Source organism: Microbacterium sp. M4A5_1d (genome assembly GCF_053345465.1).
Map to the genome: position 1 here is coordinate 1 of NZ_JBKFAD010000002.1, position 113926 is coordinate 113926.

The window sequence follows — 113926 nt, forward strand, 5'->3', positions numbered from 1 at the left end:
CGGTGTCGACGTGGTCCTGGTGGGCCTTCGACTTCGTCTCGGCGTTCCAGTCCGAACGGTTCGGGCGGTCGGCGAAGTCACGGCGCGGGCGGTCATCGAACGAACGCGCCGGGCGGTCATCGCGACGCGGACGGTCCGAGAAGTCGCGACGCGGACGGTCATCGCGGTTCGGACGGTCGCCGAAATCACGACGAGGCCGGTCATCGAACGAACGCGCCGGACGGTCATCACGACGCGGACGGTCGTCACGGTTCGGGCGGTCGCCGAAGTCACGACGGGGACGGTCATCGAACGAACGAGCGGGGCGGTCGTCGCGGCGGGGCCGGTCGCCGAAGTCACGACGCGGCCGGTCATCGAACGAACGCGCCGGACGGTCATCACGACGCGGACGGTCGTCACGGTTCGGGCGGTCGCCGAAGTCACGACGGGGACGGTCATCACGGTTCGGGCGGTCGCCGAAGTCACGACGCGGACGATCGTCACGGAAGGAGGGACGCGCATCACCGAAGGTGCGGCGATCGTCGCGGGGCTGCGCTTCGTAGGGGCGGCGGCCGCCGGCATCCGATCGGCGGTCGTTCCCGTAGCCGCGCTGCTCGCGCTGACCGCGGTCGTCGCGTCCACCGCGGTCGTCGCGGGCCAGCGAGCGGATGCCGCGCGCTTCGTCACGACCCGCACGGTCCTGCGAGGACCAGCGGTTCTTGCGACCGGTGTCTTCGCTCTCGGCGCGGTAGCCGCGGTGACCGGGGCTCTTGCTGCCGGGGGTTCCGGCCGAGGACTGGCCGGGGCGACGCTTAGCGTCCTGGTACGACGTCTTCTTGCCGTAGCGGGGCTCGAAGTTCTGCGCGCGGCCGCCGGCCGGCTTCTTGTTCTTGGGCATGGGTGCGTCCTTCTGGGTTCTCTGCACGAGAACAGCGCCCGCGCGCACGCGGGCAAACCCGGACATCCGTCGGCCGGGGGCCATTCACATGATGGTCATGCGCGCCGATCGGCGCTCACCATCGGCCCCATGGACTCACAAAACCTGTCGCGATCACGCGCTGCCCAGAGCCGACCCGCCCACGATACGGCATCCGCCTGAGAAATCGCCCGCCGCGGCGCCGGGGCCCGGGTGCAAGGGCCGGGTGCGAGGGCCGGGCTCGAGGGCCGGGGCGGGGGCAACGCGTGCTGCGATGCAAGGGTTCCGGCGCAACACCCCGGCGCCTCGCTCCCGGCCACGGCGCGCCGCGGGCAATCCCTTGCATCGCGGCAAGCCGGCAGCCCGGCGCGAGCCCGCCGCGAGCCCGGCGCGAGCCGCAATCAGGCCAGGCGGCGGCGACGGGGTCCGCGAGAAGGCCCGGGAATGCGCTGAGCCTGTCGACGGGACGACCCGGCCTCCGGTTCACCAGAATCCACCGGCCCTCCAGCACCAGCATGGGCGTCGCCGACCTCGTGGTCATCAGGCGCGACCGGGATGACCAGGTGCGTGGGCGCATCGGGTGAACCGTCCACCGGCACGACGAGGTGGGTCGGCTCGGCCGTGGCCGCCTCCGCGAGGCGCCGCTCGCGCCGAGTCATCGGCGCCGCAGACACCCAGTCTCCCGCGGAACCGGCTGTCGAACCAGCATCCGCACCGGCACCCGCACCGGCACCGACGTCACCGCGCCGCCGCGCCGCGCGGCGCTCGCGCGCACCCTCGACGAGGTTGTAGAGGGTCGGCAGCACGAGCAGGGTCAGCAGGGTCGACGAGATGAGCCCGCCGATGACGACGATCGCCAGCGGCTGCGAGATGAACCCGCCGTGGCCGGTGATCCCGAGCCCCATAGGCGTCAGCGCGAAGATGGTCGCGAGCGCGGTCATCAGGATCGGTCGCAGACGACGCGATCCGCCGGCGATCGTCGCGTCGTGGGCCGACAGCCCCTTCTCGCGATACTGGTTGACCAGGTCGATGAGCACGATCGCGTTCGTCACGACGATGCCGATGAGCATCAGCACGCCGATGAGCGACGCGACGCCGAGCGGCACGCCCGTCGCGATCTGCAGCAGAATCGCTCCTGTCGCGGCGAACGGCACCGAGATGAGCAGCAGCAGCGGCTGCCGCAGCGACTTGAAGGTCGCGACCATCACGATGTAGACGATGAGGATGGCGGCGAGCGCGGCGAGTCCGAGCTGCGCGAAGGCGTCCTGCTGCTGCGTGAGAACACCGCCGATCTCGGCGTCCGCGCCCTGCGGCAGCTCGACCGTGTCGAGGGCGTCGGCGACCGTCGCGGATGCCGCGTTGAGGTCGTCGCCCGAGGGCGTCACGGTGACCGTCGCGGTGCGCTGACCGCGCTGCGTCGTGATGGAGGTCGGCCCCTCGCTCTGCTCGACGGTGGCGACGTCCTGCAGCGGGATGGGACCGCCGGCCGTCGGGATCGTCAGCTGCCGCAGCTCGTCGATCGACGCGGGCGCCTGCGACGCCGCGAGGTAGACGGTGAGCGACGTGTCGTCGATCTCGACGGTTCCGATCGACTGGGGCTGCATCGTGCCCGAGACGATGCCGCCCACCGCGACCTCCGACAGGCCGCGGGATGCCGCGGCGTCGCGATCGACGGTCACGGCGATGTACGGCAGCGAGGCCGAGAGGTTCGACGTCACCTGGCTCACGCCGTCGGCATCCTGCAGCGACGCCACGACCGCGTCGGTCGCCTCGCGCAACGCGGTCTGGTCGGGCGCGGTGACATCGATCTCGATGTCGCTCGAGCCGAATCCGCCGCCACCGGCGGCGATCTGGATGTCGCCGACGCCCTCGAGGTCGGCGACGGCGCGCTGCACGCGATCGCGCACGTCGAGCTGATCGGCCGAGCTGTCGGTCGTGATCGAGTAGGTCACCCCGCCGCCCCCGCCCGAGAAGGCGTCGCGCAGCTGCGATCCGGACGAGCCGATCGAAACCTGCACGGCGTCGATTCCCTCGAGGCCGGTGACCGCGTCCTCGACGCGCTGGGCGGCGGCATCCTCCGCCTCGAGGGATGCCGCAGGCCCGAGCGTCTGCGTCATGGTGAAGGTGTTCTGACCGGAGTCGCCGAGGAAGTTCGTCTTCATCAGCGGCACGGCCGCGAGGGTGCCGCCGAGCACGAGCACCGCCAGCACCAGCGTGACGGCGGAGTGGCGGAGGGTCCAGCGCAGGACCGGCAGGTAGGCCTTCTGCAGTCGCGACGGCGGCGCCTCGGGGTCTTCGGGGTCGATGCGCCGGCCGTCGGGCGTCACGACGGGCTTACCCGGCCGCAGGAACCAGTACGCGAGCACCGGGACGATCGTGAGCGAGACGAACAGCGAGGCCGACATCGCGATGGTGACCGTCAGGGCGAAGGGACGGAACAGCTCGCCGGTCAGGTCTCCGACGAAGGCGATAGGCAGGAACACGGCAACGGTCGTGATCGTCGACGCCGTGATGGCGGCGGCCACCTCGCGAACGGCCAGGGTGATGGCCGCGAGCTTGTCGGCTCCCTCGACGTAGTGCCGCTTGATGTTCTCGATGACGACGATCGAGTCGTCGACGACTCGGCCGATCGCGATCGTGAGGGCACCGAGGGTCAAGATGTTGAGCGAGTAACCGAACGCCTGGATGCCGACGAAGGTGATGAGCACGCTCGTGGGGATCGAGATCGCGGTGACGATCGTCGAGCGGACCGAGAGCAGGAACACGAGGATCACGAGCACCGCGAACACGAGCCCCAGGAGACCCTCTTGGGCGAGGGCCTCGATCGACTGCTCGATGAACGGCGCCTGGTCGAAGACGACCGTGAACTGAGCCTCGCCGCCGAGGTCGTCTTCGAGCGCGGGCAGCGCGTCGAGCACGCCGCGCGAGACGTCGACGGTGTTGGCGGCGGGCAGCTTCGTGACCGCGATGGTCAGGGCCGGCTCGCCGTCGACACGCGAGATGGAGGTGACCGGTGACGGTTCCTGCGCGACGGTGGCGACGTCGCCGATCGTGGTCGTGCCGCCGGTGAGCTGAGCGGCATCCGTCGGCACGAGCGGCAACGCCGACAACTCGTCGACCGAGGCGATCTTCGCGCCGGTCTGCACGGTCAGCGACTGGTCGCCCTCGGTGATCTCGCCGCCGGGGAACAGGACGCCGTTCTGATCGAGCGCGTCGCGGATGGCCTGCTGCGTGTACCCGGCCTCGGCGAGCGCGGTCTGGTCGGGGGTGATCGTGATGCGCTCGACGCGGCCTCCGACGACCTGGGCGGCGTTGACGCCGTCGACGTCTTCGAGGTCGGGGATGACCGTGCCCTCGAGCCGGGCCTGCACCGATTCGGCGTCGTCGTAGCCGGTCACGGCCAGCTGGATCACAGGGAGGTCGTCGAGCGAGAAGCTCAGCACGTTCGGGCTGACGCCGTCGGGGAGCTGGCTGTCGATGCGGTTGATGGCCTGCAGGATCTTCTGCTCCGCGGTCGCCAGATCGGTGCCGTAGGTGAACGACGCCTGGATGATCGAGGCGTTCGTCGAGCTCGTCGCCGTCGTCGACTCGAGCCCGGGCACGCCCTGGATCGCGGTCTCGATCGGGGTCGAGACGTCGGTGTTGACGACCTCGGGCGAGGCACCGGGGTAGGTCGTGACCACCGAGAGCTGAGGCAGCTCGATCGAGGGAATGAGCTCCTGCTTGAGGTTCGTGAGCGCGAGGCCGCCGAACACCGCGGCGACGATCGTGATGAGCGCGATGAGAGCGCGGTTCTTCAGGCTCAGGACGGCGAGTTTCGACACGGGTTCCCTCGGGCGCACCGGACCGGCGCAGGTAGGTGTGATGCAGGCGAACGGGATGCGCTCGTCGATACATGGATGTATCGACTTCAGTATCCCACGCGGTCGCCGCGGAGGCGTGGGCTCAGCCTGGGAGCAATCCCCCGATGACGATGCCGATCGCCGCGGCGATGACGGCCATGGCGAAGGTGCCGACGAGGTTGACGATCGCCCAGTCGCGCCGGCCGCGCCGCATCAGCTGGATCGTGTCGACCGACACCGTGCTGAACGTCGTGTATCCGCCCAGCAAGCCGATGCCGAGGACGGCCAGCCAGTCGGGCGCGACGAGCGCGCCGAGTCCGGTCAAGAGCCCCAGCAGCCCGGAACCGGTGACGTTGATCACCAGGATGCCGACGGGGAAGGCATCGCGGCGCCCCCGCATGAGGAGGACATCGAGGACGTACCGGATGCCGGCACCCGCCCCGCCCGCGACCACCAGGGCAACGAGCATCCCGGCACTCACCCCGTTCATGCGGCATCCCCGTCGCGGCGGATGCCGAGGGCGAGCCCGAGCGCCGCGGCGACGGCACCGCCGGCGAGGCTGATGGCGATGAGCGCGAGCCCGACGATGGGCGCGGCGGTGGCGACCTGGATCGATTGCACAGCGAAGGCGCTGTACGTCGTGAAGCCGCCGAGCACGCCGGTGCCGACGAACGCGCGGAGCCGGGGCCGGCTGACCGCCCAGCGACCGACGACGATGCCGAGCAGGAAGGACCCGAGCAGATTGCATCCGAGCGTGAGCGCGGGCACCGCGAGGGGGTGGGTCCATCCGGTGAACGGAAGAGTGAGCGCGGCTCGCACGGCGACGCCGGCCGCACCGCCGATCACGACGAGGACCAGCGTGAGCGGCGAGATGCGCGCCCGCTCGACCACGTCGCCACCGTAGACCCCGGGATGGGTCGGCGGATGCCGCCACTCCGGGTCGCACCGCGACTCGTTTCCTATAGGATCGACGAAAGGTTCGCTCCCCCATCGCAGAGGAGAACGCAATGACGCGTCTGTTCAACGACCCCGACGAGTTCGTCGAGGACTCCGTCGCCGGTTTCGTCGCGGCATCCGGCCGGTGGGTCCGCCCCGTCACGGGGGGTGTTGTCCGCTCGACCCGCGGCGCGGAGCCCACGGTCGCTGTCGTCGTGGGGGGCGGCAGCGGCCACTACCCCGCCTTCGCCGGGCTCGTCGGTCCCGGGCTCGCGCACGGCGCGGTGATGGGCAACCTGTTCGCGTCGCCGTCGGCCCATCAGGTGCGATCTGTGGCGAAGGCCGCGCACGAGGGTCGCGGAGTGCTGCTCAGCTACGGCAACTACGCCGGCGACGTCCTGCACTTCACCCAGGCTCAGGACCGTCTCCGCGAGGCGGGCATCGACTGCCGTACCGTGACGGTGACCGACGACATCTCCAGCGCTCCCCCGCACGAGCGTGAGAAGCGCCGCGGCATCGCCGGCGACCTCGTCGTCTTCAAGATCGCCGGCGCGGCCGCGGAGCAGGGCCACGACCTCGACGACGTCGAGCGACTGGCACGGCTCGCCAACGACCGCACCCGCTCTCTCGGTGTCGCCTTCGGCGGCTGCACCCTTCCGGGCGCGACCGAACCGCTCTTCACCGTGCCGCAGGGACGCATGGCGGTAGGCCTCGGCATCCACGGCGAACCCGGCATCGACGAGGTCGACATCCCCACTGCGGCCGAGCTCGCGCAGCTGCTCGTCGAACGGCTGCTCGCTGAGCGGCCCGACGACGCCGCCCCGACCGGTCGCGTGGTGCCGATCCTGAACGGACTCGGCTCGGTGAAGTACGAGGAGCTCTACGTCGTTTACGGCGCCGTCGACCGGTTGCTGACCGAAGCGGGAGTCGAGGTCGTTTCGCCCGAAGTCGGCGAGTTCTGCACGAGCTTCGACATGGCCGGCGTCTCGCTCACCCTCCTCTGGCTCGACGACGAGCTCGACCGGCTGTGGCACGCGTCGTGCGACACCCCCGCGTTCCGGCGCGGCTCGGTCGACGGCCGCGTCGCGGTGACGACCGTCGCCGACGACGACGATGAGACCGAGGCGATCGGGCCGGCCGGGGAAGAGTCGCGTCGCGCAGCCACCGTCGTCGCCCACGCGCTCGACGCCGTCGCGGCGATGCTCGATGACCAGGCCGACGAGCTCGGACGCATCGACCGCATCGCGGGCGACGGCGACCACGGCATCGGCATGCAGCGCGGCAGTCGCGCGGCCGCGGCCGCCGCCTCACGTGCCGTCACCGCCGGCGCGGGCGCGCGAACGGCACTGCAGCACGCAGGCGAGGCGTGGGCTGACAAGGGCGGCGGCACGTCGGGCGCGATCTGGGGCGAGATGCTCGTCGACCTCGGCGCCGCCCTCGGCGATGACGACGCGGTCGACGCCTCGGCCCTGTCCGCGGGCGTGGGACGCATGAAGGATGCCGTGATGTCGTTCGGCAAGGCCACGGTCGGCGACAAGACGATGATCGACGCGATCGTTCCCTTCGCCGACACGCTCCGCGACCGACTCGCTCAGGGCGATGCACTGCTCGACGCGTGGGCGACGGCCGCCGACGCCGCACAGGCCGCCGCCGAGGCGACCGCCCAGCTCACCGCCCGACTCGGCCGCGCCCGTACGCACGGCGACCGCAGTCTCGGCACCCCCGATCCCGGCGCGGTCTCGTTCGCGCTGGTCACCCGCACGGTTCTCGATGTCCTGAAGGAGGACGCCTGACATGGCACTGCGACTGATCGTCGGCTCGGATGACGCCGGCTACGAGTACAAGGAACGCATCAAGGCCGACCTGGAGGCGAACCCCCTCGTCGCCGAGGTCATCGACGTCGGTGTCGACGCCGACAGCCACACCAACTATCCGGCAGTCGCGACCGCCGCCGCGGAGCGTGTGCGCGACGGCGAGGCCGATCGCGCGATCCTCATCTGCGGCACGGGGCTCGGCGTCGCGATCGCGGCGAACAAGGTCACCGGCATCCGCGCCGTCACGGCGCACGACTCGTACTCGGTCGAGCGCTCGATCCTGTCGAACGACGCCCAGGTGCTCTGCATGGGCCAGCGCGTCGTGGGGATCGAGCTGGCGCGGCGCCTCGCGGCGGAATGGCTCACCTACACCTTCGACACCTCGAGCGCCTCGGCCGAAAAGGTGCGCGAGATCTGCGCATACGAAGAGGGGTGAGGTCTGCCCGATGATCATCGGCGCGAGCCTCAAGACCTATTTCTCGCACGCCCGCACGCTGACCTGGGTCTCGGAGGTCGCGGCGATCCTCGACGAGCACCCTGCACGCGATCGCGTCACCGCTTTCGTCGCGCCGCAGTTCCCCTCGATCCCCGGCGCTCTCGAACGCGCAGGGCGCCTGGCGGTCGGGGCGCAGGACCTCGCCGTTCATGACACCGGCGCGTACACCGGCGAGGTCTCGGGAGCCGTCTTGGCTGAGCTCGGATGCCGCTACGCCGAGGTCGGGCATGCCGAGCGTCGTCGCCTGTTCGGCGAGACCGAGAGCGTGGTGTCCGCGAAGACTCATGCGGCGCTGCGGAACGGTCTCACCCCGGTCGTCTGCGTCGGCGAGGAGGACGAGGCGGGGATCGACGCGGCGATCGCGACCTGCGCGCAGCTGGTGCGCAGCGCCCTCCGGGATGCCGACGGCGCAGGCGCCGCCGGCGCAGTGGTGATCGCCTACGAGCCGCTCTGGGCGATCGGGGCGCCGGCGCCCGCGACATCCGAACACATCCGGTCGGTCTGCTCGGGACTGAGATCGCGAATAGACGCCGCCGACCGCGAGGTCTCGATCATCTACGGCGGCAGTGCGGGGCCCGGTCTGCTCTCGACCATCTCCGACGCCGTCGACGGCCTGTTCCTCGGCCGGTTCGCGCACGACCCGCGCGCAGTTCGTGACATCCTCGATGAGGTGGAGGCCCTCTCGGGGTGAGGCGCGCTCCGTGCGAACCGGAAGAGGGACGATGACCGCATCACGGGATGGCAACCTGCGGGGACTCGATGCGACGATCGAGCGGCGGGGCCTGCGCGACCACGTCTACGAGCGCATCCTCCAGCTGCTCCTCTCCGGCGAGGCGGTTCCCGGCCGCCGCCTGTCGATCGACACGATCGCGCGTCAGCTGGACGTGTCGCAGACCCCGGTGCGCGAAGCGCTCGTGCAGCTCGAGCGCACGGGTCTCGTCACGCGCGAGGCGCTGCGCGGCTACCGAGTCGCCCCGCCCCTCGGACTCGATCAGCTGCGCGAGCTCTTCGACGCCCGCATCATGCTCGAGACGCATGCCACGCGCCTCGCGACGCCCGCCTCGCCCCAGATGATCGGCGAGTTGCGCGCCGCGGAGGAGGAGCACCGCAGCATCGGCAAGCGTGTCATCGAGGCCCTGAACGCCGGCGCGGCCGACCTCGAGCTGACTGCGGCCTACTTCGTCGCGGACGCCGCGTTCCATCGGGTCGTGTTCGACCACTGCGGCAACCGGTATCTCACCGAGATGTCCGAGACCCTCGGAGCCCAGCTGCACCGGATGCGGCAGTCGGTCCGACACGGTGTGACCGACGTGCGCGAGGCGATCGCCGAGCACGAGGCTCTCGTCGACGCGTTCGCAACGGGCGACCCCGACGCTCCCGAACGGTCGATGCTCCATCACCTCGAGCAGGTGCGCCAGCGATCGCTCGGGCTCGAGCAGGCCTGAGCTCCTCGCCGCGAACTCCCTCTTGCAGCGTTCTCTATTTCCTATAGGATCTACGGGAGTCCTCGTCGGACACGCTCGCCAATGGAGTCGTCATGAACGCAACGTCGCACCCGTCCGCCCCTACGCCCGGCCCGATCGCGGTCTGCATGCACGGCTTCTCCCCCGTCGCCGCGGATGGGACCCGTCTGCACGACGCCGACGCCGAGACCTGGGACGGCGTGTTCTCGCAGGTCGAGCGGCTCGGCTTCACGGCGATCGAGATCGCGGACAGCCACATCCGCCCGTCCGAGCTGACAGCCTCTCGCCGGGCCGAACTGAAGTCCATCGCGACGAGCCACGGGGTCGAGCTCGTCTCGGTCCACGTGCAGCGCCAGAGCGTCATCCAGCCCGGTCGGGGTGAAGAGAACCTCGCGTACGCGCACCGCGCGATCGACGCGGCGGCCGAACTCGGCATGCGCGTCTTCTCGACCGGCCTCCACCAGCCCTTCAACGAGGCGCAGCGCGCCGCCCTGTGGTTCTGGACCGCGCCGGGCCCGGTCGACCCCGATGACGCCGACACCCGCGCACTCGCGGTCCGACGCCTGCGCGAACTCGGCGAGCACGCGGCATCCGTCGGCCTGCCGATGTCGCTGGAGATGTATGAGGACACCTACCTCGGCACCGCCGACAGCGCGGTGCGCCTCATCGAGGAGATCGGGCTCGACAACGTGGGCCTCAACCCCGACATCGGCAACCTCGTGCGCCTGCACCGCCCCATCGAGGACTGGCGCGAGATGCACGAGAAGACCCTCCCCTACGCGAACTACTGGCACATGAAGAACTACGCACGCGACGAGTCCGCCGACGGCAGCTGGCAGACCTCGACGCCGACGAGCATGGAGCTCGGCCTCATCAACTACCGGGCGATGGTCGCCCGCGCGCTCGAGCTCGGGTTCCGCGGCCCGTTCCTCATGGAGCAGTACGGCGGCGACAGCCTCGGGGTGTGCGCCCGCAACCGCGACTACCTGACCTCCCTGCTTCCGGCGACCGCCGGAGCCTGACCGACACCGACGAGGAGAACGTCATGACCGAGAACGAACGCCCCGTGTACGCGGTGGTGGGCAGCGGCTACATGGGCGGCGGCATCGCGCAGTCGCTCGCCCTGTCGGGCGCCGACGTGCGCATCGCCGACGTCGACATCGAGGTCGCCCGCGGCAACCGCGACCGCCTCATCGCCGAGGCCGCGCAGTTCGCCGCCGACGGCCTGTTCCCCGCCGACGCCAGCGCCGTCATCGCCGAGCGCATCACGGCGATGACGATCGAGGATGCCGTCGCCGGCGCCTCCTTCATCGAGGAGGCCGTGCCCGAGAAGATCGAGATCAAGCACGCGACCCTCCGCCGCATCTCGGCTGCGGCCGCGCCCGACGCGATCATCGGCAGCAACACCTCGACGATCCTCATCGGCCGCCTGGCCGAAGCCGTGACCGAGCCCGGCCGGTTCCTCGGCGTGCACTTCTCGAACCCCGCCCCCTTCATCCCCGGCGTCGAGCTGATCCCGCACGCCGGCACCGACGAGTCGGTCCTCCCCGTCGTCGAGGCCATCGTCGCCGCGACGGGCAAGGAGACCGCACGCGTGAAGGATGCGACCGGGTTCGTGCTCAACCGCCTGCAGTACGCGCTCTTCCACGAGGCGACGCAGCTGGTCGAGGAGGGCGTGGCCACGCCGGAGGACATCGACACCATCGTGCGCACGACCTTCGGCTTCCGCCTGCCCTTCTTCGGGCCGTTCGCGATCGCCGACATGGCCGGACTCGACGTGTACGCCTTCTGCTACGCGTCGCTGCAGACGGAGTTCCCCGAGCGGTTCGCGACACCGCCCATCCTCGACCGGCTCGTCTCGGCCGGCAAGCTCGGCACGAAGTCCGGCGCCGGGTTCCTCGACGTCCCCGCCGAGCGCACGCCCGAGCTCATCGCCTACCGCAACAAGGCGTACGTCGCGATGAAGAAGCTCATCGACGAGCTCGGCCCCGCCCCCATCCACCCCGCACAGGACTGAGAGAACACGCCATGGCATCCGTCTTCCCCGCTGAGCGCACCGTCATCCTGACCGGCGCCGCGAGCCCCCGGGGCATCGGCCGCACGACCGCCTTCCACCTGGCCGAGCGCGGCTGGCACATCGGCATCGTCGACGTCGACGCCGCGGCCGCCGAGCGCACCGCCGCCGAGGTCGCCGAGGCCCATGGCGTGCGGGCCGTCGGCGTCGGCGCGAACGTGGCCGACCGCGAGCAGGCCGTCGCCGCGATCGACGCGCTCGAGGCGTCGCTGCCGCAGATCGTCGCCCTCGTGAACTTCGCCGGCGTCTCGTCCCCGATCCCCTACCTCGAGGTCACCCCCGAGGAATGGCACCGCGTCGAATCGATCAACCTCGACGGCGTGCACTGGGTCACGCAGCGCGTCGCCCGGACGCTCGTCGCGAACGGCGTGGGCCGCCTTGTGGGCATCTCCTCGGTGTCGGCGCAGCGAGGCGGCGGCACCTTCTCGAAGACGCCCTACTCGGCGGCGAAGGCGGGCGTGATCGGTCTGATGCGCTCCGTCGCGCGCGAGCTCGGTCCGCTCGGCATCACGGCGAACGTCATCTCCCCCGGCCCGATCGACACCGACATCATGGGCGGAACGCTGACGGAGGAGCGGAAGACGGCGATGGCCGCCGACGGCGTTCTGCCGCGCATCGGCACCCCGACCGACATCGCCGCCGCCGTGGCCTACCTGATCAGCGAGGACGCCGGATTCGTGACGGGCCAGACCCTGAACGTCGACGGTGGCCTCTACATGCACTGAGGCTCCCGTGAACCGCAACTGGACGCGCGGGCGCCTCGGGTTCCTGGCCATCGGGGTGATCTGCGTGGTCGTCGGCCTCGTCCTGATCATTCCCTCACTCGGCGGCTGAGCCGCTACCTCGTCACCCCGTAACACCTCACACGAACTCGAAGGAGAGTCACTGTGTCCTCATCGGACTACGGTCCCGCGACGCGGGCCAACGTCACGGTCGCGAATGAGCTGCTGAGCAGCCCGCACCTGGCGAGCGGCATCAAGAAGGCCACCTACCGGCTCATGCCGATGCTGATCATCCTGTACTTCGTCGCGTTCCTAGACCGCACGAACGTCGGGTTCGCCGAGTCCGCCCTCGAGGTCGACCGAGGCATCTCGGCGGGTGCCTACGCCCTCGGAGCCGGCATCTTCTTCATCGGATACGCCCTCTTCGAGATCCCCTCGAACCTGCTGCTCGACAAGTTCGGCGCGCGCTTCTGGCTCGCCCGGATCGCCGTCACCTGGGGCATCGTCGCCTCGCTGTTCGCCTTCGTCAACGGCGAGACGATGTTCATCGTGCTGCGCTTCCTCCTGGGCGTGACGGAGGCCGGCCTGTTCCCCGGCGTGATCATGTTCCTCGCGCAGTGGTTCCCCAACAAGCGCCGCGTGCAGATGTTCGCGCTGTTCTACCTCGCGCAGCCGTTCTCGCAGATGCTCGGCGCCCCGCTGTCGGGCGGCCTGATCAGCATCGGCGACCAGGTCACCCCCTGGGCCGGCTGGCAGGTGATGTTCTTCGTCGAGGGCATGATGGCGGTCGTCGCCGGTATCGCGGCTCTGTTCTTCCTCGTCGATTCGCCGCAGAAGGCGAAGTTCCTCGACGACGACGAGAAGGCCGCACTGAAGGCGGTGATGGAGCACGAAGACACGGTGAAGGAATCCGATGGGCCCCGCGGCATCGGCGCGGCGCTCATCAGCTGGAAGGTCTGGTACTTCACGGTCATCTACTTCTGCCTGCAGATCGCCGTCTACGGCACCACGTTCTACCTGCCGCAGCAGGTGTCGAACCTCATCGGAGAGTCGGTCGGCTGGCAGGTGGGCCTCGTGTCCGCCATCCCGTGGGCGGTCGGCCTGTTCGCCTGCTACTACGTCGGCAAGCACGCCGACACGGTTCGCCGGCGTCGCGTCTGGGGTGCGCTGTTCTTCCTCGTGACGGGCTCGGCCATCCTGGTCTCGGCGTGGGCCGGGGCCAACGGACAGGGCCTGCTCGGCATCATCGCGATCACCGTCGCGGTCGCGGCGTTCCTCTCGACGGGCCCTATCACGTGGTCGTTCCCGACCTCGTTCCTCACCGGCGCGGCCGCCGCGGCCGGTATCGGTCTCATCAACTCCCTCGGCAACCTGGGCGGATTCGTCGCCCCGATCATGCGCACGGGGATCAACGAGGCCGTCCCGACCGAGAGCGGCGCGTGGGGCGTGGTGTCGCTGGGCCTGTTCGCGTTCCTCGCCGCCGTCATGATGTGGGCGACCCGGTTCTTCAGCTCGAAGGCCGACGCCCTCCTCACCTCGGGCGAGAGCAAGCGCCGCTGACGCATCGCCCGCTCTCGAACGGCCCGGTGTCGCCTCGCGCGGCCCGGGCCGTTTCGGCGCTGCGGTTGGATGTTGCGGTTCGGCGTGCTCGCGCGAGCCGCGCGTCAGCCGAGGACGAGCGAACGGATGGCCGTCTCGGGTGAGACCGTCGTGTCGAGCAGCATCCCCGAGCGATATCGTTCGAACACGCGCGGGTCGATGTACGAGCTGCGCGCGACCGCGGGGGTGTTCCCCAGCGCCGTCGCGGCGGCGCGCACGGCTTCGACCTCGGCCTGATGCACGGCCCGGGCCGTCTCAGCGACGCCGATTCGTGCGAGGGCGTCCGCCGCGATGACGGTGCCGCGAAGAGTGCGGAAGTCCTTGGCGGTGAACGGGCCGCCCGTCAGCGCACGCACGTATGCGTTGACGTCGTTCGGGGTGAGTGGAACCCGCCGGCGCTGCCGCTGCCACGCGAGCAGCGGCGACGAGGGGCGCCCCTCGATCAGGAGCATGATGGCCGTGGCGAGGTCCGGGTCGGGGATCTCGAGCGCCTGGCGCTGTCCGCTCTTGCCCGAGAATGCCAGGCTCACGACGGTGTCGGCCACGGAGGCGTCGCGACGTCTCAGCGTCGTCAGCCCGCGGCTGCCGTGCTGCAGCAGGTAGCGCTGCGAACCGATGCGCAGCGCCGACCGGTCGAGCAGCCGGAATGCCGCGGCGAGGACGCGCTCGCGATCGAGGTCGGCGCGTCGCAACGACGCGGTCGCACGCGAGCGGGCACGTGGCAGGGATCCGGCGAGCTGCAGCGCCCGGGCGTACTTGCCCTTGTCACGACTGCGCGTCCAGTCCGGGTGGTAGATGTACTGTCGACGACCCGCATCGTCGGTTCCGACGACCTGGATGTGCCCCTGCGGATCCGCGCAGATCCAGACGTCCTTCCAGGCGGGCGGGATGACGATGCTGCGGATGCGGGCGAGGTCGCGCCGCCCGACCGCCCCGCCGTCGGCATCCGTGTACCGGAAGCCCTTGCCTGAGCGGATGCGCCGGATGCCGGCATCGACATCGGGCCGGACCCGGACGAGTCGGGCCACCTCAGTGGTTGCGCAGCATCAAGATGATCTGCGCCTTCTTCTTGCCGGAGTACCCGGAGATGCCGAGTTCCTTGGCGCGCTTCTTCAGCTCGTCGACGGTCCAGTCCTCGTAGTCGCCGGACTGTCCGCCCCGGCTGCCGACCTTCTTACGGCCGTCACGGGCGGCGGCGTTCGAGATGCGGGCAGCCTTCTCTTTCGAGGCGCCGTCCTCGCGCAGCTCCTCGTAGAGCTCGGGGTCTTTGAGACTGTTCGATCCGCGTCCCTGTGGCATGGCGGTCTCCCCTCTTCGTCAGGCTGACGCTACGACCGTCGCGAGGGTCGCCGCAGGTGCTTGACAGGCGTTCGCGAGAGGCCCTAACCCCACCCCACCCCACCCGCCGTTCGACCGCGACCCGACACAAAGGGCGCCTTCCTCGCCGCCGAGACGACCATGTGCGTCGGGTCGGCGCCTGGTGGAATACCACCACGGCGAATCCGTCGTCAAGGCCTCGGCACTCACGCTCGGCATTCTCTAACGTTGCGGTCAGCCCTTCACGGGGTCGGAACGTCTCGCAGTGGGACGGACATTGGGAGACAGACAAGGAGCCCCCATGAACATCTTCCTCATCATCATCATCGTCGTTGCGATCGTGCTCGCGATCGTCAGTGGCCTGAACAGCGCACTGAGCTGGCTGCTCTGGGTCGCCCTGATCGTCGGTGTGATCGCGCTCATCGCGTTCCTCTTCCGAGTGATCAGCGGCAACAAGCGCGTCTGACCGCCGCGCTGCGCGAACGCCTCCGCCTTCGGGTGGGGGCGTTCTGCATTTCCCGGAGCAGCGAACGAACGGCCCGTCGACTCTAGACGAGTCGCGATATATCGTGTTACCGTCAGCAGACGCGATATATCGCGATCATGCGCGACGACCGTCGCCAGAGGAGAGGGAACGCCATGACACTGCAGAAATGGATCGTCCACCCGGAGGAGACCCGGGTGATCGACATCGACGACATTCGGAAGCTCAAGGTGAGCATGGTCGGGGGCCAGATCGACATCGTCGCCCACGACGAGCCCGGCGTCCGCATCGAGGTGCACGCCGTCACCGGCAAGGACCTGCGCATCGAGGCGACCGGCGACGTCGTGGAGATCGACCACCCGCAGTTGCGCTGGGACAACTTCACGCAGGTGTTCCGCAACTTCGGCTCCTCCGGCCCGAAGGCCGAGATCAGCGTCGCCGTCCCCCGCGGCACGGACCTCACGCTCGGCGTCGTCAGCGCGAGCGCGCTCGTGTCGGGCCTCACGGCCGATGCGCGGGTCAACACCGTCTCGGGCGACATCATCATCGACGGGATCACGGGTGATGTGAACGCGAACGCGGTCTCGGGCGACGTGCAGGCGCGCGAGCTGACCGGTGCGCTCACCGCGAAGTCCGTGTCGGGCGACGTGTCGGCTATCGGCGCCCTGCGCGCGGCCGACATCGACACGGTCTCGGGTGCCATGCTCGTCGACTCGTCCGGTCCGATCCAGTCGATCACGCTCCACACCGTGGGTGGCGACGCCACGGTTCGCCTCGAGGAGAGCCTGCCCGCGAACTACCAGGTGCGCAGCGTCAGCGGACGCGTGCTCATCGACGGCGTCGTGCGCTCCGGGCAGGGCGCCGGCCCGCTCACGAGCTTCACCGGTTCGACCGGTGAGCTCAGCGGCTCCTTCGTCGATGTCCGCACCAACTCGGTCTCGGGCGACCTCACCGTCCTGCGGCGCTCCGCCCCCGCGGCCACCGACGTCGCCGGCACCAGCGCGCCCGAGGTCGCAAGCGAGGCAGCACCCGAAGCCGCCCCGGTCGAGGACGCCGCGGACCGTCGCGAGGATCACTGACCATGCCGCCCGTCTTCTCACACGGCGACCTGCGTCTTTACCTGTTGTCGCTGCTCGACGAGTCGCCGCGGCACGGGTACGACCTCATGCAGGCCCTCACCGAGCGCACCGGCGGCACCTACTCGCCCAGCGCCGGCACGATCTACCCCCGCCTCGCCAAACTCGAGGACGAGGGACTCGTGACCAAGACCGTCGACGGTCGCAAGACGGTCTACGAGATCACGGATGCCGGTCGCGACGAGCTCTCGGCCCGCCGCCATGACCTCGACGGCATCCAGGCCGGCTTGGCGGACAGCATCCGCCTCATCGCCGACGAGGTCCGGGGCAGTGTGCGGGCGGCGATGAAGAGCCTCCAGGCCGACCTCGCCGCCGCCGCGAACGTCGACCACGAGACCGCCACGCGTCCGTCGCCGCCCGAGAACCCGCGCGCAGAGGCCCGCTCGCAGGCGCAACGAGCGGATGCCGCGATCGCCGAGTTCCGCGCGAACGTCAAGGCCGACCTGCGGTCGCACATCGCGCGCGACGGCGACGTCACGGCATCTGCCGTCGACGACCTCGTCGCCGCGCTCACCCGGACCCGGGAAGAGATGCTGCGGGCCTTGCGGGGCTGACGACGCACGGTGGCGCGCCGCATCGCGCCGAGGACCTCTGCTCCGGGCCGCTCAGGGCTCGGGCCAGAGGTCCTCGTCGTCCGCGGCGGTCTCACCCTGCGGCACGACGAGGATGGGCCGCCGCTGCCGATGCGCCAGCCGCGCCGCGACCGAGCCCGTGAAGAACTCACGGATCGACTCGCCGATGCCCCGGCGACGCGTGCCGACCACGAGCAGCTTCGCGTCCAGCCGGTCGGCGAGGTGCTTGATGGCGAGCGCGGGATCCCCGACCAGCTGATGCACGGTCCACTCGACGGTCGACGACGCGAGCGCCTCAGCGGCGGCGGCGCGGATCTGCTCGAGCTGCGCCGCGCTCGAGACCGCCCCGAGGTCGATGGGAGCGGTGTGGACGTAGCCGTCGGGGTCCTCGTAGGTCACGAATCGCGCGACATCGACGTGCACCACGATGAGTCCGACACCGAGCATCGACGCATACCGGGCCGCCTCGACCACGACGCGGGGCGACTGCCCGGGAATGACTCCCGCGATGACGGGCGTCGACGGAAGACGACTTTCGTCGCCTGCGAAGTGCTGATCGGCCATGGTCGCCCCCTGTCTCAGCGGCGGCACCGGCGATGGCTCGGGGCCCCCGTGTTATTCTTGATGCTACTCTTCCCCGGCCCAGCGCCGGATCGTGAAATGCTCCGGGCACCGCTGAACAGCCCGTGACTCAGAAATGAGGGGGTCTCGCATGGGGCGTGGCCGTCAAAAGGCGAAGCACACCAAGATCGCGCGTGAGCTGAAGTACGACACCTACAATGTCAACTTCTCCTCGCTCGAGAAGGAGCTCGCTCATTCCGACGACGATCAGTACGTCGACAAGTGGGCTGACCAGTACTCCGACGAGTACGAGGACGAGAAGGCCTGACCGGGCTCATCACCATGCGCCGTGACGCTGCTCCCACTCGTCTTCGATCGTGTGGGGGCGTGTGACGACGATCCCCGCGGGGATCGCAGCGAGCATCAGCACGCCGACCATGATCAGCGGGGCCGTCCATTCCCCCGTCGCCTCGTGCAGCAGCGCGAACGAGATGGGGAAGACCGCAGCAACGGCGTAGCCGACGCTCTGCGCGAATCCGCTGAGCGCGACCGTGCCCTCGTGCGTCCTCGTCTTGCGCTGGATGAACACCAGCGCAGCCGGGAACAGCATCTGCGGCGTGCCCAGCAGCACGACCCACAGCACGACGGCCGACCCGGGCGCGATGAGCAGTCCCGCGACGGCGACGAGCCCGGCCGACGCCGCGACGGCGTAGATCACGCCGAGCCGCTGCCAGCGCGTGATGACGAGCGGCACGATGATCGACCACGGCAACCCCATCGCGCCGAACAGTGCGAGGAGCGAACCGGCGGCGGCATGGGATACGCCCGCGAGGTCGACGAGGATGATCGGCAGCCACGCGAACGACGCGTAGACGCTGGATGCCGACACCGCGAAGGTGACGGCGACGGCCCACGCCATCGGCAGGCGCACGAGGCGGCTGAGCACGTTCGGCGACGGGGTCGGGGCGATGACGGCATCCGCCGTGGCCGCCGCGATGCGCGACCGGCGCAGCGTCACGAGCCAGGGGATGACCGCGAGCACGGCGAACACCGACCACAGCCCGAGAGAGAACCGCCATCCCGCGGTGTCGGCGATCGGCACCGCGACGAGCGGCGGCACGAAGGCCGCCACAGCGAGCATCGTCGAGTAGACCGCCGTCATGGTCCCGACGCGGTCGGGGAAGTACGTCTTGATCAGCGGCGGCAGCACGACGTTGCCGATGCTGATCGCGGCGAAGAGCACGGTCGTGGCGATGAGCAGGATGCCGGCATCCGGCGCCAGCGCTCGACCCAGCAGGGCAGCCGCAGCGACGACCATCGCGGCGACCGCGAGTCGCTGCAGGCCGAACCGCCGCTCGAGAATCGGAGTGATGACGCCGAAGACCGCGAAGCACACCGGCGGCGCCGCGCCGATGAGGCCGGCCACCCACGACGGCACGCCGAGGTCCGCGTCGATCTCGGTGAGGATCGGCGACAGCGACGCGACGGCCGAGCGCAGTGAGAAGGCGACGAGGATGACGCCGAGGAACGCGAGGACGCGTCCTCGCCAGAGCGAAGTCACGACTGCTGGGTGCCCTCGACCCAGTTCAGATACTCCTCGCTGACCGTCCCGGTGACGTAGCGCCCGTCGAAGCAGCTCATGTCGAGGTCGACGATGTCGGTGCCCTCGACGATCGCCGCCTTCAGGTCGTCGATCTCCTGGTACACGAGATAGTCGCAGCCGAGCTCCTCGGCGATCTCGGGGATCGTCCGGTCGTGGGCGATGAGCTCGTGACGCGAGGGCATGTTGATGCCGTAGACGTGCGGGTAGCGCACCGGCGGCGCGGCGGACGCGAACGTGACGCTCTTGGCACCGGCATCCCGGGCCATCTGGATGATCTCCTTCGACGTCGTGCCGCGCACGATCGAGTCGTCGATGAGGAGGACGTTCTTGCCCTTGAACTCGCTCGACATCGCGTTGAGCTTCTGGCGCACGCTCTTCTTGCGCACGGCCTGGCCCGGCATGATGAAGGTCCGGCCGACGTAACGGTTCTTGTAGAAGCCCTCGCGGTACTCGATGCCGAGCTTGCGCGCGACCTGCATCGCCGCCGGACGCGATGAGTCGGGGATCGGCATGACGACATCGATCGCACCCTGAGGGGTGTACTTGGCGATCGTGTCGGCGAGACGCTCGCCCATGCGCAGACGAGCCTCGTAGACCGAGATGCCGTTCATGATCGAGTCGGGACGGGCGAGGTAGACGTACTCGAACGAGCACGGCGCGAGCTGAGTCTGCTGGGCGCACTGACGCGTGTGCAAAGTGCCGTCCGCGTCGATGAAGACCGCCTCGCCGGGCTCGACGTCGCGCACGACCTCGAAGCCGCCGTTCTCGAGCACGAGCGACTCGGATGCGACGGTCCACTCGTCGCGGCCGTTCTCGGCCCGGCGAGTGCCGAGGATGAGCGGACGGATGCCGAACGGGTCGCGGAAGGCCAGCAGGCCGTGACCGGCGATGAGGGCGATCGCGGCGTACGAGCCCTCGACGCGCTCGTGGACGCGTTCGACAGCCTGGAACACCTGGTCGGGGTCGAGGTCGAGGCCCGAGATCGTAGTCTGCAGCTCGTTGGCGAGCACGTTCACCAGCAGCTCCGTGTCGGAGCTGGTGTTGAGGTGGCGGCGGTCCTTGCGGAACAGCTCGTCGGTCAGCTCGCGCGTGTTGGTCAGGTTGCCGTTGTGCACCAGCACGATGCCGTACGGCGCGTTGACGTAGAAGGGCTGCGCCTCTTCTTCGCTCGACGCCGTGCCCTTCGTGGCGTAGCGGACGTGGCCGAGCCCGATGTTGCCGAGCAGCGAACGCATGTCACGCGTGCGGACCGCCTCGCGCACCTGGCCGTTGGCCTTGAAGATGTGGAAGACGCCGCTGTTCTCAGCGGTCGCGATTCCGGTCGAGTCCTGGCCGCGGTGCTGCAGCAGCAGGAGGGCGTCGTAGATCTCCTGGTTCGCCGGGGACTGCCCGACGATTCCGACGATTCCGCACATGGGGTGTCAGTTCGCTCCTGCTTCGCGGTACCCGCCGACGAGACGCACTGCTCCGCCGTCGACGCCCTTGGCGCCCTGTTCGTAGTCGCCCGCGGGACGCGGACCCGTCGAGACGACGCCGACCTGCCAGGTGTCGATGCCGTCCGCGCCGAGGGCCGCGATCGCGGCATCCGCTGCCGCCGGCGACACGACGGCGAAGAAGCCGATGCCGAGGTTCCAGGTGCCTTCGGTGCGCTCGAGCTCGAGGCCGCCGAGGTCGGCGAGGACGCGGAAGACCGGCGACGGCGACCAGGTCGCGCGATCGACGTCGACCCACGTGTCCTTCGGCAGGACGCGCGCGAGGTTCGCCGCGATACCGCCGCCCGTGACGTGGCTGAGGGAGTGGATGCCGTCGCCGAGCTCGCCGATCAGGCGCAGCAGCGGCGAGGTGTACAGGCGCGTCGGCTCGAGCAGCTGCTCGCCCCACGTGCGGCCGAAGTCGGCGGCCTGGTCGCCGTAGCCGATGCCCGCACCGGTGATGATGTGACGGATCAGCGAGTAGCCGTTGGAGTGCGGGCCGCTCGAGGCGAGCGCGAGCACGACGTCGCCGTCCCGCACCCGGTCGGCGCCCAGCACCTGCTCGGACTCCACGACTCCCGTCGCAGCACCCGCGACGTCGTAGTCGTTCACGCCCAGAAGACCCGGGTGCTCGGCCGTCTCGCCGCCGACGAGCGCGGTGCCCGTCGCAGAGCAGCCGTCGGCGATGCCGCGCACGATGTCGGCGATGCGCTCGGGCACGACCTTGCCGCACGCGATGTAGTCGGTCATGAAGAGCGGCTTCGCGCCGACCACGACGATGTCATCGACGACCATGCCGACCAGGTCCTGCCCGATCGTGTCGTGCTTGTCGATGGCCTGCGCGATCGCGACCTTCGTGCCGACGCCGTCGGTCGAGGTCGCCAGCAGCGGCTTCGTGTAGCTGAGCAGCGCGCTCGCGTCGAAGAGGCCGGCGAAACCGCCGACACCCCCGAGGACTTCGTCGCCGTGGGTTCGCCGGACCGCCGACTTCATCAGTTCGACGGCGAGGTCTCCCGCCGCGGTGTCGACGCCGGCTTGGGTATAGGGATCAGTGGGACTCGAGGCCACGGCATCCAGAGTACCGGCCCGTGGAGCGCCCGAGCGCCGGGCGTGTCTCGCGGTCCCGAATCGGCCGGCGGCGTGCGGCAAACAGGCTCAGGTGAGCCAAGGGTTGCCAGCTGGGCGGTGGGGCGCAGTTCAGCCTGTTCGCGGAACCGCGGGCTGGGTGACCGCGGCGTCCCGCCGACCGGCGGAGCGCCCGCCCGCAGATAGGCCGCTCCGATGACCCGAACCGCCGCGCAGGCGCGACACACGCGCCGCAGACAGGCCCAGACGCGCCGAACCCCGCCCGCGCGGGCAGCGCGCCACCGCTCAGCCTGTTCGCGGCACAAGAGCCGGGCCCAACCGGGCACGGTCGGTGGGGCCCAACCGGTGGGCCCCAACCGGCGGGACCCAACCGGCGGGGCACGGTCGGTGGGGCACAGTCGGTGAGGCACGGCCGGACAGTCAGCTCCGGCGCTCGAGATCGGCGAGGGCACGCGGGTGTGCCGTCAACAGGCTCAGGTGTGCCGCACACCGCCCGGCGGGCGAGGTTGCACCGCTCAGCCTGTTCGCGGCACAACGCAGGGGCTCTCCTGGGCGGGACTACGCCCGTGCCCGCGGCTCAGATGCCCTGCCAGGCGGGCTTGTTGGCCCACGCGTGCCGGTAGTAGGGCGTCTGAGTCAGGGCGCTCGCGGCGGCCTCGTCGACGACGACCGTGACATGGGGATGCAGTTGCACGGCCGAGCCGGGCGCCGAGGTGCTGACCGGTCCCTCGACGGCGGCGGCGACGGCATCCGCCTTGGCCTCGCCGAAGGCCAGCAGCACGAGGTGGCGCGCGCGCAGGATGGTCCCGATGCCCTGGGTGATGCAGTGCATCGGCACATCGTCGGGCGAGTCGAAGAAGCGGGCGTTGTCGGCCCGAGTCTCCTCGGTGAGCGTCTTCACGCGCGTCAGCGAGGCGAGCGAGCTGCCCGGCTCGTTGAAGCCGATGTGCCCGGTGCGGCCGATGCCGAGGATCTGCAGGTCGACCCCACCGGCGGCGCGGATCGCGGCCTCGTACTGCTCCCCCGCGGTCTCGATGCCGTCGAGGTCACCGTGCGGCACCTCGATCCGGGCCGGGTCGAACCCGACGGGCTCGACGACCTCGCGCTCGATGACGCTGCGGTAGCTCTCCGGGTGGCCCGCAGGCAGTCCGACGTACTCGTCGAGCGCGAACCCGCGCACGCGCGACACGTCGACGCCCTCGCTGCGCACACGTTCCGCGAGATGCCGGTAGACCGCGAGCGGGGTCGACCCGGTCGCCAGCCCGAGCACGGCATCGGGGCGCCGCTGGATGAGGTCGACGATCGCGTCGCCGACGAGACGGCCCGCCTCCTGCTCGCTGGGGACGATGACGACTTCGGCCATGGCTCTTCCTTCTTTCGGTTCGGTCGGGAGGGCGGATGCCGGGGCTCGGCTCAGGCGAGCCCGAGGGTCTCCGACAGCACGAGGGCTGCGGCTCCCCGCAGTCGGAGGTCGCCGTGGGTCTCGGCGAGGCGCACGGTCAGGTCGTCGAAGAGGATCGGCAGCACGCGAGCTGCGATGGCTTCGCTCGCGGCGTCGATGAGCGCCCCCTCGATCAGCTCGGCCGGTCCGCTCAGCACGACGTCCGTCAGCCCGAGCGTCGCGACGAGCGGTGACAGCGCGATGCCGAGGCACCGCCCCGCCTCGCGGCGAACGTGCAGAGCGGCCTCGGCGTCGGGCGCCGCTGCGAGCCGAGCCTCGAGCTTCGGCACCGACAGCCAGGCCTCGAGGCATCCGGTGCGGCCGCACGCGCAGACGGGGCCCTCGCCCTCCGTCACGACGACGTGGCCGATCTCGCCCGCGGCCCAGTTGCGTCCGTGGACGACCGCGCCGTTCACGATCGCGGCGGCTCCGACGCCGGCGCCGATCCGGACGAGCAGCAGATCGTGATCGACCTTGCCGAAGCTCAGCTCGCCCATGCCCGCGGCGTTGAGCCCGTTGGTGACCGAGACCGGCAGACCGGTGCGGTCGAACAGGATGCCGCGGAGCGCGACGTCGTGCCAGTCCAGATGCGACGACTCGCGGACGACGCCCGCGCCGTCGACGACGCCCGGTGTCGAGACGCCGATCCCGAGGATCGGGGCCTCAGCCGTGCGGACCAGCCGGTCGATGAGGTCACCGAGCACGGCGAGCGCCTCGGCGCCGGTCGACCCGCCGCGCTCGACGACCTCGCGCGCGATGACGGTTCCCCCGAGGTCGACGACGGCGCCCTCGATCGTGTCGCCGCTCGAGATCGACACGGCGACCACGTTGCGCGACGACCTCGCCAGCGCGAGGGCCCGGGAGGGCGCGCCAGGCCCCGACCGGTGTCCGCGGCCGCTCTCGACGACGAGCTGCTCGTCGACGAGCTCACCGACCAGATCGGAGATCGTCACGCGCGAGAGTCCGGTCGCACGCGCGATGTCGGCGCGCGACAGCCCTTCCTCTCGGTGGAGCGCCTGCAGGACGAGGCGACGGTTGTTGCTGCGCGCGTCCTCGGGACGGATGCGGCGGCCGCGCGCCCTCGGCGAAGCAGCGCCTTCCGCTGACGTCGTAGTCATACGTTCCCCGATCGAGTACAGTTCCCGAGAAATAATTCGGAAACGTTCTTAACCAATACTGTCAGAACCCCGTTCCCTCGCGCACATCGGAGTGACCCGTGAAATTCTTCCAACGACTCGGCCGGTCGATCATGCTGCCGGTCGCCGTGCTTCCCGTCGCCGCCATCCTCATGGGCATCGGCAACTGGATCGACGCCGCTGCCGGCGAGAACATCGTCTCGACGTTCCTCCTCGCAGCCGGCGGCGCGATCCTCGACAACATGGCGCTCCTCTTCGCCATCGGCATCTCGATCGGCATGGCCAACAAGTCGGATGGCACTTCCGCTCTGGCGGGTCTCGTCTCGTGGCTCACCGTCACGACGCTCCTCGCCCCTGCCACCGTCGCTCAGTTCTTCGGCATCGCCGACGTCGCCGACGTCGATCCCGCGTTCACCAACATCAAGAACGTCTTCGTCGGCATCATCTGCGGCCTCATCGGCGCGTGGGCCTACAACCGCTTCAAGGACGTCAAGCTGCCCGACGCCCTGTCGTTCTTCTCGGGCAAGCGTTCCGTCGCGATCGTCACGGCAGGCATCTCGCTCGTCGTCGCCGTCGTGCTGCTGTTCGTCTGGCCCTTCGTCTACGGCGGCCTCGTGATGTTCGGCGAGTGGATCGCGACCCTCGGACCGGTGGGCGCTGGCCTCTACGGCTTCTTCAACCGCTTGCTCATCCCCTTCGGCCTCCACCACGCGCTGAACTCCGTGTTCTGGTTCGACGTCGCCGGGATCAACGACCTCAACAACTTCCTCGGCGGCGCGAACGGCGACGGTGTCTACGGGGTCACCGGCCAATACATGACCGGGTTCTTCCCGATCATGATGTTCGGCCTGCCGGGCGCTGCCCTGGCGATGTACGTGACCGCGAAGGACAAGCGCAAGAAGGTGGTGGCGGGCATCCTGCTCTCGTCGGCCGTCGCCGCGTTCTTCGTCGGCATCACCGAGCCCCTCGAGTTCTCCTTCATGTTCCTCGCGCCGTGGCTCTACCTCGTCCACGCCGTCTTCACCGGCATCTCGGTCTTCATCGCCGCGCTGCTTCCGACCCGGATGGGCTTCGGTTTCTCGGCGGGCTTCATCGATCTGGTGCTGGGCTGGTTCAACCCGCTGGCGCAGAACCCCTGGATGATCCCCGTGATGGGCGTCTTCTGGTTCGTCGTCTACTTCCTGGTGTTCCGGTTCCTCATCCTGAAGTTCCGGCTCAAGACGCCGGGCCGCGAAGACGACGACGCGCTCGACGCGGATGCCGCGACCGCAGGCCGCGACGCGGGGTACGGCCCCACCGCGGAGAAGATGATCGCGGGCCTCGGCGGTAAGGACAACATCGTCCAGCTCGACAACTGCGCCACCCGCCTGCGGCTCGAGGTCGCCGACACGTCGCGTGTCGACAGCGACGCGCTCAAGCGTGCCGGAGCCGCGGGCACGATGATCTCCGGCGCGAAGTCGGTGCAGGTGGTCTACGGGCTCAACGTGCAGTTCGTGAAGGACGCGATGGACGACGTGCTCGCCGGACGCGAGGTCGAGCCGCCCGCGGCATCGTCGGCACCGCAGGGTGCGGGCACGGTGACGACCACCGCCCCCGCGGTGGTGCGGCTGCGTCAGCCCATCGCCGGCACGGTCGTGCCGCTCGCGCAGGTTCCCGACCCGATGTTCTCGCAGGGGACCATGGGTCCGGGCCTCGCGATCGACCCGTCCGGAGACACGGTCGTCGCGCCCGCGGACGGCACCGTGACCACGGTGTTCCCGACCGGTCACGCCGTGGGCATGACCCTTGACGACGGCACCGAGCTGCTGATCCACGTGGGCATCGACACCGTCGACCTCAAGGGCCGTGGGTTCCAGGCGCTCGTCCAGCAGGGCGAAGGTGTGCATGCCGGGCATCCGTTGCTCCGCATCGACACGGGCGTCATCCGCGGCGCGGGCTACTCCCCCATCACGCCGGTCATCGTGCTGAACAACGAACACGCGTCGATCGAGTTCGAGTGACGTCTCGGCCGGTGCCGAGCGTCATCTCCTCGGCACCGGCCGCACCCCGCCACCCCCGCTCTAAACTGGCGCCATGAGCGCGGCGAAGACTCCCGAGTGGGTGGTGCGGGAGGATGCCGCGCCCTCGGTCGTCGTCGCGCTGTACCTGCGCCAGGCGCTCGGCATCCGCACTCCGGATGAGCTGCCCCACCTGCGTGGGATCGAGCCGACACCCGTCGAGCGCGACCCCGAGACGCAGGCCGAGCTCGAGCGGCAGTGGCGAGCGTACTGGGAGATGACGGTCGAGCCGCTCGCGCATCCCTCCCCCGTGCCGCTCGATCTCGTCGACGGCTTCGACACCCTCGTGGCACTGCCGACCGAGGGGTTCGAGCGACTCGAGCGCGAGATCCGCCCGCACGCGACCGAGGCGGTGGCTTTCGCGCGTGACGTGCACGCCCGGTACACGGCGCGCTCGTCGGGCGCCGGCGCCGTCGCCTATCGCGCCTACGCCGGAGCGCTCGCCCAGCACGAACGCCGCATCGGCCGGCGGGCGCACTCGTTCGAGCTGAACGTGCAGGTGCTGCCACTGAGCCAGCGCGGCGTGTGGTGGGTCGGCGCGCTCACGATCGCCGTCACCGACGGTCTGCGCAGCGACGTCGTGGCCTTCGACGCCGCGATCGCGCCGATCATCGCCGACATCGCCTGACCTCGCGCGAGCAAGCCCGCGTCAGGCGTCGTCGACGGTGCGGACGCGCTCGTGCAGGATGCGCACCTCGCGCGTGCGGCGACGTGCGGCGCGGTCGAGCACGAGGGCGATGACGCCCGCGATCGCCATGCAGACCGGGATGGCGCCGAGCGCGATGAACCCGAACACCTGACCCGCGGAGTACTGCAGGCCGGTGTTGGTGCTGACTCCCTCATCCGGGATGCCGAACGTCAGGGCCAGCGCGACGATGATGCCCGCGGCGGCCCCGAGCAGGAGGAACACGCTGTACTTGGGCACACGACGCACCCGCGCCGACTCGACCCGTTCGGTGATCTCCTCAGCCATGACTCCATTGTCGCACCGCCCGAGCAATGCCCGGGCGGTGCGACGAGAGGGCTCAGCGAGTCGTCAGAGCGCGCTGCGACGGCGACGCGTGAACGACACGGCGAGCGCGCCGATCAGCAGCATCCCGGCACCCAGCCACAGGGTGTCGACGGGCGCCTGTCCACCGGTCGCGGCGAGGGTCGCGTCGGTCGATGCGTCGCACGGCACCTTGGCGCCGAGCGGGAACGTGATGCTCACCGGGTCGAGCGCCTCACCCGCCGAGTAGAAGCCGGCGAAGGCCTCGGCCCCCGCGGCCGTCAGCGTGGCCGATGCGCCTGTCCAGCTGATCCGATTCGCCGTCGTCGTGGCGGCGGGCAGCGAGAGCGTCGCGAAGACGACGCCGTTCGCGTTCACGTCGGGCGACCCGTTGTATCCCTTGGACTGCACGTTCACGATCAGCGAGGCGATGTTCGCGCCGGTGATCTGCACGCGCGGGTTCGACAGGGTCATGTCGAGCAGACCGCTGTGGCCGGTGTAGTGCACCGAGCCGCCGAAGCTGACACGACCGCGATCGTTCTCGGGGCTGTACGCACCCGAGCCGGTGCCCCAGCCGCCGGAGATCTCTCCCTTGGCGATCGGGCCCGTGATGTACGAGCGGTACGACTCCTTCACACCCCAGTCGATCGTCGCTCCCGAGACCGACCGGGCGACGCACGACGGTGCGGCCGGCGACTCGACGGCTGCGGCGACAGCGGCAGCCGTGACCCGGAAGGGTGCGGATGCCGCGACGACGCCGCCGACGCTGAGCTCGAGCGTGTGGTCGCCCGTCGCGAAGCCGGTGGGAACCGCCCACGAGAACGACACGCGTCCGCCGGCATCCGCCGTCGCCGTGCCGATGGTGACCGGCTCGGAGTGCGCGACGGCCGTCACGACGTCACCGGGCGCGAAGCCGCCGCCGGTGAACTCGAGCACGCCACCCTGGGCGACCGTAGCCGAGCCCGCGAACGCGACGAACGGGGCCGTCGGCACCGCGACGGTGACGTCGGCGAAGGCGTCGAGCGTCCGGTCGGTCATCGACAGCTCGTGCGCCGCGGATGTGGCGACGTGGTAGCTCTTCGTCGGGTCGAGCGAGCCCGCGGGAATCGTCAGCTCGACGGTGAAGGCACCACCGACGATCGAGCCCGGGCGCACCCAGGCCAGCTGCACCCAGCCCTCGGCGGGCAGGGGCCCTGCCCCGGCCCAGAGCGACTTCTCGCCGAAGCCGACGTACGCGCCGTTGACGGCGCTGTCGCCGACGAAACCGCTGCCCGCGACCGTGAGCGTGTTGGCCACGGCCGGGTCGAGGTCGGCGTTCGGGGTGACCGTGATTCTCGGGCTCTTCGTCGGCTCGGGCTGCGGCGCGACCTCGGCCCACGTCACCGGGACGAAGAGCTCGTTGTCGGGCTGCAGACCCTGCGACTTCTCGTTGCCGAAGGTGAAGACGCCGAGGCGGTAGTCGTCGCCGGGGCGCTTCTCGTTCGCGGACTTCTCATCGACCCGGACGGTCCACGTGAAGTCGACCGTGCCATCGGCGTTCTCGGTCCACGGGAGGTTGGCGTCGCCGGTCGGATCGCCCGACACGCGGACGTATGAGACCGACGGGCGCGCGGCATCCGCGGCACCGTCGGTGGGCTTCCAGGTCTCGGCGACCCAGCCGAAGCGCAGCGCGAAGCCGGCGCCGACCTCGCTCTGGCGGTAGTTGCGTCCCTCGACGGTCAGCGTGGCACCGCTCGGATCGACATCCGTGTTCGGCGTGACCGTGAGGGTGGGCGCGGGGAGCGGCTCGGCCGGCGTCGTCGCGAACGACACGACCACCTTCGCGTCCTGGGTGCGGTTGGTCATGCCGGTGTGGTTGGCGATCGTGTAGACCGCCGTCGTCTCGCCCTTCGGCGCGACCGTCAGCGTGGTCTCGAACGAACCGTCCTCCGCGAACTTCACCATCGTCGCCGTGGTGGGGTTCGAGGTGACGAGCTTCGCGCCTCTCGTGCATCCCGCCGCGATGAAGGCGAAGTCGACCTCAGCGAGCGGGCGGTCGGCGCAGGTCGTGAGGTAGATCGGCTGGGCGGGGTCGTAGCCCGTGCCCCTGACGGTGATCTCCTCGCCCGCGGGGTCGAGCCCTGTCGACTTCGACAGCGTGAGGGTGGGCACGCGCACCGGGGTCTCGGGCTCGGTCTCCTTCGCGGTGACCGCGTAGCTCAGCGCCGGCGCGGTCGAGGCGGAGTAGGCCGTGGCGTCGGCCGGGGTGAACGCGGCCGCAATGCTGTGCGTGCCGACGGCGAGCGACGAGGTGACGATGCTCGCGACGCCCCCGTCGACCGGAGCCGAGCCGAGCGATGCGTCACCGGCCGTGAACGAGACGGAGCCGGATGCCGCGGGCGAGACCGTCGCCGTCAGGGTGACGTCGGCGCCCTCGACGGCCGTTCCGTCGGGCGAGACCGACAGGGTCGTCGTGGTCGACTCGGCGACGGGCGGGAAGAGCGCGTCCCAGTCGATCGAGACGTCGGCGCGGGCGAGGAGATTCGCCCCGGTGGGGAACGAACGAGACGGCCACGAGATGACCTCGTAGGCCTTCGTGCGATCGAGCTCGCTCGCGATCTGCTCGAGGCTTCCGGTGATCTCGCCCGCAGCGGAGACGTCCAACGAGGTGTTGGGCGTGGTCGCCTGGTCGACCGTCAGGTCGCCCTTCTCGACGAGGGCGATGTAGGCGTGCCGGCTCGGCTGGCCCGGGTACTGGGGGGCGACCTCGAAACCCGTGCCGGAGACGGCCACGGTGATCTTCTCGTTCGCGACGACGGTGGTCGACGTCGTCAGAACGGGGCCGGCGGCCGACGCCGGTGCGGCGACTCCGACGACGGCGGCCATGGCGATGAGCGCGCCGGTCAGCACGCTCGCGAGCGGACGCTGCAGCGCCGCCCTCCTGGTTCTCAGCATGGGAACCCTCCGAATCTCGATGCAGGTGAAGCTCGCGCGTCGGGCACGCGACTCAAAGTTAGCTTAGCCTTGCCTAATCCGATTTTGTGAAGAGGCTGATAGTCAGCGCTCGGCGTGACGGCGAGGGAGGATGACCGGGCGGCCGGAATCCGGATCGTCGAGCACGCGCACCTCGGTGCCGTAGACGGCCGTGACCCGCTCCGCCGTGAGCACTTCTCGCGCGCTGCCCCGGGCGACGAGCCGGCCGCCGTCGATCATCGCGACCTCGTCGGCGTACGCCGCAGCGAGCGACAGGTCGTGCAGCACGACGACCACCGCGCACCCGTCACGGGCGAGGTCGCGTGCGACGCCGAGGACGTCCTCCTGGTGCCGGAGGTCGAGCGCCGCCGTCGGCTCGTCTAGCAGCACGACGGGGGTGTCCTGCGCGAGCACGCGGGCGAGCGAGACGCGTGCCTTCTCGCCGCCCGAGAGTGACGGGTAGGCGCGATGGAGCAAGTGCGCGACATCCGCCCGTTCGACCGCTTCGGCGATACGCGCATCGTCGAGGGCCGCCTGCTCGGTGCCGATCCAGGGCGTCCGCCCGATCGCGACGACCTGCCCCGCCGTGAACGAGAACGCCACCTGGTTCGACTGCAGCAGCACGGACCGCCGCCGCGACAGGTTGCGGGCCGACCACTCGCTCACCCGGCGTCCGTCGAGACGGACATCCCCCGAGGTGGGTGCACGGTCGCCCGTCAGCAGGGAGAGCAGGCTCGACTTTCCGGCGCCGTTGGGCCCCACGAGAGCGAGCAGCCGACCGTAGCCGACATCCGTCGTCACGTCGTCGAGGATCGTCGCCTCACCCAACCGCAAGCTCGCATGCCGCACCTCGACGGCCACGCCCGTCACGACCAGCCCCCGGCGGTGCGGCGGGTGCGGCGGATGAGCCAGAAGAAGAACGGTCCGCCCACGAGCGACGTGAGGATGCCGATCGGCAGGTCTGCAGAGACGACGATGGTCCGCGCCAGGAGATCGGCGTAGACGAGCACGACGCCGCCGCCGAGCGCCGAGAGGGCGATGAGCCCGCGGTGCGCCGGCCCAACCAGCATGCGGATGATGTGGGGCACGACGAGACCGACGAACGCGATGATGCCGACGAACGCGACCGCAACGCCGGTGAGGAGCGCGACGAGGACGATCGACCCGACCCGCAGCGCCTCGACGCGCACACCGAGGTGCGCGGCGGTGCGATCACCGAGCGCGAGAAGGTCGAATCGGCGTGCGAGACCGAGGGATGCCGCTGTGCCGAGCGCTCCGACGAGCGCGACGATCGCCACCTCCGACCAGCGCGAACCGTTCATCGAGCCGAGCTGCCAGAACACGATCTGCTCGCGTGACGCGGTGTCGCCGACGAACATCAGCAGTGCCAGCGCGGCACCCGCGAACGCGTTGACGGCGATGCCCGTCAGAATGAGCGTGATCGACTCGGTACGCCCGTGCGCGCGTGCGGCGGCGTAGACCACGAGGGTCGCGACGAGGCCGCCCGCGAACGCGCAGACCGCGATCGACCACGGGCCGAGGAACGAGACGCCGAGCGTGATCGCGGCGGCCGCGCCGACGGCCGCGCCCGACGAGACGCCGACGACGCCCGGCTCGGCGAGCGGGTTGGCGAAGATCGCCTGCATGACGGCACCGGCGACCGCCAGCAGCGCGCCGACGAGCAGCGACATCGCGACACGGGGGAACCGGATCTGCCACAGCGTCTGCTCGATCAGCGGCTCGGTCGGCGCCCACGAGCTGGGCATGCCGATGGCGCGGAGCAACGACCCGACGACCTCGGCGGGGCCGACCGGCAGCTGACCGAGTCCGGCCGACAGCACGACGCCCACCGCGAGCAACGCCGCGGTCACGGACCCGACGAGGACTGCGCGGCGCCCAGCGGCACGCCCGCTCACGAGGCGGGATCGGGCGCGTAGACAGCGCGTGCCAGCGCATCGAGCACCCCCGCACTGCGCGGCCCGAACGACAGGATCTGCCCGTCCGCCATGTCGACGAAGCGGCGATGCTGGCCGGCTGCGGTCAGCGCGATCGCGGGCTTGTCGGCGAGCAGGCCATCGACGCCGCCGACCGATTCGAGCCCGGCGGTCATCACGAGGATGAGGTCGGGGTCGGCGGCGACCATGGCTTCGTCGTTGAGGGGCTGCATCCCGCTCCAGCCGAGCTCGCCGGCGACGTCGACCCCGCCGAGGGCGGTGATGAGCTGGTCGGCACCGGACTCGGACCCGAACAGGTAGTAGACACCCGCGGTGCCGCGCAGGTAGAGGAAGACCATTCGCAGACGCTCGCTCGCGGCCTCCGGTGCGAGCGCGGCGATCTGCGCACGCGTCTCGTCGACCTCGCTCACGATCCGCTGAGCGAGCTGCTCTCGCGCCTCGGCGACGCCGAGCACCTCGCCGACCGAGCGCGCCAGGTCGGCGGCGCCGTCGAACGACGCCGAACGCTCGACGAACACGACCGTGATGCCGACATCCCGCAGCTGCTGCACGACGTCGACCGGCCCGATGCTGCCGTCGGTGATGACCAGCGTGGGGGCGAGGCCGATGATCGACTCGGCGTTGACCGTGTGGCCGTTGCCCGTGACAACCGGCAGGTCCGCCGCACCGGGGAACGTCGTCGAGACGTCGCGGCCGACGAGCTCGCCGCCGAGGCCCAGGCCCCAGACGGTCGCGGCCAGCGAACCGGAGAGGTCCATCGCGATGATGCGCGAGGTGTCCGTCACCGTCACCTCGACGTCGCCGGTGAGATCGTGCGAGGTCACGGTGACGGGCAGGCTCTGGGTGGGATCCGTCACGACCGGCTCGACCGCAGCGTCGGCGAGGACGGCGGTCGAGGGGCCCTCGAGCGAGCGCGGGTCGGTCACCGGCGCCAATTCGCTCAGCGGGGGTCGGTCGATCACGACCTGGCCCGCGGCCTCGCCGTGAGACGTCGCAGCCGGAGCGCAGGCGCTGAGCGACAGGGCCGCAGCGGCGAGCGCCGCGACGAGGAGTCGCCGCATCTTCACGCGGCCGGCCCGTCGTCGGCGTGATCGGCGGGCCCGCCGCCGGCACGCACCTTCCGCTGCTTGCGACGCGAGGCGACGATCGCTGCGGTCGACCCGCCGATCGTCGCGACGAGCGCGCCGCCGATCGCGGCGATGAGCGCGACGGGGAGGGCACCGCTCGATCCGCTCTCGTCGTCGCCCGCCTCTGCCGCATCCGCGGCGGGAGACGCGTCGACGACGGGCGACGGCTCGGCCGTCGGGGTAGCAGCCGCGCACACCCCGCTCGCGGTGAACGAGAGCGGGTCGAAGGCGGTGCCCGTCTCGTAGTTGCCGAAGGCGGCGTACCCCTCGTCGGTGATCGCGGTGGCGGCATCCGTCGCGGCGAGGGTGAGGGCCTCGCCCGAGACCGTGCTCTCCAGACCCGCCAGGTCGACGGTCACGAACGGCACCTGGGGTGTCGTGACGACGGTGTCGTCGCCGGCGAGCGCGCTCTCCATCGAGACTCCGGCGAGGTCGACGAGAACACGCCCCGCCGCCGGCGCGATCTCGAGCGTGACGTTCTGCGCCGTCGAGTCGAGCAGGCCGCCGTGCCCGGTGAACCGGATGCCGCCGGGGAAGGCGATCGAGCCGGTACCGGTCGCCGGGTCGTAGCTGCCCGTGCCACCGGTCCAGGTGAACGCGGGCGTCTCGTAACCCACGCCGCCGAACGGCTCCCACGCACCCTTTGCGATGGAGCCGGAGATGTACGAGCGGAACGACTCCTTGAAGCCCCACGTGATGGTCGCGTCGGTGATGTCGCAGGCGGCCGGCGAGGTCGCGGCGGTCCGCTGCTCGACGGGCGCGGCGTCGCCGATCGCGAGGGCGGGGCTCGCGACACCGAGGACGATCGACGCAGCGGCGAGCACCCCGAGGGGCGCCCGGGACAGAAGGGAAGAGCGCACAGCAGACTCCAGAGGTAAGGTCAGGCTTGCCTAACCTTACCGGAGTCGGCGTCAGGGCCGCAGCGGCAGCAGCGCTCCGAGGTCGGCGCGGGTGCCCGACGCTCTGAGCCGGCCCGCGGTGGCGGCATCCGCCCAGGCCAGCTCGCCGAGGGCGAGGGCGATCCAGGTCGCGGCATCCGTCTCGACGACGTTGGGAGGAGTGCCGCGCGTGTGTCGCGGACCCTCGACGACCTGCACGGCACCGAAGGGCGGCACGCGCATCTCGACCGAGTTGCCGGGCGCCTTCTCGACGAGCAGCTGCAACAGGTAGCGCACGGCCGTCGCCAGGTCGGTGCGCGCAGGTTTCTCGCCGGACGCGTCGGCGGCGGCGACCGCGGCGAGCGCGGCGCGGCCATCGGCGGTGAGGATGCTGCGGGCCATGGGTTCCACGCTAGCCCGGTCGGTAGGCTGGCCGGGTGAAGATCCTGGTCCTCGGCTCGGGCGCGCGCGAGCACGCCATCATCCTCGCTCTCGCCGCGGAAGGCGCAGGTCACGACCTGCTCGCGGCCCCCGGCAACGCCGGCATCGCGCGCGATGCCGAGATCGTCCCGGGCCTCGACCAGAATGACCCGGTCGCGGTGACCGAGTTCGCCGGCAGCGCCAACGTCGACCTCGTCATCGTCGGCCCGGAGGCCCCGCTCATCGCCGGTGTCGCCGATGCACTGCGGGAACGCGGCATCCCCGTCTTCGGGCCCGGAAAGGTCGCCGCGCAGCTCGAAGGGTCGAAGGCCTTCGCGAAGCGCGTGATGGACGAGGCCGGTGTGCCCACCGGTCGGGCGGTGCGCGCGCGGAGCCGCGCCGAGGTCGAGGCCGCGCTCGACGAGCTCGGCGCCCCCCACGTGGTCAAGGCCGACGGTCTCGCTGCCGGCAAGGGCGTCATCGTCACCGATGACCGTGACGCGGCGCTCGCCCACGCCGACATCTACCTCGCGAGCGGCCCGGTGCTGATCGAGGAGTTCCTCGCCGGCCCCGAGGTGTCGCTCTTCTTCGTCTCGGACGGCGACACCGTCCGAGCCCTCAGCCCCGCGCAGGACTACAAGCGCGCCTACGACGGCGACGCCGGCCCGAACACCGGGGGCATGGGCGCCTACTCGCCGCTCCCCTGGCTCGCCGACCGGTTCGGCAGCGAGGCCGAGTTCGTCGCCGAGGTCACGCGCGACGTGGCCGAGCCCGTCATCCGCCACCTCGACACCGAGGGCACGCCGTTCATCGGCCTCCTCTACGCGGGCCTCATCCTCACCGAGTCGGGCATCAAGGTGATCGAGTTCAACGCGCGGTTCGGCGACCCCGAGACGCAGGTCGTGCTCGCGCGGCTGACCTCGCCGCTCTCGGAGCTGCTGATGGCCGCGGCGAGCGGGCGCCTCGAGTCCGAGCCCGAGCCGACGTTCTCGGGCGACGCCGCCGTCACGGTCGTGCTCGCGAGCGAGGGCTACCCCGAGAACCCGGTGACCGGCCGGGCGCTCACGGGGCTCGACGCCGCGGCATCCGTCGAGGGCGTGCACCTCGCGCATGCCGCGACCGCCGAGACGGTCGACGGGCTCGTCGCCACCGGCGGGCGCGTGCTGAACGTCGTCGCGCGCGGCACCGACTTCGCCGAGGCCCGTGACCGCGCCTATCGCGCGCTGTCCGAGATCAGCCTCGACGGCTCGCACCACCGCACCGACATCGCCGCCCGCGTCGCGGACTGAATCCACAACGCGGGCGGTCCCGTTCGGTCGCGGCCGGGGTCAGCGCCGGACGAGGTGGGCGGGGCGCTTGAGGAAGATCACGACGATCACGGCGACCCCGATGACGATCGCCGGCAGGATCATGGCCTGCGCCATCGCGGCGGAGAAGCCCTCGGCGATCGCGGGAGGCATCGCGCCGCCGCCGCCGAAGTCGCCGCCCGCGGCATCCCCGGCACCCGGCAGGTTCGCCGTCAGCCGCGACTGCATGTAGGCCGCGATCGCCGCCGAGCCGATCACCGAGCCGACCGTGCGGGTCGTGTTGTAGATGCCCGAGCCGGCCCCTGCCTGACGCGGCGGCAGGTTGCGGGTCGCCGTCGTGGCGAGCGGACCCCACATGCCGGCGTTGGCGACGCCGATGATCGCGGCGGGGATGAGCAGCAGCAGGACGGGCGCCTCGGTGTTCATGAGCAGCGCGTAGCCGACGAGGCCCAGGACCATCAGCGTCAGGCCGGGGACGAGCAGCAGGCGCGGGTCGACGCGGTCGAGGATGCGGCCGGCCAGCGGTGCGAGCGCGCCCGAGAGAACCGCCATCGGTACGAGCAGCAGCGCCGACTGCGTCGGGGTGAGCCCGCGCGCGAGCTGCGTGAAGAACGCCATCGGCAGCGCCATGCTCGTCACGGTGAAGCCCACCGCGGCGATCGCGAGGTTCGAGATCGCGAAGTTGCGGTCGAGGAAGAGCTCGAGCGGCACGAGGGGCTCGCTCTTCGTCCGTCCCTGCGTCCAGACGAACACCGCCATGACGACGATACCGGCCCCGATCATCGCCCAGATGCCGGCAGCCCAGTCGTAGTGCTCGCCCTCCTGCAGGCCGAAGACGATGAGGAAGAGCCCGATCGCGCTCAGCACGACGCCCACGACATCGAAGCGGTGCGGGTGCGTCTCGAGCTGCGGCACCAGGCGCCACGCCAGGACGAATGCCACGACACCGACGGGGATGTTGACGAAGAAGATCCACTCCCAGCCGAAACCGTCGACGAGAAGGCCGCCCGCGAGCGGTCCGACGAGGGTCGCGACACCGGCGGTCGCACCCCACAGGCCCATGGCCGCGCCCCGGCGCTCGGCGGGGAAGGTGCGGGTGATGACGGCCATCGTCTGCGGGGTCATGAGGGCGGCGCCGAGACCCTGCACGGCGCGCGCGATCACGAGCACGGCGAGCGAGCCCGAGAGCCCGCAGGCGAGCGAGGCGATCGTGAAGATCGCGAGCCCGATCAGGTAGATGTTCTTCGGCCCGAATCGGTCGCCGAGGCGGCCCGTGACCAGCAGGGGCACTGCGTAGGCGAGCAGGTACGACGAGGTGACCCACACCACGTTGTCGAGGTTGCCGGTCGACGGGTCGAGCGCGGCCTTGATCGCCGGGTTCGCGACCGAGACGATCGTGGTGTCGACGAGGATCATGAAGAACCCGATGACCATCGCCCACAGGGCGGGCCACGGGTTGACGGCGGGGGCGGCGCCTTCGGGGGCGCGGACGGTGCTGGTTCTCTCGCTCATGCGCGGGCGGCTTCTCTCTGTGCCAGGTAGCGGTCGGTCGCGGCGAGGTCGGTGACCCCCCACACGGTGTCGGGACGACGGATGTACTCGACCGCTTCGTCGAGCCAGGCGACATCCGCCGACAGCAGAGCCGTCTCGCGGTGCACCTCGATCCAGAACTGGGGATACGAGCCGCGCTCGATCGCATGGTCGCGCGCCTGGCGGTGCGCCTCGAGGGATGCCGCCAAGGCGTCCCTCCGCTCGCTGAGGAGCGCCACCACTTCGGCGCGCTCGAGGTTGTGCGATTCGGCCAGCGCGACGCGGAAACGCTCGGGGCGGTCGACGGCGGGGAGCTCGCGCCGCACCCACGCGGTCATCATGTCGGCGCCGGCGTCCGTGAGCGTGTACGTCGTCCGCTCCGGACGGTTGCCGTCGCGATCGGTGCCGACGTCATCGATGAGGCCCTGCCGCTCGAGACGCGCGACGGTGTGGTAGATCGTCCCGTGCGTCAGGGCGACGAGGCGGTCGGCCTTCCGTTCGCGCAGCAGACGGACCATCTCATACGCGTGCATGTCGTCCTCGTGCAGCAGCGCGAGCAGCATCAACCCCAGCGGGGTGAGGCGATCGACGGCATCCGGCATGGCACCCCCCTCTCGATTAGTCCATGTGGACTATACGCCCTTTCTCACGGGTCGGCGCGGCGTTCCCCGCTCCGGGATAATGGCCGGGTGAGCGCCCTCGATCTGCCCGGCTGGAAGCACGTCTACTCCGGCAAGGTCCGCGACCTGTACCGTCCGGCGGACGGCCCGGCCGACCGGATGCTCGTCGTCGCGAGCGACCGCGTCAGCGCTTTCGACCACGTGCTCGAGCCCGGCATCCCCGGCAAGGGCGAGCTGCTGACGCGCCTGAGCCTGTGGTGGTTCGCCCAGCTCGCCGGTCGCGACGGCGGCCACCCGATCCCGAACCATCTGCTGGGGCTCCAGCCGCCGGCAGCGGTCGCCGCGCGGGCGATGATCGTGCGCGAGCTCGACATGCAGCCGATCGAGTGCGTCGTCCGCGGCTACCTGACCGGCACCGGCTGGGCCGAGTACTCCGAGAGCGGCACGGTGTGCGGCATCCCCCTCCCGACCGGCCTGCAGAACGGCGACCGCCTGCCCGAGCCGATCTACACCCCCGCGTACAAGGCTCCCCTCGGCGAGCACGACGAGAACATCTCGTTCGAGCGTTCCGTCGAGCTCGTCGGCGCCGAGACCGCCGCCGCGCTGCGCGACGCGTCGCTCGAGATCTACCGACGAGCCGCCGCCCTCGCCGAGAGCAAGGGGCTCATCCTCGCCGACACGAAGTTCGAGTTCGGCCTCGATGCCGATGGCGTGCTGACCCTCGCCGACGAGGTGCTCACGAGCGACTCGTCGCGCTACTGGGATGCCGAGGCCTGGCGCACCGGCACGACGCCCGCCGAGCGCATGGCCAGCTACGACAAGCAGATCGTGCGCGACTGGCTCGCGGCGGCCTGGGACAAGACCGGCACTCCCCCGGCTCTCCCCGACGACATCGTCGAGCGCACCGCCGCGAAGTATCGCGAGCTGCTCGAGACGCTCGCGGGCTGAGGGCGGGCCGTACGCGCGCTCCGCGGAGCGCCGACGCGGCATGCAGGGATCTCACAGGTAGGGTAGGGCCGCTCTCGCGCTCCATCCCGAATCGTTCATCCTTTCCGAGGAGTCCCATGCCCATCTGGTCCCTCCACGGCGACGGTCGCACCGTCGCGCGCGGCGCCGTCGTCAAGCCCGGCGAGCGCCTGAACTGGCCCGGCACCATCGCGATCGGCGCGCAGCACGTCGTCGCCATGTTCGGTGCGACGTTCCTCGTGCCGATCATCACCGGCTTCCCGGTCTCGACGACCCTGCTCTTCTCGGGTCTCGGCACCCTCGTCTTCCTGCTGATCACGCGCAACAAGCTGCCGAGCTACCTGGGCTCGTCGTTCGCTTTCATCGCCCCCATCACGGCGCTCAACGGCGGCAACCGCCTCGAGACCGCCGAGCAGATCACTCAGGCGCTCCTCGGCGTCGTCGTCGCGGGCCTCCTGCTCGCGGCGGTCGGCTTCATCGTGCAGGCCTTCGGCACGGGCTGGATCGAGAAGCTCATGCCGCCCGTGGTCGCCGGTGCGATCGTCGCGCTCATCGGGTTCAACCTCGCACCCGCCGCCTGGAACAACTTCCAGCTGCAGCCCGAGATCGCCACGGTGACCCTGTGCGCCGTCATCCTGTTCAGCGTGCTGTTCCGCGGGTTCCTCGGCCGCATCTCGATCTTCCTCGGCGTGATCGTCGGCTACGTCGTGGCCGCCGTCACCGGACAGGTCGAGTTCGAGGCCGTCGGGGCCGCCGCCTGGTTCGGTCTGCCCGACTTCCACCTCGTGGCGATCGGGGATGCCGCGGCCTGGTCCATCGTGCCGATGTTCCTCCCCGTCGTGCTCGTGCTGATCGCCGAGAACGTCGGCCACGTGCGCGGCGTCGCGACCATGACCGACGACCCCTCGATCAACAAGCACACCGGCCGCGCGCTCATCGCCGACGGTGTCGCGACCACCCTCGCGGGCGGCTTCGGCGGCTCGGGCACCACGACCTACGGCGAGAACATCGGCGTCATGGCCGCGACCCGCGTCTACTCGACCGCCGCGTACTGGGTGGCCGGCATCGTGGCGATCCTGCTCGCCTTCTCGCCCAAGGTCGGGGCCGTGTTCAACACGATCCCCGCGGGCGTGCTCGGCGGCGTCACGACGGCCCTCTACGGCCTGATCGGCGTCATCGGCATCAAGATCTGGGTCGACAACCGCGTGGACTTCTCGCGTCCCGTGAACCAGTACACCGTCGCGGTGTCGTTCGTCATCGCGATCGCGGGGTTCGCGATGAACTTCGGTTCGCTGCAGTTCGGCGCGATCGTCCTCGGCACCATCGCGGCACTGGTGATCTACCACGCCGGCAACGCGATCGCCCGCTGGCGCAAGACCGGCGCCGACGACGGCGGCCCCATCCCCGCGGTGGGCCCCCTGGGAGGAGACCCCCAGTAGGCCCGCATCCCGAGTGCACGGCATCCCGTCGAAAGGACGACTTTCAGACGCGAGGATGCCGTGCACTCGGCGTTTCGCCGTGCACTCGACGCCGCTCCCGGCCCTGCAGGTGCTCGCCGCAGGCGGCGACACCGTCACCCTCGGGCGCGCCGGCCGGCCGGTCGTGATCCTGCGCCACGAGCCCGCGCTCCGCCATGCGGCCGCCGGGTCGGCTGGCTTGTTCCACACGGCCATCCTGTTCGAGACGCAGGCAGCTCTGGCGGCCGCGCTCTACAGCGTCGCCCGCCACGCGCCCTCGACCTTCACCGGCAGCGCCGACCACCTCGTCAGCCAGGCGTTCTACTTCACCGACCCCGAGGGCAACGGCATCGAGCTCTACTGGGACCGCGATCGCAGCACCTGGTCGTGGACGCACGGACAGGTCGAGATGGACACGCTCTTCCTCGACCCCAACGCCTTCTTACGCGAGCACCTCGATGCCGCGATGCTCGACAGCGGGCAGCGCCGGCTCCACGCCATCCGATCCCGCCCGCGTCGGCCACGTGCACCTCTCGGTCGGCGACGTGGTGACGGCACGGGCGTTCTACGTCGACGCCCTGGGGTTCGACACGACCGCGGCGCTCGGCGATCAGGCCCTCTTCGTCAGCGCGGGCGGCTACCACCACCACATGGCGATGAACGTGTGGAACTCCCGAGGGGCAGGGCCGCGCATGCCGGCGCTCGGGCTCGGCCGCGTCGACCTCGCGCTGCCGACGGCCGACGATCTGGGGGCTCTCACCGAACGTCTGCGCCATCATGGCATCGCGGTGCGCGACGACGGGCGCACGGTCGCGTTCGACGACCCCTGGAAGAACACGCTCCACGCCGCCCTGGCCTGAGCACGACGCGCCCTGACCCGAGCGTCAGGCCCGCGTCAGGCCGAGCCGCGGACGATGAGCTCGGTGTCGAGGATCGTCACCTCGGGGGGCGACATCCCCGCGAGCCGCGCGAGCAGGACATCGGCCATGCACTCGCCCTGCGCGAACGACGGCTGCCGCATGGTCGTCAGCTGCGGCTCGGTCGTCAGCGCGACGGGCGAATCATCGAAGCCCATGACCGCGACCTCGTCAGGGACCCTGATCCCCTCGGACGCGAGCACCTGCATGGCGCCGCGCGCCATGAGATCGCTCGCCACGAAGAGGCCGTCGAGCGGCTCGCCCGCCGCGAGGATGGCACGCATCGCCACAGCTCCGGACTCGGTCGTGAAGTCGCCCTGCACGACGGGGGCCGGCGTGAGTCCCGACTCCGCGAGCGCCACGCGGTAGCCCTCGGCGCGGTCGACACCGGCGGGCATGGACGGCGGGCCCGTGATCGCGCCGATGTGGCGGCATCCGCGGCCGATGAGGTAGGCCGTGGCATCCCGCGCACCGGCGACGTTATCGACGTCGATGTAGTAGTCGCCCATCCGCGAACGCACCGGTCGACCGCCGTAGACGACGGGAATCGCGGCCGCGATGCGCTCGATGAAGGTGTCGCTCGTGTGGTGCGACACGATGATCGCGCCGTCGACGGCCCCACTGCGCACGTACTGGGCCGTCTTGTCGCCGGGGTCGGCGCTGGCCATGATCAGGTTCAGCACATAGTCGCTGCGGCTGATGCGCGAGTTGATGCCCGACACGACCGCCGCGAAGAACGGATCGCCGAACACCCGGCTGGTGTCTTCGGGCACGACGAGCGCGATCGCCATCGTCGACCGGCTGGCGAGCGAACGCGCCGCGCGGTTGGGAACGTAGTTGAGCTCGGCGATCGCGCGGCGCACCGACTCGAGGGCGGCGGGGCTGACGGCGGTCGAGCCGTTGACGACGCGCGACACCGTCGAGCGCGATACACCGGCGACGGCCGCGACCTCTTCGATGGTCGCGGCCGTCCGGTTCTGGTCGGAGATCACAGTGGGCTACCTCGGGACGGCGGTCCGGGCGGCGTCCGCCGGAGCGGGAACGTCGATCGCACGATCTGCGATGACCCGACGATACTCCTTCGCGCTGTCCTTCAACGTCCGCTCCTGCGTGTGGTAATCCACGTGCACGATGCCGAAGCGCTTCTCGTAGCCCCAGGCCCATTCGAAGTTGTCGAGCAGCGACCAGTAGAAGTAGCCGCGGACGTCGGCACCGGCCTCCTGGGCGTCGAGGATGGCGCCCAGGTGCACCCGCAGGAACTCGGTGCGCTCGGCGTCCGGCACCGACTTCTCGCCGTCGACCTCGACGAGCTCGTCGTCGTAGGCGGCGCCGTTCTCGGTGACGTAGAGGATCGTGCCGACGGGCTGGGCGTACTCGGTCCACACGCGCTCGAGCAGCTGGGTCAGCCCCGCGGGCTGCACCTCCCAGTGCATCGACGTGCGGGGCAGACCCCGCTCGTGCCAGTAGATGTCGTGACCGGCGGGCCACGGCGAGCCGGTCTTGCGATCGGTGGGCGCGTCTCCCGGGGTCGGCGGGTTGGGGTCGGGACGACCGCCCACGAACTCGCCGTGGTAGTAGTTCACCCCGAGGGCGTCGAGCGGCTGCGCGATGATCGTCTCGTCGCCCGGGCGCACGGCATCGCGCCAGCGCTCGACCGCCGCGGCATCCACCTTCTCGATGTCGGCGACGATGTCGCCGGGGTAGGCGGCCCGGAAGATCGGGTCGAGGAACCAGCGGTTGAACTGGCCGTCGATGCGCCGCGCCGCGTCGACGTCGGCGGCATCGGCCGGATCGGCCGGTTCGGCCACCGTCAGGTTCAGCGTGATGCCCAGCGACAGCGACGAGTCGCGCTCGCGCAGGGCGGCGACGGTCTGCCCGTGACCGAGCAGCAGGTGGTGCGCCGCGAGCATGCCGTCGCCGATGTCGAACCGTCCGGGAGCGTGGATGCCCGCGGTGTAGCTGAGGAACGACGAGCACCACGGCTCGTTGAGCGTCGTCCAGTGGTGCACGCGGTCGCCGAGGGCGTCGTGCATGTCGAGGGCGTACTCGGTGAAACGATCGGCGGTCTCGCGAAGGGTCCACCCGCCCCGGTCCTCGATGGCCTGCGGCAGATCCCAGTGGTAGAGGGTCAGCCACGGGATGATCCCGGCACCGAGGAGCTCGTCGACGAGCCGCTCGTAGAAGTCGACGCCCTTCGGGTTGAGCGCGCCGCCGTCGGGACGCACGCGCGACCACGAGGTGGAGAACCGGTACGTGTCGAGACCGAGCTCCTTCATGAGCGCGACGTCGTCGCGGTAGCGGTGGTAGTGATCGCACGCGACGTCGCCGTTGTCGGCGTTGATCACGGCACCGGGAACACGGGCGAACGCATCCCAGATCGACGCGGTACGACCGTCTTCGAAGGCCGCGCCCTCGATCTGGTACGCCGCGGTGGCTGCTCCGAAGAGGAAGCCGGTGGGGAAGCTGCGCGAAGCGTTCATGTTCTCCTGCTGAGTGCGGTCGAGGTTCAGGGTCATCCCTTCACCGCCCCGGCCATGATGCCACTGACGAGCTGCTTGCCCGCGAAGATGAACAGCAGCAGCAGCGGGATGGTGGCGAGGATGACGCCCGCGAGCACGACCGAGTAGTCGACGAAGTAGTTCGACTGCAGCAGCGACAGCGCCACGGGAAGCGTCGGGTTTTGCCGGTCGAGCACGATGAACGGCCAGAAGAAGTTGTTCCAGGCTCCGACGAAGGTGAAGAGGAACAGCATCGCCGCGGCCGGACGCGCCGCGGTCATGCCGACGGTCCAGAACGTGCGGATCATCGAGGCTCCGTCGACGCGCGCCGCCTCGATCAGCTCGTCGGGCACCGCCTGACGCAAGTACTGCGTCATCCAGAACACGCCGAAGGCGCTGGTGAGCGCCGGGATGATGATGGCGCCGATCTGCCCCGTCCAGCCGAGCTCGGAGAACAGGATGTAGAGCGGCACGACGCCGAGCTGCTGCGGCACGGCCATCGTCGCCACGACGAAGACCAGCAGCCCGGGTCCGCCGTGGAAGCGCAGCTTCGCGAAGGCCCAGCCGGCGAGCGTCGAGGTGATCACGACGGCGGCGGCGATGAGGAACGAGCTGTAGATGGAGTTCCACAGCGCCGGCCAGAAGTTGACGGCCGGGTTGGAGATGACCGACAGGGCGTTCTCGATGAAGTTGCCGCCGGGGATCCACGGGAAGGGCTTGCGGAGCGTGGACGAGTCGCCCGAGCCGATCACGAACGACCAGTAGAGGGGGAACACGGCCGAGAGGAACACGGCGCCGAGGATGGCGTAGGTCCAGAACCCGGGACGGCTGCCGCGGATGCGCCGGGCGCGGCCACCCCGGCGCTGCTTGCGCGCGTTCGGGATGCCCTCTTCCACCGTGGCGAGGGGGACGGGAGTGCCGATGGTGCTCATGCCTGGTTCTCCTTCAGCGCGCGCTGCGCCTGCTTGGACTGCTTCTTCTGCTCCCGTTTGCTGAGCTCACGGCGAAGTCCTTCGTCGCGGACGAGGGTGCGCGTCACCACGAGGTTCACGAGTCCGATCAGCACGATGATGATGAACAGGATCCACGCCATCGCCGCGGCCCGGCCGAAGTTCCACTGTCCCCAGCCGACGTCGTAGAGGTAGAGGGTGATGGTCAGCCACTGCTGGGCGGATCCACCACGGCCGAACTGGTCGAACACGCGCGGCTCGTCGAAGATCTGCAGGCCGCCGATCGTGGCCGTGATGATGACGAAGATGAGCGTCGGCTTGAGCGAGGGCAGCGTGATCGAGAAGAACTGGCGCACGGGGCCGGCGCCGTCGACGGTGGCCGCCTCGTAGAAGTCGCGGTTCACGGCCTGCATGGCCGCGAGCAGGATGAGGGTGTTGTAGCCCATCCAGCGGTAGTTCACCATCGTGGCGATCGCGACATGGCTCCAGAACGGCTCGACGTGCCAGGGGATGGCGCCGATCCCGATCGCTTGGAGGATGCCGTTGATGAAGCCCGACTGGTCGGCGAACATCGCGTTGAAGATGAGGCCGACGGCGATGGGGGCGACGACGTAGGGGACGAGCACCGCCATGCGCCAGAAGGTCTTGGCGCGGATGTTCCGGTCGAGCACGGCCGCGATGAAGATCGCCAGCACGAGCTGCGGGACGCTCGAGAGCAGGAAGATGCTGAACGTGTTGCGCAGCGCGGTCCAGAAGTGGGGCTGCGACAGGATCCAGATGTACTGGTCGAATCCGATGAACTCACCCTCGCCGCGGATGAGGTCCCAGTCCATGAACGAGATCACCGCGGTGTACGCGATGGGGAAGAGCCCCACGATCGCGAACATGATGAAGAACGGCGAGATGTAGAGGTACGGCGAGAAGCGGATGTCCCACTTGCTGAGCTTCTGCGAGAAAGAGATGACTCGCGGAGGACGACCGCCGTCGTCGTTTCGGGGGGCGCGCGTCACTGGGCGCTGCTGAGTCGTGGTCACGATCGTCCTTCGGGTCCGAGAGGGGGACGCCGGGGCGCACCGATGATCCGATGCGCCCCGACAGGGTGGGTCAGAAGGCTCCGACCTCGGTCACCCAGGTCTTCCAGGAGGTCTCCTTGTCCTCGATGCCGTCGAAGACGCGCGTGATGGCGTTTCCGAGGGCGTCGTGGAACTGGAAGTACTTCGGGCCCTTGAAGGTCGTGACGGTGATCGCGTTGGCGCGGTCGATGCCGATCTGACCCGAAGGAGCGTCGTTGAAGTACTCGTTGACGAACCCGGTCAGGTCGGGGCTCGACTGCGCCTCGGGCTGGCTCGGGAACGTACCGGCGTTGTTGAAGGCCTTGATCTGCGTCTCGGGAGACGTCAGCCAGTCGGCGAGCTTCTGCGCGTTGGTCACGTTCTTGCCGTTGGCGGGGACGACGAGGTACGAACCGCCCCAGTTGCCGCCGCCCTCGGGGAAGGCGTTGGCGATGTCCCATCCGGCGATGTCGGGGGCTTCGCCCTCGATGATGCCGTGCATCCACGGCGGGCACAGCATCGCGGCGAACTTGCCACTCGCCATGGCCGCGTACCAGTCGTCGGACCACTGTCCCGGGTAGGCGGCGATCGGGATCGCCTTGTCGACGACGGTGTCGTAGGCCGCGCGGATGTCGGGGTTCTCGGTCGCGATGACCGTGCCGTCCGGCTCCTCGTAGGCGACGTCGAGCTGGTTCACGACGCCCTGCAAAACGGAGTTCGCCGAGTCGATGAAGGGCTCACCCGTCTTGGCGACGTAGTCACTGCCGACCTGGAAGAACGCGTCCCATGTCGGGAAGAGCTTGGCGACCTCTTCGCGGTCGGTGGGCAGGCCGGCTGCCTCGAACAGGTCGGCGCGGTAGCAGATCGCCTGCGGTCCGACGTCGGTGCCGTACGCGACGAGGTTGCCCGCGGCGTCGGTCGCCGCCTTCTCCTTCCAGTCGAGCCAACGGCCGGCGAGCTCGTCCGGCACCGGGGCGACGAGGTCGGAGTACTGCATCATCTCGGGGAACCAGTCGACCTCGACGCCTTCGACGTCGGCGAGGCCGGTCTTGCCAAGCTTCTGGAAGAAGTTGGTGCGGGCGTCGTTCGAGGTCGCCGCCTTGGTGTGTACGACCTTGATGCCGGTCTCCTCGGTGAACTCGGCGAGCAGTTCGTCGGTGTAACCGAAGTCGTTGAACGTCGCGAGCGTGACGGTGTCGGAGTCGCCCCCGGATGCGGCCTGGTCACCTCCGCCCGAGCATCCGGCGAGGACGATGGCCGAGGTGGTTGCGACGCCGGCCACGAGGCCGATCCGCCGCAGTGCGCGTGAATTCACGTGTCACTCCTTCGTGATTGCGGTATCTGGTGCGCGGCGGTTCGCACCCGACTATGGGAGCGCTCTCACCGATTGCCCATGACCATACGGGAGCGCTCCCAGGAACTCAAGAGAGCGCTCCCGAAGTGGATGGTCACGATCGGGTCACGACACCGGCCGGATGCGGCGGACGAGCGGCGCCTTCCCACCCGTAGACTGGTCGCGCACCCATCCCGCGACCTCCGGAGCGAGCAATGCCCACCATCGTCGTCGACGTCATGCCCAAGGCCGAGCTCCTGGATCCGCAGGGCAAGGCGGTGTCGGGAGCTCTCACTCGTCTCGGCGTGGCCGGCTTCTCCGACGTCCGCATCGGCAAGCGCTTCGAGCTCACCGTCGACCGCGCCGACGACGCGACCCTCGAGACCGCTCGCCGCATCGCCGACGAGATCCTCTCGAACTCGGTCATCGAGGACGTCGTGAACATCGAGGTCGTGGAGTGACCGCGCGCATCGGTGTCATCACCTTCCCGGGCTCGCTCGACGACCGCGATGCGCAGCGCGCCGTCCGTCTCGCGGGCGCCGAGCCCGTCGCGCTGTGGCACGGCTCGCACGACCTCGACGGTGTCGACGCGCTCGTGCTGCCCGGCGGCTTCAGTTACGGCGACTACCTCCGCGCCGGCGCGATCGCGGCGCTCGCGCCGATCATGGCCGAGGTGAAGGATGCCGCAGACAAGGGCATGCCGATCCTCGGCATCTGCAACGGCTTCCAGATGCTCGTCGAGGCGCATCTGCTGCCCGGCGGCCTGATCCGCAACGCCCACCAGCAGTTCATCCGCCGCGACCAGCGCCTCGTCGTCGAGAACGCCGACACCGCCTGGACGAGCGGCTTCGAGAACGGCCAGGAGATCGTCATCCCGCTGAAGAACGCCGACGGTGGCTTCACGTGCTCGGCCGAGACGCTGAAGCGGATCGAGGGCGAGGGTCTCGTGGCGTTCCGCTACCGCGGAGTGAACCCCAACGGCTCGCTCGACGACATCGCCGGTCTCACGAATGAGCGCGGCAACGTAGTCGGGCTCATGCCCCACCCCGAGCACGCCGTCGAGCCCGGATTCGGCCCGAACACCAGCGACGCGATGCGCTCGGGCACCGACGGGCTCACGTTCTTCACGTCGGCCGTCGCGGCGGTGCTCGCCCGCGTCTGAGCACCGGGTCGGTAGCGTGGGGGCATGATCGAATCCCCCCGCCCCATCGTCGTCAGCGTGCCCACCGACGAGCTGGCAGCCGACATCGGCGCCGTGCCCGAGGGGGTCGACCTCGTGGTGTGGGACCTGCGGTCCCCCGCGCCCCGAGACGCGTTCGACATGGTCGTTCCGCCGTACATGTCGGGCAAGCGACTCCTCTCGGCTCTCGAGAACATCAGCGTCGGGATGCTGCAGAGCCAGTCGATCGGCTATGAGGGCATGGGGCGTTACCTTCCCGAGGGCACGAAGCTGGCGAATGCGTCGAGCGTCCACGAGACGGCGACCGCCGAGATCGCGGTGGGCCTCGCGATCGCGGCGCAGCGCGACCTCGCCGACTACGTGCGCAACCAGGAGTCCGCGCGCTGGGCACCGCAGTTCAGCCGCAGCGTCGCTGATCGCACGGTGCTCGTCCTCGGCTACGGCGGGGTGGGCAAGGCCGTGGCATCCCGGTTGCTGCCGTTCGAGACGACGATCGTCCCGGTCGCGTCCCGAGCCCGGGACGAGGACGGCGTCCACGTGCACGGCATCGACGAGCTCGACGAGCTGCTGCCGCGCACCGACATCCTCATGATCACGCTGCCCGGTGGCGAGACGACGAAGGGCCTCATCGGCGCCCGTGAGCTCGCGCTGCTGCCCGACGGCGCGCTCGTCGTCAACGTCGGACGCGGCACGGTGCTCGACACCGACGCCCTCGTGTCCGAGCTGCAGTCCGAGCGCCTGCGCGCCGCCCTCGACGTCGTCGATCCCGAGCCGCTGCCCGAGGACCACCCGCTCTGGGGTGCTCCGGGCGCGCTCGTCGTGCCGCACGTGGGCGGCGCGGCCGACGCCATGCGTCCGCGGATCGCGAAGCTCGTCCGCACGCAGATCGAGCGCCTCGCCGCCGGCGAGGAGCCGCTCAACATCGTCGAGCCCTGAGCCGCCGGGCCCTGATGGGGCCCGGCGGTTCAGACGCGGAAGATCGTGTGGACCGGGCCGCAGACGTCCTGGCCGCCGAGCTCGACGAGCTCCATGAGAACGGCGGTGCCGACCGTCCGGTGCCCGAGGCCTTCGAGCAGGCGCTGGGCCGCGCGCAGCGTGCCACCGGTCGCGAGCACGTCGTCGACGAGGAGCACGCGCGTACCGCGTGGCAGATCGTCCGCCATCTCGATGGTCGCCTGACCGTACTCGAGGTCGTACGAGACGGATGCCGCCGGGCGCGGCAGCTTGCCCGCCTTGCGGATCGGCACCATGCCGACACCGCTCGCCGCCGCGACGGCGCCGGCGATGAGGAATCCGCGCGCCTCGACGCCGGCGACGACGTCGAACTCACGGGCGAAGGGCGCGACGATCGCGTCGACGACGGTGCGCAGCGCGGTCGCGTCGGCGAGCAGCGGCGAGATGTCGCGGAAGAGGATGCCCGGTTCGGGGAAGTCCGGGATGAGCGCGATGAGCGACTCAGCGTGCTCGAGGGGGTCGGAAGTCACCGAACCACCCTAGGCCCGTTTTGATGCTCCTCCGACGGCGAGGTCGCGACTGCAAGCGCTTGCACTAGAGTGAGCGCCATGACCTCCTCTTCCGTGGACACGGCGGCATCCACCCTCGCCCCGATCGGGATCTCCCGGCCCGGCGCCGAGTGGTGGCGCACCGCCGTCATCTATCAGATCTATCCCCGCTCGTTCGCCGACGCCTCGGGAGACGGCATCGGCGACCTCGCCGGCATCACCTCGCGCCTGGGCGACCTCGCCGACCTCGGCGTCGATGCCGTCTGGCTGAGCCCCTTCTTCCGGTCGCCGCAGAAGGATGCCGGCTACGACGTCTCCGACTACTGCGACGTCGACCCTCTCTTCGGCACCCTCGCCGACTTCGACACGATGCTCGACGAGGCGCACGCCCGCGGCATCCGGGTCATCGTCGACCTCGTCCCGAACCACTCGTCCGATCAGCACGCCTGGTTCCAGGAAGCGCTCGCGGCGGAGCCGGGCAGCGCCGAGCGCGCGCGCTACATCTTCCGCGACGGCAAGGGCGAGAACGGCGACGAGGCGCCCAACAATTGGGAGTCGGTCTTCGGCGGCCCCGCCTGGACGCGCACGACGAACCCCGACGGCACGCCGGGCCAGTGGTACCTGCACCTGTTCGACTCGACGCAGCCCGACTTCGACTGGGCCAACCCCGAGGTGGGCGACGAGTTCGAGCGCATCCTGCGGTTCTGGCTGGACCGCGGCGTCGACGGATTCCGCGTCGACGTCGCCCACGGCCTGGTCAAGTCGGACGGCCTGCCCGACTTCGTGCCGGCCGAGGACGCTGGATCGATGGGCGGCGACAGCCTCGACGTGCCCTACTGGGGCCAGGAGGGCGTGCACGACATCTACCGCCGCTGGAACCGCATCCTCGCCGAGTACGAGGGCGACCGGGCCCTGTGCGCCGAGGCGTGGCTGCCCACCGTCGACGAGACCGCCCTGTGGGTGCGCCAGGACGAGATGCACCAGGCGTTCAACTTCCCCTACCTGCAGACCGAGTGGGACGCCGACCACCTCACCGAGGTGATCTCCGAGTCGCTGCGCGCCTTCCCCGCGGTCGGCGCGCCCGCGACCTGGGTGCTGTCGAACCACGACGTCGTCCGCCACGCCTCACGCCTGGCGCTGACCGCGGAGAACCCGCAGGGCCACGGTCTCGGCCCCGACTCCCCCGGTCAGCCGGACGCCGTCGTGGGCCTGGCCCGCGCCCGCGCCGCGACGACCCTGATGCTCGCCCTGCCCGGCTCGGCCTACCTCTACCAGGGCGAGGAGCTCGGGCTGCCCGAGGTCGTGCACCTGCCCGATGACGCCCGTCAGGACCCGACCTGGTTCCGCACCGACGGTGAGCGCTACGGCCGCGACGGATGCCGCGTGCCGATCCCGTGGGAGGCCGACGCCCCCGGATACGGGTTCAGCCCGACCGGGGCCTCGTGGCTGCCGCAGCCCGAGGAGTGGCACGGCCTCGCGCGTTCGGTGCAGGACGGCGACCCCGCCTCGACCCTGACGCTCTACCGCGAGCTGCTCGCCGCACGTCGCCGGCACGACCTCGGCGCCGGATCGCTCGAGTGGGTCGATCTGCAGCTGGGTGACGACGTCGTGGCGTTCCGCAACGGCGACGTGCTCGTCGTCGCCAACACCGGCACGGATGCGGTCGCACTGCCCGCCGGTGAGATCCTGGTCTCGAGCGTCGCCGATCTCGCCGAGAGCGCCGGTGACGTGGCCGAGCTGCCCGTCGACGCGGCGGTCTGGATCCGCGTGAGTTGACGAGAGGAGCGGGAGATGGTCGGCATCGACGACGTCGCGCGACGCGCCGAGGTCTCGACGGCGACCGTCTCCCGCACCCTGAGCGGCCGGGGTCCGGTGTCGCCCACGACGCGCGAACGCGTGCTGCGGGCGGCATCCGATCTCGGCTACGTCGTCTCGTCGGCGGCCTCGAGCCTCGCGTCCGGACGCACCCGCAACATCGGCGTACTCGTGCCGATCCTCGACCGCTGGTTCTTCTCGCGCGTGCTCACGGGCATCGCCGCGACCCTGCAGCGCGACGGCTACGACGTCGCGCTGTACGCCCTCACCGCCGAGGCCGACGAACGCCGCCGGGTGTTCGCGACCTCGCTGCGACGGCAGCGCGTCGACGGCGTCATCGTCGTGTCGATGGCACTCGCACGCGACGAGATCGCGCAGCTCGGCGACCTGGGCCTGCCGGTCATCGCGATGGGCGGGCAGCTCGCGGGCCTGCGGTCGCTCACCGTCGACGAGATCGAGGTGGCCCGGACGGCGACCGAGCACCTGCTCGGCCTCGGGCACCGCGACATCGCCCACATCGGCCTGCATCCGCAGTTCGAGGGCGACTTCCACATCCCCACACAGCGTCGCCGGGGCTTCGAGGCCGCCCTGTCCGAGGCCGGCGTCGCCCCGCGGACAGACCGCTTCGCGGCGGCGGACTTCACGATGGCCGGCGGGCATGATGCCGCGACGCGGTTGCTCCGCGACGCCGAGACCCGCCCCACCGCGATCTTCGCGGCCTCGGACGAGATGGCGATCGGGGCGATGCTGGCGGCGCGCGAGCTCGGGCTGCGCGTTCCGGAGGACGTGTCGATCATCGGGGTCGACGGCCACGACCTCGGCGAGTTCTTCGGCCTCACAACGGTCGACCAGTTCCCGGGCCGACAGGGCGAGCGCGTGGCCTCGGCGATGATCGCCGCGCTTCGCGGGGCGGCGTCCGAGCCCCCGGCCGACCTCGACTTCGCGCTCGTCGAGCGGTCGAGCACGGCCCCGCCGGCCTGAAACCGGCGCAGCGACCCCCGGGCAGCGCGCAGGCGCCCTCCCGTAGGCTCGGAGCATGGCCTTGGACCTCGACGCCCTCTACACCGACCTGCACCGGCACCCGGAACTGTCGTTCCAGGAGACGCGGACGGCCGCCGTCATCGCGGCTCGGCTCAGCGAGCTCGGTCTCGAGTACCAGGAGGGCATCGGCCGCACCGGTGTCGTGACCGCGATCCGCAACGGAGACGGTCCCGTCGTGTGGCTCCGCGCCGACATGGACGGCCTCCCGGTACCCGAGCAGACCGGCCTCGAGTACGCCTCGACGGCGCGCGGCGTCGACCCCGCGGGCAACGACGTGCCCGTCATGCACGCCTGCGGCCACGACATGCACGTCACCGCGCTTCTCGGAGCCCTCGAGCAGCTCATCGCCACGCAGCACGAGTGGTCGGGAACCGTGGTCGCCGTCTTCCAGCCCGCTGAGGAGTACGGCGCGGGCTCGCAGGCGATGATCGCCGACGGCGTGCTCGACCGCTTCCCGAAGCCCGACATCGTGCTGGGCCAGCACGTCACGCCCCTGCCCGCCGGCGTGATCGGCGTGCGGCCGGGCACCCAGATGGCGGCATCCGACGGCCTCAGCGTCGTGCTGCACGGTCGCGGCGGCCACGGCTCGCGCCCGCACTCCACCATCGATCCCGTCGTGATGGCGGCGGCGACGGTCATGCGCCTGCAGACGGTCGTCTCGCGCGAGGTCGACCCGCGCGACGTCGCCGTCGTGACGGTCGGCTCGATCCACGCCGGCCTGAAGAACAACATCATCCCCGCCGAGGCGAAGCTCGAGCTCAGCCTGCGCTACCCCGACGACGCCGCGCGCGAGCGCGTCATGGCAAAGGTGGAACGCATCGTGCGCGCCGAAGCGGCGGCATCCGGTGCCGAGACCGAGCCCGCGATCACCGTCGACCACACCCTGCCCCCGACGATCAACGACCACACCGCGACGGCCCGTCTGACCGCCGCATTCGAGCGCGCCTTCGGCGAGGGCAGCGTCGTCGACCCCGGCATGTTCACCGGCAGCGAGGACGTCTCGTGGTTCGCGCGCGAGGCCGGCGTTCCCCTCGTGTTCTGGTTCTGGGGCGGCGTCGACCCGCAGAAGTTCGCGGATGCCGTCGCAGCAGGCACCGTCGAGCGCGACATCCCCACCAACCACTCCCCGTTCTTCGCGCCGGTCATGCATCCGACGATCGAGCGCGGTGTCGAGAACCTCGTCGTGGCAGCCAAGGAGTTCCTCGCATGAGCGACCCCAACGACCCGTTCGCCGATTTCGAGCCCTACGAGCCGCCGGCCAAGCCCGAGCGCGCGAAGCGCGAGAAGGCGCCGCGGGAGCCGCGTGAACCGCGTGAAGCGCGTCAGCCGCGCGAGCCTCGCGAGAAGAAGCCCCGCGCGTCGCGTGAGCCCGGACCCAAGCGAGAGAAGGCGTCGGGGATGCCGTCCGTCATGGCGGACTGGCCCGACGAGCCCCTCGCGCCGCGTCCTGCCGAGCGGAGCGACGACGGCGGCGGCGGCGATCGTCGCCTGCTCGTCATCCTGTCGAGCATCGCCGGCTTGCTCGTGGTCGCCGTCATCGTGGTGTTCGCGATCTATCTGACGCAGCAGTCGCAGCGACAGGAGCCCGCGGCCGGCCCGGTGCCAACTGCTCCGGCGACGCAGTCGATCCCGCAGCCGTCCGGCACTCCGCAGCCTTCGGAGAGCCCGAGCGCCCCGGCCGCGGCCGCGGGCGTCGCGGTGACCGCGGACGGGTTCACGATCACCGATGCCGGCGGATCGACGACCTTCACCCACGCGTGGGCGGATGACGCGGCTCCGGCCGTGGCGGCACTCACCGAGCTCTTCGGCGCGGCTCCGACGGAGGACTTCCAGAACGGCGACGCCGAGAACTATGCGTATCGGATCTACGTCTGGGAGGGTTTCCGGCTCTACGACGTGTATCTCAGCGAGAGCAACCGCCCGCGAGCCGAGGTTCCCGCACCGACCTACGTCTCCTACGACTCGGACATCGACGTACCCGTGACGGACGACTTCGGGGTCGAGCTCGACATGTCGGCCGACGAGGTCGCGGCGCTCGGTCCCGACTCCGGCCAGGGCGGTTCGTTCGTGTTCGGCTCGGACCGCAACACCTTCTACCAGGACGGTCAGCGCCGCTTCGGAGCAGCCGTCACGGTCGAGGGCAGCAAGGTCACGGTCACCTACACCTTCCGCGCCGGGCGCTGAGAGGGTCTCCGTGCCAGGCCGGGATGCCGCCGGCGGTGACTCCCCTGCCAGGATGGCGGGTATGACCACAGCGACATCGCGGCGCCCCCTCATCGTGCTCTCGATCGTGGCGGGGGTGCTGCTGATCGTGGCGGCGGTGGTCGTGTTCCTGCTCGCGCAGCGCGATGCCGCACCCGCGGCTGCGCCGTCGTCCCCGGCCCCGACTCAGACCAGCGCGGCATCGGGGCCGACCCCGACGCCCACGCCGACACCCACACCGGCGGATGCCGCACCCGTCGCAGCCGAGGTGGTCATGGCCGCGACCGGTTTCACGATCGTCGCCGATGACGGATCGACGCTGCTCGAGTTCCGCTGGCGCGATGAGGTCGGGCCGGCCGTCGCCGCACTGACCGAGGCGTTCGGAACGGAGCCCGAGCTCGGCGTCCAGACCGGAGACGGCACCCACTTCCCCGACTACACGATCTACGACTGGGCCGGCTTCGCGCTGTACGACATGATCTTCGTCGACGGCAACAAGCCGCGGGACGAGTACGGCATCCCGACGTGGGTCAGCATCGGGGCGAACGAGGTGCAGGAAGTGCCCATCACACCCGAATTCGCGCTCACCATCGGCTCGGCCGCGGATGCGGTGCGCTCGAACGGTCCCGACGACGAATGGGCGATGCCCGGCGACGGCGAACTGCGCTTTGTCTTCGACATCGACCGAACTGATTTCCTCTCTCCCGACGGTCCGGTGCGAGACCTGTCGTACAGCGTCTTCGCGGACGCGACCGAAGGCCTCGGCGTCACCGACATCCTGTACCGCCCCTACAGCGGGCTCTGAACCGAACGCAGAAACCACGGTTCGTCAACGCTCCGGTGACGCTCGGCGCGGCGAGATTGCGCAGGATGCCGCGCCAGGCGTAATGTCGCCCGCCGTGACCACTGACAGTCGCGAACCGGGCGAGGAAACCACGCCGATCGCGAAGCGCATCCTCATCGGCGACCCGCTCGATTCCGAGAAGCTCGACGACCAGCTCCTCCCCAAGCGCCGGGCCCTGCCGATCTTCGCCTCCGACGCCCTGTCGTCGGTCGCGTACGCGCCGCAGGAACTGCTGATGATCCTCGCGATCGGCGGCACGGCGATGCTCGCCTTCAGCCCGTGGGTCGCGCTGGCGGTGGTGGCCCTGCTCATCGTCGTCGTGCTGAGCTACCGGCAGCTGATCAAGGCCTATCCCTCGGGCGGCGGCGACTACGAGGTCGCGCGCACTAACCTGGGCGAGAAGGCCGGGGTCGTCGTGGCCGCGGCGCTGCTCGTCGACTACATCCTCACGGTGGCCGTGTCGGTGGCCTCCGGCGTCGACAACATCATCTCGGCGTTGCCCGGCCTCGCCCCCTGGCGGGTCGAGCTGGCGGTCGGGTTCGTCGTCCTCATCATCATCGTCAACCTCCGCGGGGTGCGCGAGGCCTCGTCGGCATTCGCGGTGCCGACCTACATCTTCATCGGCTCGGTCGGCGTCATGGTGGCGACCGGGCTCATCCGCACGCTGCTCGGCGACGCCCCCGTCGCCTCGAGCGCGCAGTTCGCGATGGAGGCCGAGAGCCTCAGCCAGGTCGCGCTCATCCTGCTGATCCTGCGCGCGTTCTCGAGCGGCTGCTCGGCCCTGACCGGAGTCGAGGCGGTCTCGAACGGTGTGCCGGCCTTCCGCGCCCCGAAGATCGCGAACGCGCAGAAGACCCTCGTCATGATGGGCACGATCGCCATCCTGCTGTTCTCGGGCCTGACGGCGCTCGGCCTCATCGCCGGCGTCCACTACGCCGAAGATCCCTGCGCCCTCGTCGGCTTCGACTGCGTCAACCAGCCGCAGCCGAGCCTCATGGCGCAGATAGCCGCCGCGACGTTCGGCATGGGGTCGATCCCGTTCTTCATCATCCAGGCCGCGACCGCCTGCGTGCTGCTGCTCGCCGCGAACACGGCGTTCAACGGGTTCCCGCTGCTGGGCGCCGTGCTCGCCCGCGACGGCTACGCGCCGAAGTCGCTGAACACCCGCGGCGACCGGCTCGTCTTCTCCAACGGCATGATCATCCTGGGGCTCGCCGCGATCCTCGTGCTCGTCGTGTTCCAAGCCGACCTGACCACCCTCATCCAGCTGTACATCATCGGCGTGTTCGTGTCGTTCTCGCTCGGTCAGGTGGGGATGGTCAAGCACTGGCGGCGTGAGTTGCGGCTGCTGCATCCGACCGCCGCCGCCGACCGCGCGGAGGCCCGCCGCGGACTGATCATCAACGGGATCGGGGCGACCTTCACCGTCGCGGTGCTCGTCATCGTCACCGTGACGAAGTTCACCCACGGCGCCTGGCTCGTGTTCATCGCGATCCCGATCCTGGCGTTCCTCATGGTCGGGGTGAGCCGCTACTACCGCGACGTCGAGCACGAGATCGCGATGGATGACGACGTGCACTACGGCTCGACGGGCGACGTCGCCCTCGTCCTGGTGAACCGCCTGCAGAAGCCCGTCGCGAAGGCCGTCGACTACGCCCTTTCGGCGAAGCACGACAAGACCATCGCGGTGCACGTGGCGGTGTCGAAGGAGTCGGCGCAGGATGTGCAGACCGACTGGGAGGTGCACCGGATGCCGGTGCCGCTCGTGATCATCGAGTCGCCCTACCGCCAACATGCGGCTCCCCTCGCGGCGTTCATCCGCAAGTACCGCGAGAAGCACGGCTCATCCGTCGTCACGGTGTACCTGCCGCAGTACATCGTCGGACACTGGTGGGAGACCTTCCTGCACAACCGACGCGCCCGCCGCATCGCTCAGCAGCTGATGATGGTGCACGGCGTCCAGATCACCCTCGTGCCGTGGCTGCTCGATTCCTCCGAGATCGTCTACGGCCGACGCTCGCGCCCGATGCCCGGCGACGACCGCGCCGGCCGGGCCTCCGCGACCTACGGCCTGGTGGCGCACACCGATTCGCCCGACGAGCGCTGAGCCCGGCGCGGCGGTCTCGCGCGAACGCGCGCAGTAACTCCTCAAGCGCGGGCGCAGCACCGCCGCCAGCAGGCCGGTCCGGCCCTCGATGGCACGGGTTTGAGGAGTTACGGCAGGCTGACGGAGGCGGAAGCTCGGATCCGCGGCCCCGAACCGCTCCGAGCACGCGCCGCCGCCCCGAGCGACCCGAGCCCGGGCCGGCGGGCGGGCGTAGCCTAGAGGAGTGAGCTCTCCCGCCGTTCCCGCCGCTTCGCCGCGCGTCAGCCCGCTCGACGCGGTGTCGTTGCGCGCCGACTTCCCGATCCTCTCGGAAGAGGTCAACGGGCACCGGCTGGTCTACCTCGACTCCGCCGCGACGAGCCAGAAGCCCACGGCGGTCCTCGACGCCGAACGCGACTTCCTCACGCACGCCAACTCCGCCGTCCACCGCGGTGCCCACACCCTCGCGGCCGAGGCGACCGATCTCTTCGAGGATGCCCGCGCCGCCGTCGCCGGTTTCGTCGGCGCCCAGCCCGAGCAGCTCGTCTGGACGAGCGGCGCGACAGCCGGCCTGAACCTCGTCGCCTACGCGATCGGCAACGCCACGCTCGGCCGCGGCGCGCCCGCATCCGCACCGTACGCGCTGACCCCGGGCGATGAGATCGTCACGACGGCGATCGAGCACCACGCCAACCTCATCCCGTGGCAGGAGCTCGCCGCCCGCACCGGCGCAGTGCTCCGCCACATCCCCGCACGGGCAGATGGCACGCTCGACCTGGATGCCGCGGCATCCATCATCGGTGAACGCACCCGGATCGTCGCCTTCACCCACGTCTCGAACGTGCTCGGCATCGTCAACCCGGTCGCCGAGATCGTCGCCCTCGCGCAGGCGGTCGGCGCTACGACCGTGCTCGACGCGTGCCAGTCGGCCCCGCACCTGCCGCTCGACCTGCCGGCGCTCGGCGTCGACCTCGCTGTCTTCAGCGGTCACAAGATGCTCGGCCCCTACGCGATCGGCGGACTGTACGGCCGCGCCGAGGTGCTCGACGCGCTGCCGCCGTTCCTCACCGGCGGATCGATGATCACCACCGTGACGCTCGACCACGCCGAGTACTTACCGGCTCCCCAGAAGTTCGAGGCCGGAACGCAGGCGGTCGGACCCGCGATCGGTCTCGCCGCGGCCGTGCGCTACCTGCAGGACGTCGGACCCGAGAACATCCACGCGCACGAGGTCGCCCTGGCCGAGCGCATGGGCGCGGGCCTCCGCGAGATCCCCGGCGTCCGCCTGCTGGGCGACGCCCCGGGCGCGGAGCGCGTCGGCCTGTGGTCGTTCGACGTCGCCGGCGTGCACGCGCACGACGCGGGCCAGTTCCTCGATGCCCAAGGCATTGCGGTGCGGGTCGGGCACCACTGCGCCGCGCCACTGCACCGGCAGTTCGGGATGACGGCATCCGTCCGCGCCTCGGCGGCGCTGTACAACACCGAGGACGACGTCGACCTGTTCCTCGACGCGGTGCGCGGCATCCGCGGCTTCTTCGGCGTCAGCGATCAGGCCGAAGGGGCGCACGCATGACCGGGCTCGACTCCCTGTACCAGGAGCTCATCCTCGACCACTCGAAGCACCCGGTCGGCAACCCCCTCCACGACGTCGGCGATGCGGCGCACGCCGACTCGCACCAGAAGAACCCCGTCTGCGGCGACGAGATCACGCTGCGCGTCGCCGTCGACGGCGACCGCATCACCGAGGTGTCGTGGGAGGGCACGGGCTGCTCGATCTCGCAGGCCTCGGCCTCGATGCTCGCCTCGCTGGTCGAGGAAGAGGTCGAGGGCGACGGGATGACGCGGGCCGACGCGGCCGCCCTCATCGAACGCTTCCGCGAGGCGCTGCGCTCGCGCGGCAGCATCCCCCTGGACGAGGAGACGTTCGGCGATGCCGCGGCGCTGTCGGGCGTCTCGAAGTTCTCGGCGCGCGTCAAGTGTGCGATGCTCGCCTGGGTCGCCCTCGAAGACGGCCTCGGCCGGGCCTGAGCCCCGGCTCACCGCGGATCGGCCGCAGAGGTCGGTTCAGGCCGAGGGCCGAGCGCCGGTCAGGCCGAGGGCCAGGCGACGGATGCCGCGGGCCAGTCCGATCGCTGCAGTTCCGCGAGCGTCTCGCGCTGGCGCTGCACCGACTCGAGCGAATCCGTGCGGAACGCCGTCGCGATGACGACCTCGCGCCAGTACTCGTCGCGACCCTGGTACGTGGTGAACGCGCGCGTCGCCAACGGCTCGAGCAGCGCCCACGCCTCGTCGGCGGTCAGGTACCCCGCGACGTAGGCGTAGCGGACGCCGCCGATCGCGCGCTCGATGTCGGCGGCCAGCAGCAGCCGGGGCGGACGCTCCTCATCGCCACGCGCGAGGTCGTGGATGTCGAAGACCGGCAGGTCGGTGAGGGCCGCGATGCGCGACATCATGTGCTCTGCCGCATCGCTCTGCGCGACCTCCGCGAACCGCGTCGAGAGCACGCCGCGGGCGAGCGTGTCCGCGACGAGAAGCTCGGCGTCGGAGCGCGAGACGATCTTGAACTGCTCGTCGAGCGCAGCGCGGAGCTGCTGCATGCCCGGCAACGGCATCGCGAACCAGGGTGATCCGTCGGCGCCGTCACGGTGCTTGGCGCGCAGGTCCTGCGGCAACTCGGCGAACGTCGGCGTGAATGCGAGCGAGGAGTTCCACCCGCGCATCGCGAAGTCGCTCGCGGCGTCGAGCGCCAGGATCTGCTGCTGCCGCGGCGTGAGCGGACTCCGCGCCGCGAGCGCGAGGTACTGCCGCTGCGCGTTGCGCGGAGCGCGGGCGTCGCGCACAGCGAGGACGATCGACGCGACGAGCAGGCCCGCGCACATCCCGAGGAAGAGACCGAACAGGTTGTTCCCGAAATCCTCGCTGCCCACCCACACGTACGACAGCACGAAGCCCAGGATGCCGATCGGCACCGCGATCGCCGTCACGGGGAACGCCCGCTTGCGCATGGCCTTGGGGTCGGCCTTGCGCCGAGCGTCCAGCATCCGTGTGTACCGCCGCCGAGGGCGGACGGGGAACTCCACGTCGCCGGGATGGTTCTGGAGGGCGATCACGGGTTCCGTCACCCCATCATTTTGACAGCACCTCCGCCTCGAGGCGGGCGTAGGAGTCTTCCATGCCGTCGGCCATGCCGGTAGCGAGGACCGTGTCGCGCGTCTCCTTGTCGGGATACTCGATGAGGAGCGTGAGCAGGGTGGCGCCGTCCTCTTCGTAGAGCTGGAGGTCGTTGACCGTGCCGGGCCCCTCGACTCCCGACATCCGCTCGGTCGCGACCTCGCGGCGCGGCGCGTCGAGCTGCAGCAGCTCGCCCTCGAACCCGAACGCCGTCTCGGGGGCGCCCTCCTGCTCCCACGCGTACCGGAACGTCCCGCCCACCTCGGTGGCGGGCTCGGCGACCGTCATCGACCAGCCGTCCGGACCCAGCATCCACTTCTTCAGCAGCTCGGTCTCATGGTGCGCGCGCCAGACGAGCTCACGCGGACCGTCGATGAACCGGGTGATGCGCACATGCGTGTCGTCGAGCAGTTCGACGTGCGTGCCCTGCCCCTGCGCGTAGGCGCGGAGGTCCTGCACGACCGCGTCGAGCTGGCCCATGGCGAGGCGCGAGCCCTCGATGGCGCCCATCGCGATGACCTGCTCGAGCCCCTCAGCGGACGTGAAGTAGGTGACGTTCGTCAGGCGCGAGCCGGTCTCGGTCGTCTCGAACGAGAACAGCATGCGCATCGCCGGGAACTGCTCCATCGGCTCGCCGTTCTCGTCGGCGAACGCGTCGAGCACCTCGAAGCTGCGGCCCTCCTCGATCGTGATGAACTCCCAGGTTCCGCGCGACTTCTCGCCCTGCGGGCTCGACATGGCGTACTGCGCGCGTCCGCCCGGGGTGAAGTCGAACCGCGTGAAGGTCGCGGGCCAGCCGGGAGGGCCCCAGAAGCGCTCGAGCTGCGCGGGCTGCGTGAACGCGCGCCAGAGGCGGTCGACGGGCGCGGCGACATCCGCCACGAGCGTCATCGTGAGGTTCTCGGCATCGGTGGTGATGTCGGTGACGGGCATCGAATTCTCCTTCGAACGGATGGTGCGCGTGGGGTGGGTGTGCGGGCTTGCGGGTCTGCGGGTCTGCGGGTCTGCGGGGGTCAGTCTTCGGGCTCGGCGAGCAGGGCGTCGAGGCGATCGACGCGGGCACGCCAGAGGTCTTCGTAGCGGGCGAGCAGGGCCCGCGCGCGGGCGATCATGGCGGGGTCGGCGCGGACGAGGCGCTCGCGCCCCTCCGCCCGCTTGACGATGAGGCCGGCCGTCTGGAGGACGCCGACGTGCTTCTGCACCGCGGCGAACGACATGTCGTAGTCGGCCGCGAGCGCCGACACCGACTGCTCGTGCTCGATCGTGCGGCGGAGGATGTCGCGACGCGTCGCCGTAGCGAGCGCGTGGAAGAGACGGTCGATGTCGTCATCGCTCAGCTCGCTCCGCTCACTCGGTCGGGGTTCGTTTCGTGCAACCATTTGGTTGTACGTTAGGGCTCGGGGTGGCGGGTGTCAACACCCGCGGCGGAACGAATTTCGGAGATCGACGCGAAACTCGGACCGGGATGCCACATCCGTCCGAATCTCGCGCGATTCTCCGAGGTTCGACCGGATGCGGGCGGCGTGAACAGCTACGGGCGCGGCTAGCGCGAAGCGCAGGCGACGCACATCGTCGCGTGGGGGCGGACCTCGAGGCGCTCGACCGGGATGTCGCGGCCGCAGCTCGCGCACACACCGTAGGTGCCTGCGGCGACGCGGGCGAGGGAGGCCTCGACCTCGGCGAGCTCTGCCCGCGCGGCTCGACGTAGAGCCTCGACCCGCTGCCACTCCCCCGACAGCGTCGACCCCTCGGGGTCGTGCTCGTCGTCGGCGGTGGCGTCGGCGCGGTCGTGACGAAGGCTGTCGTCGTCGGCATCCAGCCGGTCGAGCTGCACGGTGAGCTCACGCTTGCGCTCGTGCAGTCGCGCTTCCGGGTCCATCCCGCGACCCTACGCCCGCAGGAGGTCGTCGTGGCGACGCGGCTCGCGCCAGCTGTGTCTCACGACGACACCGGCCAGGATGACGGTCACGGCGAGCGCATGGAGGGCGATGATCGACGGCCCGAAACTCGGCCCGACGAACACCGACTCTCCCGTGGGGGCCGTGTAGCGGCATCCGACGCCGAGGGGAAAGAGTTGCCAGGCGCCCTGGGCCGCGACGGATTCGGGCACCACGGATGAGTCGAACACGAGACGGTTGCCCGCAGCGTGCGCGCAGGCGCCGCTCGGCCCGTCATTGATGCCGGGGGGCATCGCTGCCAGCAGGGCTCCAGCCCACAGCACCGCAGCCACGAAGGCGAACAACAGTTTCAGCGCGCGGGTGCCCGTCCGGGACGTCATGCGGGAACCCTACCGATGGGCCCCGCGCGGTACGGGCCCGGTCCCTTCGGCCACACGAGTCGCTACGTCAAGCCGGTGACATGGTCGGCCGGATCGGCGCACGCTGGGAGTGGAAGGGAGAACGACATGACCGATCACCACGACAACGAGGCCGAGCACGCCGACGAGGGTGCCCAGCACGCCCCCGACGAGAACCCCTCGACGGAGGAGCTCGAAGAGCCCAGCGTCGCGAAGGAGCCGGGCGAAGAGCCCAAGGCTCCGGAGCAGAAGGACGAGGAGCCGAGCCACCACGCCGTCGGCATCGGGGTCATCGACGACGAGTCCTCGCCCCTCGCGCCCTGACCCCGCCCCTGATCCGGCCGGGAGGCCCGGCCTGGCGATACATCTGCAGGACCGGTGGTGCTGGTGTCGTCTGGGCGCACGTCGGAGGCGACAGCAGCACCGGCCGCCCGACGGATGTATCGCCACCGGGCGCCGAGCCGGCACCAGAACCGTGAGGGCGGCGTGAGGAGCGGGCGCGGGGCCGTATGGATTCCGTGAGGACAGCGGGCGCGGCATCGGGCGGGGTGTTGCATCGGATCTCGTGCTCGACCTCATCTATCTCGCCGCGATCCTCGCGCTCTTCGCCGTCGCCGGCCTCATCGCTCGGGGGGTCGAGAAGCTGTGATGGTCTTCTCGCTCCTCGCGGCGGTGCTGGCCGTCGCCGCCATCGTCTACCTCGTCGTCGCCCTCGTGCGGCCCGAACGGTTCTGACGTGGATGCCGCGCAGATCGGGTTCGCGTCGTTGCAGATCGCGACCCTCGTCCTCATCCTCGTCCTGCTGTACCGGCCCGTCGGCGACCACATCGCTCGCGTCTACACGTCGCCGCGCGACCTCGCCGTCGAACGGGGCGTCTACCGCCTGATCGGCGTCGATCCACGCGCCGAGCAGACCTGGCAGGCCTACGCCCGCGGCGTGCTGCTGTTCTCGCTCGTCGGCGTCGTGATCGTCTACGGACTGCAGCGCCTCCAGCCGCTCCTGCCGTTCAGCCTCGGCCTGCCCGCACCGAGCGAGCATCTCGCGTTCAACACCGCCATCTCGTTCGTGGCCAACACGAACTGGCAGTCGTACTCCCCCGACACCACGCTCGGCTACACCGTGCAGTTCGCGGGTCTGGCCGTGCAGAACTTCGTCTCGGCCGCGGTCGGCATGGCCGTCGCCATCGCCCTCGTCCGCGGCTTCGCGTATCGCCGTTCCGGCACGATCGGCAACTTCTGGGTCGACCTGGTGCGCGGGCTCGGCCGCATCCTCCTCCCGATGGCGATCGTCGCGGCCGTCGTGCTGCTCGCGGGTGGGGTGATCCAGAACTTCGCCGGCTTCACCGACGTGCAGACGATCGCCGGCGGGGCGCAGTCGATCCCCGGCGGACCGGTCGCCAGCCAGGAGGCCATCAAGCTGCTCGGCACGAACGGCGGCGGGTTCTTCAACGCGAACTCCGCCCACCCGTTCGAGAACCCGACGCCGTGGACGAACCTGTTCGAGATCCTGCTGCTCCTCGTCATCCCGTTCGCCATGCCGCGCGCCTTCGGCCGGATCGTCGCCGACGATCGCCAGGGCTACGCGATCGTCGCGGTCATGGGCGGGATCTTCCTGGCCTCGATCGCCCTCGGCTCGTGGGCCGAGGCGTCGGGCGGCGGCACGGCGACGCAGCTCGCCGGCGCCGCGATGGAGGGCAAGGAGACCCGGTTCGGCGTCGCCGCATCGGCGCTGTTCGGCGGCGCTTCGACGCTCACCTCGACCGGCGCGGTCAACGCGATGCACGACAGCTTCACACCGCTCGGCGGCATGATGCCGATGCTCAACATGATGCTCGGCGAGATCGCTCCCGGCGGGGTCGGTTCAGGGCTGTACGGGATGCTGGTGCTCGCGATCCTCGCCGTTTTCGTCGGCGGCCTGCTGATCGGACGCACGCCCGAATACCTCGGCAAGAAGATCGGGCCGCGCGAGATCAAGCTCGCGAGCCTGTACATCCTCGTGACGCCGACGCTCGTGCTCGCGGGAACGGCGCTGAGCTTCGCGATCCCGGCCGTGCGCGCCGACGTCGAGGGCACCTCGATCTGGAACCCGGGCGTCCACGGCCTGAGCGAAGTCCTCTACGCGTTCACCTCCGCGGCGAACAACAACGGCTCGGCTTTCGCCGGCCTCACCGCCAACACCCCGTGGCTCAACACGGCGCTCGGCGTCGCGATGCTGCTCGGCCGGTTCATCCCGATCGTCCTCGTCCTCGCCCTGGCCGGCTCGCTCGCCGCTCAAGACACCGTGCCGTCCAGCGCCGGCACCCTCCCGACACACCGCCCGCAGTTCGCGGGCCTGCTCGCCGGCGTCGTCGTCATCATCACCGCGCTCACCTACTTCCCGGTCCTCACCCTGGGCCCCCTCGCCGAAGGACTCTCCTGATGTCTGCCCCTCTGACCGAAACCCGGCCCTCATCCGGCCCGTCGTCCGCGGACCCGGACGCCAGCCCGGCACCGCGCCGGCGCAGCGCGTTCAGCCTCGAGCAGGTCGGTGCCGCCCTCCCCGGCGCGGTCCGCAAGCTCAACCCCGCCGCCCAGTGGCGGAACCCCGTCATGTTCCTCGTCTGGGTCGGCGCGGCCCTGACGACGGCGATCGCGATCGCGGAGCCGTTCCTCGGCGGTCCCGAGACCTCGGGCGGCACGGCGGTTCCGGCGGGCTTCACCTGGGGCATCGCGGTCTGGCTGTGGCTCACGGTCCTCTTCGCGAACGTGGCGGAGTCCGTCGCCGAGGGCCGCGGCAAGGCGCAGGCCCAGGCGCTGCGCAAGACCCGCACGACGACGACCGCGCGCCGGGTGGTCTCGTACGACGAGCGGACGGATGCCGCGGCCCGTGGCTCCGCGACCGAAGAGGTGCCCTCGGCCGACCTGCGACTCGGGGATGTGGTGCTCGTCGAGGCCGGTGAGCTCATCCCGGGCGACGGCGACATCGTCGACGGCATCGCGACGGTCGACGAGTCGGCCATCACGGGCGAGTCGGCTCCCGTCGTCCGCGAGTCCGGCGGCGACCGCAGCGCCGTCACGGGCGGCACCCGGGTGCTCTCCGACCGCATCGTCGTAAGGATCACGTCGAAGCCCGGCGAGACCTTCGTCGACCGGATGATCGCCCTCGTCGAGGGCGCTGCGCGTCAGCGGACGCCCAACGAGATCGCCCTCAACATCCTGCTCGCGAGCCTGTCGATCGTCTTCGTCGTGGTCGTGCTGGCGATGAACCCCATCGCGTCGTACAGCGCCTCGCCCGTCAGCATCCCGGTGCTCGTCGCGCTGCTCGTCTGCCTGATCCCGACCACGATCGGCGCCCTGCTGTCGGCCATCGGCATCGCGGGCATGGACCGTCTCGTGCAGCGGAACGTCCTGACCATGTCGGGCCGTGCGGTCGAGGCGGCCGGCGACGTGACGACCCTGCTGCTCGACAAGACCGGCACGATCACCTACGGCAACCGCCGCGCGTCGGAGTTCGTCGCGATGACCGGCGTCGACGGCGCCGAGCTCGCCCGCGCGGCATCCCTCTCGTCGCTGTCGGACCCGACACCCGAGGGCACCTCGGTCGTCGAGCTCGCGGCCTCGCAGCACGTGGTGGGCGAGCTGCCGCGCGACGCCGTGGCGGTCGCCTTCACGGCGCAGACGCGCATGAGCGGGGTCGACCTGCCCGACGGCACACAGGTGCGCAAGGGCGCGTCGGGGTCGGTGCTCGCCTGGCTCGACGCATCGGCACGACCGGTCTCGGCCGAGGCCCGCGCCGAGCTGCTGCACCACGCCGACGCGATCGCGCAGTCCGGCGGCACGCCGCTCGCCGTCGCGACCCTCGACCCATCCGGTGCCGGGACGCTGCTCGGGGTCATCCACCTGAAGGATGTCGTCAAGGACGGGCTGCGCGAGCGCTTCGACGAGCTGCGCTCGATGGGCATCCGCACCGTCATGATCACCGGCGACAACCCGCTGACCGCTGCCGCGATCGCGAGAGAGGCGGGTGTCGACGACTTCCTCGCGGAGGCGACGCCCGAAGACAAGCTCGCCCTGATCCGCAAGGAGCAGGAGGGCGGTCACCTCGTCGCGATGACCGGCGACGGCACGAACGACGCACCCGCCCTCGCGCAGGCCGACGTCGGCGTGGCGATGAACACGGGCACGTCGGCGGCGAAGGAGGCCGGCAACATGGTCGACCTCGACTCGGACCCGACCAAGCTCATCGACATCGTCCGGATCGGAAAGCAGCTGCTCATCACGCGCGGCGCCCTCACGACGTTCTCGCTCGCGAACGACATCGCCAAGTACTTCGCGATCATCCCGGCGATGTTCATGGGGGTGTTCCCGGGGCTCGCGGCGCTCAACGTCATGCAGCTGTCGTCGCCGGCGTCCGCTGTCACGAGCGCCATCGTGTTCAACGCGATCGTCATCATCGTGCTCATCCCGCTCGCGCTGCGCGGCGTGAAGTACCGCGCGGCGAGCGCCTCGTCGATCCTGAGCCGCAACCTCGTCGTGTACGGGCTCGGCGGGGTCATCGCACCGTTCGTCGGCATCAAGCTGATCGACCTCGTCGTCAGCCTCATCCCGGGCTTCTGAGCCCCCCTCCTGGAGACCTGTCATGTCCACCGCTCGCGCCTCGTTGCGCACCTCCGCCGTCGCCGTCCGCGCGATGATCGTCCTCACCCTCGTCCTCGGCGTCGGATACACCCTGCTGATCTCACTGGTCGGGCTCGCGCTGCCGTCGCAGGCGAACGGCTCGCTGCTGCGCGATGCGGAGGGCGAGGTCGTCGGCTCGTCGCTCATCGGCCAGTCCTTCACGGATGCCGACGGCGAAGCGCTGCCGCAGTACTTCCAGTCACGCCCCTCGGCGGCCGGCGACGGCTACGACGCGGCGGCGTCGAGCGGGTCGAACCTCGGCCCGAACAACGCCGACCTCGTGACCGCGATCGAGGAGCGCCGCACGGCGATCGCCGACCGCGAGAGCGTCGACGTCGCCGACGTGCCCGCGGATGCCGTCACCGCCTCGGGCTCGGGCCTCGACCCGCACATCTCGCCCGCCTACGCCGCGCTGCAGGTGGCCCGCGTGGCTGCCGAGCGCGGGCTGCCCGAGGCGGAGGTGCGCGACCTCGTCGCCGCGCACACGGCGGGCCGCGACCTCGGGTTCCTCGGCGAGCCGCGGGTGAACGTCGTCGAGCTCAATGCCGCCCTGGACGGCCTCGCGCGGTGAGCTCTCCCGGGCGCGGGGAGAACTAGGGTGATGCCGTGAAGCGGGGACGGCTGCGGGTGCTGCTGGGTGCGGCGCCGGGCGTGGGCAAGACCTACGAGATGCTCGAGGAAGGACGCCGGCTTCAGGATGCCGGGATCGACGTCGTCGTCGCGATCGTCGAGACCCACGGCCGCGCCGCGACCGCCGCGATGACCGCGGGCCTGCCGATCGTTCCGCGCCGCCGCCTCGAGCACCGCGGCGTCACGCTCGACGAGATGGACCTCGAGGCCGTGCTCGCCCGAGCCCCGCGCGTCGCCCTCGTCGACGAACTCGCCCACACCAACGTCGGTGGGTCGCGCAACGAGAAGCGCTGGCAGGACGTCGAGGAGCTCCGGGATGCCGGCATCGACGTCATCACGACCGTCAACGTCCAGCACATCGAGTCGCTCGGCGACGTCGTCGAGCAGATCACCGGCGTCGCGCAGCGCGAGACGGTGCCGGATGCCGTCGTGCGCTCGGCCGACCCGATCGAGCTGGTCGACCTCGCTCCGCCGTCGCTCCGCGACCGCCTCGCTGCCGGCCTCGTCTACCCCGCCGAGCGCATCGACGCCGCCCTGTCGAACTACTTCCGGCTCGGCAACCTGACGGCGCTCCGCGAACTGGCACTTCTCTGGCTCGCGGACGAGGTCGACAGCGCCCTGCAGGACTATCGCGCCGAGCACGGCATCCGGGGCACGTGGCAGGCTCGCGAGCGCGTCGTGGTCGCGCTGACCGGCGGGCCCGAGGGCGAGACGCTCATCCGGCGCGGGGCCCGCATCGTCGACCGTTCGGCCGGCGGCGAGCTGCTGGCCGTCCACGTGTCGGGCCAGGACGGGCTGCGCACCGCCGACCCGGCGGCCCTCGCTGCTCAACGGGCTCTCGTCGAATCGCTCGGCGGCAGCTACCACCAGGTCGTCGGTGACGACATCCCCGCCGCCCTCGTCGAGTTCGCGCGGTCGGTCAACGCGTCGCAGCTCGTCGTCGGTGTCAGCCGTCGCGGCCGGCTCGCTGCGGCCCTCAGCGGTCCGGGCATCGGCGCCACCGTCATCCGCGAGTCGGGCGATATCGACGTGCACGTCGTGACGCACGCCGCCGCCGGCGGCCGCTTCACCCTGCCCCGTGTCGCCGGCGGCGCTCTCAGCGTGCGGCGCCGGATCCTCGGTTTCGTCGTCGCGCTGACCGGCGGTCCGCTGCTCACGTGGCTGCTCGTCGCGCTGCGGAGCCCCGAGTCGATCACGAGCGATGTGCTCGCGTACCAGCTGCTCGTCGTCGTGGTCGCGCTCGTCGGCGGACTGTGGCCCGCCGTCTTCGCAGCGGTGATGTCGGGGGTGACGCTCGACTTCTTCTTCGTGGCTCCGCTGTACACCGTGACGGTCTCCGATCCGCTGCACGCGTGGGCGCTGATCCTGTACGTCGTCATCGCGCTCCTCGTGAGCGTCATCGTCGACCGCGCGGCCCGGGGCACGCGCGCGGCCCGGCGGGCGGCGGCCGAGGCCGAGCTGCTCGCGGCGGTCGCGGGCAGCGTGCTGCGGGGCGATGGCTCGATTCCGGCCCTCGTCGCGCGGGCGCGCGAGGCCTTCGGGATGTCGGGTGCGCGCTTGGTCGCGTCGGACGGGACCGTGATCGCCGCCGACGGCGAGCCCGTGCGCGACGACCGCCACCTGCGCGTCGACGTCGGACGCGAGGCCGTGCTCGAGCTCCACGGCAGCGAGTCGGAGCAGCTCGACGGCTCGGAACGCCGGCTGCTGGATGTCGTCGTCGCGCAGCTCGCCGCCGCGCTCGAGCAGGCCGACCTGCAGCGGGCGGCGAGCTCGGCGTCGGTGCTCACCGAGACCGACCGGGTACGCAGCGCCCTCCTCTCGGCGGCGAGCCATGACCTGCGGCGACCTCTCGCCGCCGCCGTCGCGGCGCTCGGGGGGCTCCGCGCGGCCGGCCCCGCACTCGACGACGCCGACCGCGACGAGCTGCTCGCGACCGCCGACGAGAGCCTCGGCACGCTGACCTCGCTCGTGACCGACCTGCTCGATGTGAGCCGCATCGAGGCCGGCGCCCTCGCCGTCGCCCTGCGACCGGTCGACACGGCCGATGCCGTGCTCGCCGCGGTCGACGAGCTCGGTCTCGGGCCCGCTGCGGTGGAGCTGGCGCTGGACGAGGCGATCGGGCCGGTGCTCGCCGATGCGGTGCTGTTGCAGCGAGTGCTGGTCAACGTGCTGGCCAACGCCCACCGCCATTCGCCTGCCGGAACGCCGGTGCGCATCAGCACGAGCTCGCTGGGCGGGCAGGCCCAGGTCCGCGTGATCGACCACGGACCCGGCATCCCGCCCGAGCGTCACGGCGACGTGTTCACGCCCTTTCAGCGGCTCGGCGACACCGACAACACGACCGGACTCGGGCTCGGGCTCGCGCTGTCGAAGGGTTTCACCGAGGGGATGCGGGGCCAGCTCGTGCCCGAGCAGACCCCTGGCGGCGGCCTCACCATGGTGATCGAGCTGCCCCTGGCATCGGCGGCGGCGCAAGAGGGCAGGATCGAGGGGTGAAGGTCCTCCTCGCCGACGACGACCCGCAGCTCGTGCGGGCGCTGCGCATCACGCTCGCGGCCCACGGGTACGACGTCGTGGCGGCCGCCGACGGGGCGGCGGCGATCGCCGCGGCCGCGGCCGAGCACCCCGATGTGATCGTGCTCGATCTGGGGATGCCGCGCCTCGACGGCGTCGCCGTCATCGAGGCCGTGAGGGGATGGAGCGCCGTGCCGATCATCGTCGTCTCGGGGCGCACCGGGTCGGCAGACAAGGTGTCGGCGCTCGATGCCGGGGCTGACGACTACGTCACCAAGCCCTTCCAGATCGACGAGCTGCTCGCGAGACTGCGCGCGCTGACCCGGCGGGCCGGCGGTGCCGCATCCGTCGCCGTCGTGCGGTTCGCCGATGTCGAGATCGACCGGGCCGCCAAGACCGTCACGCGCGGCGGCGAGCGCGTGCACCTCACGCCCACCGAGTGGCGGATGCTCGACTTCCTCGCCCGAACCCCCGGGGCACTCGTGACCCGGCAGGACCTGCTGAAGGAGCTGTGGGGCACCGAGCAGGTCAACGACACCGGGTACCTGCGTCTCTACGTCTCGCAGCTGCGGAAGAAGCTCGAGGCCGATCCCGCGCATCCCGAGCACCTGCTGACGGAGTCCGGCATGGGGTACCGGCTCATCGTCGACTGAACGCCGCTCGGTACGATCGGGCCGTGCCGCTCGACATCCGCCCGCCCAGCCCCGGGGAGCTGGATATCCTCGAGGGCATCGAGAACGACGCCGACGCGCTGCTGCGCGATCGGCTCGATCCGCCCACCTGGTGGCCGGCGCCGCCCGGGTCTGCTCGCGCTGCGGAGTCGGGATTCCTGCTCGTCGCCCACGTCGGTGACGGGGTGGTCGCGGGGTTCGTTCATGTGCTTGAGCTCGAGGGTCATGCCCACCTCGAACAGCTGTCGGTGTCGCCCGAGCACGCTCGCCGCGGGTACGGCCGCAAGCTCGTCGAGGCGGCGATGGCGTACGCGCGCGACCGCGGCCACGATCGGATGTCGCTCCGCACCTTCGCCGACGTGCCCTGGAACGCCCCGTTCTACGAACGCCTCGGCTTCGCGGTGACCGACCCGCGTTCGGAGTTCGAGCTCATGCTCGTCGAGACTGAGGAGCGCATCGGCCTCGACGCCCTTGGCCCGCGCGTGCAGATGACCGCGAAGCTGTAGATCGCTTCTGTATGAGACTGGGAGCCATGGCAGGTTTCCATCACGTCGAGCTCTGGGTCAGCGACATCGAGAGCGCACGCTCCGACTGGGGCTGGCTGCTCCGGCGGGTCGGCTTCGACCTCGAGAGCACGTGGCCGCAGGGCGAGTCGTGGGCGGGGGGCGGGGCCTACTTGACGCTCACCACCTCGCCGAACACGGTCGGCACCGAGCACGACCGTCGGCGCCCGGGGCTGAACCACTTGGCCTTCCACGGCGGCTCCCCCGCCGAGGTCGACGCGATCATGGCCGACGCCCCGACCGCAGGATGGATGCCGCTGTACCAGGAGCGGTACCCGCACGCCGGCGGCCCGCAGCACTACGCGGGCTGGCTCGAGAACGCGGCGGGCTTCAAGGTCGAGGTCGTCGCGACAGGGACCAGCTTCGTCGCGGAGATGAACCAGCACGCAGGCATCTCCTCGTCGCTGTGACCACGCCAGCCTGATCGGGGCTGCCCGGCGAGCACTGCCCGAGGGATGCCGCCGTGTCAAGCCACTGGGGAACCGCTTCTCGCTTCTTCTAGCTTCGGCCCCACAGGACGGCATCCATCAGGTCCTGCGGGTTCGAGGCCTGGAGGACGACATAAGCAGTACCGCTCGCGCGCGACCGACGACGGTCGGCGCCACACGGCCGGGGCGCATCCGGCAGAAGTACAACAAGCGCGAAGCGCTCGCGGGCTACCTCTTCCTGACGCCGTGGATCATCGGCTTCCTCGTCTTCACCGTCGGGGCGATGATCTACAGCCTGTACATCTCGTTCAGCAGCTACAACCTCGCCACGAACTCGTCACGCCCCATCGGCTTCGACAACTACGCCCGGCTGTTCGAAGACCCCCGCGTTGCCGTATCCCTGGCCAACACGCTGTTCTACGCCGTCATGGCCGTGCCGCTCGAGATCATGTTCGCGCTCGTGCTCGCGCTGCTGCTGAACCGGATGGGTCGCGGCGCGGGGATCTTCCGCACGCTCTACTACCTGCCGAAGATGACGCCGGCCGTCGCGACGGCCGCGGTCTTCTTCCTCCTGCTCAACGGCAACTCCGGCGCGATCAACCAGGGGCTCGCCGCCATCGGCATCCAGGGTCCCCAATGGCTCGTCGACCCGGCGTGGGTGAAACCCAGCATCGTGATCATGGCGCTGTGGACCGTCAGCGGCACGATGGTGGTCTTCCTCGCCGCGCTGAAGAACGTCCCCGTCGAGTTGTACGAGGTGGCATCCCTCGACGGCGCCGGCCCGGTGCGGAAGTTCTTCTCCATCACGCTGCCGATGATCTCGGGCGCGATGTTCTTCAACGTCATCGTGCTGTCGATCGCAGCCTTCCAGGTCTTCGACCAGGCGTATCTGCTCTTCTGGCGGGATCAGAGCAACGCGTCGCCCGAGGCGTCGCTGTTCTACGCCATCTATCTGTTCCAGCAGGCGTTCCGGCAGTTCAACTTCGGGTTCGCGGCGGCCATGGCCTGGCTGCTGTTCGTCATCATCATGGCCGTCACGGTCATCCAGGTGAAGTTCGGCAACCGCTTCGTCTACTACGAGGGCGACCGCTGATGGCGACGAGGTTCCGCACCCCGAAGACCGTCGCCGGCCGCGTCACGCTCGCCGCCATCTCGACCGGCTTCGCCCTGCTGTTCCTGTACCCGTTCGCGTGGCTGCTCGCGGCGAGCTTCAAGCCCCGCGGCGAGGTGTTCGACAACCGCCTCATCCCGCAGACCTTCGTGCCCGAGAACTACGCCGAGGTGTGGAACCAGCTCCCCCTGCTCAGCTGGATGTTCAACAGCGTCGCGATCGCGCTGCTGGCGGCGACGGCGGTGTCGATCTCGAGCTCGATCGTCGCGTTCGGGTTCGCCTACTTCTCCTTCCCCGGACGCAAGCTCCTGTTCGGACTGGTGCTCGCCACGATGATGCTCCCCGGCGCCGTGACGATGATCCCGGTCTACCTGATCTGGAAAGAGACGGGCCTGCTCGGCACCTGGGTCCCGCTATGGGGCGCGAACCTTTTCGGGTCGGCGTTCTACATCTTCCTGCAGCGCCAGTTCTTCCTCGGCCTGCCGCGCGAGCTCTTCGAGGCGGCGCGCATCGACGGCGCCAGCTACTGGGGGCTCTTCTGGCGCATCGCGATGCCGTTGTCGGTGCCCTCGTTCGTGATCGTGTTCCTGTTCGAGTTCCAGGCGAGCTGGAACAACCTGCAGTCCGCGCTCATCTACCTCAACGCCGGCTCGGTCGACGAGTTCACCGCACCGCTCGGCATCGCCTACGCGATGACCAAGTACAGCCCTACCGCCGGCGGCCAGGGCGACTACCAGTACGTGATGGTGGCCTCGCTCATCGTCACGCTGCCCATGCTCATCCTCTTCGCCTTCGGGCAGCGCTACTTCATCGAAGGCGTCGCCACCCAGGGCCGCAAGGGATGATCCGCGTGCTCGCGCGGGACCACGACAGGAGGAATCACATGCGCAATCGACTGATCGGAACGACCGCGGTGGCCGCGGCATCCGTCATCGTGCTGGCGGGATGCAGCAACGACGCCGGCACCGCGGAAGACGTCGACTTCTCGGCGACGCCCACCGGAACCCTCGCGGCGTGGGGCTTCGAAAACGCCGACGACGTCGGCACCGCGCGACTCGACTATGCGGCGGAGCAGCTGTCGGATGTCGAGGTGCAGCTGGATGCCACGGCCTTCGACTCGCAGAAGTTCACGACCCGCATCGCGAGCGGCGACGTGCCCGACGTCGTGCAGATGGATCGCCGCTACGTCACGCAGTACGCGGCACAGGGCCTCATCATGCCCCTCGACAGCTGCTTCGAGGCACAGGACGTCGACGCGGACGACCGGTGGTACGAGTCGGTCGTCGACGACGTGCGCTACGAGGATCAGGTGTGGGGTGCGCCGCAGTTCTACCAGCCACCGGCCATCATCCTCAACAAGCGGGTGATGGACGCCGCGGGCGTGACGGCGGACGAGATCGACACCTCGCAGCCCGACGTCTTGCTGGCCGCCATCGAGAAGATGTACCAGGAATCCGGCGGCGTTCCGACGCGGCTGGGCCTCGACCCGGTGTCGACCGGTCAGTCCGCGCTGTGGATCCTCGGCGCGGGCGGCCAGCTCACCGATGACGACGGCGTGCCGACCCTCGACGACCCGAGCAACCTCGCGGGCATGGAGCTGCTGCAGCGGATCAACGACGCGCAGGGCGGGTTCGCGCAGGTGAAGAGCTTCACCGACGCGTTCGACACGTTCGGCGATGCGAACCAGTACGTCACCGATCAGGTCGGTGCGCAGGTCAACGCGCAGTGGTACCCGAACGTCCTCTCGCCCTACCTCGAGCAGATCGACATCGAGGCGGTGCCGTTCCGCGACAGCGACGGTGAGCCGTTCTCGGTGTCCGGCGGCCAGGCTTTCGTCATCCCGGCCGGAGCGAAGAACCCCGGCGCGGCCTGCGCGTGGGTCTCGGCTCTGACGAGCGGCGAGGCGTGGAACGCGGCGGGCGAAGCACGCGCTGCGACGCGTGCCGCCGACGGCGGCGCCAACACCGGCCTGTTCACGGGATCGCCGCAGCCCGACCAGGAGATCCGCGAGAAGTGGGTCACGCCGTCGGGCAACGAGGGTTTCGACCAGGTCGTCGCGACCTACTACGACGTGGTCGATTACGGCACCTCGTTCGGGTCCTCCCCCGCCGGGCAGGACATCCAGAACGAGCTGAACAACGCGGTGACGGCGGCCCTCCTCGGCGACAAGACCGCCGAGGAAGCGCTCGCGGACGCACAGGATGCCGCCATGCGGGCCTACGAGAACGCCGTAGCGTCGCGCTGACGGTGCGGTACCTGGTCACCACCCGCCGATAATGGGCAGGTGGAGCCGTGGGAGATGCACGCCTGGTACGCCGATTACCTGGAAGCCTGCAACCGCCACGACCTCGACGCCATTCGCTCGTTCATCGACCCGAACGTCCGGCGAGCGCACCTGCCGGGCGGAGCCGACGCCTGGATGACCGACGTCGTCGAGGTGCTCGATGCCTTTCCCGATTGGCAGGTGCGCCGCATCCAGCTCGTCGTGGAGGACGACCGCATCGCCGCGCATGTGCGCGCCAGCGGCACGCACACCGGCCCGTTCCGCGGTATCCGGCCCACCCGACGTCACGTCAATGTCGCGGAGTTCGAATTCCTGCGGCTGACGGGAGGGCGAATCACCGATTTCGCCGGCACCACCGACCACGCCGCCCTGCTGGCCCAGCTGCGCGACTGACCCGAGAGGAATCGCATGACCGACATCGACTGGTCCGCGGGCTCGTGGACGAACGAGCCCGCCGAGACGGCGCTCGACGGCGACGACCTGTTCGTCACGGCACGCGAGGGGAGCGATGCCTGGCGCGTGACGTCGTATGGGTTCGTCCACGACGACGAACACGCTCTGCTCGCCCCGATGCAGCCCGACACCGCCGTCGAAGTGGCGTTCGTCCTCGACTTCGCCGCGCAGTTCGATCAGGCAGGCGTCTTCCTGCGCGTCGACGACGAGACGTGGATCAAGGCCGGGATCGAGCACAGCGACGGCGCCGACAGTCTGGGCGCGGTGGTGACCCGCGGGATGTCGGACTGGTCGCTCTCGCCCGTTGCCGACTGGGCTGGTCGCGTCGTCACCGTGCGCGCGAGCAGGTCGGGCGACGCCGTCACGATCAGGGCCCGCGTCGACGAGGAGGACTGGCGGCTCGTCCGGGTGGCGCCGCTCGATCCTCGGGCGGAGGTCGCGGCCGGGCCGTTCTGCTGCGCGCCGACGCGCGCCGGTCTCACGGTTCGATTCGTGTCGTGGCGGAGCGTACCCGCCGACGCGTCGCTGCATCCCGACCACTGAAGCGCCGACGCGCCCACCGGTCGACGCCAGCCGCCGCCCACACCGCGGCCAGCCCTCCGACGACGACGATGCCCTGCATCGCCAGCGCGTAGCCGCCGCTCGTGGCGTTCGCCTCGACCAGCCGCGGACCGACGATGGGCGGCACGAGCGCGACGACGACGACGACCCACGACAGCGGGTGCCGCCCCCGTGCGATCACCCAGCCGCCCACCCCGGCGAGCAGCGCGATGAACCCCTGATTGAGCACGACCTCCCACAGCGGATCGAGGTGCGCGAGGTGGCCCGCACCGCGCAGCAACCCGAAGGTGGCCCACAGGAACAGCGCGACGCACGCGAGGGTCACGCCGCCCAGACGACGCATCGGCGAGGTGGGCAGCACGGCGAGCGCGGCGACGAGGGTCGCGACCACGAGCACGAACTGGAGCGTGTCGACGTACGGCATGTCGTTGGTGATGGTGCCGGCGTACATCTCGGCCTGCACGATCGCGGAGAAGTCGGAAGCGACGGCGAGGTAGGTCGCGAACATCGCCGCGACGATCGCGGCACCGTACCGGGCTCCTCGATCGAAACGCAGGCCGTCATCCATGGTGTGAGAGTAGCCTGATCGCCGAGGACCGAGGGAGGGACCCATGGCCGACGCGGATCGCGATGAGACCGACGCCTCCTGGGCCAGCCGACGCCCGTCGCGCCGCGACTTCCTCCGCCGCGCGGGCCTGGGAGCCGCGGGCCTCGCGATCGGGGGCTCAGCCGGTGCCGCGGTGACGGCGGCGATGACCGCGCACCCGCCCGAGTTCGCGCCCCTCGCGGCGCGCAGCGTTGCCGGGTTCGACCACGTCGTGGTGCTCATGTTCGAGAACCGCAGCTTCGACAACCTGCTCGGCCACCTCTACACGGCCGATGAGAAGAGCGCGGCCGAGTTCGACGGCATCCTGCAGGGCGACTACGCCAACACCGCACCCGACGGCACGGCCGTGCCCGCGCACGTATACACGGGCGCGACCGACCACATCATGCAGCAGCCGCAGCCCGACCCCGGCGAGACCTACCCCCACGTCAACACCCAGCTGTTCGGGACGATCGACCCGCCCGCCAACGCCGACATCGCCCGCAGCGGACTGCAGCCGCCGTACAACGCACCCGCCGCCGGGAGCGCACCGCGTAACGACGGCTTCGTGCACGACTACATCGTCAACTACCGCCTCGCCAAGAAGCGCGAGCCGACCGCTGATGAGTACACGACGGCGATGGGCGGCTTCGCGCCCGAGATGCTGCCGGTGGTGTCGACCCTCGCCCGCGAGTTCGCGGTCTACGACCGCTGGTTCGCCGGGGTGCCGTCGCAGACGTTCTGCAACCGCAGCTTCTTCCACGCCTCGACCTCGCACGGCTACGTCGTCAACCACACCGGCGACAACTACGACAAGTGGATCGACGCCCCCGCGGCACCCACGATCTTCAACCGGCTCGAAGACGCCGGCCTGTCGTGGCGCGTCTACTACGACGCGACGCAGCTCGTCTCGCTCACCGGCATGCTCCACGCGCCCGTGCTCGAGCGCTACTGGAAGACGAACTTCCGCGTCATGGAGCAGTTCTACGAGGATGCCGCGAACGGCGAGCTGCCCGACTACGCGTTCATCGAGCCGCGGATGGTCTTCAACCACAACGACATGCACCCGCCATGGGGCGCGACCCGCGAGGGCGAGCTCGAGTTGCCCGACGGCAGCCGCATCCGCATCGCCAACAGCGCCGACAGCGACGTCCGCGCCGGCGACAAGCTCGCGCAGGACGTCTACGACGCGATCCGCACGAGTGCGTCGACCTCCGGCTCGAACGCCATGAACACCGCGCTCGTCATCACCTTCGACGAGCACGGCGGCACCTTCGATCACGTCGCCCCGCCGTCGGCAGCGCCGCCCGACGCGAGCGGTCCCGGCGAGATGGGCTTCACGTTCGATCGCCTCGGTCTCCGGGTGCCGGCCATCGTGGTGAGCGCTTACACCGCGGCCGGAACCGTGATCCACGACGAGATGCACCACGGCTCGGTGACCAACACCCTGTGCCGGCTGCACGGGCTGCGGCCGCTCAACGTCCGCGACGAGACCGCCAACCCGATCTTCAACGCGGTCAACCTCACGACGCCGCGCCAGCCCTACACCTGGCCGCAGCCGCAGTCGCTGTATGTGCCGCCGAACCCCGAGAAGGGGACGACAAAGGCCCCGGACGAGAAGCACCACAAGCGCCCGCTCACCCCGCCGGCGCGCGGGCTGCTCGGGCTCCTGGCCGCCCGATTCGACCCCGGCAGCACGTTGCCCTCCACATACGGGGAGGCCTACGACGCCCTGGTCGAGCACGGCACCGGCCTCTTCGGCGCGTACAACCCCTGACCCCCCAACTAGACTGATCGCGTCCGGCATCCCGAGTCCTGGAGTCCAGCCGCGTGAGCACCCCTGTCGCAGATACCGTCGAGAACGCCACCGCCACTCCGGAGCGTGAGCAGCCCTACGGAGCCCTGGGCCTCAAGCCCGACGAATACGCGAAGATCCGCGAGATCCTCGGCCGCCGCCCCACCTCGGGCGAGCTGGCGATGTACTCGGTCATGTGGAGCGAGCACTGCTCCTACAAGTCGAGCAAGAACTACCTGCGCCGCTTCGGCCAGAAGGTCTCCGACGAGATGAAGACCCGCCTCATGGTGGGCATGGGCCAGAACGCGGGCGTCGTCGACGTCGGCGAGGGCTGGGCGGTGACCTTCAAGGTCGAGTCGCACAACCACCCGAGCTACATCGAGCCGTTCCAGGGCGCCGCGACCGGTGTCGGCGGCATCGTCCGCGACATCATCTCGATGGGCGCGCGTCCCGTCGCCGTCATGGACCAGCTGCGCTTCGGCGCCATCGACCACCCCGACACCGCTCGCGTGGTGCACGGCGTCGTGAGCGGCATCTCGTTCTACGGCAACTGCCTGGGCCTGCCGAACATCGGCGGCGAGACGGTCTTCGACTCGGTCTACCAGGGCAACCCGCTCGTCAACGCCCTCGCGGTGGGCGTCATGCGCCACGAGGACATCAAGCTGGCCAACGCCACCGGCGCCGGCAACAAGGTCGTGCTGTTCGGCGCGCGCACGGGCGGCGACGGCATCGGCGGCGCCTCGATCCTGGCCTCCGACACCTTCGCCGACGGCGGGCCCACCAAGCGCCCCGCCGTGCAGGTCGGTGACCCGTTCGCCGAGAAGGTGCTGATCGAGTGCTGCCTCGAGCTGTACGCGGGCGAACTCGTCGAGGCGATCCAGGACCTCGGCGCCGCGGGCATCTCGTGCGCCACGAGCGAGCTCGCCGCGAACGGCGGCTCGGGTATGCGCGTCGACCTCGAGAACGTGCTGCTGCGCGACCCCTCGCTCACGCCCGAGGAGATCCTCATGAGCGAGAGCCAGGAGCGCATGATGGCGATCGTCGCCCCCGAGAAGCTCGATGCGTTCCTCGCCGTCGTCGGCAAGTGGGATGTCGAGACGAGCGTGCTCGGCGAGGTGACCGGCGACGGCCGCCTGCAGATCTTCTGGCACGGCGAGCAGATCGTCGACGTCGACCCCTCGACCGTCGCGGTCGACGGCCCGGTCTACGACCGCCCGGTCGCCTACCCGACCTGGATCGACGGCCTGCAGGCCGACTCGGCGGCATCCCTGCCCCGCGCCACCGATGGCGACGCACTGCGCGAACAGTTCCTCCAGCTCGTGGCGAGCCCGAACCTCGCCGACACGTCGTGGATCACCAACCAGTACGACTACTACGTGCTGGGCAACACCGCCCTGAGCTTCCCCGACGACGCCGGCATGATCCGCGTCGACGAAGAGTCGGGCCTCGGCTTCGCGATCGCGACCGACTGCAACGGCCGCTACTGCCAGCTCGACCCGTACGCCGGCGCCCAGCTCGCCCTCGCCGAGGCGTACCGCAACGTCGCCGTCACCGGCGCGAACCCCACCGCAGTCACCGACTGCCTCAACTTCGGCAGCCCCGAGAACCCCGAGGTGATGTGGCAGTTCGGTCAGGCCGTCGACGGCCTCTCCGACGCCTGCCTCGAGCTCGGCGTGCCCGTCACGGGCGGCAACGTCTCGTTCTACAACCAGACCGGCGACCAGCCGATCTTCCCGACCCCGGTGGTCGGTGTGCTCGGCATCGTCGACGATGTCGCCCGCCGCATCCCGTCGGGCTGGCAGGACGCCGGCGAAAACATATACCTGCTCGGCACGACCGCCGAGGAGCTCGACGGCTCGGCGTGGGCCGACACCATCCACGGCCACCTCGGCGGACGGCCCCCGAAGGTCGACCTCGCCGCCGAGAAGCGTCTGGCCGGCCTCATCCAGGCCGCCTCGCAGCAGGGACTCATCTCGGCCGCGCACGACCTGTCGACCGGCGGCCTCGGCCAGGCTCTCGCCGAGGCGACGACGCGCTTCGGCGTCGGCGCCCGCGTCTGGCTGAGCGAGATCGTCGAGCGCGACGGCGTCGACGTCGCGACCGCGCTGTTCAGCGAGTCAACCGGCCGCGTGATCGTGTCGGTCCCGCGCGAGGAGGACGTCAAGTTCCGCGGGCTCTGCGAGGGCCGCAATTACCCCGTCATCCGCATCGGTGTGACGGATGCTGCCGAGGGCGTCGAGTCCGTGCTCGACGTCCAGGGTCTGTTCTCGGTGCCCGTCGCCGAGATCCGCGCCACGTCGCGCGCGACGCTGCCCGCCGCCTTCGGCGAGATCGTCGACGAGGTGCCGACGTCATGAGCGCGTCATGAGCGGGCGCGACCTGACGCCGCCGGGTGAGGACGACGAGTACGCCGGCTTCGCGCGCGGACGCTCGCGTCGCATGCGCGTGACCGCGTGGGTCGCGATCGTCTCGCTCATCCTCGTCGGCGGCGGCTCCACCGTCTTCGCGCTGCTCTTCGGCTGATACAGCTGCAGGACTCGTGGGGCTGCTGTGGCCTCACAGCCGGTTCGACCGCGCACCAGCACCACCGATCCGACAGGTGTATCCCCAGCCGGGACGAAGACGGGACTCGGCGAGGTGCGTAGGCTGAAGGGGTGGATCCGATCCTCATGCTCGCGGCCGAGTGGTGGTGGATCGCGCCGGCGGGAGCCAGCGCGGGCGCCCTCGGCTGGGCCGGCCTGCGCCGGGGACGACCGTCGCAGCGTCGCCTCGAGCTCGATGCCGCGCAGCTCGACCTGCGCCGGGCGCAACAGGCTGTGACGCACGCTCGCGCGCAGCTGAAGGTGGCCCGCGCGGAACTGATGCGCGCCCAGGCCGAGAAGGCGACCCCGCGCGCGACAGCCGGAGCGGTGCCGGAGGCCCGTCGCCGCCTGCAGATCGCTGAGCGTCAGGCGCGCGCCGCCGTGGCCGAGCTGAAGGCGCGCCGCGCGGGCGTGCAGGCGGCGCGAGCGATGATGCCGACCTCGCGCAAGGAGGTCGACCGGATGCCGCTGGCCCGGCTGATGGCCGAGCACGACGTGCTTCTGGCGCGGTGGATGGACTACGAGACGGATGCCGCGAAGGCGATCGGGTTCCCCATGATGCTCGATGCCCGCTGGCCGCCGATGGACCTCTTCCTTCGCGAGCACCAGCAGGCGTCGTGGCTGCGACCCGCCTCGCGCGATGTCCGCATGTCCCCGGCCGATTACAGCGCCTACCGCGAAGCGGTCCGTCGGGCGACCCAGGCGTTCGACGCCGCGGAGCGCGCCGCCCGGCAGGGCACGCCGCGCGAGCTGCCCGAGCCCGACGACCGTCCGGCCGATTGGGCGGAGGTCGCGCAGGACCTTCTCGACAACGCCCAGCGCGCCATCACCCGGTCGACCGAGATGTGGAACCGGATGCGGCGCGATCGCCCCGACCGCCCCCGGCGTCCCTCATCACCCGAGTGACACAGCGCCCCGGGGCTAGCATGGCGGTGTGGATGGATTCTGGTCCGGACTGTGGCAGTTCGCCGGCAACTACTGGTGGCTGATCTTCATCATCGGACCCGCAGCCGGCGGCGCGGCGAAGGCTCTCGAACAGTCCGCGCGGCGACGGCACAAGCGCCGTCTCGAGATCATCCGCGCCAAGGCCGAGGCGAAGAGCATCGTGCGCTCCGGTGCCGTCCGAGCCGGCGACGCGTCGCCGGTCGCCGCGGATGACGAACAGCTGAGCACCGGCGCTCGCCTGCAACAGCTCTTCGACGCCCATGACGACCTGACGCACCGCTGGCTCGAGTACGAACTCGATGTCGCGAAGCTCATCGCCTTCCCGGCCATGAGCGACGGACGGCAACCGCTCACCGCCGCGTTCCTGCGCGCGAAGAAGGTCGCTGACGGCCTGCGCCCACCGACGACGTCGGCGCGCATCGGTTCCGCCGACCTGACGGCCTACCGCGATGCGCTCACCGACGCCGAGGTCGCCTTCGACGTCGCGGAACGCGACGCCCGCCGTCAGCGCGATCGGGCCTTCAGCGAGCCGGAGCGCCGCCGACTCGACACGGCCAAGCGTCTGCTCAACGTCGCGGTGGACGAAGCTGCCACGCCCGCCGAGCGCCGAACGGCGTACGAGCGCGTGCGAGCCGAGCTCGACGGGCTCATCGCGGTGTCGGATGCCGCGATGGAGCGTCTGGCCGAGAAAGCTGCCCTGCAGCTGCCGCCGACGGCATCCTGACGCACGAAACCCCCCGGGGAGGCCCCGGGGGGTTTCGTTGTCCGTCAGACGGGATCAGCTGGTCTGGAGGCCGTCGACCTGGCTGCCGTACTCCTCGAGCCAGGCGGTGATCGCCTCGGCTTCCTTGCCCTCGCCGTACTGGTTGACGACCATGTCCTCGAGCGCCGCGTACTGCTCGTCGTCCAGCTTGATCTTTCCGATCAGCTCAGCCGCCTCGGGGTGCTCGTCGGCGAAGCCGGACGTGGCGAGGAAGTGCAGCGCCTCGGTGTCGCCCATCGCACCGCGCGGGTCTTCGAGGTCCTTGAGGCCGTAGCGTTCGTTGGCCCAGAACGGACGCCACGAGGTCACGACGATGTCGCGCTGCGCCGCGATCGCGGTGTCGAGCTCGGTGAGCATCGCCGCGGTCGACGAGGTGACGAGCTCGTACGTGCCGTCGAGGCCGTACTCGGGGATCATCGACTCCTGCGTCTGCTTGGTCAGACCCGCGCCCGGCTCGATGCCGTAGATCTGGCCGCCGAAGCGGTCGGCGTTGGCGGCGAGGTCCTCGATCGAGGTGATGTCGACGTACTCGGGCACCGCGATCGTGAGCTTGGCGTTGTCGTAGTACGCGCCGAGGTCGTCGATCTGGTCGCCGTAGCGCTCCATGTACGAGGCGTGGGTGAGCTCGGGCCAGGCCGACGGGTAGATGTCGACGTCGCCCTGCGCGAGACCGGCGTAGAGCGGGCCCGCCTCGGTGAGCTCCTGCATCTCGACGGTGTAGCCGAGCTGCTCGAGCTGGTTCTCGAGCAGGTACGCGGTGCTGAGGCCGTCGGTCCACGAGGGCAGGTAGCCCAGCGTGATGGTTCCCTTGCTGTCGCCGTTCTCGCCAGAGCCGCCTTCGGCCTGGTTACCGCTCGCGCAGCCGGCCAGGGCGAGGGATGCCGCGGCGCCGAGCGCCACGATCCCGGTGAGGTGTCGCTTGTTCATCGTGTGCCTTCCGTATGGATTCATTTCGTTCCGTATGGGTGGTGCAGGGAGGATACGTTCGGATGCCGCGGGGTCAGGCGGCGGGGGCGAGCTCGCGCTTCTCCGCGGCAGTGGCGGCGGCCGCGGCTGTCCGGCGACGGCCGATCACGCCGAGGATCGACCCCTTCTGGCCCTTCATGTCGCCGAGGGCGGAGGTCAGGCGATCGAGGTAGATCGCGAGGATGACGACGCTGAGGCCCGCCTCGACACCGGTGCCGATGTTGACGGTCGACATCGCCTGGACGATCTCCTTGCCGAGCCCGGGCGCACCGGCGATACCGGCGATGACGGCCATCGAGAGCGCGAGCATGATCACCTGGTTGACGCCGGTCATGATCGTCGGCATGGCGAGCGGCAGCTGCACGCCGCGCAGGATCTGCCCCGGCGTGGCGCCGAATGCGTGCCCGGCCTCGACCGTCTCGGAATCGACGCTGCGGATACCGAGCTCGGTCAGGCGCACGCCCGGGGGAAGCGCGAAGATCACGGTCGCGACCAGACCCGGTACGAAGCCGATGCTGAAGAACACGATCGCGGGGATCAGGTACACGAACCCGGGCATCGCCTGCATGAGGTCGAGCACGGGCTTGATCACCGCGCTGAAGCGGTCGCTGCGGGCGGCGAGGATGCCGAGTGGCACAGCGATGACGACGGCGATGACCGTCGCGATGACGACGAGCGCGAGCGTCTGCATCGCGGTGACCCACTGTCCGACGCCGAGGATGATCGCGAACGAGATCGCGGTGCCGATCGCGAACTTCCACGACCGCAGGAACCAGCCGAGCAGTGCTGCGACGACGATGACGACGACGATCGGGGCGCTCAGCAGCAGGTCGGCGAGCGAGCCGACGAGCCAGCCGACGGCGGTGGAGATCGCGCCGAGCAGCCACGAGACGTTGTCGCGGATCCAGTCGACCGCGACCTCGGCCCACTGGCCGAGCGGAATGCGGAAACCATCCATCAGCGCACCTCCCCGTTCTGGAGAGCGGCGCCGTCGACGGCGGTCGCCTCCGCGAGCACCTCGTCGATCGCGGCCTGCGGCATCGGCTGCAGCGGGATCGTGATCTCCTCCGTCGCGCCGGGGCCGGGGCCGAGGGCGGCGAGCAGGGTGATGCGGGGGATGACGCCGACGAGGCGCCCGTCCGCATCGGTGACGGCGAGCGGCAGCGGCGACTCGACGGCCGGGACGAAGAGGTTCATGAGGACCTCGTCCTGGCTCACGGTCTGCGGCGCGGGCTTGATGACCGACGACAGCGCCGACTCGCCGCGGCGGACGAGCTTGACGGCGTCGCGGTCGGTGACGACACCCAGCAGCTTGCGGTCGCGGCCCACGACGTAGGCGGCCGACATGAAGGCATCCCGCATCTGCTTGAGGGCGACGCGCGGTCCGGCGGACTCGGCGACGACGGGACGCGGCCGCTCCATGACGTTCGCGGCCGTCAGCACACGGGCACGGTCGACGTCCTGCACGAACTGCTCGACGTAGTCGTTGGCCGGGTCGGTGAGGATGTCTTCGGGCGTGCCGATCTGCACGATGCGGCCGTCACGCATGACCGCGATGCGGTCGCCGAGGAACATGGCCTCGTTGAGGTCGTGCGTGATGAAGATGATCGTCTTCTGAAGCTTCTGCTGCAGTTCGAGCAGCTGCTCCTGCATCTCGCGGCGGATGAGCGGGTCGAGTGCGCTGAACGCCTCGTCCATGAGCAGGATGTCGCTGTCGGCGGCGAGCGCGCGAGCGATGCCGACACGCTGCTGCATCCCGCCGGAGAGGGCGGACGGCAACTTGTCGCCCCAGCCTTCGAGCCCGACGAGCGCGAGGATCTCCTCGGCCTTCGCGAGGCGCTCGACCTTGCCGACGCCGCGCAGTTCGAGCGGGTAGGCGACGTTCGCGGCGACGCTGCGATGGGGAAGCAGCGCGAAGTGCTGGAAGACCATCGCGATGCGCTCTCGACGGATGCTGCGCAGGCGAGCGGGGGCGACGTCGGTGATCGAGTCGCCCTTCACCGTGATCGTTCCGGCGGTGGCGTCGTGCAGCCCGTTGAGCATGCGGATCAGAGTCGACTTGCCCGAGCCGGAGAGGCCCATGATGACGAAGATCTCACCGGGCTGGACAGTGAAGGAGGCGTCGATGACGGCGGCGGTCCCGGCGTCGGCGATCTCGTTGCGCTGGGCTCCGGCCCGCAGCTTCTCGACGACGGACTTCGGGTTGCGCCCGAAGACCTTGTACAGATTCTTGGCTTCCAGAGCGGGGGAAGTCGCTTCCCCCGGAGAAGACGGACTGGTCACAGGTCACCTCGGCAGCCGGTGCAGGCTGCATCGGTTACGCCCGGGTGGCGACCTCCTGGCGCGCGTCTCGCGACGGCGTCTCGGCTGCGGATGTCGGATCCACGAGCACAGGCCGCCGACCATACGTTCGCCGGTCTGGCACCCCCAGGGTTGCCACCAGCGACCGCGGACTGGTCGGGTAGTGGCCCGCGGCGGGCCTCATCCAACGTTTCACGTTCGGGGGTCAGTCGCAAATCGGATTCGGGATTTGACCTCTGATCGGCCATTCCGATATTCGCGCGCGCACGCGCAGGTGTCGTCGAAGCGACTGAGCCTCAGTCCGCGATGTCCTCGGCCGCGATGCGGTGATGCCGGATGACCTCGGCGACGACGAACCCGAACCACTTCTGGGCGAACTCGGGGTCGAGGTCGGCCTCTTCGGCGAGACGCCGCAGGCGAGCGATCTGCCGCTCCTCCCGGCCGGGGTCGGAGGCGGGCATGCCGTGAGTCGCCTTGAGCTCACCGACCTGCTTCGTGCAGCGGAACCGCTCGGCCAGCATGAAGACGAGCGCGGCGTCGATGTTGTCGATGCTCGCCCGCAGTCGGTGGAGTTCGGTCGTGGCGTCGGTCATGGTGGCTCCTTCCCTCGCCGACCCTATCTGCTCCGCAGGCGCTCGCGACCCCACCGCGAGCCGTGAACCCCGCGCCTAGAGTGTGACCATGACGAAGCCTCGCTCGAACAGCCCAGCTCCCGCGGCGCCCTCCGCTCCGGTGGCCGGGCCGGCCACGCGTGATCAGCCCATCTGGGGCGCGCTGTCCCGGCCGTTCGCGGCCGGCTTCTTCCTGGCGCTGGGAGCCCTCGCGGCGATCGTCCTGGGGCTGGCGGTCTCCAGCCTGTCGACGGTTCTCATCTACGTCGCGATCGCACTGTTCGTCGCCCTGGCGCTCGACCCCGTGGTGCGGTTCCTCGTGCGGCGCGGCATCCCGCGCGCCTGGGGCATCGTCATCACGTTCGCCGCGCTCGCGCTCATCATCGCCGGCATCCTGTGGGTCGTCCTGCCGCCGGTCGTCCTCCAGGTCGAACAGTTCGCGAAGGACGTGCCGTCGATCGTCAACGACATGTTGCGCAGCGACACCGTGCGCTGGCTGGAGAGCACCTTCGGCGACAGCCTGAGCGACGTGCTCAACGAGGTGCAGAGCTTCGTGACCAACCCGTCGAACATCGCGGCGATCGGCGGGGGTCTGCTGCAGGTCGGCGTGAACGTCGTCACGGCCATCTCGGGTTCGATCATCGTGCTGGTGCTGAGCCTGTACTTCCTCGCATCGCTGCCCCGCATGAAGAACGCGCTCGTTCGCATCTCGCCCGCGCGTTCGCGCGCGACCGTCGCCGACATGACCCGGCAGATCACCGAGTCGATCGGTGGCTACCTCTCGGGCATGGTGGTACTCGCGCTCATGAACGCGACCTTCGCGTTCATTCTGCTGACGATCCTCGGGGTTCCGTTCGCGGCGCTGATGGCCGTGCTCGCATTCGCGATCACGCTCATCCCGCTCGTCGGAACCGTGATCTTCTGGGTGGGCGCCTCGGTCATCACGCTGCTGACGAACCCGACCGCCCCACTGCCGGCGATCATCTTCGCCGCGGCCTACCTGCTCTACATGCAGGTCGAGGCATACGTCCTGACGCCGCGCGTCATGAACCGGACGGTGTCGGTCCCGGGGTCGCTCGTGGTCATCGGAGCGCTCGTCGGCGGCACCCTGCTAGGCCTGCTGGGCGCGCTCGTCGCGATCCCGGTCACGGCGTCGATCCTGCTCATCATCAACCAGATCGTCATCCCGCGTCAGGACGCGAAGAAGCTGCCGCACTGAGCCCCGCGGTGGGGGCACGCGATCACGCGACCGGCAGGATGCAGGTCGGGCTCGGGGCCGCTACACGATGGCGCACGCGGCCGGGAACCCCGGTGCGCGGGTCGCGCGTCATCGAGACCACCTCGCTCGAGAGCTGTCCCGCGACGAGCAGGGTGTCGCGCACGACCACGTGGTGGCGCGGCCAATCGACCCCCGCATCGACGAGCGCGAGCTGCTCGAGTCGATCACCGGCACCGCGGACGCGGAGCACCCCGAGGGTGTTGCTGCCGCGGACGCCCGCGTAAACGGTCTCGCCGTCGGGTGTCATGGCGATCTCGGCCGCCGTGTCGTCGTCGAGGGCTCCGAGGAGGCCCGTCGCCGACAGCATCCGCCATTCACCGGCGCGGTCGGCGCCCAGCACGAACACCTCGCGAGAGAGCTCTGTGAGCACGTACAGGTGGCCGCTCGGGTGCCAGAGGGTGTGACGGGGGCCGCTCCCGAGCGGCAGGGCGACCTGCTGGACGAGCCGGAGCCCCCTCGGGTTGTCACGCCAGAACCGCACGAGGTCGAGACCCATGTCGGTCGTCACGATCAGACCGCCCGAAAGGTGTCGCGCCTGGTGCGAGCGCGAGGGGCGTGCGGCCTCGGCATCCTGATCGGGACCGGGATGCGGCGGCGCCGGCACGTCTGAGCCGGGCACCAGGTGCGCGAACTCGGGTCCGGCCGCCTCTCGAAGCGCCCGCGCGGCGGCGGCGAGGTCGAGGTCTTCTGCGGCCGGCTCGGCGGAGGCGTCGGGTCCGTACGGGTCGACGGCCGCTGGCGCGATCACCGGAGCCGACGGGATGCCGGCGTCGTCGAGGCTCATGCGGACGACACGTCCGTCGCTCCAGCAGCTCGCGATGAGCGATGCTCCGTCGGGCGCGACGGCCACGTGGCACACGGCCTCGCCCGCCGGGACGGGACGCCCGAGCGGCGCCCACGCGTCGGGGCCGGTGCGCCGGTAGGCCTGCACCTCGCCGCGGAACTCGAGCGCGGCGTAGACGACATCCCGGCGCGGATGGCGGGCCACCCACGACGGCGACGACGCGGCGACGACCTCGGGCCGCAGCGAGAGCTGACCGTCGGCGGTGGCGCCGTCGGGATCGCCGGCGTGCAGCAGGCCGATGCCCGCGGCCTCGCCGCCCATGTCGGCGGTGTAGCCGCCGAGCAGCAGCCGCACGTCAGTCGACGAGGTCGTGGCGGACGATCACGGCGTCGCGGGCGGGCCCGACGCCGATCACCGAGATGCGCGTGCCGCTCATCTTCTCGAGCGCCAGGACGTACTCCTGGGCCGCGGTGGGGAGATCGTCGAACGTGCGAGCCGTCGAGATGTCCTCCTTCCACCCGGGGAAGTACTCGAGGACCGGCTTGGCGTGGTGGAAGTCGGACTGGTTGACCGGCACCTCGTCGAATCGCTGGCCGTCGACGTCGTAGGCGACGCAGACCGGGATGCGGTCGAGGCCCGTGAGGATGTCGAGCTTCGTGAGCACCAGGTCGGTGATGCCGTTGATGCGCGTCGCGTAGCGCGTGATCGGGGCGTCGTACCAGCCGACGCGGCGGGGGCGGCCGGTCGTCGTGCCGAACTCGAAGCCGCGCGAGCGGAGGAAGTCGCCGTTCTCGTCGAACAGCTCGGTCGGGAACGGACCGGAGCCGACGCGCGTCGTGTACGCCTTGACGATGCCGACGATGCGGTCGAGGCGATTGGGGCCGACGCCCGATCCGGTCGCGGCGCCACCGGCGGTGGCCGACGACGAGGTGACGAAGGGGTACGTGCCGTGGTCGACGTCGAGCATGGTGGCCTGCCCTCCCTCGAAGACGACCACGTCGCCGTTGTCGAGCGCCTCGCTCAGCAGCAGGCCGGTGTCGCAGACCATCGGACGCAGGCGATCGGCGTACGAGAGCAGGTCTTCGACGATCTCGTCGGCGGTGATCGCGCGACGGTTGAAGACCTTGACCAGCAGGTGGTTCTTCTGGTCGAGGGCGCCCTCGACCTTCTGCCGCAGGATGTTCTCGTCGAACAGGTCCTGCACGCGGATGCCGACGCGGTTGATCTTGTCGGCGTAGGCCGGCCCGATGCCGCGGCCGGTGGTGCCGATCTGACGCTTGCCGAGGAAGCGCTCGGTCACCTTGTCGAGCGTGCGGTGATATTGCGTGATGAGGTGCGCGTTGGCGCTCACCTTGAGCCGGGAGATGTCGAGCCCGCGCGCCGACAGCGCCTCGAGCTCGGCGAACAGCACCTCGAGGTCGACGACGACGCCGTTGCCGATGACGGCGTTGACGCCCGGCGAGAGGATGCCGCTCGGCAGCAGGTGCAGGGCATACTTCTCGTCACCGATGACGACGGTGTGCCCGGCGTTGTTGCCGCCGTTGAACTTGACGACCCAGTCGGTGCGGTCGCCCAACAGGTCGGTGGCCTTGCCCTTGCCCTCGTCGCCCCACTGGACGCCGACGATGACGATTCCCGGCATGCGGATCTCCCTTTCTGTCGAGGAGGGATTGCACCCCATCCTATCGACACGGACGCAACCCCCTTACGGAGATCGCGGCGCGCACGCCAGGGTGATGACGCAGATCGGATGTATCGATCGAACGCGCACGGAGGAGGGTCTCATGCACCACCGGCTCGCCGCAGCGGTCGGCGCGGTCCTGTTGCTGCTGACATCGTCGTTCGCGCTCACGGGGTGCGGGCTGTCGATCCCCACCGACCCGTCGGGCACGCTCGCCACGGTCGAGGGCGGCACACTGCGGGCCGGGGTCTCCCCCGACGGTGAATGGGTGCAGGTCGACGGCGACGAACCGCAGGGCAGCGAGCCCGATGCGATCCGAGCGTTCGCCGACTCGCTCGACGCCGACGTGGAATGGACGGTCGGCTCGGAGGAGGCACTGGTGCGCGAACTCGAGGACGGCGGGCTGGACCTCATCGCGGGCGGCATCACCGACCAGACGCCCTGGACCGACAAGGCGGGAGTCACGCGCCCGTATGCCGAGGCCACGGCGAAGGACGGCAGCACGCTCAAGGTCGTCATGCTCGTGCCGCTCGGCGAGAACGCGTTCCTCTCGCGCCTCGAGACCTTCCTCTCGGAGCGGGCGAAGGCGGGCGAGCTGTGAACCGGTCGGAGGTGCGATTCGGGCAGACGGAGCTGCCGCAGCGTCAGGTCGAGGTGCTGCGTCGCGCCGTGCGGCTCGAATGGGTCACGATCGGATTCCTCGCGGTGACGGTGACCCTCGTCTTCCTCGTGCTCGGCAATTCCCAGGCGATGAAGGCGGCGTGGATCGAGGATCTGCTGTCGTTCATCCCGCCGCTGGCTTTCCTCATCGCGATCCGGGTCAACCGGCGCCGGCCGACGCTCAAGCATCCGTACGGCTATCACCGCTCGGTCGGGGTCGGCCACCTGGTGGCGGCCGTCGCCTTGACCACGATGGGCACCTACCTGATCGTCGAGTCGGCGATCGGGCTGCTGAGCGGCGAGCACCCGACGATCGGGACGGTCGAGCTGTTCGGCGCGTCGATCTGGCTCGGGTGGCTCATGATCGGCGTCATGGCGATGACCGCCGTGCCGCCCGTCCTCCTCGGGCGCGCGAAGCTCAAGCTGGCGCGCGAGCTGCACAACAAGGTGCTCTACGCGGATGCCGATATGAACAAGGCCGACTGGATGACGGCCGTCGGCTCGATCGTCGGCGTCACCGGCATCGGTCTCGGCCTCTGGTGGCTCGACTCGGCGGCGGCGCTGTTCATCGCGGCGGGCATTCTGCGCGACGGGCTGAAGAACCTGCGGGCCGCGATCGTCGACCTCATGGATGCGCGGGCGACGACCTTCGACGACGCCGAGCCGCATCCTCTCGCGGGCGAGATCGACGCGTACCTCGCCGGCCTGCCGTGGGTGTCGGCCGCGGGCAGCCGGGTGCGCGACGAGGGCCATGTGTTCCACGTCGAGTCGTTCGTCGTGCCGCGGGACGGGCGGATGCCGAGCCTCGGTGAGCTGGAGGCGGCGCGCGAAGGCTGCGTCGAGCTCGACTGGAAGGTGCAGGACATCGTGCTGGTGCCGGTGCGCGAGCTGCCGATCGTCGTGCCGGTCAGCGAGTGACGAGCTTGCGCAGCGCCAGACAGCGAGAAGATGCCGGAATCGGCGGACCAGTTTCCACCGCTGTCTGAATCCATCGGGTCACTGACAGTATCGAGTTCGTGAGGCGCGACTATCTGGGGCGTGCCGCGCTGGCGGCATCCGCGATGTTCCTGCCGGGGATCGGCAGCGTCGTCATCCTGCTGATCATGGCGACGGCCTACTCCGACGACGTGCAGGCGGCGATCGGCCTGGGCGGTTCGACCGCCGCGATCGTGACGGTCGTGGCATCTGGTTTCGTGGTCACCACCATTCGTGCACGCACGGCGGGACGCTCCCTCCAGGGCGAGCTGACGGGGGCCGTCGGGGCAGCGATGCTCCTGCTGCTCGCATCGATCGCGATCGCCTTGCTCAGCCCGGTGCTCTCCCGCTCGGACGCGGGCGGGTTCTTCGCCGCCTACTGGATCGCCACCATCCCGGCGACGGTGCTCACCCCGATCGGCTTCGTCTTCAACGGAGCGTTCCAGGCGCTGCACCGCGACGGCACGAACCTGATCACCGCGGTCACCGGGACGCTCGTGAAAGCGGCCGTCGCGGCGGTCGTCGTCGTGCTCGGCGTCTCACCGCTTGCTGCCGTCGCGGCAGTGGGGGCCACGACGTCGGTCGCGTCGATCCTGGGAGCGCTGGTACGAGGATCCCAGCTCGCGCGGGCGGACATGATCTCGTGGCCCATGTTCGCGGCGGCGACGCGCGAGCGCGCGGACGCCATGCGTCTGTCGACGGTCCAGACGAACTGCTTCGTCCTGCTCGCGGCGATCGCGGTGGCGCTCACGATCTCGCGCCTCGCTCTGCCGGTCTTCGACCAGCTCGGCTGGCTGGTCGTCGCGATGATGGCCGTGCAGCTGCTTATCGAACCGTGGGCAGGCGTCCTCTACTCGTACCGGAAGATCGCGCTGTCGACGGCGGCCGGGCTGCCCGCCCTCGTCATCGCGTACGGGGCGGTGGCCGGCCCCGGGTTGACGCTGCTCGCGGTCACGCGTTCCGGCTCGGCGGAGGCCATCTGGGCGGTCCTGCTCGCGACACGCGTCGTCTTCGCCGTCCTGTTGGCCTGGACTCCTCGCATATCGATGCCCGCAGGTCCAGACTGGCGTCGCGGCGTCATCCGCCGCAGGCGGGATGCGACATGAGACCTCTCCGGTATTCGATCAACGTGACGCTCGACGGCTGCTGCCACCACGAAGCGGGGCTGCCGCCCGACGAGGAGTCGATGGACTTCTGGACGGCGCAGATGGCGGGAGTCGATGCACTGCTCCTCGGCCGGGTGACGTACGAGATGATGGCGGCTGCCTGGCGGCGGCCGGCTTCGGGCGAGTGGCCCGAATGGATGGATGCCGCTGAGATCCGGTTCGCCGAAGCCATCGACGGCGCGCGGAAGTTCGTCGTGTCGTCGACCCTCGCGGACCCCGACTGGAACGCCGAGCTGATCTCGGGCGACCTCGAGACGGCGGTGCGGCGGCTGAAGGCCGAGCCGGGCGCCGGGCTCTGGGTCGGCGGCGTCACCCTGCCGACCGCCCTGGCGAACCTCGGCCTCATCGACGAGTTCGAGTTCCTCGTGCAGCCCGTCATCGCGGGGCGGGGACCGACCCTGCTCGCGGGCCTGCATCAGCAGATCGGACTCGAACCGGTCCAGCACACCGCCTTCCGTTCGGGAGCCGTGGCCACGCGCTACCGGCCGCGCACCTCGTGACCTGAACCCGCGACGCGAACCCCTGTTACGACAGGTGTCGCCGGATGACGCGCGGTCTTGGCACCGCTCGGGCCGAGGTCGACAGTGGGCTCATGTCTCACCGCATCCATCTCGCCGTCGCCCTCGAGCGGGCCGGCTGGCACCCCGCCGCATGGCGTGATTCCGGCCTCTCGACGCGGTCACTCACGACACCGCGCCACTGGGCGGACCAGGTGCGTCTCCTCGACGGGGCGGGCGTCGCTTTCGCAACCATCGAAGACGCGCTCTCGCTGACCGATCGCATCGAAGACCCGAACGATCCTGACCCGCGGCGCCTGCACGGGCGCATCGACGCGGTGCTGCTGGCATCGGCGCTCGCGCCGCTCACCCATCGGATCGGCCTGATCCCGACAGTCACGACGACGCACACCGAGCCGTTCCATGTGGCCACCGGCATTCAGACGCTCGACTTCGCCAGCCGCGGCCGCGCGGGCGTGCGCCTCGTCGTCGGCGGCTCGGCCGCCGAGCGAGCGAACTTCGGGCGCCGCGACGAGATCGACCTCGAGACCGGGTTCCGCGAGGCGGGCGAGGTCGCCGACGCGCTCGGGCGCCTCTGGGACTCATGGCAGGACGACGCCATCATCCGGGATGCCGCGAGCGGACGCTTCGTCGATGCCGACCGCATCCACAACATCGACTTCGCGGGCGAGTTCTTCTCGATCACCGGCGCGTCGATCGTGCCCCGCTCGCCCCAGGGCCGCCCGATCATCTCGGTGCTCGCGCACCAGACCGTGCCGTTCCGCCTTGCGGCCGAGCACGCCGATGTCGTGTTCATCACACCCCACGATGCGGCCGCGGCGACCGGCATCCTCGCCGAGCTCGACGGAGCAGCCGCCGAGCTGCGCCGCGCTCGCGAGCGGCTGCGAGTGTTCGCCGACGTGATCGTGCTGATCGAGGAAACCTCGACCGCCGCCCGCGAGGCGCTCGCGCGGCTCGACGACCTGGCTGGGGCCGAGTTCCACTCCGACGCGCGCATCGTCGCCGGCACGCCGACCGAGGTCGCCGAGCACCTCCGCGCCCTCGCCGAGACCGGCGTCGACGGCGTGCGGTTGCGTCCCGCACGTCAGCCCGACGACGTCGTCGCGATCGCGGAGCGCCTCGCCCCGCTGCTGCGCGCGACCCGCGTGCTGCGCGACGACGACGCGGCCACCCTGCGGGGCCGGCTCGGCCTGCCGCGGCCCGACAGCCGGTACGCCGCCCCGACGCACGATTCCGCCCCGGCACGAGAGAAGGTCGCCCTGTGAGCCGTTCGCCCCGCCAGATCCACCTGGCCGCCCACTTCCCCGGCGTGAACAGCACGACGGTCTGGACCGATGCCGCCTCGGGAAGCCAGATCGACTTCGCGGCATTCGAGTACTTCGCCCGCACGGCCGAGCGCGGCTTCTTCGACTATGTCTTCCTCGCCGAAGGCCTGCGGCTGCGCGAGCACAAGGGCCGCGTGCACGAGCTCGACGTGCTCGGACGGCCCAACACTCTCGCGGTCCTGGCGGCGCTCACCGCGGTCACCGATCACGTCGGCCTGGTCGGCACCCTGAGCACGACGTTCAACGAGCCGTACGAGCTCGCCCGCCAGCTCGCGACGCTCGACCACCTCTCGGGGGGCCGCGCCGGATGGAACGCCGTGACGAGCTCCGACGCGTTCCACGGCGCGAACTTCCGCCGCGGCGGGTTCCTCGACCACGCCGATCGGTACGAGCGCGCAAAGGAGTTCGCCGCGCTGTCGAAGAAGCTCTGGGACTCGTGGGACGAGGGCGAGGCGCTGCCGCGCCGCATCCGTCACTCCGGCCCGCAGTTCGACGTCGACGCCCTTTTCGATGTCTCCCGCTCGCCGCAGGGGCGCCCCGTGATCGTGCAGGCCGGCGACTCCGCCGACGGGCGCGACTTCGGGGCCGAGCACGCGGAGGTCATCTTCTCGCTGCACCAGGACTTCGACGCCGCCCGGGTGTTCTACGACGACGTCAAGGGGCGCCTCGCCGCCTGGGGTCGCGACGAGGACTCGCTGAAGATCCTGCCCGCCGCGACCTTCGTCATCGGCGACACGGATGCCGAGGCGCGCGAGCGGTCGCGTGAGATCGCTCTGCAGCAGGTGAGGCCCGAGCAGGCGCTGACCTACCTCGAGCAGGTGTGGGGTCGCGACCTCAGCGACTACGACCCCGACGGTCCGCTGCCCGACGTCGAGCCCGACACCGGCTCGGAGACCGCGCGCGGCTGGGCGAATCGCCACAGAGCCGTGCAAGCGCGCATCGCGTCGCTGCGGGAGCTGTCGGAGGCCGAGGGGCTGAGCGTGCGCGAGCTCGTCATCCGGCTGACGGCGAAGCACACGTTCGTGGGCACGCCCGAGCACATCGCGGGCGAGATCGACCGCTACGTGCAGGAGCGCGCGACCGACGGCTTCACCGTCGTGGGCCACCTGACCCCGCACGGCCTCGACGAGTTCGCCACGCGTGTCGTCCCGCTGCTGCAGGAACGCGGGTCGTACCGCGACTCGTACGACGAGGGCGCGACGCTGCGCGACCTGCTCGGGCTGCCGGCTGCGGTGCCCGCCGCTGCGCCGGTGCGATGACGCGGCGGTTCGCGTGAGCGTCCATCGGCTCGTCTTCGTGGGCGCCGGCCCGCGCGCGATCATGCTCCTCGAGCGGATCGTGGCGCGATTCGGTATCGCCGCGGGCGCGGCCGACGCACGCGCCGTCAGCGCGCCACGTCTGCACGTCGAGCTGATCGACCCGCATCCGCCGGGCGGGGGCCGGATCTGGCGGCGAGCGCAGTCGCCGCTGCTGAAGCTCAACTCGATGGCGCGCGACGTCACGGTCTTCACCGACGACAGCTGCGCGATCGATGGACCGATCCGTCCGGGGCCCTCGCTCATCGAATGGGCCGAACTCTGGCGCAGCGGCGAGCTGGCCGCGACCGGACGGGGCATCGAGATCGACGACGAGGTGGTGGCGGCCGAGGCGCGCGGTCTGCGCGGCGACAGCTTTCCCACGCGGCGGCTGCACAGCTACTACCTGGAGTGGTTCTCCCGCCGCACGATCGCCGAGGCGCCGGCAGGGGTCACCGTCCGCTGGCGCCGCGACACGGTGGTGCGGGTGAGCGAGGCGAACCGGGTCACGCTGGCGAGCGGTCTCGAACTCGAGGCCGACGCGGTCGTCTACGCGGTCGGTCACAACGGACGCGAACCGGATGCCGCGACCGCGCAGCTCGCGGACGCCGCACGGCGCGCGGGGCTGCAGTACGTCCCGCCCGCGTTCACCGCCGATGCCGACCTCTCGCACCTCGGGGCGGGCGAGGACGTGATCGTCCGGGGCATGGGACTCGCCGCGGTCGACCTCGTCGTGCTGCTGACCCAGGGCCGCGGGGGTCGCTTCCTCGAGGAGGGCGACGGGCTGCAGTACGTGCCGTCGGGAAGCGAGCCGCGCCTGCATCTCGGGTCGCGGCGGGGCGTGCCCTACCGCTCCAAGGTGTCGTCGACGCTGCGGGGCGAGGCGCCCCAGCGCGAGGTGCTGACGCCGGCGGCCATCGAGGCGCTGCTCGCGCGGCCCGGCGAGGTCGACTTCGAGGCGGACGTGTGGCCGCTCATCGCGGGCGAGCTGCTGCACGGGCACTACCGAGAGCTGTTCACGGGGCACCCCGACCGCGTCGTGGGTGACTGGGCGTCGTTCCGCGCGGTGCTGCATTCCCACGCGTGGGACGACCCCGCGCTGCTCGACGCGATCGCGGCGGCGGTTCCCGACCCCCTCGACCGTTTCGACGTCGCGTCGCTGGATCGGCCGTTCGCCGACGCGACCTTCGAGGGCCGCGATGACGCGCACGGGCGGGTGCGCGAGCACATCGTCACCGACCTGCATCTGCGCACGGCCCCGGAACGCAGCGCCGCGCAGGGCGTCTTCCTCGCCGCGCTGCTGTCGTTCCTCGCCCTTGCCGAGATCCCTGCGGAACGATGGAACGAGCACTCGCGGACGGTGTCGCTGCCGGTGCGGTGGCACACCTTCTTCAGCTACGTCGCCAGCGGCCCGCCCCCGCATCGCCTCCGGGAGCTCTTGGCCCTCGCGGATGCGGGCGTCGTGCGGTTCCTCGGACCGGGAGTCGACGTGCGCGTCGAGCCGGGGCGCGGCTTCATCGCGTCGAGCCGTCGTGTTCCCGGCGAGACGGTCGCCCGCAGCCTCGTCGACGCGTGGCTGCCCGGGCCGGGGGCTGCCGCCAGCGACAATCCGGTGCTCCGCGCGCTCGTGGAACGGCAGGGCTCCGCGCTGCGGGTGCTGACCGACGCCGACGGCCGGGTGCTGGAGCGGGACGGCGTGCCTGCGGCATCCGTCTTCGCGATCGGCCCTTTCACGTCGCTTCCGGAGGGCGGGGCGTTCACGCGCCCGAACTCGAATGCCCTGTCGATCCGCCAGACCGACCGCACGGCCGGGGCTGTTCTCGCGGCACTGGTGTCGCTGGTTAGGGTAACCTAACGTTCGGTCGGGCTCCCGGCCGAACACCCTCCAGCGTTCAGGATCACGCATGCGCACCGCTCTCTCCCGTTCCGGGGGCCGCCTCGCCGCGGCCGCCGCCGCCCTCGCCATCGCCGGAGCCGGGCTGGTCGCCTGCTCGCCCGCTGAGTCGGGAACGAGCGCGTCGCCCTCGACGGCAGGCGACGCCTCGGGGGCCTTCCCGGTCACGATCACGTCGGCGCTGGGCGACGCCGTGATCCCCGAGAAGCCCGAGCGCGTCGCGACGTGGGGCTGGTCGGCGCAGGATGCCGTGCTCGCGCTCGGCGTCGTGCCGGTCGCGATGCCCGCCTTCGCCTACGGCGGCGTCGACGGCGTGCTCCCGTGGGACGCCGATGCGATCGCCGAGCTCGGGGGCGAGACGCCGACCCTCCTCACCGGCGGCGACACGAGCGAGCCGAACATCGAGGAGTTCGTCGAGGCCCGTCCCGACGTCATCCTCGCCCCCTACTCGGGCCTGACACAGGAGCAGTTCGACGCCCTGAGCAAGGTCGCGCCCGTCGTGGCCTACCCCGACCAGCGCTGGGCGACCTCGTGGGAGGACCAGACCGCCATCGTCGGACAGGCGCTCGGGATGTCGGATGAGGCGGCCGACCTCGTCGCTCAGGTCGACTCGGACATCGCCGACCTGGCATCGCAGCATCCCGCGCTCGCAGGGAAGTCGTTCGCCTACGGGGCGAACAACCAGCCCGAGATCCTCAACGTCTTCCGTGACGACGACCCCCGCGTGCAACTGCTGACGCAGCTGGGGATGACGGTCGCCCCCTCGGTCGAGGAACTCGCCCCCGACGGCGACGACAGCTACTTCTACCAGCTGGGCTTCGAGAACCTGAACGCTCTGGAGTCCGACGTCCTCGTGGCGTACTTCGGCACGCAGGCCGACGTCGACGCGTTCGTCGCCGACCCGCTCGTCGCCGCGATGCCGCAGGTGCAGCAGGACCGCTTCGCCCCGATCGTCGGCGAATCGTTCGTCATGGCCTCGAGCGCCCCGACGGTGCTGTCGATTCCGTGGATGCTCGACCAGTACGTCCCCCAGCTCGCAGCCGTCGCCGAGCGTGTCGGCTGACACCCTCGCGCTCTCCCGGGGCAGGGACCGCTCCTCGCGGTCACTGCCCCGTCGGCGTGTCTGGGCCGGGGCCGCGGTCGCCCTCGCGCTCGCGGGTGTCGTCTTCGCGAGCCTCGCGATCGGGACATCCGAGATTCCGCTCGACACCGTCTGGCACGCGCTGACGGCGTATGACCCCGCCGATCCGGAACACATCGCGATCATCGAGAAGCGCCTGCCGCGGACGATCGTCGGTATCGTCATCGGCGCCGCGCTGGGACTGTCGGGCACGATCGCCCAGGGGCTGACCCGCAACCCACTCGCCGATCCCGGCATCCTCGGTGTCAATCAGGGCGCAGCGCTCGCGGTCGTCACGGCCATCACCGTCTTCGGAGCCACGGGCCCCGGCTCGTACCTCTGGTTCGCAATCGGCGGCGCCGCGATCGCGGCCGCCGTCGTCTGGGTGCTGTCGTCGCGGGGACGCGACGGCGGGACCCCCGGCAAGCTCGCGCTCGCGGGAGCAGCCGTGTCGGCGGCGCTGTTCTCACTCGTCTCGGCCGTGCTCATCGTCAGCCGCGAAGCGCTCGACGCCATGCGGTTCTGGCAGGTCGGCGCCCTGGCCGGGCGCGGCCTCGACGTGCTCGTCCCGGTGCTGCCGGTCTTGATCGTCGCGGCCGTCGTCGCCCTGTCGGCCGGGCGGACCCTCAACCTCTTCGCGCTCGGCGATGAGACGGCTGCGGCGCTCGGCTTGCGCGTGAACCGCGCACGCCTGCTGCTCGCGGTGGTGCTCGTCGTCCTCGCGGCGGCGGCCACGGCCGTTGCCGGACCCATCGCGTTCGTCGGCCTCGTCGTCCCGCACGTCGTCCGCGGCATCGTGGGTGCGGACTACCGGTGGATCCTGCTGTTCGCAGCGCCGGTCGCCGCGATCCTCCTCGTCGCGGCAGACGTCGTGGCCCGGATCGTCGCTCGACCGGGCGAGCTGCAGGTCGGCATCGTCGTCGCGGCGATCGGTGCACCCTTCTTCATCGCGCTCGTGCGGCGCGGACGGATGGTGGGACTGTGACGACGGCGACGGGCACCGGCCCCGCGGCGATCACACGGCCCCTCCGTCGGGCCTCCGTTCGCCGCGTCGCGATCGTCTCGGCGAGCGCCGCCGCTGTCGTGGCCGTCCTGTTCGGGATCGCGCTGCTGCTCGGGCCGGCCGCGCTCGCACCGGCGGAAGTGATCGAGGCGATCACCGGCCGAGCCCAGCCGGTCGTCTCGTTCGTCGTGTGGGAGCTGCGGATGCCGCGCGCGCTCGCGGCCGTCGTCGTCGGCGCCTGCCTGGGGGCAGCCGGCGCCGTCTTCCAGTCGGTGCTGCGCAACCCGCTCGCAAGCCCCGACGTGCTCGGCGTCACAGCTTCGGCCGGTGCCGTCGGTGTCGCCGGGGTACTCGGGTTGGGTGCCAGCGGCATCGCGCTGACAGGTCTCGTCGCCGGTGGGTCGGTCGTCGCCGCGGTGATCATCGGCGTCCTCGCCTGGCACCGCGGGCTGCACGGCATGAGGCTCATCCTCGTCGGCGTCGGATTCTCCGCGTTCGCGACGGCGCTGACCGGAACCGTACTCACCCGCGCCGAGATCCGCGACGTGAGCGTCGCATACACGTGGCTCGTCGGCAGCCTGGGCGGCTCGTCGTGGGAGGTGGTCGGCACGAGCGGGGTCATCGCTCTCGCGGTCTTCGCCCTGCTGGGCCTGCAGGCGCGGGGTCTGCGGGGGCTGGAGCTCGACGACGCGACCGCCGCGGCGCTGGGCGTGCGCGTGCAGCGGGTGCGCGTCGGCGCTCTGCTCGCCGCCGTCGTCCTCGCTGCGATCGCCGTCGGCGCGAGCGGACCGATCGGCTTCGTCGCCCTGATGGCGCCGCAGATCGCGCGGCGCCTCGTGGGGCCGGGGTCGATCTCAATCGTGGCCTCGGCCGCCGTCGGCGCCGCCCTCGTCAGCGCGGCGGATCTCATCGCGCAGTACGCGGTACCCGGCATCCCCTTTCCCGTCGGGGTCGTGACGGGAGCGATCGGCGCGCCCTACCTCGCCTGGCTGCTGACACGTTCCGACCCCACCCGACCGGGAGGCACCCGATGACCACCGCCGACCACCGACTCAGCGCCGAGGCGATCACGCTCGGCTACGACGGAGTCACGATCGTCGACGGCCTGTCGCTCGCCGTGCCACCCGGGCGGATCACCGTGATCGTCGGAGCGAACGCGTGCGGGAAGTCGACGCTGCTGCGGGCTCTCGCCCGGCTGCTCACGCCCACCGCGGGCGCGGTGCTGCTCGACGGCGCCGACATCCGTTCGCGGCCGACCGCGGAGGTCGCGCGGGTGCTGGGACTGCTGCCGCAGTCGCCGGTCGCGCCGGAGTCGATTCTCGTGGCCGACCTCGTCGCCCGCGGGCGGTACCCGCACCAGAGCTGGCTCCGCCGGCGCGCGTCGGAGGACGACGCGATCGTCGATGCGGCAATGCGCACGGCGGGGGTGGACGACCTCGCCGACCGTTCCGTCGACACGCTCTCGGGCGGTCAGCGTCAGCGCGTCTGGATCGCGATGGCCCTGGCGCAGCAGACCGACCTCATGCTGCTGGACGAGCCGACGACCTACCTCGACATCAGCCACCAGATCGACGTGCTCGACCTCCTCGTCGACCTCAACCGCGAGCGGGGGACCACGGTCGTGATGGTGCTGCACGAGCTGTCACTCGCGTGCCGTTACGCCGACCATCTCGTCGCGATGTCGGGTGGCCGCATCGTCGCCGAGGGAGCGCCGTCGGACATCGTCACCGCGGACCTCGTGCGCGAGGTCTTCGGGATCGACGCGATCGTCATCCCCGACCCGGCATCCGGTACACCGCTCGTCTCGCCGCTCGGCCGTCACCACCGCGCCTGAGGTGCGCCTCCCCCTCCCCCGGAGGTCGACTCGCCACGTATTGCGGATGAGGGGGCGTCAGCATCCGCATTTTCTGGCGACTCAACGCAAGGCGGGAGGGGATAACCCTGCGCTGGATGACGCTGCGTGACGGGGTGTGAAGCTGGGTGTCGGGGTCTTCCGCTGTGTGACGGGGGCGCGCGCGGGCCGCGTCGATGGTCGCGAGCCTGGGACGCATGCCTCTCCTCCACGCCCGTTCCCGCGCCCGCACTCGTTCTCGTGCGCTCCGCGTCACCGCACCGACCGCGCTCCTCGTCGGCGCGGCCGCCGGTGCCCTACTCCTGTCCGCCTGCAGCTCGACGACCGCCGGCGCGAGCCCCTCGCCGTCGGGCGAGCCCGTCTCGGGCGGCACGCTGACCTTCGCGATCTCCGTCGACAGCCAGTGCATCGATCCGCAGCAGGTCGGGAACAACGACGCGATCGCGATCGCCCGGCAGACCGTCGCGTCGCTGACCACGCAGGATGCCGAGACGGGCGAGATCCTGCCCTGGCTCGCCGAGGACTACGAGGTCAACGCCGACGCCACGAGCTTCACGTTCACGCTGCGCGACGGCGCAACCTACGCCGACGGCGCTCCGATCGACGCCGCCTCGGTGAAGACGAACTTCGAGGCGATCCAGGCGCTCGGCGCGAAGGCCCCGCTGGGGTCGTCATACCTGGCCGATCTCGCGAGCATCGACGTCGTCGACGACAGCACCGTGACGATCGCGTTCTCGCGTCCGAGCGCGCAGTTCCTGCAGGCGACGTCGACGTTCAGCCTCGGGCTGCTCTCGCCCGCGACCGCCGCGGTGAGCCAGGCCGACCGCTGCCTCGGCGACTACGTCGGCTCGGGCCCGTTCTCGGTCGAGAACTACACGCCGAACCAGGGCGCGACGCTCGTGCGTCGCGAGGGCTACGACTGGGGCCCCTCGACCAACGATCACACCGGCGAGGCCTACCTCGACGCGATCGAGTACGTCGTCGTTCCCGAAGCAGGCAACCGCACCGGCAGCCTGCAGTCGGGGCAGATCGACGCGACCACCGGCATCTCGGCGACCGACGCCGTGCTGTTCGAGGGCGACGGCTTCTGGAGCGAGAACCGCGCCAACCCCGGCGTCGTCTACAACCTCTACGCGAACCAGTCGACCCCCAAGCTCGCCGACCCCGACGTGCGCCTGGCGATCCAGAAGGGCATCGATCGCGAGGAGATCACCGCGACCCTGCTCGGACCCGACGACAAGCCGGCGGTGTCGCCGCTCGCCTCCTCCACGCCGTACTTCACCGACCTGAGCGACGTGCTCGAGTACGATCCGGATGCCGCGGGCGACCTGCTCGACGGGGCCGGATGGACGGTCGGCGCCGACGGCATCCGCGAGAAGGACGGCGAGAAGCTCAGCTTCCTCGTCACGTACTGGCAGTCGCCCAAGGAGGTGCTCGAGCTCGTCCAGCAGCAGCTGCGCGAGATCGGCGTCGACCTGCAGCTGAAGTTCGCCAGCATCGCCGACTCGCAGGCGGCATCCGCTGACGGCACCTACGACTTCGTCTACGGCAACCTGACCCGGTCCGACCCCGACGTGCTGCGTACGGTCTTCACGGCCGACAACCCGACCGGCAACACCCGGCGCACCACACGCACCGCCGTCGACGACCTGCTCGACGAGCAGTCGGCGATCACGGATGCCGCCCAGCGTCAGACCGTCGTCGACGACGCGGCACGCGCGCTCGTGACCGAGGGCATCACCATCCCGATCTACGAACTGTCGACCACCATCACCGCGTCGTCGAAGGTGCGGGGTCTCACGTTCGAGGCGTCGAGCCGTCTCGACTTCTACGACGCCTGGATCACCGAGTAAGCGCGCCGAACGGACGGGGAACGGATCATCATGTGGCTGGCATACATCGCGCGACGCGTCGGACAGGGCCTGGTCGTGCTCTGGGCGGCGTACACGATCTCGTTCCTCGTCCTCTATCTGCTGCCCGGTGACGCCGCGGCGTTGTTCGCCGGCGGTGCCGACCAGGAAGCGGTCGACCCCGAGCTCGTGGCGCGGCTTCGCGCCGAGCTCGGGCTCGACCGGCCCCTGTGGGAGCAGTACCTCACGGCGCTCGGCCGGGCCCTGGTCGGCGACTTCGGCACCTCGACGCAGACCGGTCGTCCCGCCGCCGACCTGCTCGGTGAGGCGCTGCCTCCGACGCTCGCCCTGACCGGCTTCGCCTTCGTCCTGTCGATCGTCCTCGGCGCGGTCCTCGCCCTCGCGGCCTCGCTCACGCGGACCCCGTGGCTGCGCAACCTGCTGTTCTCGCTCCCCCCGATCGGCGTCTCCATCCCGGTGTTCTGGATCGGTCTCCTGCTGCTGCAGGCGTTCTCGTTCCAGCTGCGGCTGTTCCCGGCGATGGGCGACGACGGCTTCGTGAGCCTCGTGCTGCCCGCCGTGACGATCGCGATCCCCTCGGGGGCGTTCATCGCCCAGCTGCTCTCGCGCAGCCTGCGCTCAACCCTCGCACAGCCCTACGTCGAGGTCGTCCGCGCGAAGGGCGCCGGCGAGGCCCGCGTGCAGTTCGGCCACGCGCTGCGCAACGCCGTCATCCCGACCCTCACGATGGGCGGCGTTCTCGTGGGCGGGCTGCTCTCGGGCGCCGTCGTGACCGAGACCGTCTTCTCGCGCCTCGGCATCGGTCGGCTGGTGGTGACCGCCGTCAACAACCGCGACGTGCCCGTCGTGCAGATCGTCGTGGTGTTCGCCGCCCTCGTGTTCGTCATCGCCAACCTGCTCGTCGATCTCGTCTACCCGCTCGTCGACCGCCGCATCACGCTCGCGCGCACGGCGTTCGTCGCCGCCTGAGCCGGAGGAACCATGGCCATCATCCTCGACGCACCCGCCCGTCCCGCCGACCCCGCCGACCCCACCGGCACGGGGCCGAGCGGCAGCCACCGACCGCCCCGCACCGGAGCGGATCGGGCACGTGCTGCGCGCGGCATCCGATCGTTCCTGCGCCAGCCGACGCTCGTGCTCGCCGTCGCGGTGCTCGCCCTGGTCGTGCTGTGGGCGGTGGCGCCGACCTGGTTCACGTCGTGGGACCCGATCGAGGGGGTGGCGCGCGACCGGCTGCAGCCGCCATCGCCGGAGCACCTGTTCGGCACCGACAACCTCGGCCGCGACCTGTTCGCCCGGGTCGTGCACGGGTCGGCCACGTCGCTCGCCGCGACGAGCGTCGCCGTCGTCGTGGGGCTCACGGTGGGATCGGTGTTCGGGCTGCTCGCGGGCTTCCTGCGCGGATTCGTCGACGACGCGATCATGCGCTTCATGGACGTGCTCCTTGCGATCCCGAGCCTGCTGCTCTCGCTCGCCCTCATCACGGCGCTGGGCTTCGGGACGATCAACGTCGCGATCGCGGTCGGACTCGCGAGCGTCGCGTCGTTCTCGCGCGTGATGCGCGCGGAGGTGCTGCAGGTCGCGACGGCCGTCTACGTCGAGGCGGCCCGGGTCTCGGGCGTGCGGTGGTACACGATCCTCGCCCGTCACGTCCTGCCGAACGCATCGGGGCCGGTCGTCGCCCTCGCGGCGCTGGAGTTCGGCGTCATGGTGCTCGCGATCTCGTCGCTGTCGTTCCTCGGGTTCGGCGCACCGCCGCCGACGCCCGAGTGGGGATCGCTCGTGTCGGGCGGCCGTGACTACCTCGCCGTGGCCTGGTGGCTGACGACGCTCCCGGGGCTCGTGATCGTCGCCGTCGTGCTCTCGGCCAACCGCATCTCGCGCGCCCTCGAACGCAACGGAGGAAGCCGATGACGGCCCTGCACACCCCCCTGCTCGAGGTCGACGGCCTGACGGTGTCGTACACGGTCGACAGCGAGACACGCACGGCCGTGACGGATGTCTCGTTCTCGGTCGACCGCGGAGAGGTCGTCGCCATCGTCGGCGAGTCGGGTTCGGGAAAGAGCACGACCGCGCATGCCGTCATCCACCTGCTCGCACGCAATGCCCGCGTCGACGCCGGTGCCATCCGGTTCGACGGCGAAGACCTCACCGGGCTGTCGTCCCGGGCCTGGCGCGAGGTGCGCGGTCGCAAGATCGGTCTGATCCCGCAGGACCCGGGAACGAGCCTGAACCCGGTGAAGCGCGTGGGTCGCCAGGTCGGCGAACCGCTCGTGATCCACGGACTCGCCTCGCGCCGCGCGGCCGACCGGCAGGCGGTGCAGCTGCTCGGGCTCGCCGGCATCCCCGCGCCCGAGGCCCGGGCGCACCAGTTCCCGCACCAGTTCTCGGGCGGGATGCGGCAGCGCGCACTCATCGCCGCAGCGCTCGCGGCCGAGCCGCAGCTCGTGATCGCCGACGAGCCGACGAGCGCCCTCGACGTCACGGTGCAGAAGCAGATCCTCGACCACATCGACACGCTCGCCGACACCCTCGGCACCGCGGTGCTGCTCATCACGCACGACCTCGGAGTCGCCGCCGACCGGGCCGACCGCATCATCGTGATGCAGCACGGGCGCATCGTCGAGCAGGGACCGGCGAGCGCCGTGCTCGGCGACCCGCAGCATCCCTATACGCGCGCGCTCATCGCGGCGGCGCCGGGACTGCGCGCGACCGGTCTGCGAACCGCGGATGTGCAGCCCGCAGCGGATGTGCAGCCTGAAGCGGATGTGCAGCCCGCCCCTCTCCTCGAGGTCACTGGGCTGCGCAAGGAGTTCGCGCTTCCCGGACGTCGCCGCCTCGTCGCGGTCGACGACGTGTCGTTCACGGTCGGACGGGGCGAGACCCTCGCGGTCGTGGGCGAATCGGGGTCGGGCAAGAGCACGACGGCGCGGCTCGCGCTGCGGCTCGAGCAGCCCACGGCCGGCGGCATCCGCTTCGACGGGGTCGATCTCGTGAGCGCCGGCCGCGAGCAGCTGCGGTCGCTCCGCCGTCGGTTCCAGCTCGTGTACCAAAGCCCGTACGCCTCGCTCGACCCGCGGTTCACGATCGCGGACGTCATCGACGAGCCGCTGCGCGCGTTCGGCATCGGTGACCGGACACGACGCGCAGCCCGCGTCCGGGAGCTGCTCGATCGGGTTGCACTGCCCGCCGACACCGCGCGGCGCCGACCCGCTGAGCTTTCGGGCGGGCAGCGCCAGCGCGTCGCGATCGCCCGCGCTCTCGCGACGGATCCCGACCTCGTCGTCCTCGACGAGGCGGTCTCGGCCCTCGACGTCTCGGTGCAGGCGCAGATCCTCGATCTGCTCGTCGAGCTGCAGCAGCAGCTGGGGGTGTCGTACCTCTTCATCAGCCACGACCTCGCCGTCGTACGCGAGATCTCGGACCGTGTCGCGGTGATGCAGAAGGGGCGCATCGTCGAGAAGGGGGCGACCGCCACGGTGCTGACGTACCCGCGCGAGGAGTACACGCGCCGCCTGATCAACGCCATCCCCGGACGCGCACGAGAGGCCGTCGCATGAGCGGCATTCCGGGGCTCGCCGAGCAGACGACCGAGCTGCTGCAGCAGCTGATCCGAAACGCCGCGGTCAACGACGGCACCCCCGACTCGGGGCAGGAGTGGCGCCAGGTGCGCACGCTGCAGGAGTTCTTTGCCGGCTCGGGCGTCGAAGGCGTCGTCGTGGAACCGCATCCGGGACGTCAGTCGCTGATCGTCCGGATCGAGGGCACCGACCGCGGCGCTCCGTCGCTCGCGCTCGTCGGCCACACGGATGTCGTGCCCGTCGAGCCGGCCGGCTGGGAGCGCGATCCGTTCGGCGCCGAGATCGTCGACGGTGTGCTGTGGGGACGCGGAGCGATCGACATGCTCAACCTCACCGCGGCCTACGCCGTCGTCACCCGGGCGATCGCGACGAGCGGCTTCCGTCCGCGCGGCGACCTCGTGTTCGCGGCCGTCGCGGACGAGGAGAGCGGCAGCAGGTTCGGTGTCGGTTGGCTCACCGAGCACCGACTCGACCTCATCGACGCCGACTACGTCCTGACCGAGTCGGGCGGCGCGCACGCCGGCTCCACGCCGTCGCTCGGAGTCATGGTGGGAGAGAAGGGCGGAGCCGGCCGCCTGCTGCGGGTGCGGGGCGTGCCGGGCCACGGCTCCGCGCCGTGGGGGACCCGCAACGCCGGCGTGATCGCAGCCGAGGCGGTGACGCGGCTCGCGCAATTCCGCGGCCCCACGGTCATCACGCCGCAGTGGCGCGCCTACGCGGAGGCCCTCGAGCTCGACCCCGACGTGAGTGCGGCGGTCACCGATCCTGCCCGGTTCTTCGAGGGCGTCGACGCGCTCGGAGACCTCAACGGCTTCGCGCACGCATCGACGCACACGACCATCTCGCCCAACGTGGTGCGCGCGGGCGAGAAGGCCAACGTCATCCCCGGCGAGGCGACCGTGCAGCTCGACATCCGGATCCTGCCGGGCGTGACGCGCGACGACGTCCACGGCTACCTGCGCGAGGCGCTCGGCGATCTGCTCGAGCACATCGAGATCGAGGGCGACTGGTTCGGCGAGTCGACGATCTCGCCGACGGACACGCCGCTGTTCGCCGCGCTCGGAAGCGCCGTGCGCCGGGCCTACCCCGGCGCGGAGCTGCTTCCGATGCTCGGCATCGGCGGCACCGACGGCCGGTTCTACCGGCGGCGCGGCATCCCCGCCTACGGGTTCGGCGTGCTCAGCGAACGCTGGGACTACGGCACCTTCCGCCGGCTGTTCCACGGCCACAACGAGCGCATCGACCTGGCCTCGCTCGACCTCACCGTCCACGCGCTCGACCACGTCGTGCGCACCTTCCACGATCAGGAGAACACATGAGCACGACGATCGACGACAGTATCCCCGGGGGCACCATCGACCGCGCGGCCTTCGGTCGCGACTGGGAGACGTGGCACCGCGAGCACGAGGCGCGGCGGGCCGACCCGCACGGCTTCCTCGCGGTGACGGGGCTGCACTGGCTCGGCGACATCGCCGTCACGCTGCCCGACGCACCCGGCACATGGACGCTCGGGCCCGACGGGCCGGTCGTGAGCCTGGCCGACGGCGAGACGCTCGACCTCGACGGCGAGACGCTGCGCGGCGAGCACGCCTTCGGCGAGATCCCCGAGCGCGGCGGTGTGAACCTCGGCTTCGCGGACGGCGATGTCACCGGGGTGATCGAGCTCGCGCAGCGGGGCGGTCACACGATCGTGCGCCCGCGACGCGACGATCATTCCTTCCTGGCGTCGTACACCGGCACGCCCACGTACGTTCCCAATCCGCGCTGGCGGGTCGCGGCGCGGTTCCGGGCGTTCGACGAGCCCCGTCCGACCGAGGTCGGCGCGGCCGTCGACGGCCTCACCCACGTGTACGACGCTCCGGGAGTGCTGGAGTTCTCGTGGCGCGGTGAGACGTTCTCGCTGACCGCCCTCCCGGGCCACGCCGGGCCGGGAAGCCTGCTCGTCCTCTTCACCGACGCGACGAGCGGACTCACGACGTACGCCGCGAACCGGTCGGTCTCGGTCGCGGCGCCCGACGACGACGGCTGGACGGTCATCGACTTCAACCGCGCCGTGAACCTGCCGTGCGCCTACACCGACCACGCGACGTGTCCCCTGCCCCCGGCGGAGAACCGGCTGCCTATCGGCATCGAGGCGGGCGAGAAGACTCCGCTCGCCCGCGTCAGCGCCGACACGGAGGTGTCACGATGAGGTTCCAGCTGCTCGACATCGTGCCCTACCGCCCCGATCCCGTCACCGGCCACCAAGTGTCACCGGCCGACCGGTTCGCCGAGACCGTCGAGCAGGCGGTCCGGGCCGAGGAGTGGGGGCTGGATGCCGTCGCCGTGGGCGAACGCCACGCGGGCCACTTCATCTCGTCGTCGCCGACCGTGCTGCTCGCGGCGATCGCGGCGCGCACCAGCCGCATCCGCCTCAACTCGGGCGTCACCGTGCTGTCGGTCCTCGATCCCGTGCGGGTCGCCGAGGACTACGCGACGATCGACCAGCTCTCCCGCGGCCGCCTCGACATCACGATCGGGAAGGGCAACGAGGTCGCGCAGTTCCCGTTGTTCGGCCTCGACATCGACGACCAGTGGGAGCTGCTGGCCGACAAGTACGCGCTGCTGCGCACGCTCTGGCGCCATGAGGACGTGTCGTGGCCGGGCTCGCCCTACACACGATCGCTGACGGGCGTCACGACCCTCCCCCGCCCGTTCGCCGGTGCGCCCCGGGTCTGGCACGGCTCGGCCACCACCCTGTTCTCGGCGGCGCTGGCCGCGCAGTACGGCGATCCGCTGTTCAGCGCGAACGCCATCCAGCCGCTCGAGAACTACGGCGTGCTCGTCGACCACTACCGCGCCGAGTTCGCCCGACACGGGCACGATCCCCGCGGCGCGTTCGTCGGGGCGGGGTCGGGTGCGCTGTTCATCGCGGACACGACCCAGGAGGCCATCGCGGCCTACGGCCCGGTGTACAACGCGCTCGTCGCGGCGACGAACGTGCCCGGCAACAACACCCCGTTCCGCGACATCGAGCACGCGGTCGCCGAGGGGCCGGCACTGGTCGGCACGCCGCAGCAGGTGATCGACAAGATCGCGCGCTTCCACGGCCGGCTGGGGCACGACCTGCAGTCGATCAGCCTTCCCACGACTGTGCCGTTCTCGCACCAACTGCAGATCCTGCACCGCTTCGCCACGGAGGTCGCGCCGGTGCTGCGGCGCGAGCTGCCGACGAACCTGTGGACCGACCTCGACCCCGCCGCGGATCGGGCGCGGACCGCCGCCGACCAGGTGGCCGTGCCCGCGTGACTCCCCGGGCGGCGCTGTGGGCGTGCCTGGCGGCCGGTTTCGCGACGTTGTTCGACGCGACCGTCATCACGTACGCGGCGCCGGATGTCGCGGCATCCCTCGACGCATCGACCGCTGGCGTGCAGTGGCTGCTCGCGTCGTTCTCGCTCACGTTCGGCCTGGGACTCATCCCCTCCGGCCGGCTGGGCGACGTGTACGGGCGGCGGCGGCTGTTCCTGCTCGGCCTGGCGATCTTCCTCGTCGGCGGGGTCGTGGCGGTGACGGCTCCGTCGATCGGGCTGCTGGTGGCGGCCCGCTTCGTCCAGGGCCTGGGTGCGGGTGTCATCAGCGCGCAGGTGCTGGGCACGATCCAGGACCTCTTCACCGGGGCAGCCCGCTTGCGGGCGCTCGGCGCCTATACGGCGACGGGAGCCCTCGCGGGACTGCTCGGGCCGGTGGCGGCGGCCCTCGTGTCGACCGCGGCACGCGCAGACGGAGCCTGGCCCGACGGAGGGTGGACGGACGGGGCCTGGCGCATCGTGCTGCTGATGCCGCTGCCGTTCGTGCTCGCGGCGATCGCGCTCGGGGCTCGCGGACTGCCCGGTCCCGTCCGCCTCGGTCCGTCGGACGATCGCCGCGTCGCCCTCGACCTGCCCGGCATCGTGCTGCTCTGCGCGATCGTCGTGGCGGCCACCCTGCCGGTCGTCGAACCCGGCCTCTCGGGAGTCGCCGGGATCATCGTGGCGGCCGCCGCCGGCGTGATGATCGTGGCGCTCGTCGCATGGGAGCGTCACTACGGCCGGCGGGGACGGCTGCCGCTGTTCGCGCCGGCTCTCGTGCGCTCGCGCGGCTTCGTCGCGGGCAACGTCTCGGCGCTGCTGTGGTTCGGCAGCGGCATGGCCTCCGCCTCGGCGGTGACCCTGTACTTCCTGCAGCGTCCCGGGCTGACGCCGTTCGCGATCGCCCTGCTCTTCGCCCCGGGAGCGGTGGCCAGACTCGTGGCCTCCCTGCTGAGCCAGCGGGTGTTCGCGAGGATCGGCACGGCGACCGTGTCGCTCGGGCTGACGATCCAGCTCCTGCTGCTGGCGCTGATCGCGGTCGCCGCGCCGCTCGTCGACGACGGCGCGCTGCTGGTCGTCGCGGCTGCGGCCCAGGTCGGCCTCGGGTTCGCCGGCGGTCTGGTCGAGCCGCCGATCCGCGCGCTCACGCTGTCGTTCGCGTCGGCGCGACTGCACGGCGTCGCGGCATCCTTCCTGCAGCTGACGCAGCGGCTGGCGGCGACGTTCCTCGTGGCGCTGACGACCGGCATCCTGCTGACCGCCAGTGGTCAGGCGACGGCCGGTTCGCTGCAGGCCGCGGTCGCCGTCTGCGCCCTCGCGAGCGCGCTGTCTCTCGCCGTTGCGCTGCACCCCGCGCTACGCGGTACCCCCGTCGAGTCGCCA

105 protein-coding genes and 2 pseudogenes (1 of these 107 cut by a window edge) are annotated in these 113926 nt (G+C 70.6%); 68 read left to right on the forward strand and 39 right to left on the reverse strand.

Annotated features, from left to right (window positions below; all coding sequences use genetic code 11):
• The 4 genes and pseudogenes from ACLBWJ_RS08125 to ACLBWJ_RS08140 form a co-directional block, all read right to left on the reverse strand.
• Positions 1–877 (reverse strand): annotated as a pseudogene (locus tag ACLBWJ_RS08125) (DEAD/DEAH box helicase); the annotation flags it as partial.
• A 419-nt stretch (positions 878–1296) separates the two neighbouring features.
• Complete coding sequence (locus tag ACLBWJ_RS08130) at positions 1297–4719, reverse strand: efflux RND transporter permease subunit (protein WP_447660093.1); 3423 nt, start codon at positions 4717–4719, stop codon at positions 1297–1299.
• Positions 4720–4840: 121 nt separating this feature from the next.
• Positions 4841–5227 carry a fluoride efflux transporter FluC gene (locus tag ACLBWJ_RS08135; RefSeq protein WP_337994952.1) on the reverse strand — a complete coding sequence of 129 codons (387 nt, stop codon included), beginning with the start codon at positions 5225–5227 and terminating at the stop codon, positions 4841–4843.
• Positions 5224–5628 carry a fluoride efflux transporter FluC gene (locus ACLBWJ_RS08140; RefSeq protein WP_323987020.1) on the reverse strand — a complete coding sequence of 135 codons (405 nt, stop codon included), beginning with the start codon at positions 5626–5628 and terminating at the stop codon, positions 5224–5226. Before ACLBWJ_RS08140 ends, ACLBWJ_RS08135 begins: the two co-directional genes overlap by 4 nt.
• A gap of 116 nt (positions 5629–5744) precedes the next feature.
• On the opposite strand from ACLBWJ_RS08140, the gene ACLBWJ_RS08145 reads away from it, so the two are divergent.
• From ACLBWJ_RS08145 to ACLBWJ_RS08180, 8 genes are all read left to right on the forward strand, one after another.
• On the forward strand, positions 5745–7466 hold the full coding sequence (locus ACLBWJ_RS08145) for a dihydroxyacetone kinase family protein (protein ID WP_354451576.1): 1722 nt from the start codon (positions 5745–5747) through the stop codon (positions 7464–7466).
• A 1-nt stretch (position 7467) separates the two neighbouring features.
• Positions 7468–7923: a ribose-5-phosphate isomerase gene (locus tag ACLBWJ_RS08150; protein WP_023953069.1), complete on the forward strand. Its 456-nt coding sequence runs from the start codon at positions 7468–7470 to the stop codon at positions 7921–7923.
• Between the two features lie 10 nt (positions 7924–7933).
• Positions 7934–8674, forward strand: a complete 741-nt coding sequence (locus tag ACLBWJ_RS08155; RefSeq protein ID WP_404568386.1) for a triose-phosphate isomerase family protein — start codon at positions 7934–7936, stop codon at positions 8672–8674.
• A 31-nt stretch (positions 8675–8705) separates the two neighbouring features.
• Positions 8706–9428, forward strand: a complete 723-nt coding sequence (locus tag ACLBWJ_RS08160; protein WP_274178127.1) for a GntR family transcriptional regulator — start codon at positions 8706–8708, stop codon at positions 9426–9428.
• Between the two features lie 92 nt (positions 9429–9520).
• The gene (locus ACLBWJ_RS08165) at positions 9521–10468 is read left to right on the forward strand and encodes a sugar phosphate isomerase/epimerase family protein (RefSeq protein WP_274178126.1); all 948 of its coding nucleotides are present in this window, start codon (positions 9521–9523) and stop codon (positions 10466–10468) included.
• A 23-nt stretch (positions 10469–10491) separates the two neighbouring features.
• Entirely contained in the window at positions 10492–11463 is a 972-nt protein-coding gene (locus tag ACLBWJ_RS08170; protein WP_447660094.1) for a 3-hydroxyacyl-CoA dehydrogenase family protein, read from the forward strand.
• A gap of 11 nt (positions 11464–11474) precedes the next feature.
• Entirely contained in the window at positions 11475–12245 is a 771-nt protein-coding gene (locus ACLBWJ_RS08175) for an SDR family NAD(P)-dependent oxidoreductase (RefSeq protein WP_269266904.1), read from the forward strand.
• Positions 12246–12407: 162 nt separating this feature from the next.
• The gene (locus tag ACLBWJ_RS08180; protein ID WP_269266903.1) at positions 12408–13802 is read left to right on the forward strand and encodes an MFS transporter; all 1395 of its coding nucleotides are present in this window, start codon (positions 12408–12410) and stop codon (positions 13800–13802) included.
• Between the two features lie 104 nt (positions 13803–13906).
• On the opposite strand, the gene ACLBWJ_RS08185 is transcribed toward ACLBWJ_RS08180, so the two are convergent.
• On the reverse strand, positions 13907–14869 hold the full coding sequence (locus ACLBWJ_RS08185; protein ID WP_274178123.1) for a DNA topoisomerase IB: 963 nt from the start codon (positions 14867–14869) through the stop codon (positions 13907–13909).
• A gap of 1 nt (position 14870) precedes the next feature.
• Positions 14871–15140, reverse strand: coding sequence for a DUF7218 family protein (locus tag ACLBWJ_RS08190; RefSeq protein WP_274178122.1), 270 nt, complete (start codon positions 15138–15140; stop codon positions 14871–14873).
• 319 nt (positions 15141–15459) lie between these two features.
• On the opposite strand from ACLBWJ_RS08190, the gene ACLBWJ_RS08195 reads away from it, so the two are divergent.
• The 3 genes from ACLBWJ_RS08195 (at position 15460) to ACLBWJ_RS08205 (ending at position 17332) form a co-directional block, all read left to right on the forward strand.
• On the forward strand, positions 15460–15624 hold the full coding sequence (locus tag ACLBWJ_RS08195) for a hypothetical protein (protein WP_023953086.1): 165 nt from the start codon (positions 15460–15462) through the stop codon (positions 15622–15624).
• Between the two features lie 173 nt (positions 15625–15797).
• A complete protein-coding gene (locus ACLBWJ_RS08200; RefSeq protein ID WP_282501845.1) occupies positions 15798–16721 on the forward strand; it encodes a DUF4097 family beta strand repeat-containing protein in 924 nt (307 codons plus the stop codon).
• A 2-nt stretch (positions 16722–16723) separates the two neighbouring features.
• Entirely contained in the window at positions 16724–17332 is a 609-nt protein-coding gene (locus ACLBWJ_RS08205; protein WP_274178120.1) for a PadR family transcriptional regulator, read from the forward strand.
• Between the two features lie 51 nt (positions 17333–17383).
• Here the strand turns inward: ACLBWJ_RS08205 and ACLBWJ_RS08210 are convergent, their stop codons facing one another.
• Positions 17384–17914, reverse strand: coding sequence for a universal stress protein (locus tag ACLBWJ_RS08210; protein WP_447660095.1), 531 nt, complete (start codon positions 17912–17914; stop codon positions 17384–17386).
• A 148-nt stretch (positions 17915–18062) separates the two neighbouring features.
• Here ACLBWJ_RS08210 and ACLBWJ_RS08215 point away from each other — a divergent pair, with 148 nt between their 5' ends.
• Positions 18063–18239, forward strand: a complete 177-nt coding sequence (locus ACLBWJ_RS08215; RefSeq protein WP_023953093.1) for a DUF3073 family protein — start codon at positions 18063–18065, stop codon at positions 18237–18239.
• A gap of 9 nt (positions 18240–18248) precedes the next feature.
• Here ACLBWJ_RS08215 and ACLBWJ_RS08220 read toward each other — a convergent pair whose 3' ends face one another.
• From ACLBWJ_RS08220 to ACLBWJ_RS08240, 5 genes are all read right to left on the reverse strand, one after another.
• Complete coding sequence (locus ACLBWJ_RS08220) at positions 18249–19472, reverse strand: MFS transporter (protein WP_269266897.1); 1224 nt, start codon at positions 19470–19472, stop codon at positions 18249–18251.
• Complete coding sequence (purF, locus tag ACLBWJ_RS08225; RefSeq protein WP_112615803.1) at positions 19469–20929, reverse strand: amidophosphoribosyltransferase; 1461 nt, start codon at positions 20927–20929, stop codon at positions 19469–19471. Before purF ends, ACLBWJ_RS08220 begins: the two co-directional genes overlap by 4 nt.
• Positions 20930–20935: 6 nt before the next feature.
• A complete protein-coding gene (gene purM, locus ACLBWJ_RS08230) occupies positions 20936–22054 on the reverse strand; it encodes a phosphoribosylformylglycinamidine cyclo-ligase (RefSeq protein ID WP_447660097.1) in 1119 nt (372 codons plus the stop codon).
• A 595-nt stretch (positions 22055–22649) separates the two neighbouring features.
• Complete coding sequence (gene nagB / locus ACLBWJ_RS08235) at positions 22650–23435, reverse strand: glucosamine-6-phosphate deaminase (protein ID WP_282501842.1); 786 nt, start codon at positions 23433–23435, stop codon at positions 22650–22652.
• Positions 23436–23485: 50 nt separating this feature from the next.
• Positions 23486–24631 (reverse strand): ROK family transcriptional regulator, encoded by a 1146-nt coding sequence (locus tag ACLBWJ_RS08240; protein ID WP_064955170.1) that lies wholly within the window; start codon positions 24629–24631, stop codon positions 23486–23488.
• Between the two features lie 98 nt (positions 24632–24729).
• Between ACLBWJ_RS08240 and nagE the strand changes: the two genes are divergently transcribed.
• Both nagE and ACLBWJ_RS08250 read left to right on the forward strand, forming a co-directional pair.
• Positions 24730–26649: an N-acetylglucosamine-specific PTS transporter subunit IIBC gene (nagE, locus tag ACLBWJ_RS08245; protein WP_447660098.1), complete on the forward strand. Its 1920-nt coding sequence runs from the start codon at positions 24730–24732 to the stop codon at positions 26647–26649.
• A 73-nt stretch (positions 26650–26722) separates the two neighbouring features.
• Positions 26723–27334, forward strand: a complete 612-nt coding sequence (locus tag ACLBWJ_RS08250; protein WP_447660099.1) for a zinc-binding alcohol dehydrogenase — start codon at positions 26723–26725, stop codon at positions 27332–27334.
• Between the two features lie 21 nt (positions 27335–27355).
• On the opposite strand, the gene ACLBWJ_RS08255 is transcribed toward ACLBWJ_RS08250, so the two are convergent.
• The 7 genes from ACLBWJ_RS08255 to ACLBWJ_RS08285 form a co-directional block, all read right to left on the reverse strand.
• Positions 27356–27679 carry a potassium transporter Trk gene (locus tag ACLBWJ_RS08255; RefSeq protein WP_112615791.1) on the reverse strand — a complete coding sequence of 108 codons (324 nt, stop codon included), beginning with the start codon at positions 27677–27679 and terminating at the stop codon, positions 27356–27358.
• A 63-nt stretch (positions 27680–27742) separates the two neighbouring features.
• Complete coding sequence (locus tag ACLBWJ_RS08260; protein WP_447660100.1) at positions 27743–30628, reverse strand: HtaA domain-containing protein; 2886 nt, start codon at positions 30626–30628, stop codon at positions 27743–27745.
• Positions 30629–30730: 102 nt separating this feature from the next.
• On the reverse strand, positions 30731–31516 hold the full coding sequence (locus ACLBWJ_RS08265) for a heme ABC transporter ATP-binding protein (protein ID WP_447660101.1): 786 nt from the start codon (positions 31514–31516) through the stop codon (positions 30731–30733).
• Complete coding sequence (locus ACLBWJ_RS08270; RefSeq protein ID WP_447660102.1) at positions 31513–32517, reverse strand: FecCD family ABC transporter permease; 1005 nt, start codon at positions 32515–32517, stop codon at positions 31513–31515. The genes ACLBWJ_RS08265 and ACLBWJ_RS08270 overlap by 4 nt, the downstream gene beginning before the upstream one ends.
• 41 nt (positions 32518–32558) lie before the next feature.
• Positions 32559–33662 (reverse strand): heme/hemin ABC transporter substrate-binding protein, encoded by a 1104-nt coding sequence (locus tag ACLBWJ_RS08275; protein ID WP_282502620.1) that lies wholly within the window; start codon positions 33660–33662, stop codon positions 32559–32561.
• A gap of 2 nt (positions 33663–33664) precedes the next feature.
• Positions 33665–34588: an HtaA domain-containing protein gene (locus ACLBWJ_RS08280; protein WP_447660103.1), complete on the reverse strand. Its 924-nt coding sequence runs from the start codon at positions 34586–34588 to the stop codon at positions 33665–33667.
• 51 nt (positions 34589–34639) lie between these two features.
• Positions 34640–35008 (reverse strand): sterol carrier family protein, encoded by a 369-nt coding sequence (locus tag ACLBWJ_RS08285; RefSeq protein WP_274178110.1) that lies wholly within the window; start codon positions 35006–35008, stop codon positions 34640–34642.
• A gap of 35 nt (positions 35009–35043) precedes the next feature.
• Between ACLBWJ_RS08285 and purD the strand changes: the two genes are divergently transcribed.
• Positions 35044–36315 carry a phosphoribosylamine--glycine ligase gene (gene purD, locus ACLBWJ_RS08290; RefSeq protein ID WP_282501836.1) on the forward strand — a complete coding sequence of 424 codons (1272 nt, stop codon included), beginning with the start codon at positions 35044–35046 and terminating at the stop codon, positions 36313–36315.
• A gap of 39 nt (positions 36316–36354) precedes the next feature.
• Here the strand turns inward: purD and ACLBWJ_RS08295 are convergent, their stop codons facing one another.
• Both ACLBWJ_RS08295 and ACLBWJ_RS08300 read right to left on the reverse strand, forming a co-directional pair.
• Positions 36355–37845, reverse strand: coding sequence for a DHA2 family efflux MFS transporter permease subunit (locus ACLBWJ_RS08295; RefSeq protein ID WP_282501835.1), 1491 nt, complete (start codon positions 37843–37845; stop codon positions 36355–36357).
• Positions 37842–38465 (reverse strand): PadR family transcriptional regulator, encoded by a 624-nt coding sequence (locus ACLBWJ_RS08300; RefSeq protein WP_282501834.1) that lies wholly within the window; start codon positions 38463–38465, stop codon positions 37842–37844. Before ACLBWJ_RS08300 ends, ACLBWJ_RS08295 begins: the two co-directional genes overlap by 4 nt.
• 87 nt (positions 38466–38552) lie before the next feature.
• On the opposite strand from ACLBWJ_RS08300, the gene ACLBWJ_RS08305 reads away from it, so the two are divergent.
• The 3 genes and pseudogenes from ACLBWJ_RS08305 to ACLBWJ_RS08315 all read left to right on the forward strand — a co-directional run.
• Complete coding sequence (locus tag ACLBWJ_RS08305; RefSeq protein WP_282501832.1) at positions 38553–39431, forward strand: phosphoribosylaminoimidazolesuccinocarboxamide synthase; 879 nt, start codon at positions 38553–38555, stop codon at positions 39429–39431.
• A 116-nt stretch (positions 39432–39547) separates the two neighbouring features.
• The gene (locus tag ACLBWJ_RS08310) at positions 39548–40888 is read left to right on the forward strand and encodes a uracil-xanthine permease family protein (protein ID WP_274178106.1); all 1341 of its coding nucleotides are present in this window, start codon (positions 39548–39550) and stop codon (positions 40886–40888) included.
• Positions 40889–40991: 103 nt separating this feature from the next.
• Positions 40992–41766, forward strand: a pseudogene (locus ACLBWJ_RS08315) (VOC family protein); the annotation flags it as partial.
• Positions 41767–41801: 35 nt separating this feature from the next.
• Here ACLBWJ_RS08315 and ACLBWJ_RS08320 read toward each other — a convergent pair.
• From ACLBWJ_RS08320 to ACLBWJ_RS08340, 5 genes are all read right to left on the reverse strand, one after another.
• Positions 41802–42815 (reverse strand): LacI family DNA-binding transcriptional regulator, encoded by a 1014-nt coding sequence (locus tag ACLBWJ_RS08320; RefSeq protein WP_274178105.1) that lies wholly within the window; start codon positions 42813–42815, stop codon positions 41802–41804.
• Positions 42816–42821: 6 nt separating this feature from the next.
• Entirely contained in the window at positions 42822–44339 is a 1518-nt protein-coding gene (locus ACLBWJ_RS08325; RefSeq protein WP_274178104.1) for a GH1 family beta-glucosidase, read from the reverse strand.
• Positions 44336–45253: a carbohydrate ABC transporter permease gene (locus ACLBWJ_RS08330; RefSeq protein WP_112615779.1), complete on the reverse strand. Its 918-nt coding sequence runs from the start codon at positions 45251–45253 to the stop codon at positions 44336–44338. Before ACLBWJ_RS08330 ends, ACLBWJ_RS08325 begins: the two co-directional genes overlap by 4 nt.
• A complete protein-coding gene (locus tag ACLBWJ_RS08335) occupies positions 45250–46305 on the reverse strand; it encodes a carbohydrate ABC transporter permease (RefSeq protein WP_282501831.1) in 1056 nt (351 codons plus the stop codon). The genes ACLBWJ_RS08330 and ACLBWJ_RS08335 overlap by 4 nt, the downstream gene beginning before the upstream one ends.
• 70 nt (positions 46306–46375) lie before the next feature.
• Entirely contained in the window at positions 46376–47638 is a 1263-nt protein-coding gene (locus ACLBWJ_RS08340) for an ABC transporter substrate-binding protein (RefSeq protein ID WP_282501830.1), read from the reverse strand.
• Between the two features lie 233 nt (positions 47639–47871).
• On the opposite strand from ACLBWJ_RS08340, the gene purS reads away from it, so the two are divergent.
• From purS to ACLBWJ_RS08355, 3 genes are read left to right on the forward strand one after another with little or no spacing between them, the layout of a single operon-like run.
• Complete coding sequence (gene purS, locus ACLBWJ_RS08345) at positions 47872–48117, forward strand: phosphoribosylformylglycinamidine synthase subunit PurS (protein ID WP_023953132.1); 246 nt, start codon at positions 47872–47874, stop codon at positions 48115–48117.
• Positions 48114–48818 (forward strand): phosphoribosylformylglycinamidine synthase subunit PurQ, encoded by a 705-nt coding sequence (gene purQ / locus ACLBWJ_RS08350; protein ID WP_274178101.1) that lies wholly within the window; start codon positions 48114–48116, stop codon positions 48816–48818. The genes purS and purQ overlap by 4 nt, the downstream gene beginning before the upstream one ends.
• A gap of 24 nt (positions 48819–48842) precedes the next feature.
• Complete coding sequence (locus ACLBWJ_RS08355; protein ID WP_274178100.1) at positions 48843–49772, forward strand: 2-hydroxyacid dehydrogenase; 930 nt, start codon at positions 48843–48845, stop codon at positions 49770–49772.
• 29 nt (positions 49773–49801) lie between these two features.
• On the opposite strand, the gene ACLBWJ_RS08360 is transcribed toward ACLBWJ_RS08355, so the two are convergent.
• Positions 49802–50320, reverse strand: a complete 519-nt coding sequence (locus tag ACLBWJ_RS08360; RefSeq protein ID WP_112615769.1) for an adenine phosphoribosyltransferase — start codon at positions 50318–50320, stop codon at positions 49802–49804.
• Positions 50321–50398: 78 nt separating this feature from the next.
• On the opposite strand from ACLBWJ_RS08360, the gene ACLBWJ_RS08365 reads away from it, so the two are divergent.
• The 8 genes from ACLBWJ_RS08365 to sufU all read left to right on the forward strand — a co-directional run bounded on the left by ACLBWJ_RS08365 (position 50399) and on the right by sufU (position 60354).
• On the forward strand, positions 50399–52114 hold the full coding sequence (locus tag ACLBWJ_RS08365; protein ID WP_114588919.1) for a glycoside hydrolase family 13 protein: 1716 nt from the start codon (positions 50399–50401) through the stop codon (positions 52112–52114).
• A 15-nt stretch (positions 52115–52129) separates the two neighbouring features.
• A complete protein-coding gene (locus tag ACLBWJ_RS08370) occupies positions 52130–53134 on the forward strand; it encodes a LacI family DNA-binding transcriptional regulator (protein ID WP_447660104.1) in 1005 nt (334 codons plus the stop codon).
• A gap of 55 nt (positions 53135–53189) precedes the next feature.
• Positions 53190–54404 (forward strand): amidohydrolase, encoded by a 1215-nt coding sequence (locus tag ACLBWJ_RS08375; RefSeq protein WP_323987001.1) that lies wholly within the window; start codon positions 53190–53192, stop codon positions 54402–54404.
• Positions 54401–55378 carry a hypothetical protein gene (locus tag ACLBWJ_RS08380; protein WP_447660105.1) on the forward strand — a complete coding sequence of 326 codons (978 nt, stop codon included), beginning with the start codon at positions 54401–54403 and terminating at the stop codon, positions 55376–55378. Before ACLBWJ_RS08375 ends, ACLBWJ_RS08380 begins: the two co-directional genes overlap by 4 nt.
• Before the next feature lie 61 nt (positions 55379–55439).
• The gene (locus tag ACLBWJ_RS08385) at positions 55440–56201 is read left to right on the forward strand and encodes a hypothetical protein (RefSeq protein ID WP_447660106.1); all 762 of its coding nucleotides are present in this window, start codon (positions 55440–55442) and stop codon (positions 56199–56201) included.
• An 82-nt stretch (positions 56202–56283) separates the two neighbouring features.
• Complete coding sequence (locus tag ACLBWJ_RS08390; protein WP_447660107.1) at positions 56284–58347, forward strand: APC family permease; 2064 nt, start codon at positions 56284–56286, stop codon at positions 58345–58347.
• A 223-nt stretch (positions 58348–58570) separates the two neighbouring features.
• Positions 58571–59899 carry a SufS family cysteine desulfurase gene (locus ACLBWJ_RS08395; protein ID WP_274178094.1) on the forward strand — a complete coding sequence of 443 codons (1329 nt, stop codon included), beginning with the start codon at positions 58571–58573 and terminating at the stop codon, positions 59897–59899.
• On the forward strand, positions 59896–60354 hold the full coding sequence (sufU, locus tag ACLBWJ_RS08400; protein WP_023953189.1) for a Fe-S cluster assembly sulfur transfer protein SufU: 459 nt from the start codon (positions 59896–59898) through the stop codon (positions 60352–60354). Before ACLBWJ_RS08395 ends, sufU begins: the two co-directional genes overlap by 4 nt.
• 59 nt (positions 60355–60413) lie before the next feature.
• Here the strand turns inward: sufU and ACLBWJ_RS08405 are convergent, their stop codons facing one another.
• The 5 genes from ACLBWJ_RS08405 to ACLBWJ_RS08425 form a co-directional block, all read right to left on the reverse strand.
• Positions 60414–61448 (reverse strand): DUF1266 domain-containing protein, encoded by a 1035-nt coding sequence (locus ACLBWJ_RS08405; protein ID WP_274178093.1) that lies wholly within the window; start codon positions 61446–61448, stop codon positions 60414–60416.
• Positions 61449–61452: 4 nt separating this feature from the next.
• The gene (locus ACLBWJ_RS08410; protein WP_274178092.1) at positions 61453–62430 is read right to left on the reverse strand and encodes an SRPBCC family protein; all 978 of its coding nucleotides are present in this window, start codon (positions 62428–62430) and stop codon (positions 61453–61455) included.
• A gap of 80 nt (positions 62431–62510) precedes the next feature.
• On the reverse strand, positions 62511–62876 hold the full coding sequence (locus ACLBWJ_RS08415) for an ArsR/SmtB family transcription factor (RefSeq protein WP_274178091.1): 366 nt from the start codon (positions 62874–62876) through the stop codon (positions 62511–62513).
• Between the two features lie 164 nt (positions 62877–63040).
• Entirely contained in the window at positions 63041–63376 is a 336-nt protein-coding gene (locus ACLBWJ_RS08420) for a TraR/DksA family transcriptional regulator (RefSeq protein WP_103841693.1), read from the reverse strand.
• 9 nt (positions 63377–63385) lie between these two features.
• Entirely contained in the window at positions 63386–63775 is a 390-nt protein-coding gene (locus tag ACLBWJ_RS08425) for a hypothetical protein (protein WP_354451617.1), read from the reverse strand.
• 126 nt (positions 63776–63901) lie between these two features.
• Here ACLBWJ_RS08425 and ACLBWJ_RS08430 point away from each other — a divergent pair, with 126 nt between their 5' ends.
• From ACLBWJ_RS08430 to ACLBWJ_RS08495, 14 genes are all read left to right on the forward strand, one after another.
• The gene (locus ACLBWJ_RS08430; RefSeq protein ID WP_023953215.1) at positions 63902–64117 is read left to right on the forward strand and encodes a hypothetical protein; all 216 of its coding nucleotides are present in this window, start codon (positions 63902–63904) and stop codon (positions 64115–64117) included.
• Positions 64118–64441: 324 nt separating this feature from the next.
• Positions 64442–64528, forward strand: coding sequence for a K(+)-transporting ATPase subunit F (gene kdpF, locus ACLBWJ_RS08435; RefSeq protein WP_064955215.1), 87 nt, complete (start codon positions 64442–64444; stop codon positions 64526–64528).
• Between the two features lies 1 nt (position 64529).
• Positions 64530–66212 carry a potassium-transporting ATPase subunit KdpA gene (gene kdpA, locus ACLBWJ_RS08440; protein WP_404568401.1) on the forward strand — a complete coding sequence of 561 codons (1683 nt, stop codon included), beginning with the start codon at positions 64530–64532 and terminating at the stop codon, positions 66210–66212.
• Positions 66212–68389 carry a potassium-transporting ATPase subunit KdpB gene (kdpB, locus tag ACLBWJ_RS08445; RefSeq protein WP_447660109.1) on the forward strand — a complete coding sequence of 726 codons (2178 nt, stop codon included), beginning with the start codon at positions 66212–66214 and terminating at the stop codon, positions 68387–68389. The genes kdpA and kdpB overlap by 1 nt, the downstream gene beginning before the upstream one ends.
• Positions 68390–68411: 22 nt before the next feature.
• Positions 68412–69020, forward strand: coding sequence for a potassium-transporting ATPase subunit KdpC (gene kdpC, locus ACLBWJ_RS08450; RefSeq protein ID WP_282501817.1), 609 nt, complete (start codon positions 68412–68414; stop codon positions 69018–69020).
• Between the two features lie 35 nt (positions 69021–69055).
• Positions 69056–71575, forward strand: a complete 2520-nt coding sequence (locus tag ACLBWJ_RS08455) for an ATP-binding protein (protein WP_447660110.1) — start codon at positions 69056–69058, stop codon at positions 71573–71575.
• The gene (locus tag ACLBWJ_RS08460; protein WP_447660111.1) at positions 71572–72246 is read left to right on the forward strand and encodes a response regulator; all 675 of its coding nucleotides are present in this window, start codon (positions 71572–71574) and stop codon (positions 72244–72246) included. Before ACLBWJ_RS08455 ends, ACLBWJ_RS08460 begins: the two co-directional genes overlap by 4 nt.
• Positions 72247–72269: 23 nt before the next feature.
• Complete coding sequence (locus ACLBWJ_RS08465) at positions 72270–72770, forward strand: GNAT family N-acetyltransferase (RefSeq protein ID WP_447660112.1); 501 nt, start codon at positions 72270–72272, stop codon at positions 72768–72770.
• Positions 72771–72796: 26 nt separating this feature from the next.
• Positions 72797–73237 carry a VOC family protein gene (locus tag ACLBWJ_RS08470; protein WP_269266854.1) on the forward strand — a complete coding sequence of 147 codons (441 nt, stop codon included), beginning with the start codon at positions 72797–72799 and terminating at the stop codon, positions 73235–73237.
• Positions 73238–73445: 208 nt separating this feature from the next.
• Positions 73446–74348 (forward strand): carbohydrate ABC transporter permease, encoded by a 903-nt coding sequence (locus tag ACLBWJ_RS08475; RefSeq protein WP_404568583.1) that lies wholly within the window; start codon positions 73446–73448, stop codon positions 74346–74348.
• Positions 74348–75211 carry a carbohydrate ABC transporter permease gene (locus ACLBWJ_RS08480; protein WP_023953243.1) on the forward strand — a complete coding sequence of 288 codons (864 nt, stop codon included), beginning with the start codon at positions 74348–74350 and terminating at the stop codon, positions 75209–75211. The genes ACLBWJ_RS08475 and ACLBWJ_RS08480 overlap by 1 nt, the downstream gene beginning before the upstream one ends.
• Positions 75212–75249: 38 nt before the next feature.
• The gene (locus ACLBWJ_RS08485; protein ID WP_274178080.1) at positions 75250–76611 is read left to right on the forward strand and encodes an ABC transporter substrate-binding protein; all 1362 of its coding nucleotides are present in this window, start codon (positions 75250–75252) and stop codon (positions 76609–76611) included.
• Positions 76612–76650: 39 nt separating this feature from the next.
• Positions 76651–77043, forward strand: coding sequence for an ester cyclase (locus tag ACLBWJ_RS08490; protein ID WP_114588899.1), 393 nt, complete (start codon positions 76651–76653; stop codon positions 77041–77043).
• Between the two features lie 15 nt (positions 77044–77058).
• A complete protein-coding gene (locus ACLBWJ_RS08495; protein ID WP_282501812.1) occupies positions 77059–77646 on the forward strand; it encodes a DUF1349 domain-containing protein in 588 nt (195 codons plus the stop codon).
• Here ACLBWJ_RS08495 and ACLBWJ_RS08500 read toward each other — a convergent pair.
• Positions 77582–78232 (reverse strand): hypothetical protein, encoded by a 651-nt coding sequence (locus tag ACLBWJ_RS08500; RefSeq protein WP_354451628.1) that lies wholly within the window; start codon positions 78230–78232, stop codon positions 77582–77584. The genes ACLBWJ_RS08495 and ACLBWJ_RS08500 overlap by 65 nt on opposite strands.
• Positions 78233–78275: 43 nt before the next feature.
• Here ACLBWJ_RS08500 and ACLBWJ_RS08505 point away from each other — a divergent pair, with 43 nt between their 5' ends.
• The 5 genes from ACLBWJ_RS08505 to ACLBWJ_RS08525 all read left to right on the forward strand — a co-directional run bounded on the left by ACLBWJ_RS08505 (position 78276) and on the right by ACLBWJ_RS08525 (position 84296).
• Positions 78276–80027, forward strand: coding sequence for an alkaline phosphatase family protein (locus ACLBWJ_RS08505; protein WP_447660113.1), 1752 nt, complete (start codon positions 78276–78278; stop codon positions 80025–80027).
• Positions 80028–80080: 53 nt separating this feature from the next.
• Positions 80081–82402 (forward strand): phosphoribosylformylglycinamidine synthase subunit PurL, encoded by a 2322-nt coding sequence (gene purL / locus ACLBWJ_RS08510; protein WP_447660114.1) that lies wholly within the window; start codon positions 80081–80083, stop codon positions 82400–82402.
• Positions 82403–82409: 7 nt separating this feature from the next.
• The gene (locus tag ACLBWJ_RS08515; protein WP_162815495.1) at positions 82410–82568 is read left to right on the forward strand and encodes a hypothetical protein; all 159 of its coding nucleotides are present in this window, start codon (positions 82410–82412) and stop codon (positions 82566–82568) included.
• A 131-nt stretch (positions 82569–82699) separates the two neighbouring features.
• A complete protein-coding gene (locus ACLBWJ_RS08520) occupies positions 82700–83533 on the forward strand; it encodes a hypothetical protein (RefSeq protein WP_274178075.1) in 834 nt (277 codons plus the stop codon).
• Between the two features lie 28 nt (positions 83534–83561).
• Positions 83562–84296 carry a hypothetical protein gene (locus tag ACLBWJ_RS08525; protein WP_274178074.1) on the forward strand — a complete coding sequence of 245 codons (735 nt, stop codon included), beginning with the start codon at positions 83562–83564 and terminating at the stop codon, positions 84294–84296.
• A gap of 54 nt (positions 84297–84350) precedes the next feature.
• On the opposite strand, the gene ACLBWJ_RS08530 is transcribed toward ACLBWJ_RS08525, so the two are convergent.
• The 4 genes from ACLBWJ_RS08530 to ACLBWJ_RS08545 all read right to left on the reverse strand — a co-directional run bounded on the left by ACLBWJ_RS08530 (position 84351) and on the right by ACLBWJ_RS08545 (position 88195).
• On the reverse strand, positions 84351–85262 hold the full coding sequence (locus ACLBWJ_RS08530; RefSeq protein WP_120263833.1) for a glycine betaine ABC transporter substrate-binding protein: 912 nt from the start codon (positions 85260–85262) through the stop codon (positions 84351–84353).
• A gap of 73 nt (positions 85263–85335) precedes the next feature.
• Entirely contained in the window at positions 85336–86259 is a 924-nt protein-coding gene (locus ACLBWJ_RS08535; protein WP_114588893.1) for an ABC transporter permease, read from the reverse strand.
• Positions 86259–87584: a quaternary amine ABC transporter ATP-binding protein gene (locus tag ACLBWJ_RS08540; RefSeq protein WP_447660115.1), complete on the reverse strand. Its 1326-nt coding sequence runs from the start codon at positions 87582–87584 to the stop codon at positions 86259–86261. The genes ACLBWJ_RS08535 and ACLBWJ_RS08540 overlap by 1 nt, the downstream gene beginning before the upstream one ends.
• A 314-nt stretch (positions 87585–87898) precedes the next feature.
• On the reverse strand, positions 87899–88195 hold the full coding sequence (locus ACLBWJ_RS08545; RefSeq protein WP_023953263.1) for a chorismate mutase: 297 nt from the start codon (positions 88193–88195) through the stop codon (positions 87899–87901).
• Positions 88196–88283: 88 nt separating this feature from the next.
• Between ACLBWJ_RS08545 and ACLBWJ_RS08550 the strand changes: the two genes are divergently transcribed.
• Positions 88284–89432 carry an AI-2E family transporter gene (locus ACLBWJ_RS08550; protein ID WP_447660116.1) on the forward strand — a complete coding sequence of 383 codons (1149 nt, stop codon included), beginning with the start codon at positions 88284–88286 and terminating at the stop codon, positions 89430–89432.
• A 22-nt stretch (positions 89433–89454) separates the two neighbouring features.
• Here the strand turns inward: ACLBWJ_RS08550 and ACLBWJ_RS08555 are convergent, their stop codons facing one another.
• Positions 89455–90630 carry a lactonase family protein gene (locus tag ACLBWJ_RS08555; protein ID WP_447660117.1) on the reverse strand — a complete coding sequence of 392 codons (1176 nt, stop codon included), beginning with the start codon at positions 90628–90630 and terminating at the stop codon, positions 89455–89457.
• Position 90631: 1 nt separating this feature from the next.
• Entirely contained in the window at positions 90632–91918 is a 1287-nt protein-coding gene (locus ACLBWJ_RS08560) for an adenylosuccinate synthase (RefSeq protein WP_354451638.1), read from the reverse strand.
• A gap of 142 nt (positions 91919–92060) precedes the next feature.
• Between ACLBWJ_RS08560 and ACLBWJ_RS08565 the strand changes: the two genes are divergently transcribed.
• The 19 genes from ACLBWJ_RS08565 to ACLBWJ_RS08655 form a co-directional block, all read left to right on the forward strand.
• Positions 92061–92558 (forward strand): transporter substrate-binding domain-containing protein, encoded by a 498-nt coding sequence (locus ACLBWJ_RS08565; RefSeq protein ID WP_274178069.1) that lies wholly within the window; start codon positions 92061–92063, stop codon positions 92556–92558.
• Positions 92555–93535, forward strand: coding sequence for a cation diffusion facilitator family transporter (locus tag ACLBWJ_RS08570; RefSeq protein ID WP_354451640.1), 981 nt, complete (start codon positions 92555–92557; stop codon positions 93533–93535). The genes ACLBWJ_RS08565 and ACLBWJ_RS08570 overlap by 4 nt, the downstream gene beginning before the upstream one ends.
• Positions 93536–93633: 98 nt before the next feature.
• The gene (locus tag ACLBWJ_RS08575; protein ID WP_447660118.1) at positions 93634–94698 is read left to right on the forward strand and encodes a hypothetical protein; all 1065 of its coding nucleotides are present in this window, start codon (positions 93634–93636) and stop codon (positions 94696–94698) included.
• Positions 94695–95258, forward strand: coding sequence for a dihydrofolate reductase family protein (locus tag ACLBWJ_RS08580; RefSeq protein ID WP_447660119.1), 564 nt, complete (start codon positions 94695–94697; stop codon positions 95256–95258). The genes ACLBWJ_RS08575 and ACLBWJ_RS08580 overlap by 4 nt, the downstream gene beginning before the upstream one ends.
• 92 nt (positions 95259–95350) lie before the next feature.
• A complete protein-coding gene (locus ACLBWJ_RS08585; RefSeq protein WP_447660120.1) occupies positions 95351–96541 on the forward strand; it encodes an LLM class flavin-dependent oxidoreductase in 1191 nt (396 codons plus the stop codon).
• On the forward strand, positions 96538–97860 hold the full coding sequence (locus ACLBWJ_RS08590; RefSeq protein WP_447660121.1) for an NtaA/DmoA family FMN-dependent monooxygenase: 1323 nt from the start codon (positions 96538–96540) through the stop codon (positions 97858–97860). Before ACLBWJ_RS08585 ends, ACLBWJ_RS08590 begins: the two co-directional genes overlap by 4 nt.
• Positions 97861–97873: 13 nt before the next feature.
• Positions 97874–99751: an FAD/NAD(P)-binding protein gene (locus tag ACLBWJ_RS08595; RefSeq protein ID WP_447660122.1), complete on the forward strand. Its 1878-nt coding sequence runs from the start codon at positions 97874–97876 to the stop codon at positions 99749–99751.
• A gap of 49 nt (positions 99752–99800) precedes the next feature.
• On the forward strand, positions 99801–100853 hold the full coding sequence (locus ACLBWJ_RS08600; RefSeq protein ID WP_274178062.1) for an iron-siderophore ABC transporter substrate-binding protein: 1053 nt from the start codon (positions 99801–99803) through the stop codon (positions 100851–100853).
• Complete coding sequence (locus tag ACLBWJ_RS08605; protein WP_447660123.1) at positions 100843–101895, forward strand: FecCD family ABC transporter permease; 1053 nt, start codon at positions 100843–100845, stop codon at positions 101893–101895. The genes ACLBWJ_RS08600 and ACLBWJ_RS08605 overlap by 11 nt, the downstream gene beginning before the upstream one ends.
• Positions 101892–102947: a FecCD family ABC transporter permease gene (locus ACLBWJ_RS08610; RefSeq protein WP_447660124.1), complete on the forward strand. Its 1056-nt coding sequence runs from the start codon at positions 101892–101894 to the stop codon at positions 102945–102947. The genes ACLBWJ_RS08605 and ACLBWJ_RS08610 overlap by 4 nt, the downstream gene beginning before the upstream one ends.
• Positions 102944–103747 (forward strand): ABC transporter ATP-binding protein, encoded by an 804-nt coding sequence (locus ACLBWJ_RS08615; protein WP_447660125.1) that lies wholly within the window; start codon positions 102944–102946, stop codon positions 103745–103747. Before ACLBWJ_RS08610 ends, ACLBWJ_RS08615 begins: the two co-directional genes overlap by 4 nt.
• A 215-nt stretch (positions 103748–103962) precedes the next feature.
• A complete protein-coding gene (locus ACLBWJ_RS08620; RefSeq protein WP_447660126.1) occupies positions 103963–105618 on the forward strand; it encodes an ABC transporter substrate-binding protein in 1656 nt (551 codons plus the stop codon).
• A 30-nt stretch (positions 105619–105648) separates the two neighbouring features.
• Complete coding sequence (locus ACLBWJ_RS08625; protein ID WP_447660127.1) at positions 105649–106605, forward strand: ABC transporter permease; 957 nt, start codon at positions 105649–105651, stop codon at positions 106603–106605.
• Positions 106606–106617: 12 nt separating this feature from the next.
• Positions 106618–107550, forward strand: a complete 933-nt coding sequence (locus ACLBWJ_RS08630) for an ABC transporter permease (protein ID WP_447660128.1) — start codon at positions 106618–106620, stop codon at positions 107548–107550.
• Complete coding sequence (locus tag ACLBWJ_RS08635; RefSeq protein ID WP_447660129.1) at positions 107547–109196, forward strand: dipeptide ABC transporter ATP-binding protein; 1650 nt, start codon at positions 107547–107549, stop codon at positions 109194–109196. Before ACLBWJ_RS08630 ends, ACLBWJ_RS08635 begins: the two co-directional genes overlap by 4 nt.
• Complete coding sequence (locus ACLBWJ_RS08640; RefSeq protein ID WP_447660130.1) at positions 109193–110536, forward strand: M20/M25/M40 family metallo-hydrolase; 1344 nt, start codon at positions 109193–109195, stop codon at positions 110534–110536. The genes ACLBWJ_RS08635 and ACLBWJ_RS08640 overlap by 4 nt, the downstream gene beginning before the upstream one ends.
• Complete coding sequence (locus ACLBWJ_RS08645) at positions 110533–111408, forward strand: DUF1684 domain-containing protein (RefSeq protein ID WP_447660131.1); 876 nt, start codon at positions 110533–110535, stop codon at positions 111406–111408. The genes ACLBWJ_RS08640 and ACLBWJ_RS08645 overlap by 4 nt, the downstream gene beginning before the upstream one ends.
• Positions 111405–112505 (forward strand): LLM class flavin-dependent oxidoreductase, encoded by a 1101-nt coding sequence (locus tag ACLBWJ_RS08650; protein ID WP_447660132.1) that lies wholly within the window; start codon positions 111405–111407, stop codon positions 112503–112505. The genes ACLBWJ_RS08645 and ACLBWJ_RS08650 overlap by 4 nt, the downstream gene beginning before the upstream one ends.
• A protein-coding gene (locus ACLBWJ_RS08655; RefSeq protein ID WP_447660133.1) for an MFS transporter crosses the window boundary here: on the forward strand, positions 112502–113926 show its 5' portion. 84 nt of this gene lie beyond the right edge of the window; the window shows 1425 of its 1509 coding nt (coding positions 1–1425); the start codon lies at positions 112502–112504; its stop codon lies off the right edge, out of view. Before ACLBWJ_RS08650 ends, ACLBWJ_RS08655 begins: the two co-directional genes overlap by 4 nt.

Coding starts and splice junctions, on each gene's coding strand:
- ACLBWJ_RS08135 (WP_337994952.1), bottom strand. CDS start 5,227: ATGAACGGGGTGAGTGCCGGGATGCTCGTTGCCCTGGTGGTCGCGGGC.
- ACLBWJ_RS08145 (WP_354451576.1), top strand. CDS start 5,745: ATGACGCGTCTGTTCAACGACCCCGACGAGTTCGTCGAGGACTCCGTC.
- ACLBWJ_RS08150 (WP_023953069.1), top strand. CDS start 7,468: ATGGCACTGCGACTGATCGTCGGCTCGGATGACGCCGGCTACGAGTAC.
- ACLBWJ_RS08155 (WP_404568386.1), top strand. CDS start 7,934: ATGATCATCGGCGCGAGCCTCAAGACCTATTTCTCGCACGCCCGCACG.
- ACLBWJ_RS08160 (WP_274178127.1), top strand. CDS start 8,706: ATGACCGCATCACGGGATGGCAACCTGCGGGGACTCGATGCGACGATC.
- ACLBWJ_RS08165 (WP_274178126.1), top strand. CDS start 9,521: ATGAACGCAACGTCGCACCCGTCCGCCCCTACGCCCGGCCCGATCGCG.
- ACLBWJ_RS08170 (WP_447660094.1), top strand. CDS start 10,492: ATGACCGAGAACGAACGCCCCGTGTACGCGGTGGTGGGCAGCGGCTAC.
- ACLBWJ_RS08175 (WP_269266904.1), top strand. CDS start 11,475: ATGGCATCCGTCTTCCCCGCTGAGCGCACCGTCATCCTGACCGGCGCC.
- ACLBWJ_RS08190 (WP_274178122.1), bottom strand. CDS start 15,140: ATGCCACAGGGACGCGGATCGAACAGTCTCAAAGACCCCGAGCTCTAC.
- ACLBWJ_RS08195 (WP_023953086.1), top strand. CDS start 15,460: ATGAACATCTTCCTCATCATCATCATCGTCGTTGCGATCGTGCTCGCG.
- ACLBWJ_RS08200 (WP_282501845.1), top strand. CDS start 15,798: ATGACACTGCAGAAATGGATCGTCCACCCGGAGGAGACCCGGGTGATC.
- ACLBWJ_RS08205 (WP_274178120.1), top strand. CDS start 16,724: ATGCCGCCCGTCTTCTCACACGGCGACCTGCGTCTTTACCTGTTGTCG.
- ACLBWJ_RS08210 (WP_447660095.1), bottom strand. CDS start 17,914: ATGGCCGATCAGCACTTCGCAGGCGACGAAAGTCGTCTTCCGTCGACG.
- ACLBWJ_RS08215 (WP_023953093.1), top strand. CDS start 18,063: ATGGGGCGTGGCCGTCAAAAGGCGAAGCACACCAAGATCGCGCGTGAG.
- purF (WP_112615803.1), bottom strand. CDS start 20,929: ATGTGCGGAATCGTCGGAATCGTCGGGCAGTCCCCGGCGAACCAGGAG.
- nagB (WP_282501842.1), bottom strand. CDS start 23,435: ATGGCCGAAGTCGTCATCGTCCCCAGCGAGCAGGAGGCGGGCCGTCTC.
- ACLBWJ_RS08240 (WP_064955170.1), bottom strand. CDS start 24,631: ATGACTACGACGTCAGCGGAAGGCGCTGCTTCGCCGAGGGCGCGCGGC.
- ACLBWJ_RS08250 (WP_447660099.1), top strand. CDS start 26,723: ATGAGCGCGGCGAAGACTCCCGAGTGGGTGGTGCGGGAGGATGCCGCG.
- ACLBWJ_RS08255 (WP_112615791.1), bottom strand. CDS start 27,679: ATGGCTGAGGAGATCACCGAACGGGTCGAGTCGGCGCGGGTGCGTCGT.
- ACLBWJ_RS08260 (WP_447660100.1), bottom strand. CDS start 30,628: ATGCTGAGAACCAGGAGGGCGGCGCTGCAGCGTCCGCTCGCGAGCGTG.
- ACLBWJ_RS08275 (WP_282502620.1), bottom strand. CDS start 33,662: ATGCGGCGACTCCTCGTCGCGGCGCTCGCCGCTGCGGCCCTGTCGCTC.
- ACLBWJ_RS08285 (WP_274178110.1), bottom strand. CDS start 35,008: ATGGCCCGCAGCATCCTCACCGCCGATGGCCGCGCCGCGCTCGCCGCG.
- ACLBWJ_RS08295 (WP_282501835.1), bottom strand. CDS start 37,845: ATGAGCGAGAGAACCAGCACCGTCCGCGCCCCCGAAGGCGCCGCCCCC.
- ACLBWJ_RS08300 (WP_282501834.1), bottom strand. CDS start 38,465: ATGCCGGATGCCGTCGATCGCCTCACCCCGCTGGGGTTGATGCTGCTC.
- ACLBWJ_RS08310 (WP_274178106.1), top strand. CDS start 39,548: ATGCCCATCTGGTCCCTCCACGGCGACGGTCGCACCGTCGCGCGCGGC.
- ACLBWJ_RS08325 (WP_274178104.1), bottom strand. CDS start 44,339: ATGACCCTGAACCTCGACCGCACTCAGCAGGAGAACATGAACGCTTCG.
- ACLBWJ_RS08330 (WP_112615779.1), bottom strand. CDS start 45,253: ATGAGCACCATCGGCACTCCCGTCCCCCTCGCCACGGTGGAAGAGGGC.
- purS (WP_023953132.1), top strand. CDS start 47,872: ATGCCCACCATCGTCGTCGACGTCATGCCCAAGGCCGAGCTCCTGGAT.
- ACLBWJ_RS08355 (WP_274178100.1), top strand. CDS start 48,843: ATGATCGAATCCCCCCGCCCCATCGTCGTCAGCGTGCCCACCGACGAG.
- ACLBWJ_RS08365 (WP_114588919.1), top strand. CDS start 50,399: ATGACCTCCTCTTCCGTGGACACGGCGGCATCCACCCTCGCCCCGATC.
- ACLBWJ_RS08370 (WP_447660104.1), top strand. CDS start 52,130: ATGGTCGGCATCGACGACGTCGCGCGACGCGCCGAGGTCTCGACGGCG.
- ACLBWJ_RS08375 (WP_323987001.1), top strand. CDS start 53,190: ATGGCCTTGGACCTCGACGCCCTCTACACCGACCTGCACCGGCACCCG.
- ACLBWJ_RS08380 (WP_447660105.1), top strand. CDS start 54,401: ATGAGCGACCCCAACGACCCGTTCGCCGATTTCGAGCCCTACGAGCCG.
- ACLBWJ_RS08385 (WP_447660106.1), top strand. CDS start 55,440: ATGACCACAGCGACATCGCGGCGCCCCCTCATCGTGCTCTCGATCGTG.
- ACLBWJ_RS08390 (WP_447660107.1), top strand. CDS start 56,284: ATGTCGCCCGCCGTGACCACTGACAGTCGCGAACCGGGCGAGGAAACC.
- sufU (WP_023953189.1), top strand. CDS start 59,896: ATGACCGGGCTCGACTCCCTGTACCAGGAGCTCATCCTCGACCACTCG.
- ACLBWJ_RS08410 (WP_274178092.1), bottom strand. CDS start 62,430: ATGCCCGTCACCGACATCACCACCGATGCCGAGAACCTCACGATGACG.
- ACLBWJ_RS08415 (WP_274178091.1), bottom strand. CDS start 62,876: ATGGTTGCACGAAACGAACCCCGACCGAGTGAGCGGAGCGAGCTGAGC.
- ACLBWJ_RS08420 (WP_103841693.1), bottom strand. CDS start 63,376: ATGGACCCGGAAGCGCGACTGCACGAGCGCAAGCGTGAGCTCACCGTG.
- ACLBWJ_RS08425 (WP_354451617.1), bottom strand. CDS start 63,775: ATGACGTCCCGGACGGGCACCCGCGCGCTGAAACTGTTGTTCGCCTTC.
- ACLBWJ_RS08430 (WP_023953215.1), top strand. CDS start 63,902: ATGACCGATCACCACGACAACGAGGCCGAGCACGCCGACGAGGGTGCC.
- kdpF (WP_064955215.1), top strand. CDS start 64,442: ATGGTCTTCTCGCTCCTCGCGGCGGTGCTGGCCGTCGCCGCCATCGTC.
- kdpB (WP_447660109.1), top strand. CDS start 66,212: ATGTCTGCCCCTCTGACCGAAACCCGGCCCTCATCCGGCCCGTCGTCC.
- kdpC (WP_282501817.1), top strand. CDS start 68,412: ATGTCCACCGCTCGCGCCTCGTTGCGCACCTCCGCCGTCGCCGTCCGC.
- ACLBWJ_RS08470 (WP_269266854.1), top strand. CDS start 72,797: ATGGCAGGTTTCCATCACGTCGAGCTCTGGGTCAGCGACATCGAGAGC.
- ACLBWJ_RS08480 (WP_023953243.1), top strand. CDS start 74,348: ATGGCGACGAGGTTCCGCACCCCGAAGACCGTCGCCGGCCGCGTCACG.
- ACLBWJ_RS08485 (WP_274178080.1), top strand. CDS start 75,250: ATGCGCAATCGACTGATCGGAACGACCGCGGTGGCCGCGGCATCCGTC.
- ACLBWJ_RS08495 (WP_282501812.1), top strand. CDS start 77,059: ATGACCGACATCGACTGGTCCGCGGGCTCGTGGACGAACGAGCCCGCC.
- ACLBWJ_RS08500 (WP_354451628.1), bottom strand. CDS start 78,232: ATGGATGACGGCCTGCGTTTCGATCGAGGAGCCCGGTACGGTGCCGCG.
- ACLBWJ_RS08505 (WP_447660113.1), top strand. CDS start 78,276: ATGGCCGACGCGGATCGCGATGAGACCGACGCCTCCTGGGCCAGCCGA.
- ACLBWJ_RS08515 (WP_162815495.1), top strand. CDS start 82,410: ATGAGCGGGCGCGACCTGACGCCGCCGGGTGAGGACGACGAGTACGCC.
- ACLBWJ_RS08530 (WP_120263833.1), bottom strand. CDS start 85,262: ATGAACAAGCGACACCTCACCGGGATCGTGGCGCTCGGCGCCGCGGCA.
- ACLBWJ_RS08535 (WP_114588893.1), bottom strand. CDS start 86,259: ATGGATGGTTTCCGCATTCCGCTCGGCCAGTGGGCCGAGGTCGCGGTC.
- ACLBWJ_RS08545 (WP_023953263.1), bottom strand. CDS start 88,195: ATGACCGACGCCACGACCGAACTCCACCGACTGCGGGCGAGCATCGAC.
- ACLBWJ_RS08550 (WP_447660116.1), top strand. CDS start 88,284: ATGACGAAGCCTCGCTCGAACAGCCCAGCTCCCGCGGCGCCCTCCGCT.
- ACLBWJ_RS08560 (WP_354451638.1), bottom strand. CDS start 91,918: ATGCCGGGAATCGTCATCGTCGGCGTCCAGTGGGGCGACGAGGGCAAG.
- ACLBWJ_RS08565 (WP_274178069.1), top strand. CDS start 92,061: ATGCACCACCGGCTCGCCGCAGCGGTCGGCGCGGTCCTGTTGCTGCTG.
- ACLBWJ_RS08580 (WP_447660119.1), top strand. CDS start 94,695: ATGAGACCTCTCCGGTATTCGATCAACGTGACGCTCGACGGCTGCTGC.
- ACLBWJ_RS08585 (WP_447660120.1), top strand. CDS start 95,351: ATGTCTCACCGCATCCATCTCGCCGTCGCCCTCGAGCGGGCCGGCTGG.
- ACLBWJ_RS08600 (WP_274178062.1), top strand. CDS start 99,801: ATGCGCACCGCTCTCTCCCGTTCCGGGGGCCGCCTCGCCGCGGCCGCC.
- ACLBWJ_RS08615 (WP_447660125.1), top strand. CDS start 102,944: ATGACCACCGCCGACCACCGACTCAGCGCCGAGGCGATCACGCTCGGC.
- ACLBWJ_RS08620 (WP_447660126.1), top strand. CDS start 103,963: ATGCCTCTCCTCCACGCCCGTTCCCGCGCCCGCACTCGTTCTCGTGCG.
- ACLBWJ_RS08625 (WP_447660127.1), top strand. CDS start 105,649: ATGTGGCTGGCATACATCGCGCGACGCGTCGGACAGGGCCTGGTCGTG.
- ACLBWJ_RS08630 (WP_447660128.1), top strand. CDS start 106,618: ATGGCCATCATCCTCGACGCACCCGCCCGTCCCGCCGACCCCGCCGAC.
- ACLBWJ_RS08635 (WP_447660129.1), top strand. CDS start 107,547: ATGACGGCCCTGCACACCCCCCTGCTCGAGGTCGACGGCCTGACGGTG.
- ACLBWJ_RS08640 (WP_447660130.1), top strand. CDS start 109,193: ATGAGCGGCATTCCGGGGCTCGCCGAGCAGACGACCGAGCTGCTGCAG.
- ACLBWJ_RS08645 (WP_447660131.1), top strand. CDS start 110,533: ATGAGCACGACGATCGACGACAGTATCCCCGGGGGCACCATCGACCGC.
- ACLBWJ_RS08650 (WP_447660132.1), top strand. CDS start 111,405: ATGAGGTTCCAGCTGCTCGACATCGTGCCCTACCGCCCCGATCCCGTC.